The organism is Rhizobium sp. PP-F2F-G48 (assembly GCF_004342335.1).
Lineage (GTDB): Bacteria > Pseudomonadota > Alphaproteobacteria > Rhizobiales > Rhizobiaceae > Ferranicluibacter.
On sequence record NZ_SLVH01000001.1, the window covers coordinates 738,799 to 851,419 of the forward strand.

The window sequence follows — 112,621 nt, forward strand, 5'->3', positions numbered from 1 at the left end:
AAGGCGGCGCCGAACAGATACCACTGCGCTTCGAGCCAGGCATTGGACGACATGTTGAAAGCCTTGCGGATGACCGCGTTGCCGGCGCTGACCAGCACGGCGACCAGAATAAGCCAGGTCACGGATTTCCCGATGAATTCCGTCGTCGCGTCGATGAGGCGGCTGAGGCCCAGCAATGCTGTCATATCGATCTCCCACTCGGGCCGCTCCCCTGCGGCCTTGCTCATACACCACACTGCCGATTTCGGCCGTGCTTTCAAGCGGTCCGGCCGGTTTTGCGCAGAGTTTGCCGTGGGCAGGCCGGGCCATGCGACCAAAGTCGAAGAGGCCACCGGGGCGCTGCGCTCCGGCATGCCGGGCGGGATCGGGACCGGCTGGGTTTGCGCCGGTTTCGTTCAGGAGATGATGTTTGTCTTATAATCTGCTGATATAATTACGAAAATGTAATGCTGGTTTTCATTTCCCATTCATCCGCCCGACCCTAGGTTCCCCCTGTCTCTCGAAACAAGGACACGCCTCATGAAACGGTTTATCATCACTCTCCTCGCCACCTCCTTCCTGGCCGCACCTGGCGCCTTCGCCGCGCCCCAGGACCGGCAGGATAACGTCCGGGGGCGGACGGTGGAACGGCACACGACGACGACGATCAAGAAGACCGTGGTGCGCAAGGCCCGCTGGGCCCGCGGCCACCGCCTGTCGCCGGCCGAGCGCCGCCGCACCGCCGAGGTCCGCGACTATCGCCGCTACCGCCTGAACGCCCCGCCGCGCGGCCAGCGCTGGGTCAAGGTCGACAACGACTTCCTCCTGATCAGCGTCGCCACCGGCGTCATCGTCGGCCTCGCCTCTGGCCGCTGAGCCCTCTTTGCCGCGGCCCCGAGAAAGGGGCTGCGGCATTTCTTTATCCAACGGCGCCTGCCGTTCGCGTCCGCCTCTGCGCGACTCAGCCCTGTTGCGACAGGCAGCTTGCGAGTGACTGGGCGATGCCGTTCATCAGCTGGAAGTAGAGGTCGGGGCCGGCGGTGAGGGTGCCGGCTTCGGGGTCGAGAGTGCCGGATTTGGCGCTGGTGCCTTCCAGCACGACGTTGACCAGCTTCGGCTCGAACTGGGGTTCGGCGAAGACGCAGGTGGCGCCGAGCTTTTCGATCTTGGCGTGGATTTCCTTCAAGCGCTGGGCGCCCGGCGCCGTTTCCGGGCTGACCGTGATCGAGCCGGCGACGGAGACGCCGTAGCGGTGCTCGAAATACTGGTAGGCATCGTGGAAGACGACGAAGGGGCGATCCTTGATCGGGGCGACCGTGGCGGCGATGGCGCGGTCCAGTGCGTCGATGCGGGCGTCCAGCGTCTCGCGATTGGTGCGGTAGGCCGCGGCGTGATCCGGGTCGGCCTTCGCCAGTGTCGTCTCGATCTCGGCGGCCATGGCCTTAGCGTTGCGCGGGTCGAGCCAGGAATGCATGTCGAATTCGCCGTCGTCATGGGCGTGGCTGGCTTCGGCGGCGGCATCATGGTCGTGGCCGGCGTCCGCCTCGTCGCCATCGTCATGCGGCTCGAACGGGCCGCCTTCGCGCTGCGGCAATTTTTCGACGCCGGGCGCGTCCTCGAGCGCGACGACGGTCGCCTTGGAACCGAGCGTTTCCAAGGGTTTTTCCAGGAAATGCTCCATGCCTTCGCCCATCCAGAAGACGATCTTCGCGTTTTGCAGCGCTGCGGCATTGGACGGCTTCATGTTGTAGGTGTGGGGGGAGGCGGCGCCTTCCACGATCAGCTTCGGCGCGCCGACGCCGGCCATGATGGCGGCGACGAGCGAGTGGATCGGCTTGATCGACACCACGACATCGGGTGACGGGGCATTATTGGACGTCTGGGCATGGGCCGTGCCGGCTGCGAGGAAGGCGGTGGCGGCGAGAATCAGCGGGGCGCGGGAGGACATGAGGCGCAAGGACATGAGGCGGGGGGACACGAGGCGGGGGGACATGAGGCGGTGAGGCATGGGAATGCTCCTGTAGGGTTCATGACGGGTCCGGCCGTCCCGTGGGCGACGGTGTCGTCGCGGTGGTGGCGGTCGGGCCGTTGGTCGCAAGCCGCCGGCGCGGATCGGCGAGAGGGGCCCCGGCATCTTGCATTCTCAATGTAATGTTATTACATCAATTGCGTTATGCTATAACGTGTGGCATAGCCGCTGGCAACAGGGTCCTCCGGGAAATTTCCGATGTCCGAAACAGATGCTCCTCTCCACGGTTCGCCTTCGCCGCCTTTGGCCGGCGCACGCGCAACGCCTGCGCGCGCCGCCAGCGATGCGCTGGTGACGCTGCGGGAGGTGGGGATCCGCCGGAGCGGGCGCTGGCTGGTGCGGGGCGTCGATTTTTCCGTGTCGCGCGGCGAGATCGTCACGCTGATCGGGCCGAACGGCTCGGGAAAATCCACGACCGCCAAGACCGCGATCGGTGTGCTGAAGCCGGACGAGGGGCGCGTGGAAAAGATCGGCGGGCTGAAGGTCGGCTATGTCCCGCAGAAACTGTCGATCGACTGGACGCTGCCGCTGACGGTGGAGCGGCTGATGACGCTGACCGGGCCCTTGAAGAGCGCCGAAATCTCCGAGGCGCTGTCGTCCACCGGCATCCTGCATCTGGCGCGGGCGGAGGTGCAGCATCTCTCCGGCGGCGAGTTCCAGCGGGCGCTGCTGGCGCGGGCGATCGCCCGCCGGCCGGATCTGCTGGTGCTGGACGAACCGGTGCAGGGGGTCGATTTTTCCGGCGAGATCGCGCTGTACGACCTGATCAAGACCATTCGCAACCGCACCGGCTGCGGCATCCTGCTGATCTCCCACGACCTGCATGTGGTGATGGCGGAGACGGATACGGTGATCTGCCTCAACGGTCATGTCTGTTGCCGCGGCACGCCGCAGGCGGTGAGCCAGAGCCCGGAATATCAGCGCCTGTTCGGCGTGAAGGCCGCGCAGACGCTGGCCGTCTACAATCACGATCATGACCACACCCATCTTCCCGACGGCCGCGTCCTGCATGCGGACGGAAGCCTGACGGATCATTGCCATCCCGAGGACGGCCATCACCCTGACGACCGCCACCCTGACGTTCATCGGGAGCATGATACGGCCGTTGCGGACCACGTGCATGACGACAGCTGCGGCTGTGGCCACAGTCAGATCCGCCTGAAGCGGCTCGAACCGGGGAAGCGCGACCGTGCTTGACGATTTCTTCATTCGCGCCCTCATTGCCGGCGTCGGGCTCGCCATCACGGTCGGGCCGCTCGGCTGCTTCGTGGTCTGGCGGCGCATGGCCTATTTCGGCGACACGATGGCGCATTCCGCGCTGCTCGGCGTGGCGCTGTCGCTGCTGCTCGACCTGAACCTGATGGTCAGCGTCTTCATCGTCGCGGCGCTGGTGTCGCTGCTGCTGCTGGCGCTGCAGAAGCGCGGCGGGCTTTCCACCGATGCGCTGCTCGGCATCCTCTCGCATTCCTCGCTGTCGATCGGCCTCGTCATCGTCGCCTTCATGACCTGGGTGCGGATCGACCTCGTCGGCTTCCTGTTCGGCGATATTCTCGCGGTGTCCGAAGCCGATATCGACATCGTCTGGGGCGGCGGCATTCTCGTGCTGATGGCGCTGGTGATGCTCTGGCGGCCGCTGCTCGCCGCCACGGTCAATCCGGAGATCGCCGAGGCCGAGGGGTTGAAGCCCGAGCGGTCGCGGCTGTTCTTCATGCTCCTGATGGCGCTGGTCATCGCCATTGCCATGAAGATCGTCGGCATCCTGCTCATCACGTCGCTGCTGATCATTCCCGCCGCCACCGCGCGCCGCTTTTCGGCCTCGCCCGAAATCATGGCGGTGTTCGCCTCGCTGATCGGGGCGGTGTCGGTGGTCGGCGGGCTGTTCGGCTCGCTGCATTTCGACACGCCGTCCGGCCCGTCGATCGTGGTCGCGGCCCTCGTCATCTTCGTCCTCAGCCTGCTGCCGTTCGGCCGGCGCGGGCGGGACGGCACGCCCTTTTCACCGCCCGGAGGACATCACTGATGGAGCCACGCAAGCTGACGCGCAACCAGGCGCTGGTGCTGGAAACGCTGACCCAGGCCGAGGCGCCGCTCAGCGCCTACACGATCCTCGACAAGCTGCGCGACCACGGATTTCGCGCGCCGTTGCAGGTCTACCGGGCGCTGGAAAAACTCACCGAATTCGGCATCGTGCACCGGCTGGAGAGCCTCAACGCCTTCGTCGCCTGCACCCATCCGCACGATCACGGGCCGGAGAAGGGCGTGATCGCCTTTGCGATCTGCGAGGATTGCGGGCAGGTGAGCGAGATCAGCGACCCCGAGATCGAGGACCGGCTGGCGCTGCTGGCGACCCGGCGGCGCTTCACCACCGAGAAGACGACCATCGAGATGCGCGGCCATTGCGGCAACTGCACGGCGGCGTGAGCGGGGCTTACGCTTCCTCGATGCGCGTCAAGGTCGCGGCGAAGTTCTGCCAGTTGCGGACATAATTGTCGGCCGAGGCGCGCAGGCCGGCAATGGTGGCCTCGTCCAGCGTGCGCAGGACGCGGGCCGGCGCGCCGACGATCAGCGAATTGTCCGGAAAGATCTTTCCCTCGGTGACGAGCGCATTGGCGCCGACGAGGCAATTGCGGCCGATGACCGCGCCGTTGAGGATGGTGGCCCCCATGCCGACGAGGCTGTTGTCGCCGATGGTGCAGCCATGGACGATGGCGCGGTGGCCGATGGTGCAGCCTTCGCCGATGTTGACCGGATAGCCCGCATCGACATGGACGACCGCGCCTTCCTGGATATTGCTGCGCGCGCCGACGGTGATCGGTTCGTTGTCGCCGCGCAGCACGGCGCCGAACCAGATGCCGACATCCTCGCCCAGAACGACATGGCCCATGACATGCGCGTCCGGCGCGATCCAGTAACGGCCGGCGGCCGGGCAGGTGGGGCGTGTGGCGCCGAGGGCATAGAGGGGCATGGTGGCTCCGGAAATCCGAGGGTTCAGGGTCAGGGTTAAGGGTTCGGTGTTCGGTGTTCAGGCGGGCGGGATGTCGTTCCCCCGCCCGCCCTCATGTTAGAGGCGCATGTCAGACGATGGTGACGGTGAGATCGCCGAAGCCATCGACGCCGCAGGTGACGACATCGCCGCGGGTGACGGCGCTGACGCCGGCCGGCGTGCCGGTGAGGATGATATCGCCGGCGGCGAGCGTGAAGAGTTTCGACAGTTCCGCGATGATCTCCGGGATCTTCCACGTCATCTGCGCGAGGTCGCCATCCTGCCGGATCTCGCCATTGACGGCGAGGTGGATGCGGCCGCTGGCCGGGTCCGGGCAATCCGCTGCCGCGACAAGCGCGGACACCGGGCCGGAATGTTCGAACGCCTTGGCGGCGGCCCAGGGATGGCCCTTGGTCTTCGCCTCCGCCTGCAGATCGCGGCGGGTGAAATCGATGCCGACCGCGTAACCCCAGACGCAATCCATCGCGCGCGCCGGATCGATGTCCGTGCCGCCGGCCTTCAGCGCCACGACCAGTTCGACCTCGTGATGCACATCGCCGGAGCGGGAGGGATAGGGGAAGCCGGAGGCCGGCAGGAGGACGTTTTCGGGGTTCTTCTGGAAGAAGAAGGGCGGCTCGCGCGCGGGGTCATGGCCCATCTCGATCGCGTGGGCGGCATAGTTGCGGCCGACGCAATAGACGCGGCGAACGGGAAAACCGGCCGCGCTGCCGCGAACGGGCAGGATGACGGGCGGGGCGGCGGGGATGACGGTGTTTTCCGTGGCGGTGTTCATGGCGATCCGGGTGCTGGTGACGACAGCGCGAGGATAGCACCGGGGGCAAGCCGCGGGGAAGACGACGGGGTAATTTTGACGCGGATGGTTGCGGATGGACGAAGGGGTTGCCGGATCTCCGGCCTATGCCGGCGTCGCGCCTGTCGAACCGCCGCTTTCAGGGCGGGAGCGCATCTCCACCCGCCTATACGCCGCTCGGCACGCCGCTCGGGATGCTGCCCGCGGGGAAACGGTGTGGCCGGCCGGCGCCGTGTCGTCGCCGGTCGGCCGTCGCGCAGGCGACCTCAGCGGCAGGCGTAGGCCTGGAGCTGGGCGCGGGTGATGAAGGGGCCACCGCTGCGGGTCTTGCGATCCGGGTTGGTGTATTCCAGGCTCGGCACATCGGGGAGGGCCAGAGCCTGGCGCACCGTCATGATGCCGACATCGCGCCGATCGGCGCCACGCTTCACACTCACTTCTACAATGCGATACAGATTTTCCTCGACCATGGTTCTCTCCCTTGCCTCTTTTTTGCGATCCGTTTTCTGAAGACCCGTCTTCCGGCAACATCTTCCGGCAAACAACTTCCGGCACTCGGTTCTCTTCGATCCGTCGTCGTCTTTTCGAGTCCTCGCTCTGCGGCGATTCGCTCTGCGACGTAAGGGCATGTGTTGCTGCGAAGCGGGTTTTTATGAGGCACCTCACCATGAGCTTGCCAGAAACGATGCGCCGCAACCAGCGAAAAATGCGCGAAATCGAAAATAAGGCGGGCATGTAAAGGAAATTTCGTCTCGTTATACTGCACTGCAAAAACATAATGCCAAATTGTGACGTTTTATTTGGCGCTGCGGAACAAATTTCCTTCTGGTTAACTTCATGAGACGTACCTCACACATGCGGAGCAGAGAGATGTCCGACATCAAGACAGGATTTACCGGCGAACTCGAAGACAAGACCACCGTGAAAGCCCAGGTGAAGCGGGCCGCCACCGCCGTGCAGCGGGAGGCCGGCGCGGTGGCGGCAACGGCGCAGGATCACCGGGCGGCGACCGGATCGGTGCTGCTGCTGGTCGGCGCCGCAGCCTTCCTTGCCGGTTACGTGCTCGGCACCAGCGAGCGGCGGGACCGCTGGGACTGGCGCTCCTGGCGGTAATCCGTCCGGCGTGACGTCTTTGGGAGAGGTGGCAGCGGCGGTGCGAGGACCCCAGATATCGGGCTCCAGTGAAATTTTCTCTCGCCGCTGAAATTTTTATTGGGATGGTCTTGTTTCTGCTGCAATGCAGCATTATCTTCTTCTCACCGAAGCACCCCTCCTCCTCCCAGGTGCTTCGCGCGATCCGGGTCACCTCCTCCCGACCCCAGGATCCATTCAAGAAGCCTGCCGCACCTCCTCCCGCGGCAGGCTTTTTTGTTTTGATTCGCCGTGATGGGTTCGAACGGTTCATCGCGGGGCCTTGGCGCCCCGGTCTGCGGGGTTTATGAGGGCGGAAACAGGCGCGGGCGTTCCGACGAGGCGCGCGGCTCCGGCGTTTCGCCGGCCGATCCTTTCAGGCGACGAGACGAGATGATGACGGACATTGCGAACGCTCCCGAGACGGTTCCGACCGGCGCCTACACGGTGCCCGTCTTCGCCGTGGCCCCCATGATCGACTGGACGGATCGGCATTATCGGTTTCTGGCGCGGCAGCTGTCGGCGCATGCGCTGCTCTATACCGAGATGATCGTGGCCGATGCGGTGTTGCGGGGGGATCGGGAGCGGTTGCTGCGGTGTCCGGTGTCCGACACGCCGGTGGCGTTGCAGCTGGGGGGCAGCGATCCGAAGAAGCTGGCGGAGGCGGCGCGGATCGGGGCGGATTTCGGCTATTGCGAGATCAACATGAATGTCGGCTGCCCGTCCGACCGGGTGCAATCCGGCACGTTCGGCGCCTGCCTGATGCGGGAGCCGGCGGTGGTGGCCGACTGCGTGGCGGCGATGAAGGCGGCGGTGGCGCTGCCCGTGACGGTGAAATGCCGGATCGGCGTGGACGATCAGGCGCCGGAGGTGGCGCTGCGCGACCTGCTGTCGCGCGTGCGGGCGGCGGGCGTGGACGGCGTGTGGGTGCATGCGCGCAAGGCCTGGCTGCAGGGGCTTTCGCCCAAGGAGAATCGCGAGATCCCGCCGCTCGATTATGGGCTGGTGCACCGGATCGCGGCCGAAAACCCGGATCTGTTCGTCGGCATCAATGGCGGGCTTCACACGCTCGGCGCGGCTGTGGCGCAGCTTGGCGATGCCGATGCGGGCCGCCGGCTGGATGGCGTGATGCTCGGCCGGGCGGCCTATCACGACAGCGCGATGCTGACGGGGGTGGATCGCGCCTTTCCGCATCCGCTGACCGGGGCGGCGCCGGTGGTGCCGGAGGACGCCGACATGACCGAGGCCGGGCATCGGCGATCGCCCGAGTTCTGGTGCGGCGTGCGGGATGCGATGATGGCCTATGCGGCCGGGCATATCGCGGCCGGCGGGCGGCTGGTGCATGTGACGCGGCACATGGTCGGCCTGTTTCAGGGCTGGCCGGGCGCGCGGCGGTTTCGCCAGATCCTTTCGGCGGAGGCGACGCGGGCCGGGGCCGGGCCGGAGGTGATCTTTGCAGCCTTTGCCGCCGTGCTGGACGCGGCGTCTGTGGCGGGAGAGCGCGACGCGGCCGAGTGAACGGGGGCGGCGTGAATGGGCGGCGTGAAGGGGGGCGGAGAAAAACGGTCCGTTTCAAAAAGCGGTCCGGACAAGGGGGTGCTGCCGTCGTCTCGGACATGAGCGCTCAGTGTATCCCGGGCTTTGGAGGCGGGGAGACGGCGGCAGAGATTTTTGAACAGGGATTTTTGCGCCAACAGAAACGGCGCCACGCGGGCGCCGTTTCCGTAGGGTGTCAGCGGCAGATTAGGCAGCGCTGATGTTGACGGCCTTGGGGCCCTTGCCCATGCGATCCGGCTCGGTGTCGAAGGTGACCTGCTGGCCGTCCTTCAGCGTCTGGAGGCCGGCGGCCTGGAGAGCGGAGATGTGGACGAAAACGTCCTTCGCGCCGCCTTCCGGAGTGATGAAACCAAAACCCTTGTCCTGGTTGAAGAATTTTACGGTGCCTTTGGTGGCCATGGGGGATGTCCTCTGGTCTTCCCTTGCTGTGGTAACCGCACCCCCGGTGCCGGGGAGGCGGGCGGTCGTGCGTGCCGAAAGGGGACACGCGGTCTGGATGTCACGTACGGGAGCAAAGAACGTCTACGCCCATGGGAGCCGCAAGGCCTTGGCCGGCCATCCGCCCCATGCTGCCGTTCGACCGTGTCCACAGCGGGAAACCCCACCGGAACGCCGCCGAGCGGCACAACCACATCAGTCCAGTCTCCGGGATGAACAGCCCGAACGGTATATTTCTGCCAGCAAATACGCGCCTTGGCAAGCGGGTCCGGCGGCGGACGGATCGGAGAAAAAGGCCGCGCCTCCACATTTTCGTCGGATGCATGGCGGAGTGTCCCGAAGCGGTGCACAGCGTCGCGCCATGGCAGCCCCAAGGGTTGATGCCGGAGGCCGGGGCGGGTACTGCAGGGTGGCCGATGTCGAAAGGCCGATGCGGTGAAAGGATTGGGGGCAAGGTGATCGATCCCTATGCGATGCTGGGCGTGGAACGCGATGCCGACGAGGCCGCGATCAAGACCGCCTATCGCCTGGTGGCCAAGACGGCGCATCCCGACCAGGGCGGCGACGCGGCGGCCTTCGGCAAGCTGCAGGCGGCCTACGACCTGCTGCGCGACCCCGTGCGCCGCAAGATCTTCGACGATACCGGCTACGACCCCGAGCTGGCCGACCCACGCGACCTGAAGGGCCTGCTGGTGATCGAGACGCTGGTCAACGAGGTGATCCTGGACGAGCGCGAGCCCGGCAGCTTCGACCCCGTGGCCGCCATGCGCCGCCGGCTTTCCGACGATATCGTCAAGAGCCGCTTCCATATTCTCGAGCTCGAACGCCACCGCACCCGCGTGCGCCAGCACATGGACCGCCTCGGCCGCCGCCCGGACGCCGACGTGCTCGGCTCCATGCTGCGCGCCCGCTCCCAATCCATCGCCGACGCCATCAAGAGCACCGAGAGCCAGATCGAGGTGATCGAGCAGGCCTATCTGATGCTGGAAGGCTATCGCTACGAGCTGGAAGCGGCGCGGGAGGAAGCGGCGGAATAGTGAGGAGTGATTGGTGAGTGGTGAGTAGTGAGTAGTGAGTGGTGAGCAGTGAGCAGTGAGCCGCGATCACGCCGTCGCAAAGCGTCATCGGCAAGCCGACCAAGGGGGCCATTCTCCTTCCCACTGCCCACTGCCCACTGCCCACTGCCGACTGCCTAACCCCTGCTCACGGCTCACCACTCACTCCTCACCATTTTTTCTCCAAAAATCCTGGAATTCCGCCTTGAGCGGGTCGCCGCGGGGGAGGCAGGATCGGGCGACGGCGAGGGCGTTGCGGATGTCGGTGTCCATGGGATCGTTGCCGAGGAGACGGCCCATTTCCTTCAGCGCGCCCGGCGCCAGAAGGGCTTCGACCTCGAACGACAAGGCGAGAATCACGAGAAAATCCTCGACGAGATCGCGCGGCATGCCGGCGAGGCAGCGGGGCAGGACTGTCTCGGCCTGATGGAGGCCGCGGGCCGGATCATGCGGCGTCGCGCCAGGAAGGCTGCAGCACCGGTGCCGGCGGCAGCGGGCGCGGTCGCAGAGCAGGGTCTGGGTGAACAGCCTGTCGGCGGTGGCGCACACGCGGCTGCGTGGCTCGAACGGGCGGGATGGCGCGGGACGCGCGGGCGAGGGGCTGGCGTCGCTGGGGCCGGTGTCGATGGGGGCGGTGTCCATGAGGCTGGTATCGATGGCGCCGGCGTCGATGAGGCTGGCTGGGGGCATCCCGGCCGAACCGGGGCCGGCCGGGGGATGGCCGGCGGGCGTGGGACGGGCCGGCGGGTCGGCGGAGAGGGGACCGGCCAGCGGTTGACCGGCGGAACCGGCGCTGGCCGGCGGATGGTTGGCGGGCACGGGTTTGGCGGGCACGAGACTGGTGGGCACGGGGCTGGCGGGCACGGGATTGGCGGGCATGGGGTTGGTGTGGTTTGGCCCAGTATGACGTGGCCCGGCATGACCTGGCCCGGCCTGAGGTGGCCCGGCGTGAGGTGGCTCGCTCAGCTTTGGTCCGGCATCCCGGAGAGTGGCGAAGGTTTGACCGGCAAGCGTTCGGCTGGCGGGATCGGCCGGTGCGGGGCTCAGGGACGGGGTCGGTCGGGCTTGTGACGTCTCGCGTCGGGCGGCGGATTTTTTGCGGCGTCTGGACATGCGGTCTCCTTCACGCAGGCGGTTCGGCCTCGCGGTGTGGCGCATCGGGGTCTTCCGGCCGTTCGGGCCGAGGGTCGGACGGGGCGCTGGAAGCTGCCGCGTTGATGATGATAAAAATGACACCTTCCGGCGCCCCGTTCGGCGGTTTTTGCCCGCAGGTGCCTCTCTGCCGCCGTCCCGACGCGCCCTGCGGCGCGTCCTCGGACGACGCTCCATGCCGCGAAGGCAAACCCGAACCGTACGGGCGCATCGCTTGCGCGACGCACCGGCGCCTCGGGGGGAGGTCGTTCTGCGAACCGTGACATGGGAGGCGCACGTCGTTCCTCTCACCCCACAGCCGGCTCCGCCTCGCCAGCACGCCTGCCGGTGTATCCGAGAGCGGAACGGGGCCAGTATGCGGGGGCTTGCGCGGCGCGGGGAAAGCGGCGCGCGAAAAATTCTGGAACGTCTTGGGGGCGGCGGGGGGTTCGCCGGCGATCGGCGGCCGGGACGATGGGTGGCCAAGGGTGCGAAGCGGCCGGCGCGTTTCCGGCCTGCCGCTTTGTTTTTATGGAGGTTTCAGCTTTGGGCGACGAGCGGATGGCTCAGCTGTAGCCGCCTTCGGCGCGCTGTTCGGCGGCCGCGCGCTGGGCGCGGTCGAGATCCTCGCCGCCTTTGTTTTTCCCCGGCGGCGCGATGTCGGGTCTGGCCGTCGGGGCGGCATCGCCGGCCGTATGGGTAAGCGGTGCGTGTGCGCGCGGGAGCTGGGCGCTGTCGAAATAGGTGCGGAACGACGCGATCTTGCCGTCCGCCTCTTCCAGCACGCTGACGCCGCCATAATCGAACGCCTCGCCGGCCAGGGTGCCGCGGCTGCGCCATTCGAGAAAGGCGACGCCGTCCGTCTCCTTGACAGTGCGGAATTCGGAGGAAATCTCCTCGAAGGCCGCGCGATACTGCGCCCAGAACCGCCGCGCCGCCACCGCCCCACCCGCCTCATAGGAGACCAGCGGATTGGAAATGCTCGCATCCTCGGCAAACAGGCCGGCGATGGTGTCGGCATCCCGCTCGGATTCGAGGCGGCGAAGGGCGGAAATGAAGGTCTCGGCAAGGGCTGTCATGGGGCGCTCCTGAGGTTTGGGCTCGGGAGGGAACTGGGGTGGGGGTGGGTTGTTCCGGCTTGGACGATTATGTCCGTGAGAGTTGCTTCGTCATGCGTTATAGCTTTCACATCTGAGTTGGATTGGCGGAACGGCTGTCTAATTTTACGACAAAAATTGCGGAGCGATGATGCCATTAGTTCGCCAAGTAAGCCTTCGTTACTTCAAGAGTATCGGTTTATGTGAAGTAAATATGAATGACCTCACTGTCTTGGTTGGTCCTAACGGCAGTGGGAAGAGCAATTTTATCGATTCATTAAATTTTGTAGCTGACTCACTGAACTCCAATTTGGATTTTGCAATTAGACAGCGATCGGGGCTGTCTGCTGTCCGGAAAAGATCCGGTGGGCATCCAACCAATTTTGCCATCAAATTGAGACTATCTCTGCCATCTGGACGCAATGCGGTTTATGCATTTCAAGTCGGAGCGGCTGCGGATGGTTCTCACAAAGTACAAAAGGAGCATTTGCTCATTTCGAGCGATGGTATTGACGTTGTCGAAATGAAATATGAGAATGGTAAAAGGGTTTTTAGTACAGAACCGATTGCACCTGAAGTTATTGCGGATGATAGATTAGCAATACAACTCCTATCGAGTTTTCTCTCGGTGAAGGAATTGTTTGACTCACTTTCCATGATGCGGTTCTACAATATTTATCCGGAGGACTTCAGGCTCCCTCAGCAGCATGATAGTGGCGAATTTCTTTTGAAGACTGGGAAAAATATTGCTGCCGTTCTTCGTATTATGGAGGGCCAACATAATTATGAGTTTAACCGCGTTCGAGAGTACCTTGGGCAAATAGTGGAGCAACTTGAAGGCGTTGAGCACAGGAATCTTGGTCCATCTGAGACGATCGAGTTCCTTCAACGGGTAGCGGGCCAGAAGCACGCATGGCGTTTTTTCGCTTCTCAGATGTCCGATGGTAGCCTCAGGTCACTCGGGATTTTGGTTGCGCTTTTCCAACAATCTCAGAATCCACTTGGAAATCTACTTCTTGGGCTGGAAGAGCCGGAAGCTACAATTCATCCCGGAGCCTGTTCGGTCATAACTGACGCAATTATCGAGGCTTCACGGAAAAAGCAGGTTATCATCACAACCCATAGCCCTGAACTTATCGATCATCCTGGAATTGATATTGAGAATATAAGGATAGTTAAATCGGATGATGGTGATACGCGGATCATGCCAGCAGATGCCGCGAGTAAAAAAGTAATTCGAGATAATCTGATGACAGCAGGAGAACTACTTCGACGCAACCAACTAGCTCCTGCAGACTTAAAAGCTACGCAGTTTAGATTCTGGGACTAAAAATGAATTTAATTTACCCGATTGTAGAAGGGCATGGAGAAGAAAGAGCGGCCCCTGCTCTTATTCGTCGGGCTCTTAGTCAAAAGATGGATGTTTATGATGTCCATGTTTTCAGTCCCTACCGTCTGCCGCGCGGGAAAATGCTCCAGGGGTATGAGTGGATAGGTCCAGTGATGCTTGCCCAAGAAAGGTTAAAGGCTGCAAGTACAGATTCGAATGACACGCTTTTAATACTCGCGATGTGCGATGCCGACGACGATTGCCCGGTCATCTTAAAGCAGAAAATAGATAGTTTCATTGAACCACTTAATCTTGATGTCCAGTTTGAGTTCGTTGCGCCGGATAAAGAGTATGAAGCGTGGTTCCTTGCTGCAGCGCCATCGTTCGCAGGTCATCCAGATTGCAGGGAGGAACTCCCAAATATGCCGCTTTTAGAGACAATCAGGGGAGCTAAAGGGTATTTTGAAAAGCATATTTTGCGCGACGGGCGATATTATTCAGAGACCGTCGATCAAGCAAAATTTAGCTCACTCATAGATTATTCGTTGAATCCGGAAATGAACTGCCGCTCTTTGCAAAGGTTTCTGTCCGTACTTTCGCGGCTGAAAAATTAGGTCATTCACCGCCCCGGCCGCCCCGTCTTCCCCTTCGTCCGGCCCTTCTGCCGCTTCACATCCCCCGCATCTTCATAGCTCCCGACGCCCGCCTTTGCGCGCACCAGCGGGCGGGGGTCGTCGGTGGCGCGTTCGGGTTGGCCTTCGGTCAGCGGTGAGACGCGTTTCGTGGCTTTGGCGGCGTCGGGTTTGACGGGGAGGGCGCCGGGGACGGGTTTTTCGGTGCGGCCGACGGTCATTTCGTCGAGGTCGTTGCGGCGGAAGAGCGGGCGTTCGGTGTCGGTGCCGGGGCCCATATCGTCGAGGTCGTTCTGGCGGAAGAGGGAGGGTGCGGGCTGGGGTTGCCCCTCATCCGCCCTGCGGGCACCTTCTCCCCGCGCGCGGGGAGAAGGGACGGCGCCCGTGGCGCTGTCCGCGTCCTCGTCTTCCGTAGCATTCAGGTCTCGCGCAGCTTTCGGTTTACCGGTGGCGACTTCTTGCCCTTTCGCGGCCTCTCTTGCCTTGGCGGCTTTCTGGTCGGCCTTGCTGACGAAAGCTTCCTGAGCCTTGGCCTCCTGGCGGGCCATCGGGTCGTCCATGGTGGCGAGTTCGGTGGCTTTGAGGCGTTTGATTTCGTCGCGCAGGCGGGCAGCGGTTTCGAAGTCGAGGTCGGTGGCGGCGTTGCGCATCTGTTTTTCGAGCGCTTCGAGATGGGCGGCGAGGTTGTTGCCGACCATGTGGCCGCCGGAGGCAAAACCCTTGCCCGTGGCGCCGCCGATGTCGGCGCGGACGTGGTCGCGTTCGTAGACGCTGTCGAGAATGTCGGAGATCTTGGCCTTGACCGATTCCGGGGTGATGCCGTTGGCTTCGTTGTAGGCCATCTGCTTTTCGCGGCGGCGGGCGGTCTCGTCCATGGCGCGCTGCATGGAGCCGGTGACCTTGTCGGCATAGAGCACGACCTTGCCGTCGACGTTTCGCGCCGCGCGGCCGATGGTCTGGACGAGGGAGGTTTCCGAGCGGAGAAAGCCTTCCTTGTCGGCATCGAGGATGGCGACGAAGCCGCATTCGGGAATGTCGAGGCCTTCGCGCAGCAGGTTGATGCCGACGAGAACGTCGAAGGCGCCGAGGCGGAGATCGCGGATGATCTCGATGCGCTCCAGCGTGTCGATGTCGGAATGCATGTAGCGCACGCGGATGCCCTGCTCGTGCAGATATTCGGTGAGATCCTCGGCCATGCGCTTTGTCAGCACGGTGCAGAGCGTGCGATAGCCCTTGGCGGCGGTGTCGCGGATCTCGCCCAGAACGTCGTCCACCTGGCTCTTGGCCGGGCGGACCTCGACCGGCGGGTCGATCAGGCCGGTGGGGCGGATGACCTGCTCGGCGAAGACGCCGCCGGCCTGTTCCATTTCCCAGGCGGCCGGGGTGGCGGAGACGGCGACGGTATCCGGGCGCATGGCGTCCCATTCCTCGAAGCGCAGCGGCCGGTTGTCCATGCAGGAGGGCAGGCGGAAGCCGTATTCGGCCAGCGTCGCCTTTCGCCGAAAGTCGCCCCGGTACATGCCGCCGATCTGGCTGACGGAGACGTGGCTCTCGTCGATGAACAGGAGGGCATTGTCGGGGATGTATTCGAACAGGGTCGGCGGCGGCTCGCCCGGGCGGCGGCCGGTGAGATAGCGGGAATAATTTTCGATGCCGGCGCAGGAGCCGGTGGCCTCCAGCATTTCGATGTCATAGCGGGTGCGCTGCTCCAGCCGCTGGGCTTCGAGCAGGCGGCCGGCCTTTTCGAGTTCGGCGAGCCGCAGCTTCAGCTCCTCCTTGATCGACTTGATGGCGGCATTCAGCGTCGGACGCGGGGTGACATAGTGGCTGTTGGCGTAGATCTTGACGGAGCGGAGATCGCCGGTCTTGGTGCCGGTCAAAGGGTCGAATTCGGTGATCGCGTCGATCTCGTCGCCGAACATGGAGATGCGCCAGGCCGCATCCTCCAGGTGGGCGGGGAACAGCTCGATCGTATCGCCCCGGACCCGGAAACTGCCGCGCTGAAAATCCATGTCGCGGCGCTTGTATTGCTGGGCGACGAGATCGGCCAGCAGCTGGCGCTGGTCGAGGCGGTCGCCGACCGACATCTGGAAGGCCATGGCGGTGTAGGTTTCCACCGAGCCGATACCATAGATGCAGGAGACCGAGGCGACGATGATGACGTCGTCGCGCTCCAGCAGCGAGCGCGTGGCGGAGTGGCGCATGCGGTCGATCTGCTCGTTGATCGAGCTTTCCTTCTCGATGAACGTATCCGATCGCGGCACATAGGCTTCCGGCTGGTAATAGTCGTAATAGGAGACGAAGTATTCCACCGCATTGTTGGGGAAGAAATTCTTGAACTCGGAATAGAGCTGGGCCGCCAGCGTCTTGTTGGGCGCGAGGATGACGGCCGGGCGCTGGGTCGCCTCGATCACCTTGGCCATGGTAAACGTCTTGCCCGAGCCGGTGACGCCGAGCAGCACCTGGCTGCGCTCGCCATTGCTGAGCCCTTCCACGAGATCCTTGATGGCGGTCGGCTGGTCGCCGGCCGGCTGGTACGCGCTGACCATCTCGATCTGGATGCCGCCTTCGGATTTGGACGGCCGGGCCGGCCGGTGCGGCGTCCACATCTTTCCGTCCTTGAACAGCGGGTTGCCGCTCTCGATCAGGCTGGCCAGCGCATCGACGGTGGCGGTGACCGCGCCGGGGGCGAGCGTGGCGGAGTCCTCCAGCGAGATATCCATGCCCGACACGGCCGGCAGGCCGGCGGCGGCGCGCGATTTCGGATCGCTGGCGCCGCCCATGGAGGTGCCGCGCGCCGATTTCGACGCCTTGGGGGAGAGGGCGGGCTCGACCGGCTTGGCCTTCGCCTTGGCGGCGGCGATCTCGACCTGCTTGCGGTGCTTGCCAGCCTTGGACGCGACATCGCGGCGGCTTTCATGCGAGGTCGCCTCGGCCTCGGCCTCGAGCTGTTTCACCCAGTCGGAGACGGATCCAGAGAGGGGCGCGCCTTCGAACGGCGCCTGCGGCGCTTCGTCGAATCCGGCGGTTTTCGGGGAGGACGCTGCGGGTTTCTTCGGAGATCTGGCCATGCGCGAAATATGGAGAGAGTCTTCCGGAAAAGGAAGGGGAGAGAACGCATCGTGTACGGATCCATCCTCCGTAAGGCCCAAATATCCCGAGCCGTCGCTTACATATTAGAAAGATTTGTATGAGCAAATTCTCTTTAGAGGCGAGAAGCAGAGAGGCGAGGGGCCGGTCATGAAGCAGTTTAGAATTTCCGTGCGATTGTACGGACTGGTGGGAATGGCCTTGATCATCATGGCGGGGGCCATGATCTTTTCGCTGTTCCAATCGCACAACCGGCTGGTCGGGGAGCGCACGTCGATGCTGGCGGCGCTCGACGAGAGCGCGGTCGGCATCTTCACCTATTACAACGGGCTGGAGGTCGCCGGCCACATGACGCGGGATGCCGCGCAGGCCGCGGCGCTGGACGCCGTCCGCGCCATGCGGTTCCAGGAGACCGGCTATCTCTTCGTCAGCGACATGCAGCCGCGCATGATCATGCATCCGCTCCGGCCGGAGATGGAGGGCCAGGACCAGAGCGGTGTCAAGGACGCCGACGGCGAGACCTTCTTCCTGCGCATCGTCGAGACGGTGAAGGCCCAGGGCCGGGGTCTCGTCGAATATCGCTGGGCGAAGCCCGGCGCCGACGCGCCGGTGCTGAAATATACCTATGTCGTCGGCTTCAAGCCCTGGGGCTGGATCGTCGCGACCGGCGTCTATGCCGACGATCTCGCGGCGCTGTTCCGCAGCGGGCTGATGCAGATCGCGATGATCCTCGGCATTGCGGGCCTGGCGATCCTCGGCCTGGCGCTGGCCGTGGTGCGCAGTGTCGTCGGCCCCATCGACCGGCTGAAGACGGCGATGCTGGCGATCTCCCGCGAGGACGTGTCGTCGCCGGTGCCGGCGACGGATCGCGGCGACGAGATCGGCGAGATGGCGAGCGCGCTGGTGACGCTGCGCGACAGCGTCTCGGAACGGATCGCGCTGCGGGACCGCGAGGCGCAGCAGCAGAGCGAGATCGAGGGCGAGCGCCGCAGCAACGAGGCGCAGACCCTGCGCCATGCCGAAGAGCAGGCGCAGGCGATGGCCACCATCGGCGAAGCGCTGGAAGCGCTGGCGCAGGGCGACCTGACGGCCGAGGTGCCGCGGATCTCGCCGGACTATGCCAAGCTGCGCGACGACTTCAACGCGGCCGTGTCCTCGCTGGCGGGGGCGGTGACCTCGATCGCCCGCTCCGCCGACGTCGTGCACGACAATGCCGGCGATATTTCCGAGGCGGCGAACAATCTGTCGCGGCGCACGGAGCAGCAGGCGGCGGCGCTGGAGGAAACGGCGGCGGCACTCGACCAGATCACCTCGACCGTGCGCAACGCCTCGGACCGGGCCGGCGAGGCGCAGGCCATGGTGGCCGAGACCAAGTCGAGCGCGGAGAAATCCGGCGGGATCGTGCGCAATGCGATCGCGGCCATGAGCCGGATCGAGGGCTCGTCCGAGCGGATCGGCCAGATCATCGGCGTGATCGACGAGATCGCCTTCCAGACCAATCTGCTGGCGCTGAATGCCGGGGTCGAGGCGGCGCGGGCCGGCGAGGCGGGACGCGGCTTTGCCGTGGTGGCGCAGGAGGTGCGCGAGCTCGCCCAGCGCTCGGCCAATGCGGCCAAGGAGATCAAGGGCCTGATCCGCACCTCGAGCGACGAGGTGGAAACCGGCGTCGCGCTGGTGCGGTCGACGGGCCAGGCGCTGTCGGAGATCGAAACGCTGGTCAACCGCGTCAACGACCACGTCGTCTCGATCGCCACCTCCGCCCGCGAACAGGCGACCGGCCTGCAGGAGGTCAACATCGCCGTCAACAGCATGGACCAGATGACGCAGCAGAACGCCGCCATGGTGGAGGAAACCACGGCCTCCAGCCAGACGCTGGCCGAGGAAAGCCGCACGCTGATGGCCCTGCTGCAGACCTTTCGGCTGGCGGGGCAGGGTGCTTCTCTCGGGGCGTCCTCGGCGGGGGCATCTTCGGCGGGGGCGTCTTCGGATGGCGGGGGCGTCCGCCCGATTCGGCGGGTTGCCTGAGCGGTGGTGTGACCGTTCCGGCCCGCAGGCGGGGAGAGAACGCATCGTAGGCAGATGCGGCGTGTCGCGGCTGGGGTTAGCCTGACGGCGTGGTGCGGGTTCGGAAGCGCTGGCGGTAGGCGGTGGGGGTGAGGCCGGTTACGCGGGTGAAGATCTTCCGGAAGGCGCCGGGGTCGCTGTAATGGACCTGCCAGGCGATGGCGTCCACCGGATCGCGCGACGACAGCAGCAGGTCGCGGGCCGCCTCGACGCGCAGGCGCTGGACATAATCCCCGGTCGTGTGGCCGGTCGCCGCCTTGAACCGGCGGATGAAGGTGCGCGGATCGAGGCCGGCGCGGTCGGCCATGGCGTCGAGGCGGGTTTCCCTGCCGTGGCTGGCGCCGAGCCAGTGCTGGACCCTGAGGATCGCCGCATCGCCATGGTTCAGGCGGGGCGAGAAGGCGCTGTCATCGCTCTGCTCCCGGCCGGGGGGATCGACCAGGAAAGCCCGGGCGGTGTCCTGCATGACCGCCGCGCCGAGAAAACGCTCGATCAGGATCAGGCCGAGATCGATCCAGGCCATGACGCCGCCGGCGGTGACGATGTCGCCGTCATCGATGATCAGGCGGTCGGCATCGACCCGGATATCGGGGAAGCGGGCGGTGAAATGCGCCTCATAGGTCCAGTGGATCGTGACCGTGCGGCCGGCGAGCAGGCCGGTTTCCGCCAGCACATAGGCGCCCTTGCAGATGGAGCAGAGGCCGGCGCCGCGCGCATGGCCGGCGCGAAGCCAGGCCGCGTAGAACCGCGCCTCGGCCTGCGGCAGGGGATCGCCGAGCCCCGGGGGGATGACGATAACGGTCGGGATATCGGTCGGGCTGTCGGTGGAACTGTCCGATGGAATGGCCGGGGGGCTGGCCGGGGGACTGGCCGGGGTGCTGTTCGGGGCGATGCCGGGGGAGGAGAAGATGCGGGTCGGCGCCTCTTGTCCCGAAAGGCGGGTCCAGTGGCTGACGCGCAGGCGCGGCGGCGTGCCGATCTCGCCCGGCTTACCGGCGGCGATGCGGGTGGCGGCGGCAAGGAGATCGGTCAGGCCGAGCACGGCTGCGGCCTGCGCGCCATCGTAAGAGAGGATCGCGATCTCCGCGACCTGTGCCGGTTTGTCCATATCGCCCGCTTCTTTGTCCGGAATGCCCCTCTTATGGCGGGGGGATCGCGGCTATGACAAGACAGGATTTCTTGAAAGGATACTCCATGAGCCCGCGCGCCCTTCTCGTCGTCGATCTGCAGAACGATTATCTGGCAAAGGGTCGGTTTCCGCTGACGGACATCGACCAGGCCGTCGGCAATGCCGCGCGCGTCGTCGCCGCGGCGCGGCAGGCCGGCGACCTGGTGATCAACATCCGCCATGAAAGCCCGGCCGATGGGCCGTTCTTCGCGGTGGGCACGGACGGGGCGGAGATCGTCGCCGCGATGGCACCGCTGGAAGGTGAGGCGGTGGTGACCAAGCACTATCCCAACGCGTTCCGCGAGACGGCGCTGGCGGAGATGCTGGCCTCTGCCGGTGTTCAGGCGGTCACCGTGATCGGCGCGATGAGCCATATGTGCATCGACGCGACGGCGCGGGCGGCGGCCGATCTCGGCTATGCGACGACGATCGTGGAGGACGCCTGCGCGACGCGCGATCTGGAATTCCAGGGTCGGACCATGCCGGCCGCGACGGTTCACGCCGCCTTCATGTCGGCGCTGGCTTTCGCTTACGGGCAGGTGGTCTCGACCGAGGATTATCTGGCCGGGTAGCCGGTCGGCCGGCGATCGATGCGGCTCAGCGGTCGCCCGGCACCGGCGTCGGGTGGCCGTCCGCGTCGAGGGCGACCATGACGAAGGTGGCGTCGGTGACCTTTTCCATGCGGTCGGACAGGTAGCGCTGGGCCCAGGCCTCGACCTTGAGCGTGATGGAGGTGCGGCCGACGGCGGCGATGTCGGTGTAGATGCAGAGCGTGTCGCCGATCTTGACTGGCAAGGCGAAGGCCATTTCGCGCACGGCGGCGGTGACGACGCGGCCGCGGGCCCGCTCGGCGGCGCGGATGCCGCAGGACAGGTCCATCTGGGCCATGACCCAGCCGCCAAAGATGTCGCCGGCGGCGTTGGCATCGGCCGGCATGGCAAGGGTGCGCAAGGTCAGTTCACCGCTGGGCGTCGTCATGGCCTTCTCCCGTGTGTTGCAGCGCTCCGTGCGCGCGCCGATGGCGAGCCTCGTGCCTATCGCGCTTGTGCGCTTTCGTCATCCCCCCTTGCTGTGGAAAAGCGCCCGCTGCCGCCGGTCCGCCGGGGCGCGAGCGGGGCAAAACGGCGTTTCCGATGGCTCTGTAAGTCGTTTCTACCTAATCTTGGGGTTGAACGGCAGGTTTTTCTTAAAGCTTTACCGGCACGATCGGCGTCATGTTCGTGCGCTTTCGGCGACGATCCCCCTTCCTGCCAGAGCATTGGTTCGGCCGGCGACCGCCTTTTCGGGCGGCGATGGCGCGCGTCCGGCTCCTGCAGCCATTCCAGGAGCGCCCTATGCGTCCAGTTTCGCTTTCCGTCGTCGCGCGCAACGTCGCGATCACCCTGACCCTCGTCTTTCTCGGCCTCGCCACGCTGGTGGCCGCCATGCATGTGCGGCTGAGCGCCCATGTGATGGCCAATGCGGACGTGGACGCGCGCGATGCGAGCCGCGCCATGGCCGTGCTCTACGCCGTGACGGCACCGGCGGTGCGGGTCGCGCTGACGGACGGGCAGCTTTCCGGCGTCACGGCGGAGGCCATGCCCGCGATCGCCAACCACGATCTGGTGGACCGGACGGCGGAGACGATCGGCGGCGTCGCGACGATCTTCGCCAAGCAGGGCGCCGATTACGTGCGGATCTCCACCAATGTGAAGACGGAGACGGGCGCGCGTGCCGTCGGCACCAAGCTTGCGCCCGCGCATCCGGCACAGGCGGCGCTGGCGCGCGGCGCGGCCTATTTCGGCCAGGCGGTGCTGTTCGGGCGCGATTTCATGACCGGCTACGTGCCGGTGACCTCGGCCGCCGGCGCGGTCGTCGGGGTCATCTTCATCGGTATTCCGATGGAGGTCTATTTCGCCAAGATCAACGAACTTCTGGCGCTGTCGCTGGCGACCGGCGCCGGCGTGCTCGTGCTGATGGGCATCGTCGCGACGCTCGCGATCCGCCGGACCATGCGGCCGATGTCGATCCTCACGGGTTCGGTCGAGGCGATTTCGAAGGGCGATCTCGCCGCCCATGTGCCCTATGCCGCGCGAAAAGACGAATTCGGCGCGATCGCCCGGGCGCTTGCCGTGTTTCGCGACAGCGCGCTCTCGCGCCGGCAGATGGAGGAGGACAATGCGGCCGAGCGGGCGCTGACCGACGAGGAACGCGCGGCGCGCGACCGCGAGCGGAGGGCGACGGAAGCCGAGATCGAGCGGGCCGTAACGGCGCTCGGCGCCGGCCTCGACCGGCTCGCGCGCGGCGACCTGACGCAGACGATCGACACGCCCTTTACCGGCCGGCTGGAAACGCTGCGGCAGGATTTCAACGGCTCGATCGCCCGGCTGGATGAGACGCTTACGGGAATTCGCGGAAGCGTCGTTGCGATCCAGACCAATGGCGGCCGGCTGCACGGCTCGGCCGACGACCTGTCCCGCCGCACCGAGGCGCAGGCCGCCTCGCTGGAGCAGACCGCGGCGGCGGTGGAGGAGATCACCGTTACCGTAAAATCCTCGGCCGGGCGGGCGGCGGAGGCCAACGGCCTCGTGCGCGACACCAAGAAGAGCGCCGACGATTCCCGCCATGTGGTGGCGAGCGCGGTGGCGGCGATGGGCCGGATCGAGGCGGCATCGCAGGAGATCGAGCAGATCATCTCCGTCATCGACGACATCGCCTTCCAGACCAACCTGCTGGCGCTGAACGCCGGCATCGAGGCGGCGCGGGCGGGCGACGCGGGCAAGGGCTTTGCCGTGGTGGCGCAGGAGGTGCGCGAACTCGCCCAGCGCTCGGCAGACGCCGCGCGCCAGATCAAGTCGCTGATCGACACTTCGACCAAAGAGGTGGGGGCGGGCTCCAGCCTCGTGACGCAGGCCGGCGCGGTGCTCTCGGCCATCAGCGCCAAGATCTCCGTCATCAGCGAGCATGTGGACATGATCACGACCGCCAGCAGCGACCAGGCCTCGGCGCTGAGCGAGGTCAACACCTCTGTCAACCAGATGGACCAGATGACCCAGCAGAACGCCGCCATGGTGGCCGAAACCACCGCGGCCAGCGGCGCGCTGGCGACGGAAGCCGATGCGCTGATGGCGCTGGTGGAGCAGTTCCGGCTGGGGACAGCCGGTATGTTGGCGGCCGGTATGGGCGGGCAGGGCGACGGGCAGGGCAACGGGCGTGGTGTGGCGGCGCGGATGGGGCGGGCGGCGTGAGGGGGCGCGGGCGGGCCGGGATGCGTTCGTAACCGCGCTGCCGGGGCTTGTCTGCCGGTGCGCGTGTTCCCCGTAAAAAGGCTTGTCAAAGCGCCCGGATGATTGAATATAAGATGTCAATCATCAAGGGGGATGTGATGGAACAGGCAGCAAACGCAGCGGTAAAGGCGACGGCAGGCGGCCCTTTCGAGGCCCTCAGCCCCGTGGATATTCTGAGCTTCGGGGCGATCGGCCTCGGTTTTCTTCTCGCCTTTCTCGCCTACCGGCTTCTCTCTAAGCCCGAAACGCATCACGGGGCCATCTATATCTACATGCTCTTTTGCACGGCACTGGTGCTGATCGGCGCCGGCATTCAAGTCTATGAGATCTACGTGAAAAGCCAGGTGGAACAGAAGGAGGCGCGGATCGCGGACCTCGTGGCCGCGAACGCCGAGGGCGGCGCAAAGGCGAAGGGGCAGATGGCGGCGATCGCCGACCTGCTGGCAACGACCTACGCGCCGCTGAATGCTGTGAATGCCCATGTTACCGACGGGCAGGTCTGCCCTGGGCTTGGCCACGGGGTGCCCTTGCCTGCAGCCGCGACCGATTCCAGCAACATCACGGCGGCGGTCGGCAAGATCAGCTCGGCGCAGGAGATCGCCAAGCAGAACGCGCAGTGACGGTGTCGCGGACGCGCGGATCGGCGGGTCTGGGTGTTGCGCGATCGGCATGGTGACGCGGGCGTCCGCGAGGGCCCCTCATCTGCCTGCCGGCATCTTCTCCCCGCTTGCGGGGAGAAGAGACTCGGGGCGGGGTTTGCCGTGCGCGGTATCGGTGCCGGGTCAGGTGGTGGCGGGGGGCGGGGGCGGTCTTGCCGCGGATGGAAAGGGCGGCGTGCGGGTCGCGACGCTGCGGACGGCGCGTTTCAAAAGTGGCGAGCGTGTTTTAGTCTTGTGCTGACGTCTGCTTATGGTGGGGTCGTCATCACGATGAGATGCCTATGCGATGCCATCAGGGGACGGATGTCGATGCGGTTTATCAATCCCATTCCCTTCGTTCGCGATATCCGGCTGTCCCGCGACTTCTATGAGACGACGCTGGGTCTGACGGTGCTGGAGGATGCGGGGAGCTTCGTGCTGTTCGAGACGGGCTTAGCGATCCACGAGGGTACGGCGCTGGAGCGGACGGTCTGGGGAGACGTTGCGGGTGCGGGCGACGGCTATGGGCGGCGGAACCTGTTGCTGTATTTCGGGCATGACGACGTGGATGCGGCCTTTGCGCGCATCGCGCCGCATGTCGAACTGATCCATCCCGTCGAGCGGCAGGCATGGGGACAACGCGTCTTTCGTTTTTACGATCCGGATGGACATGCGGTCGAGATTGGAGAGCCGCAGGTGACGAGTGACGTGTCCGGTTAGGATGTTTTCGGGCGTGCGATCTGTGACGTCTTCGGGTTTTCGAGGGCCTGGACGACAGGCGGCAACCGGGTCGCCCCTCATCTGCCTGCCGGCATCTTCTCCCCGCTTGCGGGGAGAAGAGACTCGTTGCGGGGTTTGCCGTGCGCGGTATCGGTGCCGGGTCAGGCGGTGGCGGGGGGTGGGTCCGTGGGGGCGGGGAGGCCGAGGCGGAGGCGTTGGCCTCGGGCGTAGCTCAGCGCCCAGTCGTGCTGGACGAAGGATTGCAGGCGTTCGATGCCGTTTTCGATGATGACGACGTTCCATTCGTCGCGGTCGGGGACGACGTGGACGGCTGTGGCTGTTTCCGCCAGAGTCTGGACGGCTGCGGTTGCGTCATACGCTGCGGTCTGTTGCGATTGTTGCATGCCAGGCCCTCCCCCTCGGCGCGCGCGCCGGTCTCCTCCGCATGACTGTCGGCGTCTCGGCGTCTAGGCGCGCGCGTCTCATGCCGTTCACCGTTTCAGGCTGCTCATGTCGTCATGCCATCCGTTCCCAAGCCCCCTCGGAACGCGGGCGGCCTCTGCCCGGATCGGCGGTGCGCAAGGGACCGCCGGTGGGGGGATCGTAGCGGTTTCCAAGGCCGGAGTAAACGGCGGCGCGGGGTCCGAAACCGGACGGACGTAACCTTTCATTTACCATGCTTGCCTAAACTCGGGCGATGGGCGTCTGACCCGCGCTGTGTGCCCGGAAATGACCGAAGAGTGCGGGCAGTCTTGGGCGTGGCGTCACGGCTTCGACCTCTCGGGCCGCGCAGGCTTGGGCGTAAGCCTTGGGACACGGAGTTTTGGGGCGTGACGTCTCGGGACGTGCAGTCTTCGGACGTGAGGTCTTGGGGCGTGCAGTCTTGGGTGCGCCGTCCTGGCTGGGACTGTTGGCCGGGACGTCCCGATCAAGACGGCTGGCCGAGGATGTCTGGCCAAGGGTGGCTGGCCGAGACGGGCGGGCCGCGAGAGGCGGGCCTCTCGGCTGGTTGGGGCGCGCTGCGCCTCTTCTTACAATTCTGGGGCCTTTCGGGGCTTCGGGGCGGTCTGTGGCTGCAGGTCTCCCGGCCGGGGAACCGGTTGCGTTCGAAAAGGCGATATCCGGCATGGCCCAATCTTTTTCTCCTTCCCGTTTTTCTTCGTTCCTTTATTCTTCCTTGTCAGGGGCCGCGTTCCGTCGGCCGCTGGTGTCGGTCGGGCTGATGCTGGCGTTGTCTCTGACCGTGGCGGCGTGCTCGACGGATGCGCTGGAGCCGTCCGAGCGCATCAGCAGCGTGCGGCCCGCGGCACAGGCGCGGCCGGAAAGGGTGGCGCGCGATCCGGTGGAGGCGACGGGATCGCCGGAGGCGATGCAGGCGCAGGCTTCGCCGATCCCGGCAGAGGGAGTGGATATCGACGGGATGGTGACGGCGGGGGCGGGTGTGGGCGGCGTGGTCGGGCTTGCCGAGGAGCAGAGCCGCGACATTCATGCCGGGTCGTCCGGCTATCCCTATCAGACGGCGTCGGCCGGGCCGGTGCTGGTCGACGGGATCGGCACCAACAGCGTGCATGTGCTGTCGGTGCCGTCCGAGGGCGGTGCCATGGCGGCGCCGGGCGGCGGTGTGCCGGCAGCCGCATCCGGGGTCGATCCCGATCTGCCGCCGCTGACGCCCGAGCGGATGGAGATGGAGGGGCGGCGCAAGGCGCAGTTTCTGGAGCAGGAGAGCCGCGTGATGATCGAGCGGCGCGACAGACGGCGGGAGGAGCGGGCGCGCGAGGAGCAGGTGGCGTTTCTGCCGCGCGCAGCACATCCCGCCGATGCGGTGTCCGAGCCCGATTTCAGCGGTCGGATGCCGGCGTCCGAAGTCGCCTGCCGCCAGCGGCTGAAGAAGCTCGGCGTGAGCTTTACCGATGTGCCGCGGATTTCCAACGGCCCCTCCTGCGGCATCGATTATCCGATCCAGCTCTCCGGCCTTTCCGGCAGCATCGCCGTGAAGCCGGCGGTGAAGCTGAACTGCGAGGTGACCGAGGCCTTTGCGCTGTGGGTGAAGAACGAGCTCGCGCCTTCGGCCCGCTATCGCTATCTGAGCGGCATCGGCACCATCAAGCCGCTCGGCGGCTATTCCTGCCGGACGATGAATTCGCGCCGGGGCGCGGCCATGTCGGAGCATGCCCACGGCAATGCGATCGATGTCGGCAAATTCGTGCTGAAGAACGGCAAGGCGATCGACGTGCGCAAGCCCGGCTTCTTCGCCTTCCGGGAAAAGGGCTTGCTGAAAGCCGTGCGGCAGGACAGCTGCAAATATTTCAACACAGTGCTCGGGCCGGGCAGCGATCCGTTTCACAAGGACCATTTCCACTTCGACCTCAGGGAGCGCAAATCCGGCTACCGGCATTGCGACTGAGACGTCCGGCTTAAAAAAATGGCCGGTCTCCTGCTTGCGCGCGGAGCCGGCCTAAAAAAACCGGGCGGAGGGGACTGCCAGCCGATCGGTGCAAACCACGAAGGCGGGGGATGGATGGACCGCGCCTGTTGTGTTCGGGCAGGATGCGTGATTCCGGCGAAGGATTGATGACAGTCCGGTTCATCCTGCCTTTTGCCCTTGGAACGCGTTCCTGCAACGCCGGGTGACTTTCGGCCGGGGGATGCCATATAAGGCATCCTGTCCCCCTCATTCCGGATGATCCCATGGCGCCCATCGTCTCCGTTTCCAACCTCGTCAAGACCTATGGTTCGGGGTTCCAGGCGCTGAAGGGCGTCAGCCTCGAGATCGAGGAAGGGGAGATCCTCGCGCTGCTCGGGCCGAACGGCGCCGGCAAGACGACGCTGATCTCCATCATCTGCGGCATCGTCAACCCGACGTCCGGCACCGTGCTTGTCAACGGGCACGACGTGGTCCGGGATTTTCGCGCGACGCGGGCGATCATCGGGCTCGTGCCGCAGGAGCTGACGACCGACCAGTTCGAGACGGTGTGGAACACGGTGTCGTTCTCGCGCGGGCTGCACGGCAAGAAGGCCAACCCCGCCCATATCGAGAAGGTGCTGCGCGACCTGTCGCTGTGGGACAAGAAGGACAATATGCTGCGCGAGCTTTCCGGCGGCATGAAGCGGCGCGTGCTGATCGCCAAGGCGCTGTCGCACGAGCCGCGCATCCTGTTTCTCGACGAGCCGACCGCGGGCGTGGACGTCAATCTTCGCAAGGACATGTGGAAGGTGGTTCAGACGCTGCGCGAAGGCGGCGTGACGATCATCCTGACGACGCACTACATCGAGGAGGCCGAGGAGATCGCCGACCGGGTGGGCGTGATCCATGGCGGCGAGATCCTGCTGATCGAGGAGAAGAGCGCGCTGATGAAGACGCTCGGCCGCAAGCAGCTGCGCATCGAGCTGGCCGAGCCGGTGACGACGCTCGAAGCGGGGCTGCCGCCGGGGCTGGAGCCGTACCGGCTGACGCTGGAGGAGGCGGGCACGCGGCTGATCTACGATTACGACGCGGCGAGCGGGCGCACCGGCATCACGACGCTGCTGGCGGCGGTCGCCGAAGCGGGATTGCGGATCAAGGACATCTCGACGCGGCAGAGCACGCTCGAGGATATTTTCGTGGAACTGGTGGAGAAGCGGGCATGAATTTCGAAGCGGTCAAGGCGATCTACCTGTTCGAAATGGCGCGCACGCGGCGCACCTTGCTGCAGAGCGTGGTGTCGCCGGTCATTTCCACCTCGCTCTATTTCATCGTGTTCGGCGCGGCGGTGGGTTCGCGCATCCAGCAGATCGAGGGCGTCTCCTACGGCGCCTTCATCACGCCCGGGCTGATCATGCTGACGCTGCTCACCCAGTGCATCGGCAACGGCTCCTTCGGCATCTATTTCCCGAAATTCACGGGCACGATCTACGAGATCCTGTCCTCGCCGATCTCGATGACGGAAATCGTGCTCGGCTATGTCGGGGCGGCGGCGACCAAGGGCATGATGATCGGCCTGATCATTCTCGGCACGGCCTCGCTGTTCGTCGACCTGCACATCGCCCACCCCTTCGTGATGCTGGTGTTCTTCGTGCTGACCGCGGTGACCTTCTCGCTGTTCGGCTTCCTTATCGGCATCTGGGCGAAGGATTTCGAGCAGCTGAACCTCATCCCCATGCTGGTCATCCCGCCGCTCGTCTTCCTCGGCGGCAGCTTTTACTCCGTCTCCATGCTGCCGCCCTTCTGGCAGGCGGTCAGCCATGCCAATCCGGTGCTCTACCTCATCTCCGGCTTCCGCTGGTCCTTCTTCGAGATCTCCGAGGTCAACCCGCTGGTCAGCTTCGCGATCATCCTCGTGTTTCTGAGCGTGCTGATGGGGCTGCTGCTGTGGATTTTCCGGACCGGGTATCGGTTGAGGAACTGAGGGCGCGGTGTTGCAGGGCGGCTATAAGTGCTATATAAGTAGCACTTTATGGAGGCTATGCGCATGTCGAATACAGCCAAGATCCGCCGGCAGGGCGGCGCCACCGTCTTCAGCATTCCCCCCGCGCTCTTGAAGATGTTGGGCGCCGACGTGGGCACGGAGCTGACGCTGGTGGTGGACAAGGGGGCGCTCGTCGCCACGCCGTTGAAGCCCAGGCGACGCTACACGCTGGCCGAGCTGCTCCAAGGGGCCGACGAGATGGAGGCCCTGAACAGGCAGGCGGCGGACTGGGAGAGTGGCGCTCCCGTCGGCAACGAAGTGCTCTGATGGTCCGGAGCCCTGTTCCCAAACGCGGCGACGTTTTCATCGTCGATCTCAACCCCGTCGTCGGACGCGAGATGAAGGACGACCATCGATGCGTCGTCATCTCGCCGCGCGAGATCAACGCGCTCGGCATGTGCATGACCGTCGCCATCACGACGGGCGGGGCATTCGCCCGCAAGGCCGGGCTGGCGGTCAATATCACTGGACATGCGACCAATGGCGTCGCGCTCTGCAATCAGGTCCGGAGCCTCGATCTCGTCGAGCGGGCCCGGCAGAAGACCGCGCGCTATGTCGATACCCTCGATGCCACAACGGTGGATGAGATCGTCGCCCGCGTCGTCAGCAGCGTCGACATCCCGTAAGGCGTGGCGCGACCGCTCGCGACGCCACGGCTGGCTACTGCCTACTCACCACTCACCACTCACTAATCCCTCAACCGCAGCTCGTCGGTCTTCATCTGCATCATGTCGAGTGTGGAGAGGAAGCTCATGCCGAGCAGGCTCTGGTCGAGCTTGCCGTCTTCGGCGACGGTGGCGCGGACGTCGTTGCGGACGATGGGGCCGATGGCGACTTCGGCGAGCGTGACGGGGGCGCCTCGGGCTTCGCCGTTGGCGGTCATCAGGCGCTGGGTATAGGCGAGGTTGGCGGGATCGAGGCCGAGGCTTTTCGCGTCGGCATAGGAGAGGGCGATGGTGCTGGCGCCGGTATCGACCAGCATCTGGACGGACGAACCGTTGATGGCGACGTTCGCCTCGAAATGGCCGTTCATGACCTTGTGCAGCACGACCTCCTGATAGCCTTCATTGTCGGTGAAGACGGCGGCGCGGCCGGGCATCAGGCCGCCGGAAAGGCGGGCCCAGTAGGATTCGAGCTCGCCGCGATAGAGATAGGCGGTGACGACGGCGAGGAAGATCAGCACCCACAGCGCGAACTGCCGGACGCTCTCGCTCAAATTCCGGCTGCGCCAGATGCCGGCGGCAAAGACCGTGAGCAGGGCCGTCATGCCGACGAGACTCGCAAAGCTGTCATTGGCAAGGCCGAGCGTGCGGCCACTCTCCTGATTGACAAGCAGAAGGACGAGCCCGAGGCCGAGAATGCCGAGGGCGACGGTCAGCCTGTTCATCGTCTGGCGCGCTCCCCGGTCCTGCGGTCGCGGCGGTCGTTGCGCGTTTCCAGACGGAGACCGGGATCGAGCGCGTTCAGTCGCGTGTGGAGGCCCGTCATGATGTGGCGGCGTTCACGGTCGCTGTAGAGCGTCCAGCTCGCGATCTCGTCGCCCGTTCGTCCGCACCCGCGGCAGAAGCCGGTGGCGATATCGATGGAGCAGACGGAAGTGCAGGGTGATTCCATAAAAAGTCCGTGCGGGGAATGATCTGTGACTATCGGCGCCTCAGGCGAAGATCGCAAGGGCGACGAGGAGGGCTGTTTCCGCCAGTTGTTGTGTGGCTCCGATTGTGTCGCCCGTATGACCCGCGATGCGCTGGCGGACATATCTTGTCCAGAGGGGAACCGTGGCGGCGAAGGCGGCGAAGGAGAGGAGCGCTGCGGTGAGCGGCACGCCCGCGACCAGCAGCAGGAGGGCGGCGAGCACGACGCCGGTGGCGAGCGCCATGGTGACGGCGGCCGGCTGCGGCGCGCCGGCGCCGGCGGCAACGCCGGTCTCGCGCGCCGGCGGCAGCAGCGACCAGTGCCAGACCATGCCCGCCCGGCTGAGCGCGGCGATGGCGAGGAGCGCCAGCGCGCCGCCGGCCGAAGAGAGATGATCCGCCAGATCGGCGATGGCGACGGCCCGGAGGGCCAGGGTGAGGACGAGCGCGATGACGCCATAGGTGCCGACGCGGCTGTCCTTCATGATATCGAGCGCATGGCCGCGCGAGCGCCCGCCGCCGAGCCCGTCCGCCGCATCGGCCAAGCCATCCTCGTGCAATGCGCCGGTGACGAGCGCCTGCACGACGAGCGAGAGGAGGGCGGCGAGCAGCGGATCGGCATCGAGCGCCAGCGTGACGGCGAAGACGAGGCAGGCCGGCAGGGTGATGAGGATGCCGGCGGTGGGGAAGGCGCGCACCGTGCGGCCCATGCGGCCGTCGTCGCCCGCAAAAAAGCGCGCGGGCACGCGCAGGCGGCTGAGAAAGGCGATGGCGCGCATCGTATCGGTCAGGAAGGCGCTCGCGGGGTTCGTCACGCTGTCTGTTTCCTCGTGTGCGGTTGCGGCGGCCGATGCTTCGGGCGCGCGCATAAGCCGTTGCCGGAAACCGTCATGCGCTCTAAGAGGGCGCGAGACAAGACGAGGTGCCGCTGCTTTGCCCGACGATGGTGCCGGGCGGCATCGGCATGGGACGTGGCCGGGCAACCGGCGGCATCATCGGCTGCCGCGCAGCCGGAAAACCGGCAGACAGCCAGCCGGAGAAAAGGAAAAACCAGATGAGTGCCAGCGGTCTTCCGTTCGACGATTTTCGCGCGCTGCTGCGTCAGTTGCCGGGCCCCGATTCGGGTGCGCTGGCGGCGGCGCGGGCGCGCGACGGGCAATTGACGAAGCCGGCCGGCGCGCTCGGGCGGCTGGAGGAAATCGCCTTCTGGCTGGCGGCCTGGCAGGGGCGGGCACCCGCCGTGACGCGGCCGCTGGTGGCGATCTTCGCCGGCAATCACGGCGTGGCGTCCCAGGGCATCACGCCCTATCCGCCATCGGTGACGGCGCAGATGGTCGAGAATTTTGCGGCCGGCGGCGCTGCGATCAACCAGATCTGCGTGACCAACGATCTCGGGCTGAAGGTGTTCGACCTCGCGCTCGACTATCCCACCGGCGACATCACGCAGGAAGCCGCGCTTTCGGAGCGCGACTGCGCCGCCACCATGGCCTTCGGCATGGAGGCCGTTGCGGGCGGCACGGACCTGCTCTGCATCGGCGAGATGGGCATCGGCAACACGACGATCGCCGCCGCCATCAATCTGGCGCTCTATGGTGGCTCGGCACGCGACTGGGTGGGGCCGGGCACGGGCTCGCACGGGGAGCTGCTGGAGCGCAAGATCGCGGCGGTGGAAACCGCGGTGACGCTGCATGGCGACCATCTCGCCGATCCGCTGGAAGTGCTGCGGCGTCTCGGCGGGCGCGAGGTGGCGGCGATGGCCGGTGCGATCCTGGCCGCCCGGATGCAGAAGATCCCCGTGATCATCGACGGCTATGTGGCGACCGCCGCCGGCGCCATCCTCAAGGCCATCAACCCCGCCGCCCTCGACCATTGCCTGATCGGCCACGTCTCGGCCGAACCCGGCCACATGGCGGCGATCGAACAGCTGGGCAAGACGCCGCTCCTGGCGCTCGGCATGCGGCTCGGCGAAGGCACCGGGGCAGCGCTCGCCGCCGGCATCGTCAAGGCGGCGGCCGCGTGCCATTCCGGCATGGCGACGTTCGAGCAGGCGGGGGTGAGCGGACGGACCGAGTGATGTTTTTGCGGGGTTTTGACGGGGCGGATCGTCGGCAGCGCGTGCGGCTGCCCCCAGCCTAGGGCTGTCTTGGTCAAGGTTCTGCTGGTGGCTGCCCCTCACCCTAACCCTCTCCCCGCTTGCGGGGCGAGGGGACGTGGCCTGCTTGGCGGCTTGATGCGCGGCGAGGTTGTGCCTCGTGGTTTTTGTCTCGCCCGGCGGTGCCTCGGGTTTCTGTGTCGCACTCGGCGGTTCTTCGGGTCCCTTCGCCCCGCCTGCGGGGAGAAGGTGCCGGCAGGCGGATGAGGGGCTTTCGGGGCTCCGACGCCTCGCCGCTCAGGCCGTCCCGCCAGGGATCGCTCGATGGCCTTGGCGTCCTGCCAAAGGGCTTCCATGCGGGCGAGGGGACGTGGCCTGCTTGGCGGGTTGATGCGCGGCGAGGTCGTCCCTCGTGGTTTTTGTCTCGCCCGGCGGTGCCTCGGGTTTCTGTGTCGCACGGGGCGGTTCTTCGGGTCCCTTCGCCCCGCCTGCGGGGAGTAAGGTGCCGGCAGGCGGATGAGGGGCTTTTCGGGGCTCAGACGCCTCGCCGCTCAGGCCGTCCCGGCCAGGGATCGCTCGATGGCCTTGGCGTCCTGCCAGAGGGCTTCCATGCGGTCCAGCGTTGCGGCTTCCAGCGTTTCACCCGATGCTTGAAGTTGCGTTTCGATGTGGCGGAAGCGGCGGCGGAATTTCGTGTTGGTGCCGCGCAGCGCCATTTCGGGGTCGGTGCCGGTGTGGCGGCCGAGGTTGACGAGGGCGAAGGTGAGGTCGCCGAGTTCATCGGCGATCTTCGCGCTGTCGCCGGCGTGGAGGGCTTCGCGCAGTTCGGCGATTTCCTCCTCGATCTTGTCGAGGATGGGCTCGGGTTCCGACCAGTCGAAGCCGACTTTGGCGGCGCGCTGCTGCAGTTTGAGCGCTTCGCTGAGCGCCGGCTGGTGGCGCTGGACGCCATCGAGGAAGCCGGTCGCGTCGTCGGTCAGCCCACGGCGCAGGCGGCGGGCGCGGCGCTCGGCTTTTTCCGCCTGCTTGATCGTGTCCCACTGCAGCTTGACGGCATCCGGCGTGTCGGCCGCCGCGCGGGCGAAGACGTGGGGATGGCGGCGGATCATCTTTCGGGTGACGGCCTCGACCACATGGCCGAAATCGAAGGCGCCGGCTTCCTCCGCCATGCGGGCGTGGAAGACCACCTGCAGCAGGAGATCGCCCAGCTCCTCGCAGAGATCGTCCATGTCGTCGCGCTCGATCGCGTCGGCGACCTCATAGGCCTCCTCGATCGTGTAGGGCTTGATGGTCTCGAAGGTCTGGACGATGTCCCAGGGGCAGCCGGTCTCCGGCGCGCGCAAAGCGGACATGATGTCGAGAAGCTGCCGGATGTCGCGGGAGGGCTGCAGGGGCTCGGGCGGCGTGTCGTTCGGGAGGTCGGGCATGTGGCGGGTTTCTCGGTGGAAAGATGATTCCGGAACAGGTGTCAGGGGGCGCGCGTATCAGGGGTGTCAGGCGTCAGGCGAGCGGGATGGCGTTGCCGGTTTTGCCGGACTGGTAGGTGTCGGAGAGGTCCTGGTAGCGGCGCCGGATGCGGGCGTCGCGGGCTTTCAGGTCCGGGCGGTCGGCTTCGTCGGCGGCGGCGATGAGATCGGCGATGGCGACGGAGCGCCAGAAGGCGTTCTGGCGGGCGTAGCCGCCGGGCTCCAGCCGGAAGACCTCCTTGAGGATGACGAGGTCGTGCGGGATGGCGAAGCTGTCGCGGCTGTCTACATGGCTGAAGAAATAATAGAAATTGTCGAAGCCCGCCCAGGTGATGGCCGAGAGGCACATGGAGCAGGGCTCGTGGGTGGAGAGGAAGATGAGGTCCTTGGTGGCGAGTGCGGGCTGGCGCTCGTAAAAGCGCTTCAGCGTGTGGACCTCGCCGTGCCAGAGCGGGTTCTCGGTCTCGTTGTTGGTCTCGGCGACGACGAGGGAGAGATCGGACTTGCGCAGGATGGCGGCGCCGAAGACCTTGTTGCCGGCGGCGACGCCCTTTTGCGTCAGCGGCAGGATATCGCTTTCAATGACGGAGAGGAGCCGGTCGGCAAGCGGATCGGTGGACATCGGCGCGGTCCTTTCGGGCAGGGGGCGAAGCGAGCCTGCGCATGGGTGATGATCCGGCGTATGTAGCGGGCAATGCGGCCGGGGTGCAATGCATGGTGCCCACGGGCCGGGTCACATTTGCTCCGATTGCGCCTTGCGTGAGGAAAAGAATACGCAGGGCCAGAAGCCTGCGGATTTCTGTTTCTTCAATTTCGCGGTAGGATGGGCGATATCTAGGACACCCTGAAAGGACAGATCCCCCATCGTCATGAGCGAGCAGCTGACCGTATTTCCAGCTTTTTTTCGCGTTGCGCAGAAATGCGTGGCGGTGTTCGGCAATGGCGACGAGGCCTATGCCAAGGTTCGCCTGCTCTTGAACACGCAGGCGCGGATCGTCGCCTATGCCGACGCGGCCGAGCCGGACTATGCGCGGTTTCTTCACGACAAGGGCGTTGTCCGGGTCGTTGCGCCCTTCGATGCGGCGCAGGTGGAGGGGGCGGTGCTCGTCTTCGCGGCGACCGGGGACGCGGCCGAGGACCGGCGGATCGTGGGCGCGGCGCGGGCGGCGCGCATTCCGGCGAATGCCGTCGACCAGCCGGACTACTGCGATTTCCTGACGCCGGCGCTCGTCAACCGCGCGCCCGTCGCGGTGGCGATCGGCACGGAGGGGGCGGGGCCGATCCTCGCCCAGATGATTCGCGCGCAGATCGACCAGTTGCTGCAGCCGTCGCTCGGCAGCCTTGCGGGGCTTGCGCAATCCTACCGGATCGCGGCGGAGAAGCTTCTGCCGCGCGGTGCGCCGCGGCGGCAGTTCTGGAAGCGGTTCTTTACCGGCGGCGTGGCCGCGCATGTGGCCGCCAACGATATTTCCGCCGCACGGCGCGAGGCGACGCGGCTCCTGAAGGCGGGCAGCGCGGTCGAGGGCCGCGTCTATCTCGTCGGCGCGGGGCCGGGGGCCGAGGATCTGCTGACGCTGCGCGCGCAGCGGGTGATGATGGAAGCGGACGTGCTCGTCTATGACGCGCTGGTGCCGCAGGCGATCGTGGACATGGGCCGGCGCGATGCCGAGCGGCTGTCGGTCGGCAAGCGCAAGGGCTGCCATTCGAAATCGCAGACCGAGATCAACGCGCTTCTGGTGCGGCTCGGCCGCGAGGGCAAGCGTGTCGTGCGGCTGAAATCGGGCGATCCGCTGGTCTATGGCCGGGCGGGCGAGGAGATGGCGGCGCTGCGGGCGGCGGGCATCGGCTACGAGATCGTGCCGGGCATCACCTCCGCCTTTGCCGCGGCCGCCGATTTCGAGCTGCCGCTGACGCTGCGCGGCGTCGCCTCCTCGCTGATCTTCACGACGGGCCACGATCTCGCCGGCGACGTGCTGCCCGATTGGGCGCGGCTGGCGGTGTCGGGCGCGACGATCTCGGTCTATATGGGCCGCACGGTCGCGGCCTCGGTCGCCGCACGGCTGATCGCGGCCGGGCTGCACCGCGACACGACGGTGGCGGTGGTGGAAAATGCCAGCCGGGCCGACCGGCGTCTGCTGCACGGGACGCTCGGCGAGCTGCCGGGGCTGGAGGCGCGCGACGATCTCGACGGGCCGGTGATGGTGATCATCGGCGATGCGGTGGCGGGGGCGAATTTCGAGCGGTCCGAGCCGCTGTCCCGGATGCAGGGTCTGGCTGAACCGGACCGGGCGCAATCGGGGCGTACCACGCTTCCGACGGGAGACGACGACGTGCGATATCACAGGCAAGGAGCATGACGATGACTGACAAGGTCCTGACGGCCAACCGACTGTCCGACGGCATTTCCGTCTGGCTGGATGCGGCCGGCAACTGGGGCGAGAGCCTGCAGGATGCCTTCATCGCGCGTCATGCCGAAGCGGTGGCGGCGCTGGAGGCGGCCGGCAAGGCGGCCTTCGCCGACAACAAGGTGGTCGATGTCAACGTGATCGAGGTGGTGGAGATCGACGGCGTGCTGCGCCCCTCGCGCCTGCGCGAGCGGATCCGGGCGGAAGGGCCGACGATGGAGTATGCGCCGGGCTACAAGGGCCTGCATCATCTGGGTGCGGCCTAGTCGTCACGTGTGTGATGCGGGAGCCGGGTTTTCCGCGCATCGGCAGGACGGTCGCAGGACGCGCAAGACCTGCGGAGAGAAAACCGCGCGATTGCTTTTCCTGAAGCCACGGCTGGTTTAAAGGAATGCATCAGCGGATGTGAGTATTGCGCGATCCTCGCCACGGTGTGCGGCGGGGTCGGGCCGGACAAGCGTCGCCTGCAGGAGCCCCAGGGGTTCGAGGGACGGGCGCCAGGGAAAAGACAAACGATGTATCGCTACGACGAATTCGATCATGCCTTCGTATCGGCCCGCGTGGAGCAGTTTCGCGACCAGGTGGAGCGGCGCCTTTCGGGCGAACTGGCCGAGGATGCGTTCAAGCCGTTGCGGCTGATGAACGGCGTCTACCTGCAGTTGCACGCCTACATGCTGCGCGTCGCCATTCCCTATGGCACGCTGAACGGCCGGCAGATGCGCATGCTGGCGCATATCGCGCGGACCTACGACCGCGGCTACGGGCATTTCACGACGCGGCAGAACATCCAGTACAACTGGCCGGCGCTGTCCGACACGCCGAACATCCTGGCCGATCTCGCCAGCGTCGAGATGCATGCCATCCAGACCTCGGGCAACTGCATTCGCAACGTCACGGCCGACCATTTCGCCGGGGCTGCCGCCGACGAGGTGGCCGATCCCCGGCCCTATGCGGAGATCCTGCGGCAGTGGTCGTCGGTGCATCCGGAATTCTCGTTCCTGCCGCGCAAGTTCAAGATCGCCGTGACCGGTGCCGAGCGCGACCGCGCCGCGATCCAGGTGCACGATATCGGCCTGCACCTGAAGAAGGATGCGGAGGGCCGCATCGGCTTTGCCGTCTATGTCGGCGGCGGGCAGGGGCGCACGCCGATGATCGCCAAGAAGATCCGCGACTTCCTGCCTGAGGAAGACCTGCTCTCCTACACCACCGCGATCATGCGGGTGTACAATCTGCACGGCCGGCGCGACAACAAGTACAAGGCGCGCATCAAGATCCTCGTGCACGAGACCGGCGCCGAGGTGCTGGCCGGCCAGGTGGAGCAGGAATTCCTGCAGCTGAAAAACACCGAGCTAAAGCTGCCCGACAGCGATATCGCGGCGATTTCCGCCTATTTCGCGCCACCGGCCTTGGCCGAGCGGCCGGAAGGCTGGGCGAACCTTGCGAGCTGGAAGAAGGCCGATCCGGACTTCGCCCGCTGGGTGCAACAGAACGTGGCGCCGCACAAGAACCCCGACTACGGCATGGTGACGATCTCGCTGAAGCCCATCGGCGGCATTCCGGGCGACGCGACCGACGTGCAGATGGAGGCCGTGGCCGAGATCGCCGAGGACTACGCCTTCGACGAGATCCGCATCAGCCACGAGCAGAACATCATCCTGCCGCATGTGGCGCTGGCCGACCTCGAAGCCGTCTATCGCGGGCTGGTGGCGACGGGGCTGGCGACCGCGAATGCGGGGCTGATCACCGACATCATCGCCTGTCCCGGCCTCGACTATTGCGCGCTGGCGAACGCCCGCTCCATTCCGGTGGCGCAGGAGATTTCGACACGCTTCGGCGATCCCGAACGGCAGGCCGATATCGGCGAGCTGAAGATCAAGATCTCCGGCTGCATCAATGCCTGCGGCCACCACCATGTCGGCCATATCGGTCTTCTCGGCGTCGAGAAGAAGGGCGCCGAGCTCTACCAGATCACGCTGGGCGGCTCCGGCGACGAGACGACCTCGATCGGCGAGATCATCGGGCGCGGTTTCGAGCCGGAAAAGGTGACGGATGCGGTGGAGACGATCGTCGATACCTATCTTGGCCTGCGGCTGTCGAAGGAGGAAACCTTCCTCGCCGCCTATCGCCGCGTGGGCCCGCAGCCCTTCAAGGATGCGCTGTACGGCGCCAAGGAACAGGAAGCCGCCTGAGATGACGCAGATCTGGAAGACGACCGGCTTCGTGACCGACGACCCCTGGGTGATCGAAACGGAGGGGAGCGAGACCGACGAGACGCAGGCGGGCTCCAACGAGCGGGCGATCCACGGGCTGACGACCTTCATCGAGAAGGCGGAGGCCGGCGAGACCGGGCTCGGCGTGCTGGTGAACCCGGCCGACGACGTGGCGCGGCTGCAGCCCTATCTCGACCGCATCGCGCTCGTCGCTGTGGCGTTTCCAGCCTTCAACGACGGGCGGGCGTTCAGCCATGCCTCGCTGCTGCGCGCGCGGCTGAAATTCGACGGCGAGATCCGGGCGATCGGCGACGTGCTGATCGACCAGGTGCCGCTGATGCTGCGCTGTGGCATCGACAGTTTTGCCGTGACGAACCCGACGGCGCTGAAGCGGCTCGGGGAAGGGCGGCTGCCGGGCATCGAGCAGCACTACCAGCCGACGGCGCGGCCCGCGTCTGACGCCGGCTCCTACAGCTGGCGCCGGGTTTCCTGACCGTCCTTTCCTGGCAGTCCGGGCGGGCCAGGGGTCCTGGCGCTCCTGATCCCCTCGGGCTTGCCAATCTTCTGCGCCAATCTCCTGCGCCAATCTCCCACGGGGGCAATTTTTGAAACGGAATTGCTTTCCTTGGGCGCCGGTTTGGAATATTCCGCGCATGAAAACCTGAGAGGCGCTGTCAGCCTTTCGCTCGCTCCCGTCGACGGGCTTCGGCTCGCCGCACCCCATGAGGATGAGACGCACAGATGAATGCTCCGGCCAAGACCGAGGATTTCGCCGCGACCGTACCGGCCGGCGTGTTTGCCGAGACCGTGACCAGTGTCACGCATTACACCGACCGGCTGTTCCGCTTCCGCATGACCCGGCCTGCGGGCTTCCGCTTCCGCTCCGGCGAGTTCGCCATGATCGGCCTGATGGTCGAGGGCAAGCCGGTCTACCGCGCCTATTCGATCGCCAGCCCCGCCTGGGACGAGGAACTGGAGTTCTTCTCGATCAAGGTGCCGGACGGGCCGCTGACCTCGCATCTCCAGGCGATTCAGCCCGGCGACCAGGTGCTGATGCGCAAGAAGCCGACGGGCACGCTGGTGCTGGACGCGCTGACGCCCGGCAAGCGGCTCTACATGTTTTCGACCGGCACCGGCGTTGCGCCCTTTGCCAGCCTGATCCGCGATCCGGAAACCTTCGAGAAGTTCGACGAGGTCATCCTGACCCATACGACGCGCGATGTGGCGGAGCTGAAATACGGCTTCGACCTGATCGAGGAAATCCGCAACCATGAATTCCTGGCCGACGTGGTCGGCGAGAAATTGCGCCACTATGCGACGGCGACGCGCGAGGATTTTCCGTTCCGCGGCCGCATCACCGACCTCATCCGCAACGGCAAGCTCTTTACCGACCTCGGCGTGCCCGCCTTCGATCCGGCGATCGACCGCGGCATGATCTGCGGCTCGACGGAGATGCTGAAGGAAACCAAGCTGCTGCTCGAAGAGGCCGGTTTGAGCGAAGGCGCGAACAACAAGCCGGGCGAGTTCGTGATCGAACGGGCGTTCGTCGGATAAGGCAGTTCGTTTTGTGAAAAGTTTGAGGCCGGAGGGATACGTCCCTCCGGCCTTTTTCGTGTCAGACGATGAAGTATTCGGAACGGAAGGTCACGGCATCGTCGAAGGCGATGGTGAAATCGGCGGTGCCGTCGCCGTTGGTGTCGCCATAGACGAAGGACGAGGTCGACAGGGTGACGTAGCGCAGCTGGCCGGCCGTGTTCGAGAAGGCGGCGCCGCCGATGAGGCTGAAGTGCTGGACGCCGCCGATGACGAGATTGGAATCGATGCCCGAGACGTCGATCCGGTCGCCCGAGGTGCCGGAAAAGTCGGTGATCAGGTCCCGCGCGGAGGAGGACGGACCGGACTCCTGCGTGGCGGCATAGACGAAGGTGTCCGCCCCGGCGCCGCCGGTCAGCGTGTCCAGCCCGGCACCGCCGATGAGGCGGTCGTTGCCGTTGCCGCCATTGAGGCTATCGCGACCATTGCCGCCGATCAGGATGTTTGCGCCGGTGTCGCCGGTCAGCTGGTCGTCGAAGGCCGATCCGATCAGCCCCGAGATCGACGCATAGGTGTCGCCGGCCGCAAAGCCGGTGTTTGCAGAGGCTTTGCCGAGATTGGCGATGACGCCGGCGGTGGCATCCTCGTAGGAGGCGAGATCGGTGCCGGCGCCGCCATAGAGCTTGTCGGCGCCGGCCCCTCCGATGAGCGTGTCGTTGCCGCTGTCGCCCGACAGCACGTCCCGGCCGGCGCCGCCGCGCAGCGTGTTGGCGGAGGCATTGCCGGCGAGGAGATCGTCGAAGGCCGAGCCGGTGAGGTGCTCGATGGAGCCGTAGATATCGCCCGCGGCAAAGCCGGTGTTGCGCGACGCGTTCAACAGGTTGGCCGTGACGCCGGCGGTCGCATCTTCGTAAGAGGCGGTATCCGAGCCGCCATTGCCGTTCAGCCTGTCGGCGCCGATGCCGCCGATCAGCACGTCGCTGCCACCGCCGCCCGACAGGGTGTCGTTGCCGGCGCCGCCCTTCAGCACGTTGGCGGCGGCGTCGCCGATCAGGCTGTCGGCGTAGGCCGAGCCTGTGAGGTTCTCGATCGACACATAGACATCGCCGGCGGCGATGCCCGTGTTGAGCGAGGACTGCGTCAGGTTTGCCAGCACGCCGGCCTTGGCGTCCTCATAGGAGGCGGTATCCGTGCCGCTGCCGCCATCGAGCGTATCGGTGCCGATGCCGCCGACGAGGATGTCGTTGCCGGTCAATCCGAAGAGCTTGTCGTTGCCGGCGTTTCCGAACAGCTTGTTCTGGACCTGATTGCCGACGATCCGGTCGTTGCCGGAACCGCCGAGCACGTTTTCGATCAGCGACGCCGTGTTGTTCTTGTAGAGCAGCGCATTGAAGATGTTGCCGCGGGCGTGCCCATTGTTCGGGCCGCCGCCGAGATCGGCGGTCTGGCCGGTGCTGAAGAGCGAATATTTGCCGGGCTGCAGGTCGATCGACAGGGCGGTCTTGTAGGCGGAGAGGTCGAACGTATCGGTGCCGCCGCCATCCCAGATGGTTGCGAAGATCCTGTTGGCGCCGGGCGCGATGGTGACCACGCCGTCGATGATCGTCTGGCCGCTGTCGGGCGTCCAGCGATAGACCGTGTTGCCGTTCATGACGGTGTAATCCGCGCCGTACATGGCCTGGAGGGCGGCGATGTCGAGCGACATGAAGCTTTGCGGCGCATCGTTGAGCCCGTAGCTGTAGCCCGTCAGCGGTGCGCCGATATAGGCGCGGTACGTCATGATGCTGTATTCGACGCTGTCGACATTGGACGGAAGGGCGGCATCCTCATGGCCGTGCTTCAGGCCGAGGGCGTGGCCGATCTCGTGCCCCATCGTGTGCCAGGCATAGGTGCCGATCTTGGGCGAGCGATAGTCGTATTCCGTGCCGGCATAGGCCGTGCCGAACCAGACGTCGCCCGCTGAGTCATAGTTTCCGGGATAGAAGGCGTAGGCGGTGGGGTCGGCCGTCGGGGATTCGGCAAAGCGCAGCGTCGCATTCGTCGCCGATCCCGCTATAAATTTCAGGAGCGTGAAGCCTTCGACCGAGAAGCCATCATTGGCCGCCGGTCCGGAGGATTGCTCCAGGAAGAACAGGGCCGCCTTCTGCTGCGCCAGCGACACCGGAGCGACATCCCTATATGTCCCGCTTGTATAGGTATAGGCCGACGTGGTGGTCGGGAAGGCATAGGTCAGCGTCGCCGCATTCCAGGCATTGCCCGAGAGCAACCCGTCGATCAGGGGATTGCCGGTGTTGGCGATCAATTTGGAGGGGGTATACAATCCGGTCATGACGCTGTGCCTTGGAGAAAAACGGGCGTTCGAACGCGGTCCGTTTCCGTCGGACAGACCATGCTTGATAAGCGGTACAGGGTGGCTCTTTGGGGGTCAAGGTGGCGTCTGCAACTTGGGTTAAGGACGTGCAACCACACTTTGCGGCGGATGCGATTTCGGTGACCGGCCGCAGACGCAAAAACCATTTAAGAGAGAATCGGCCAAGACAAACCGGCCAAGAAAAACCCTCCGGGGAAGGCGGGTTCACCGGAGGGTCTGGTTTGGTCCTTGCGATCCGGCCTGCGGCCGAAGGGGATCTAGTGCAGGATCTGGCTGAGGAACAGCTTGGTGCGCTCGTGCTGCGGATTGTCGAAGAATTCGGCGGGCGCGTTCTGTTCGACGATCTGGCCCTGGTCCATGAAGATGACGCGGTTGGCGACCTGGCGGGCGAAGCCCATTTCGTGGGTGACGCAGAGCATGGTCATGCCTTCCTCGGCAAGGCTCACCATGGTGTCGAGCACTTCCTTGACCATTTCCGGATCGAGCGCCGAGGTCGGCTCGTCGAAGAGCAGGATTTTTGGCTTCATGCAGAGCGCCCGGGCGATGGCGACGCGCTGCTGCTGGCCGCCCGAGAGCTGGCCCGGATATTTGTTGGCCTGCTCGGGGATCTTGACGCGCTGCAGATAGTGCATCGCGATCTCTTCGGCCTGCTTCTTTGGCATCTTGCGGACCCAGATGGGGGCCAGCGTGCAGTTTTCGAGAATCGTCAGATGCGGGAAGAGGTTGAAGTGCTGGAACACCATGCCGACCTCGCGGCGCACCTCGTCGATCTTCTTCAGATCGTTGGTAAGCTCGATGCCGTCGACGACGATCGTGCCCTTCTGGTGTTCCTCCAGACGGTTGATGCAGCGGATCATCGTCGACTTGCCGGAGCCCGAGGGGCCGGCGATGACGATGCGCTCGCCGCGCATGACCTTCAGGTTGATGTCGCGCAGCACGTGGAAATCCCCGTACCACTTGTTCATGCCGACGATCTCGATGGCGACGTCGGTGGACGAAACAGTCAAATTCTGGGCGGCTGCAGCCATGGTCAATCCCCTGATTATCGTTTGTGGCCGGTGTCGAGGCGACGCTCGACGAAGGCGGAATAGCGTGACATGCCGAAGCAGAAGATCCAGAAGACGAACCCTGCAAAGACGAGGCCCGTCATCGGCGTGACCGGCGTGCTCCAGGCGCTGTCGCCGAAACTGGCCTTCACGATGCCGAGCAGGTCGTACATCGAGATGATGGTGACGAGCGAGGTATCCTTGAACAGGCCGATGAAGGTGTTGACGATGCCGGGAATGACCAGCTTGATCGCCTGCGGCAGGATGATGAAGGCCGTCTTGGTGAAATAGTTGAGGCCGAGCGCGTCGGCCGCCTCGTATTGCCCCTTCGGAATGGCCTGGAGGCCGCCGCGGATCACCTCGGCCATATAGGCGGCGGCGAAGATGGAGACCCCGACCAACGCTCGCAGGAACTTGTCGAAATTGGTGCCGGGCGGCAGGAACAGCGGCAGAAGGACGCTGGCCATGAACAGCACGGTGATCAGCGGAACGCCGCGGATGAGCTCGATGAAGAAGACGCAGGCGGTCTTGATGATCGGCATTTCCGAGCGCCGTCCGAGCGCCAGCACGATGCCGAGCGGCAGCGAGACGGCGATGCCGACGAAGGACAGGATGAGCGTGACCATGAGCCCGCCCCAGAGTGAGGTCTCGACATAGGACAGGCCGAACCAGCCGCCGAGCAACAGCACATAGGCGATGATCGGCATGACGATGAGGAGCAGGATGGCGTTCAGCCCCTTGCGCGGCGCCTTCGGCATCAGGAAGGGGATGAGCAGCGCGACGGCGAGGGCGAGCACCGCGAGCGGCCGCCACAGTTCTGCGCGCGGATAGGAGCCGAACATGAACTGCACGAAGCGGTCGTTGACATAGGCCCAGCAGGCACCGCTCCAGCCATCCGGCTGGATGCCGCCCTGGACGGTCGTGGTGCAGACCGAGCGGTCGGCGCCCGTCCAGACGGCCTGGACGAACAGCCAGTTCAGCGCGCCGGGCAGGTACCAGACGACGGCGAGAAGGGCGACGAGCGACAGGACGCTGTCGGTCGGGGTGGCGAACAGGTTCTTGCGCAGCCAGCCGACAGCCGAGGCGTCGGAGGTGGGCGGCTTTTCCTGCGGGAGGACGTCGCGGCGGACGTAGGCGATATCAGCGGCCATATCAGCGCTCCACCAATGCCATGCGGGCGTTGAACCAGTTCATGAACAGCGACGTGATCAGACTGATCGAGACGTAGATCAGCATCCAGATCGAGATGATCTCGATCGAGCGCCCCGTCTGGTTGAGGATCGTGTTGCCGACGGCCACGAGATCGTAGAAGCCGACGGCGACGGCGAGCGAGGAGTTCTTGATCAGGTTGAGGTACTGCGAGGTGAGCGGCGGGATGATGATCCGCATGGCCTGGGGCAGGACGACAAGGCGGGTCGCAAGGTTCGAGCGCAGGCCGAGGGCGTAGGACGCCTCGGTCTGGCCGGAGGCGACGCCGCGGATGCCGGCGCGGACGATCTCGGCGATGAAGGCGGCCGTGTAGAACGAGAGCGACAGGTAGAGCGACAGGAACTCGGGACCGACGACCATGCCGCCGCGCATGTTGAAGGAGCCGGGAATGGGATAATCGAGCGTCATCGGCATGCCGAGCGCGAAGAACACGACGAGCGGCAGCGCGACGATCAGCCCCAGATTGACGAGGAGCACGGGCGGGCGGTTGCCGGTCTTCAGCTGGTGGGCGCCGGCCCAGCGCGTGAAGGCGATGGCCGCGACGACGCCGAGCGCGAAGGCGGCGGCGACGTATACGAAGGTTTCGCCGGGAACGGGCGCCGGGAAATAGATGCCGCGGTTGCTGACGAAGAAGAAGGCGTCCGGATTGTCCTTCACATGCTGGAAGATGGTGCGGACGTTCGGCAGCAGCGCGAGCACGCCGAGATACCAGAAGAAGATGACCAGCAGCGGCGGGATGTTGCGGAACACCTCGACATAGACGGTGCAGAGTTTGGCGATCAGCCAGTTCTTCGACAGGCGGCCGATGCCGACGAGAAGACCGACGATCGTGGCCGTGATGATGCCCCAGAAGGCGACGAGCAGGGTGTTGAGGAGGCCGACCTGCAGGGCGCGGAAATAGATCGAGTCCGGCGAATAGGCGATCAGCGTCTGGCCGATGTCGAAGCCGGCGCGGCTGTTGAGGAAGCCGAAGCCCGTGGACATGCCGTTGCGCGCGAGGTTGGCCGCGACGTTGTGGGCGGCATAATAGACCGCGCTGCCGACGATGAGCACGGTCGCGATCTGGAAGAGAATGCTTCGGAAAGCCGGATTATAAATCAGCGACACCGACGGTCGGTGTTCGCCGCCCTCGGTGCGGACGTCGTTTGCAGCCATTCACTTGTCCCCTGTCGGTCACCCTTTTTTCCGGGTGTTCAAGACGTTGAGGAAGAGGCGGGCCGGCCGCGGTGGACGCGGCCCGCCTCTTCTGTGCGTGTGGTTTAGCGGATCGGCGGTGCGTATTGCAGGCCGCCCTTGTTCCACAGGGCGTTCAGGCCGCGCTCGATCTTGAGCGGGGAGCCCTTGCCGACATTGCGTTCGAAGACTTCGCCGTAATTGCCGACGGCCTTGATGACCTGGACGGCCCAGTCGTTGGGCAGGCCGAGATCGGCGCCGATGGTGTTGTTGGCTTCTTCACCGAGGAAACGCTTGATGTCGGGGTTTTCGGTCTTTTTCATCTCCTCGACATTGGCCTGGGTGATGCCGAACTCTTCCGCCGTGATCATGGCGTAGTGCGTGAAGGACACCACGTCGAACCACTTCGAATCGTTCTGGCGAACGGCCGGGCCGAGCGGCTCCTTGGAGATGATTTCCGGGAGAACGACGTGATCGTCCGGATTGGCCATCTTCAGGCGGATCGAATAGAGGCCCGACTGGTCGGTGGTGTAGACGTCGCAACGGCCGGCATTGTAGGCGGCGTCGGCTTCGTCCTGCGCTTCGAACACGACGGGCTTGAATTCCATCTTGTTGGCGCGGAAGTAGTCGGCGAGGTTGAGCTCGGTCGTGGTGCCCGACTGGACGCAGACGGACGCGCCGTTCAGCTCCAGAGCCGACTTCACGCCGAGTTCCTTCTTCACCATGAAGCCCTGGCCGTCATAGTAGTTGATGGCGCGGAAATCGAAGCCGAGCTGGCTGTCGCGGCTGGCGCTCCAGGTCGTGTTGCGGGCGAGCATGTCGATTTCGCCCGACTGCAGGGCCGGGAAACGGTCCTTGGCGGAGAGGGGGGTGAACTTGACCTTGGTCGCATCGCCGAAGACGGCGGCGGCAACGCCCTTGCACAGGTCGGCGTCGAGGCCGGTCCAGTTGCCGGAGGAATCCTGGGCACCGAAGCCCGCGAGGTTGGATCCGTTCACGCCGCACTGCACGAAGCCCTTGGCCTTCACGTCATCGAGCGTTCCGGCGGAGGCTGCGTGGGCGCCGAAGCCCAGGACCGCAGCGCCGATCACGATCGGGAGAATTCTTGTTGCCATTCTTGAGACCCTTTTTCTGTTTTTCTGTCGCCCTCATCCCGGCGTCCTTTTGAGACGAACCGGAAGAAGCGCCCCCGCCACCCTCCTGGCGCGAGTGGGGCTATCTCATTCGTAAAAGTCGGACGGGTCAAGTGACGTTGCCGAAATTCTAGGCCATTTCAACATTATCGGCGGGCCTGCTTATTTTATCTGCCGATACGGATGACGAGTGCAAAGTGTTGGCGAAAAATGAGGCAGAAGCGCCCGTAAGCCCTTTCTGACTGACGATCCGGGCTTGACCTTTGGCGCGAAGCCGACCGACAAGAAGCGCGACGCGCGTGGCGGACGGTCGGCCCGGGACGGGTCAATAAGACGGCGACAGACAAGGATGTGAGATGAGCGACGACAAGGATTTTCTGGCAGGTGCCGGCGTCAACACGCGGCTGGCGCATACGGGCAACGCGCCGTCGGACTATCACGGTTTCGTCAATCCGCCGGTCGTTCGGGCGTCCACCGTCCTCTTCCCCGATGCGCGGACGATGGAGACGCGGGCGCAGAAATACACCTATGGCACGCGCGGCACGCCGACGACGGATGCGCTCTGCGCGGCCATCGACGCGCTGGAGGGATCGGCGGGGACGATCCTCGTGCCGAGCGGGCTTGCCGCCGTCACCGTTCCCTTCCTCGCCTTTCTCTCCTCGGGCGACCATGCGCTGATCGTCGACAGCGTCTATTTCCCGACGCGGCATTTCTGCGACACGATGCTGAAGCGGATGGGCGTGGAGGTCGAATATTACGATCCCGCCATCGGCGCCGGGATCGCGGCCCTGATGCGACCGAACACGCGGCTGGTGCATACGGAGGCGCCGGGGTCGAACACGTTCGAGATGCAGGATATCGGCGCGATCGCCCGGGCCGCGCACCGGCAGGACTGCGTCGTCACCATGGACAATACCTGGGCGACGCCGCTCTATTTCAAGCCGCTCGACCACGGCGTCGACATCTCGATCCATGCGGCGACGAAATATCCGAGCGGGCATTCCGACATTCTGATGGGCACGGTGTCGGCCAATGGCAAGCACTGGGAGCAGCTGCACGAGGCGACGATCACGCTCGGCATCTGCGGCTCGCCGGACGACAGCTACCAGATCCTGCGCGGCCTGCGGACGATGGGCGTGCGGCTGGAGCGGCACCAGGAGAGCGCGCTCAATCTCGCCCGCTGGCTGGATGAACACGAGGACGTGGCGCGGGTGCTGCATCCGGCGCTGCCGAGCTTTCCGGGGCACGATCTCTGGAAGCGCGATTTTACCGGGGCGAGCGGCATCTTCTCCATCGTTCTGAAGGTGCCCGATCCGGCGCAGGCGAAGGCGCGGGCGCATGCCTTTCTCGATGCGCTGTCCTTCTTCGGGCTCGGCTATTCCTGGGGCGGCTACGAGAGCCTTGCGCTCGTCGTCGGATTGTCGGACCGGAGGATCTGCAAGCAGCCCGCCGAGGGGCCGGTCATCCGGCTGCAGATCGGGCTCGAGGATGTGCCGGATCTCCGGCGCGACCTCGAAGCCGGGTTCGCGGCGGCTGCGGCCGTGACGCGCTGAGCACGGTCAGACGCTAGGCGCCGGGGAGGCGATGGGCGTAGAGCCAGTCGAAATCCTCGGCCAGACGCTCCGGCGGGCGCAGCGAGAGAACGAGATTGCGGCCGAGACGGAGCGGGCCGGCGGCGTGGTAGGCGAAGCGGTTGAAGGCGCCGCGGGCGCGTACGCGCTCGATGCGGGGTTTTCGCAAGGCGACGAAGGTTTCGAGCGCTGTCTGAAGACGTCTCGTGCCGGAAAGAGTGTGGGCCAGGGCGTGGGCGAGTGTGTGCGCGAGCGCTGCGGCGTCCTCGATGGCCATGGCGGTGCCCTGGGCCGAGAACGGCATCATGGCATGGGCGGCGTCGCCGATGAGGATGCGGGTGCCGTCGTGCCAGTCCCCGTCGGCGACCTCGTAGAGCGGCCAGCGGCCGAGCGGGTCGGCCCGTTTCAACGCGTCGCGCAGAGCGGGGTTCCAGCCGCTCAGGAGAGCGGACACCGCGTCGCGGGCGGCGATGTCGCCGTCGGCCTGTTCGGCGCGGCCGCTGCCGATGGCGACAAGGTTGAGGCCGCCGCCTGCACCCATGGGATAGGCGACCAGATGGGCGTTGCGGCCGAGAAAGGCGGTGACGACGGTGGGGTCGAACGGGTGTGGCACGGGTCTTCCGGGCGGCACGGTCAAACGCCAGGCGACGTTGCCGGAGAAGCGCGCCGCGGGGAGGCCCATCGTGGCGCGGACGTTCGAGCGGACGCCGTCGGCACCGACGATGAGGTCCGGATGTCTCCCGGTGTGCCGGGCGATGGCTTCGGGCGTGGCGTCGGCGACGGGCGTGCCGAGATGCAGGCGGCAGAGCGGGTGGGCACGAACGGCGTCGGCCAACGCGCGCTGCAGATCGGCGCGTGAGACGACGGCATAGGGCGCGCCCCAGCGGTGTCGCGCGAAGCGGCCGGCGGGAACGGTCGCCACCCTGCGCAGGCTGCGCCCGTCGGCCAGGCGGATCTCGTCCGGTTCGAGCCAATGCGGCGCAAGTGCCTCGGTGAGGCCGAGGGCGGCGAGGATGCGGGTGGCGTTGGGGGAAAGCTGGAGACCGGCGCCGGCCGCATCGAGGCGGGGCGTGCGCTCCAGAATGTCGACGGCGATGCCCTTTGCCGCCAGCGCCAGCGCGGCGGTGAGGCCGGCCATGCCGGCACCCACGATCGCGACCGTCATCAAGGCATCTCTATCATCGGGCCGGGCATCGGAAGCGGGTGCGGAAGGGGGCATCCCGCCGGGACCGGATCAGGCCGCCTTCGTCTGGAACAGGCAGCCGGTCGGCCGGGTCTCGTCCATCTTCAGCGTGCCATTGTAGCGGAAGAGGGTCGAGCAGTAGGAGCAGACCTTTTCGTTGTCGTCGCCCATGTCGAGATAGATATGCGGATGATCGTAGGGCACGGAGGCGCCGGTGCACATGAATTCCTTGACGCCGACTTCGATCACCGCGTGACCGCCGTCGTTCTGGAAATGAGGAATACCGTGCCCGGCCATGTCGTTCTCCACTGTCTCGTCTGTCTGTCAGACTGTCTGTCTGGCGCGCGCTGCCGTATGGGCCGACGCGGGCGGTGTCGGCGCGGATATTAGGGAGGTTCGCGGCAAAAAGGTAGACGATTGCAGAGGGGAGGACGCGTTTTTTGCACGAGCGGGGTTTTTCCGCGTCGCGGCGGGCCGTAAAGGAGACGGACCCGCCTTTCAAGCGCGTCGCGATCTCCCGGATTTGCGCGCTGCACTTGGGGGTCTCGTTTACCGCCTGCTCCAGGAGCCGCTTCGATGGATCTGTCGCCGCCACCTTTCTCGACCTTTCGCCATCAGGGCCTCGACATCGCCTTTTTCGATGCCGGGAATCCTGACGGCGTCCCGGTTCTGCTGATCCATGGCTTTGCCTCGTCGGCCAATGTCAACTGGGTCTTTCCCGGCTGGCTGAAGACGCTGGGCGACGCCGGCTACCGGGTGATCGCGCTCGACAATCGCGGCCATGGCGCGAGCAGCAAGCCGACCGATCCGGCGCTCTATCACCCGCCAGCCATGGCCGGCGACGCCAGCGCGCTGCTGACGCATCTCGGGCTCGATTCGGCGCATGTCATGGGCTATTCGATGGGCGCGCGGGTGTCGGCTTTTCTGGCTCTCGCGGCGCCGGACCGGGTGCGCACGCTGGTGCTCGGGGGGCTGGGGATCGGCATGGTGACCGGCGTCGGCGACTGGGACCCGATTGCCGATGCGCTGCTGGCGCCCTCGGTCGACGATGTCACCCACGAGCGCGGGCGGATGTTCCGCCTGTTCGCCGACCAGACGAAGAGCGACCGGCAGGCGCTGGCCGCCTGCATCGCGACCTCGCGCGCGCTTCTGTCCCCTGCGGAGATGGGCCGGATCGCCGTTCCCACGCTGATCGGCGTGGGTACGAAGGACGACATCGCCGGCTCCGGACAGGCGCTGGCGGACCTCATGCCGCGGGCGGTCGCGATCGACATTCCCAACCGCGACCATATGCTGGCTGTCGGCGACCGGGTGTTCAAGAAGGCGGTGCTGGAATTTCTGGCCGACAACCCTTGAGCGCGAGACCCCTTGAGCGCGAGACCTGGGAGCAAACGGCCCGGACGCCGAGGCGGCGGGGCGTCCGGCGCGCAGCCCTTCCGGATCGGGTCTGCCCATTTCCGGGCGACCCCCATTTAAACTTGAGCCAAACTGCCCTATTGTCACAAGACTATGCTTGATAAGCCCTGCGGGCCGAGCCCAGCAGGACTATAGGCAGGCCCTGGGAATACAGACGGTCGGCAAGAGCGGCCGTGAAGGAGTGCGACATGGTCGCCAGGACGGACATGATCATCGAGATGCGCGCGACCGAGACCGTCAAGACGATGGACCCGATCTGGGACAGCCTGCAGGACGAGGCGCGCCATGCCGCCGAGCATGAGCCGATGCTGGCGGCGTTCCTCTATTCCACGATCATCAACCAGCGCTCGCTGGAGGAAAGCGTGATCCACCGGATCGGCGAGCGTCTCGACCATGCGGATCTCGACGCGAGCCTCGTGCGGCAGGCCTTCCTCGACATGGCGGCGGACTGGCCGGACTGGGCGAGCATCCTGCGCGTCGACATCCAGGCCGTCTACGACCGCGACCCGGCCTGCACCCGCTTCATGGAGGTGATCCTCTATTTCAAGGGTTTCCACGCGATCCAGACGCACCGGCTGGCGCACTGGCTGCTGCTGCGCGGACGGCGCGATCTCGCGCTCTACCTGCAGAGCCGGTCGTCTTCGGTGTTCCAGACCGACATCAATCCCGGCGCGCGGATCGGCAAGGGCATCTTTCTCGATCATGCGACGGGGCTGGTCGTCGGCGAGACCGCTGTTATCGGCGACAATGTCTCGATCCTGCATGGGGTGACACTGGGCGGCACCGGCAAGGAAGGCAGCGACCGGCATCCGAAGATCGGCAACGGCGTGTTGATCGGCGCGGGCGCAAAGATTCTCGGCAATATCCATGTCGGCCAATGCTCGCGCGTCGCGGCCGGCTCGGTCGTGCTGAAACCGGTTCCGCCCAAGGTGACGGTGGCCGGCGTTCCCGCGCGGGTGGTCGGCGAGGCCGGCTGTTCGGAGCCGTCGCGCTCGATGGACCAGGTGCTGAAAAGCTTCGAGATCTGACGACGGCCGCTTTTTATCGGGAACCGGCGGGGCTCGCATGGCTTGTGGCGTGAGGCTGCCCATCTCCGTCGATGCAGGGTTTACACCCCTTGCGGCTTCATGAGAGAAGCGCCGCATCCCATTCCTGAAGCGCAACGCGATCCCACAGATTCGCGCCTTGTGCTTGAGGTCCCCGTTTTGCGGATGTCGTCATCGCAAAACCGCTGCGCACTGTTGCGCGACACGCTCTAGGAGACACGACTTGAAGCCTGAAGACATCAAGAAACTCGAAGCCTACTTCAAGCGCATTTTCAATCCGCAGATCGTCGTCAAGGCGCGTCCGAAGAAGGACGAGTCGGCCGAGGTCTATCTCGGCGACGAATTTCTCGGCGTGGTGTTTCGCGACGAGGAAGACGGGGAGCTGTCCTTCAGTTTCTCCATGGCGATCCTCGACATCGATCTCTGAAGAATTCGCCGCAACCGGCTGAATTGTTTTCTCTTTTGCCCGGCTGGATTTTGCCCGCCGGGCTTTTTCGTGTCAGGCGCTGTGCTTTAGCGATCACGAAATGTTGCACTGCACTATCGATTCTTGACTTTATTGTGCAGTGCAACTAATATGGCTTCATCGAAACCCATTTGGAGGAATGCCCATGTTCAACTTTTCCGATAACGCGTTTGCCGGCAAGGACGTCCTGGAAACGATGACGAAGAACTATGCCGCGATGACCAAGGGTTTTCAGGCGATCGCCCTGGAAGCCACCGAGTACTCGAAGAAGAACTTCGAGGACAGCATCGCGCATATGCAGAAGCTGACCGGCGTTCGCAGCATCGAAGCGGCCGTCGAGCTGCAGACCTCGTTCCTGAAGTCCTCCTATGAGGGCTACGTCTCGGAAGCCACCAAGATCGGCAGCATGGTCACCGACCTCGCCAAGGACAGCTACAAGTCCTACGAAGCGCCGCTGGCACAGGCTGCCAATGCCGTGCAGACGGCCACCAAGTCGGCCGCCTCGGCTGCAAAGTCCGTCGCCGCCTGATCGGCCAAACCAGAGGGCGCAAGCCCATCGATCCAGTCGAAGCCGGCTGCGGGGTGCCGCGGCCGGCTTTTTCGTGTCCGGTTCACCCCGCCCTGTGCCGCGACGCCCGCTCTGCCGCCATCCGCGCCGCGCAGAGGCGAGGGACGCGTACCGAGCCGGGTGCCGCGCCGGGTGTCGAGCTCGCCGCCGCCCGCGTCGTTGCGGCAAAAACCATCAAACTTGAGCGCGCGGTTCGAATATCGTTGCAGTCCAACGGAACGGGCTTAAAATCGCCGAACGACACACTATCTGTTGTGTCATGGAATGGTCGCAATGGGCTCCCAAGCTTTGCGATCCGACGAGGGAATGAAGACGAATGATCGCTCTGCCGATCCGGATGGCCAGGGGTGACGAGGGGAACGGCGATTCCAATCGCGGCACCTCGGTCATCACCCGGACGAAGACACAGACCAAGAAGCCGAGCCTGTACCGCGTGCTGCTTCTCAATGACGACTATACGCCGATGGAGTTCGTCATCCACGTGCTGGAGCGTTTCTTCCAGAAGGATCACGAGGCGGCGACACTGATCATGCTGAGTGTCCACAAACACGGCGTCGGGGAATGCGGCGTCTTCACCTATGAAGTAGCCGAAACCAAAGTGACGCAGGTGATGGATTTCGCCCGCCAGCATCAGCACCCGCTGCAATGCGTCATGGAAAAGAAATGAGGATCCGACGTGCCAACATTTTCGACAAGCCTTGAAAAGGCGCTGCACCAGGCTCTCACGCTGGCCAACGAGCGCCACCACGAATATGCGACCCTCGAACACCTGCTGCTGGCGTTGATCGACGACGGCGATGCGGCCGCCGTCATGGGCGCCTGCAACGTCAATCTCGATGCCCTGCGCAAGACGGTGTCCGACTATGTCGACAACGAACTCGGCAACCTGATCACGGGCTATGACGAGGACTCGAAGCCGACCGCCGGCTTCCAGCGCGTCATCCAGCGCGCCGTCATCCATGTGCAGTCGTCCGGCCGCGAGGAAGTGACGGGCGCCAACGTGCTCGTCGCCATCTTCGCCGAGCGCGAAAGCCATGCGGCCTATTTCCTGCAGGAGCAGGAGATGACGCGCTACGACGCGGTCAACTTCATCAGCCACGGCATCGGCAAGCGGCCGGGCTCCTCGGAAACGCGCACGCCGCGCGGCACCGACGAGACCGACGAGGCGCCGAAGGCGGCGCGCGACCAGGACGAGGGCGGCGGACCGAAGAAGGCGCAGGACGCGCTGACCGCCTATTGCGTCAACCTCAACGAGAAGGCCAAGGTCGGCAAGATCGACCCGCTGATCGGCCGTCACACCGAGGTCAACCGCACGATCCAGGTTCTGTGCCGTCGCTCCAAGAACAACCCGCTCTATGTGGGCGATCCGGGCGTCGGCAAGACGGCGATCGCCGAGGGCCTCGCCAAGCGCATCGTCGAGAAGAAGGTGCCGGAAGCGTTGCAGGACGCGACGATCTTCTCGCTCGACATGGGTACGCTCTTGGCCGGCACCCGCTATCGCGGCGACTTCGAGGAGCGCCTGAAGCAGGTCGTCAAGGAGCTCGAGGAGTATCCCGGCGCCGTGCTGTTCATCGACGAGATCCACACCGTCATCGGTGCCGGGGCGACGTCGGGCGGCGCGATGGATGCGTCGAACCTTTTGAAGCCGGCTCTGTCCTCGGGCGCGATCCGCTGCATCGGCTCGACCACCTACAAGGAATATCGCCAGTTCTTCGAGAAGGACCGGGCGCTGGTGCGCCGCTTCCAGAAGATCGATGTGGTGGAGCCGACGATCGACGACACGATCGAGATCATGAAGGGCCTGAAGCCTTATTTCGAGGACTATCACAAGCTGAAATACTCGAACGAGGCGATCAAGTCGGCCGTCGAGCTTTCGGCCCGCTACATCAACGACCGCAAGCTGCCCGACAAGGCGATCGACGTGATCGACGAGACCGGTGCGGCCCAGATGCTGCTGCCGCTGAACAAGCGCCGCAAGCTGATCACCGAGAAGGAAATCGAGGCGACCATCGCGACGATGGCCCGCATTCCGCCGAAAACCGTATCGAAGGACGACGAGACCGTTCTCGCCAACCTCGAAAAGGAACTACGCTCGGTCGTCTACGGTCAGGATCTCGCCATCGAGGCGCTGTCGTCGGCCATCAAGCTGGCGCGGGCGGGTCTGCGCGAGCCCAACAAGCCGATCGGCTCCTATGTCTTCTCCGGCCCGACCGGCGTCGGCAAGACCGAAGTGGCGAAACAGCTGGCGGCCTCGCTCGGCGTGGAACTGCTGCGCTTCGACATGTCGGAATATATGGAACGCCACACGGTCTCGCGGCTGCTCGGCGCACCTCCCGGCTATGTCGGCTTCGACCAGGGCGGTCTGTTGACCGATGGCATCGACCAGCATCCGCATTCGGTTCTGCTGCTCGACGAAATCGAGAAGGCGCATCCGGACCTGTTCAACATCCTGCTGCAGGTCATGGATCACGGTCAGCTGACGGACCATAACGGCAAGAAGATCGACTTCCGCAACGTCATCCTGATCATGACGACCAATGCGGGCGCGTCCGACATGGCCAAGGCCGCCTTCGGCTTCGGCTCGTCCAAGCGCGAGGGCGAGGATGTGGAGGCGCTGAACCGCCTGTTCACGCCCGAGTTCCGTAACCGTCTGGATGCGGTGATCCCGTTCGGCTCGCTGCCGACGCCGGTCATCCACCAGGTCGTGCAGAAGTTCGTGATGCAGCTGGAAACCCAGCTGTCGGAGCGCAATGTCACGTTCGACCTGCACGAGGACGCGATCGCCTGGCTCGCCGATAAGGGCTACGACGAGAAGATGGGCGCCCGCCCGCTGTCCCGCGTGATCCAGGAGCACATCAAGAAGCCGCTCGCCGAGGAGATCCTGTTCGGCAAGCTCAAGAAGGGCGGCGTCGTCAAGGTGACGGTCGGTCCGAAGGCCGACGGCAAGACGGGTCTCGTGCTCGAGACCATCTCGGAAACGGCCCGCATCAAGCCGAAGGCCGAGGTGGAGCAGAAGCCCCGCAAGCCGGCCAGACCGGCCAAGGCGGCGAAAGCCGAGATGGAAACCGTGGGCGCCGACACAGGACCGAAGCCGAAGAAGGCGAAGGCCGAGGACGCCGACACGACGGCTGCGACCAACCCGGCAACCGACGCGCCCCGCAAGGGCCGGACGGTGCCGAAGGTGCCGCGGACGTAAAGACGACGCGCTTTGCGTGTTGGAATGCCGGGCCTCGTGCCCGGCATTTTTGTGTTCGGGTGTCTTCGTATCGGAGTGTCGGTGGGGGCGGCCGGAACAGCTGGAGACGGGAGATGGAGATGGGGTGGGGATAAGGCCGACGGGACACGGGGGCTCCGGTGGTCAGTCGGCGTTGCTCACCTCACGTACGGCCGACCGGTTTGATCGGGCCCGTATCGCCCGTCCTGGACCATTCCGTCAGCAGGAAGGCCAAGAGGCCGGCGAGGGTGAGGGCGGTGGCGAGGGAGAAAAGCGTTCCTGCGTAGAAGTGGCCGAAGAGCGTGGCGAAGAGGGCGGAGACGAGGCTGGAGCCGGAGGCGATGAGGGCGGCGCCGAGGCCGGCCATATTGGCGAGCGAGCGCATGGCCATGGCGTTGAGATTGCCGAACAGGATGCCGATGGCGAAGAAGGCGGGGAAGGCGCAGGCGAGGAAGAGGGTGAGCGGCGGCTTGCCCGATGAGACGGCGCACGCCGCGAGCAGCGCCAGTCCGGCGGCGGTCAGGCCGGCATAGCCGGCGCGGGCCATGGTCTCCATGCCGAAACGGGGCACGCATCGCGCATTGACGAAGGAGGCGAGGCCGACGCCGAGCGCGAGCAGCGCGAAGTAGAGCGGAAAGGTCTCGGCGATGCCGTAAATGTCGAAGAAGAGATCGGCTGCGGTCGCGAGATAGAGAAGCTGCGCGCCGAAGACGAGGCCGGTGGCGACGATGAGGAGGCTCACGCGGCGCGCGGCGAGGATGCTGGCGGCATTCACAAGGAGCGTCCTCGGGCGCAGCGGGATGTGGCGGGCGGGGTGCAGCGTTTCGGGCTGGCGACGGATGAACCAGAAAGCCAGAAGGAGCGCGATGGCGAGGTAGGCGGCGAAGATCGCGCGCCAGCCGAACAGCGCCATCAGCCCCTGCGCCAGAAGCGGCGCCAGCATGGGCACGAGGATGAAGAGCGTGAACATGAAGGAGAGGATGCGCGCCATGGCATCGCCTTCGAACTGATCCCGGATCATTGCGCGCGTGGCGATCTTCGGGCCGGCCACGCCGATGCCCTGAAGGATGCGGCCGAGCACCAGCAGGGGAAGCGTGGTCGAGAGCATGGCGACGAGGGTGCCGAACGCATAGAGGCCGAGGCCGAGGAGGAGCGCCTTGCGACGACCGACGGCATCCGAAAGGGGCCCGAGGAAGAGTTCGCCGATGGCCATGCCGACGATGAACAGCGCGATCACGGACTGGGTGGAAAGCGGCGGCGCCTCGGCCATCTCCGCCCCGATCCGCCGCAGCGCCGGCAGGAGGCCATCGATGCTGAGCGCGGTCAGCGAGGTCAGGCCGGCGTAAAGGAGGATGCGCTCGCGCAGGCTGGTCATCGGGGTCCTTCGGCGCGGGAGGGCGGTGGTGGGTTGGCAGATCGGCAGATCGGCAGATCGGCAGATCGGCAGATCGTGCGGGGTGGGGCAGGCGGCTGTCAAGGTCGTCGCAGCGGCAAGTGTCGGATGCCGCTCTTGCGTCGATATTTTGCGAGCGACCACCCTTCCCGCCGTCATCCCGGGCGCGATCCGGGATCCAGCGACCTGACGTCGGTCCGGTCAGAGACGTCTCTTCATCTCCCGGACGTGAGATGGCTGGGTCCGGATCAAGCCCCGAATGACGGGGGGAGGATGGATTGCCCTCTTGACCTTGCCCTTTGCAGACAAAGCACTTTCCGCAGGCCCTTGTCATGGGAGCGCCGCACCGGACGACAGGGCAGAGGGCACATGGTTTTCCTTTCGGTGACGACGCCGCGTCGGCTGCGCGCTTCCGGCGTGCCGGGCCGTGTTGTCGATCGGGGATCTCCGGCAGGAATGGCTTGACGGGGGGTGGTCGTCGCGGCATCTGGTCGGGGTAGAGGTTCAGGCACTGGGTGCCGCCCCGTGGGGCGGGTGCGGGAAGGGTGGCGTGGCGTATTCGGCGGACAGGGACGGCGAGGGGACGGCGGGGTTCTGGTTCCTGAAGGGCATGCAGGGCATTTTCAGCCTGCCGGCGTCGATCCTGTTGATTTCCTTCGTCGGCTTTACCGCCTTTGCGCAGCAATCAGGCGTGCCGGTGGATCAGGCGGTGTTCATGACCGGGATCGTCTGGGCGCTGCCGGCCAAGCTCATTCTCGTCGGCTCGATCCAGTCCGGGGCCAATCTGTTTGCGGCCTTCGTGGCGGTGACGCTGTCGTCGATCCGTCTGATGCCGATGGTGGCGGCGTTGATCCCGGAGATCCGGGCGGAGAAGACGCGGACCTTCGTGCTGCTGATCGTCTCGCATCTCATCGCGGTGACGGCCTGGGTGATGGCGATGGAGCGCGTGCAGCATGTGCCGCGCCCGCACCGTGTCACCTATGTGCTCGGGCTCGGGATGACGCTGGTGATTGCCAACATGATCGTCGTCGGCACGCTTTACCAGTATGTGGCGGAGTTTCCGCCGATCGTGGCCGGGTGCCTGTTCTTCCTGACGCCGGTCTATTTCCTCGCCTCCATCTGGAGTTCGGGGCGGCATCCGGTCATCCACATCGCGCTGGTCGTCGGCCTGTTGCTCGGGCCGCTCGCGACGCTGTACGCGCCGGATTTCGACCTGCTTCTCTCCGGCATCGTCGGGGGGACGCTGGCCTGGGGGCTCGACGTGCTGCGCCGGCGGCGGCCGGGGGCCCAGGTATGAGGATGGGCCCGAGGGTGGGCCAGAGGAAGGGCCAGAGGAAGGGCCTGAGGAAAGGATGGGCATGAACTGGCAACCGGATGCCTGGGGCTATGTCTTCATCGCCATTGCCGGCTTTCTCGCGACCGATATCTGGCGCTGGCTCGGCGTCGTTGCCGGACGGCGGTTGCGCGAGGACTCCGAGGTTTTGAACTGGGTGCGGGCGGTGGCGACCGCGCTCGTGGCGGGCGTCGTCTCCAAGCTCATCGTTTTCCCCACAGGCGTTCTGGAAAGCTCGCCGCTCTGGTTGCGCGTCGGCTCGATCGCGGTCGGGGCGCTCGCCTTCTTTCTCGGCCGGCAGGTGCCCGCCATCGGCATCGTCTCCGCCATCGCCTTTCTGGGGGCGGGGCTCTATCTGCTGGGGTTCTAGCTTCGTCTGCACATCCGGACGGACCGGCGGGTTCCCGGACGGACCCTGATACGCGACGGACGGAGGCTCTTATGGCCAAGGACATTTCAGGCATGATCGACGGGCGGAGGCCGCGGGGCGAGGCGGGCGAGGGCGGCGTGCCCCAGTGCGATGCGTCACGGCGGCGGCCGGCGATGCTCTGCCTTCGCTGGCTCGTGCTGGCCGCGCTCGGGGTTCTGCTCGTCGTCGTCAATCCGCTGGCGGACCGGGCGGCGCAGTACAATCGCGATGTGACCATCGGCAGCACGGCGCTCTATGGTACGCTGCGGGTGATGAACTCGGTGATGAGCGTCGCCAAGGATGCGGACGTGACGGGCGGCGTCGGGGTCGCCTCGGTGACGGCGAGCCCGGGGCAGCTGCTGCAGCCGGTGACGAACACGATTGACCGCATGGCCGACCTCCTGTTCTGGCTGGCGATCGTCTCGGGCGTGCTGTCGACGCTGTTCCTGCCGGTCGCCAAGGTCGCGGCCATCGGCCTTGCCGGCGTCGCGCTGTTGCGCGCGGGCACGAGCCTGACGCGAAGGCCGTTGCCGGGCGCTGTCGAGCGGCTGGCGCGGGCGGTGCTGACGCTCTGCCTGCTCGGCGCCGTCGTGCTGCCGCTCTCCTATGCCGTCGCCTTCCACGCCGGCGCGCGGATGACGGACGATGCCTGGCAGGGCGCGACCGTGGTGTTCGACCGGATCAATGCGGATTACGACGCGGAGGCCGTGGGGCAGATCGATGCGCTCCGCGACAGCCAGGCGCCTGCCCTGCCGCAGGCCGCACCGGATACGAGCTTTCTCGGGCGGCTGGGATCGGCGGTCGATCAGTCGCAGTCGGCGATCTCGGGCACGGTATCGGCGGCCTCCGGTCTGGTGACCTCGCTGACGGAGGGCGTGGCGTCGAAGACCAAGGTGATCACAGACGGCATCGCCATCTCGTCCGATCTCTTCACCGCCTCGATCGCCATCGCTGTCTCCTACCTCGTGAAGATCCTCGTCATGCCCCTGCTGATCCTCGCCGCCGCGCTGTTCTTGATGCGGGCGGCGTTTCGGTAGGAGGAGAACGCCGTCCGGCGTCCATGGTGCGGCCCCGACTGGCTTGCCTCGATGCGGGTATACACCTAACATTCCGCTTCCCTCATCTGTTACGCGGCGTCAGGGTGCGATATTGAAAGAGCGATCCTTCAGCATTTCCGTCGATCACCTCCGCTGTCGTATCTCTCAGACGTTCCGGCTTGATGCGGCGGTGGAACGCGACAGGCAGGCGATTTGGGAGGGGCTGGTCGCTCGAAACCCTTCGGCCTTCGATGGCCCGATGCTGCGTCTTTCCGATTGCACGATCGATGCGGAGGGCTGGCTGGTCGTTTCGGGAGAAGCGACGTCGTTCTCGGCCTATGTGGCGACCCGACACCCCGGGTTCACGGAGGCGTATCCGCATGCCGCGCGCGCCGATCCGCTCGGGCTGACGGCGGTTGTCCTGACATCGGACGATCAGGTGATCGTGACGGTGCGCAGCCTCTCAGCCGACCAGAATCCCGGCGCGCTCTACCTTGTCGGCGGTTATGCGGAACCGGGGGACATTCCCGGTACGGTGGACCTCTTTCAGGACGTCGCGCGCGAGATCGACGAGGAACTCGCCGTCGGCGATCTTCGTCGGGCCGCATCCTATGCCATCGGCATCGCCTATGATCCGGTCTTCTGCCATCCCGAACTCTTCGTTCTCACGGTCAGCGGATCGACGGCTGCCGACATTCTCTCGACGTCCGCGGGCGCCCGGGATCGGGACGAGGCGGCGCAGATTTTCGCCTGTGCGCTCGACGCGTTTCTCCATGCGGACGGCCCGCTTGCAGACCGTCCGCTGACCTGGAGTTTTGTCGAGGCGCGGCGTTTCCTCAACGACCATCTCGCCCGGATGTCCGACTAGCGATCTTTTCCGGCAACGGTCCTTCGACCCGCTCACCCCAGCGCGGCGCGGAGTTTTTCGGCGTTGGCCTTCAGGATGTCCGGGTCTTCCATGGTGCCGGAATGGGCGCGCATGGGCTGGCCTTCGTGGCGGGGGATGATGTGGACGTGGAGGTGGAAGACGGACTGGCCGGCGGGGGCTTCGTTGAACTGCAGGATGGTGATGCCGTCGGCGGAAAAGGCCGTCTTCGAGGCGATGGCGACCTTCTGGACGGCGGCGATCAGCGCGGGCAGGGTGGCGGGGTCGGCGTCGAGGAGGTTGCGCGACGGGGATTTCGGCACGACGAGAGCGTGGCCGTTCGCCTGCGGCATGACGTCCATGAAGGCGATGACGGCATCGTCCTCGTAGACCGTGTGGGAGGGGATCTCGCCGCGCAGGATCTTGGCGAAGATGTTGTCGGTGTCGTATTGGGTCATGGCAGGTTCCTCATGAGGTTCAGCTGTCGGATTCGCCATCCTGCCGCTCGCCCTTCCGGAAAGGGCTGTGCTCGGTGAGGATGTCGCCCATGGCTTCCACGTCGAGGCGTTCGCGCTCGAGATAGTCGGCGACGGCGCGCTTGAGGCCGGGATGGGTGAAGTAATGGGCGGAATGGGTGGTGACGGGCAGGTAGCCGCGGGCGAGCTTGTGCTCCCCTTGCGCGCCGGCTTCCACCCGCTTCAGGCCGCGCGAGATGGCGAAATCGATGGCCTGGTGGTAGCAGACCTCGAAATGCAGGAAGGGGTGATCCTCGATCGCGCCCCAGTGGCGGCCGTAGAGCGCATCGCCGCCGATGAAATTGATGGCGCCGGCGATGTAGCGGCCCTCGCGCTTGGCCATGACCAGGAGGATATCCTCGGCCATGCGGTCCGATATCATCGAATAGAAGGCGCGGGTGAGGTAGGGCCGGCCCCATTTGCGGCTGCCGGTGTCCATGTAGAAACGGAAGAACTGGTCCCAGATCTCCTCGGTGAGGTCCGCGCCGGTCAGCCAGTCCACGGTGATGCCGTTTTCGAGCGCGGCCCGGCGCTCCTTCTTCAGCGCCTTGCGCTTGCGGGAGGCGAGGGTCTCGAGGAAATCGTCGTGGCTGCCATAGGTGTCATTGGTGAAATGGAACTGCTGGTCGGTGCGGTGCAGGAAGTCGGCATCTTCGAAGGTTGCGATCTCGGCCTCGGGCACGAAGGTGACGTGGGCGGAGGAGACCTTGTGGCGCCTGGCAAGCTCGGTGAGGCCGGTCGCCAGTGCCTGCTGCACGGCCTCGACCGCGAAAGGCTCCGACGTCGCCAGAAGGCGCGGGCCGGTGGCGGGGGTGAAGGGCACCGAGCTTTGCAGCTTCGGATAATAGCGTCCGCCTGCCCGCTCCAGCGCATCGGCCCAGCCGTGGTCGAAGACATATTCGCCCTGGCTGTGGTTCTTCAGGTAGCAGACCAGCGCGCCGGCCAGCGCGCCGTTGCCGTCTTCCATCAGAAGATGCTGCCCGAGCCAGCCGGTCTCGGCGGTGGCCGAGCCGGAGTCTTCGAGCGCCGAGAGATAGGCATGGGAGACGAACGGGTTGTAGGGCACGTCTGCCGTCGCGGACGCCCTCGTTGTGCCGATGAGCCGGTCCCAGGCGCTCTTGTCGATGTCCTTGAACGAGGTCTCGATGCGGATGCTGACATCGTCTGCCATGCGCTAGGCCACCAGGTCCCCGGTTGCGCGTGCGCGGGGCTCGAAACCCTCGAACGTCATCTGGTCGGCATGGCGAAACGTGTGGTCGGCGGCCTCCTCGTCGCGCACCGTCCAGGTGATCACGGTGCGGCCGCGATCGCGCTGCGCCGAGATGAAGGGGTTCGGCAGGTGGCCATAATGGTAGGAGATGAAATCGAGGCCGAGCGCCATGGCTTCCTCGTGCAGGGCGAAGTCTTCCGGCCGGGCGCCTTCGGCGGTGAGGCCGAGGGGGAAACGCGACTCAAGCGCCTTCAGGTCCTTCAGCAGCCAGTGGTCGAAGCTCATCAGGGCGACGGGGCCGTCATAGGTTTCGAGGATATCCACCACGGAATCGGCGAAGCCCCCGTCGTCGCCCTGGCGGCCCTTCAGTTCCAGCACCAGGGGAACGCGGCCCTTGACGAGGCGCAGGAGCTGGGAGAGCGAAGGGATGCGGTCGGCGGTGTTGCCGATCGAAAACAGGCCGAGTTCGCCGACGGTCTTGACCCGGATATCGCCCTCGACGCCGCAGAGGCGCTTCATGTCGTCATCGTGAAAGACGACCGGCACGCCGTCCGCCGTATATTGCAGGTCGCATTCGATGGCATAGCCGTGATCGATGGCGCGCTTGAAGGCAGAGACGGTGTTTTCCCAGATCGCATTGTTCATGTCGTGGTAGCCGCGATGGGCGACCGGCTGGGCCTTGAGAAAGGCCGTATCCTTCTGGGGACGCAGGGCCGGCATCGCCATCATGCGATCTCGATAACGGCGTCGATCTCGACGGCGGCATTGAAGGGCAGGCCGGCCATGCCGACGGCGGCGCGGGCGTGGACGCCGGCTTCGCCCAGAATGGTGACGATGAGGTTGGAGGCGCCGTTCATGACCAGGTGCTGCTCGGAAAAGCCCGGCGCGGAGGCGATGAAGCCGTTGAGCTTGACGATGCGGCGGATGCGGCCGAGATCGCCCTTGAGCGCGGCCTTGGCCTGGGCGAGCACGTTGATGGCGCAGAGTTCGGCGGCGCGCTGGGCGGCGGTGACATCGACATCGGCACCGACGAGACCGAGCACGGCGACCTTGCCGTTTTCCATCGGCAGCTGCCCGGAGATGTAGAGGTGCTGGCCGCTGATGACGAAGGGAACGTAGTTTGCGGCGGGTGCCGCGGCAACCGGCAGGGTAATGCCGAGCTGTTCGATGCGGGCTTCGATTTCTGCGGACATGGATGTCTCCGGACAATATTGTATTCTTATGGCGAATGCGTCATGCACGTCTTTCTTCGATGCGGGGATCGCGATCCCACGCCTCGCTTTCGACGCATGTTTCAATATAGCATCGCGCGTCGATCCAACAGGAGCTATTGGATGTTTCGTTCAGGCATGACCCGCGTCCTCGTCCTCTCCGCTGCGTTTTTCGGAACGATGGCGGTCGGGGTGGAGAACGCAGCGGCGAACATCCTGGTTCCGCACCGGGCGGTCTACGACCTGGAGCTCAAGGACTCGTCCGAGCGCTCCGGCATTTCCAGCATGTACGGCCGCATGGTCTACGAGTTCAACGGTTCGGCCTGCGACGGCTACACGGTGAGCTTCCGATTCGTGACCAAGGTGGATACGGGCGAGGACGTGCGGCTGACGGACCAGCAGACGACCACGTTCGAGGACCTGAAGAGCGGCAATTTCCGCTTTCTGACGCGCTCGTTCACCGACGAGAAGCTAGACAAGGAAGTGCGCGGAGCGGCCCACGACGCCAAGGACGGCGTGCGGGTGGACCTGACGGAACCGGACAAGCGCGAGGTGGACCTCGCCCACAGCCTGTTTCCGACCGAGCACATGCTGGAAGTGATCGACCGGGCGAAGCGCGGCGACAAGATCTTCGAATCGCGGATCTTCGACGGCTCCGACAGCGGCGACAAGACGCTGGTGACGACGACGCTGGTCGGCGCGCAGCACCAGCCGAACGCCAGCGACGAGGATGCCGACGTCGCCAAGGCGGGCGTGATGGCGCAAAAGCCCTTCTGGCCGGTGACGATCTCCTATTTCAACGACGAGGCGACAGGCGACGCCGTGCCGATCTACCGCATGGCCTTCAAGCTCTACGAAAACGGCATCACCCGCGACCTGACGATGGACTATGGCGACTTCGTGCTGAGCGGCAAGCTCGCCAATCTCGAAATGTTCAAGCAGGGCGGCGAGGGCAGCTGCAAGTAGGCGGCACGGGCCTCACGTCGGGGGCACAGGCCGTTGGGGGGCACAGGCCGTCGCGGGCATAAAACCGCGAAGATTGCGCCTTTTTCCTTGATATCCGTGGCGTGCCGCTGTATGGCGGGCCGCATTCCACACGTGGGGTTTGGGACGTTTCGGGAGACATCCGTTGCGTTCCGCCCGGTGGCAGGCTCATCCGAGCCTGCTGTTTTCCCCACGGAGGTTCAACCGGAAAAGGATAAACGGCATGGCATTGCCCGATTTCAGCATGCGCCAGCTTCTTGAAGCTGGTGTTCACTTCGGCCACCAGACTCACCGCTGGAACCCGAAGATGAAGCCCTACATCTTCGGCGAACGGTCCAACGTTCACATCATCGACCTGGCACAGACCGTGCCCATGCTGTCGCGCGCCCTTCAGGCCGTCAGCGACACGGTTGCCAAGGGCGGCCGCGTTCTCTTCGTCGGCACCAAGCGCCAGGCGTCGGAAATCATCGCCGACAGCGCCAAGCGTTCGGCCCAGTATTACGTCAACGCCCGCTGGCTCGGCGGCATGATGACCAACTGGAAGACGATCTCCAACTCGATCCAGCGCCTGCGCAAGCTCGACGAGATCCTCGCCTCCGACGCTTCGGGCTTCACCAAGAAAGAACGCCTGAACCTCGAGCGCGAGCGCGAAAAGCTCAACCGCGCTCTCGGCGGTATCCGCGACATGGGCGGCGTTCCCGACCTGATGTTCATCATCGACACCAACAAGGAGTCGATCGCGATCGAAGAAGCCAAGCGTCTTGGCATCCCGGTCGTCGCCGTGATCGACTCGAACTGCGATCCGGACCAGATCGACTACGCGATCCCCGGCAATGACGACGCTTCGCGCGCCATCTCGCTTTATTGCGACCTGATCGCCCGTGCCGCTCTCGACGGCATCGCCCGTCAGCAGGGCGCTTCCGGCCGCGACCTCGGCGCTGCCAGCGACCTGCCGCTCGAGCCGGCTCTGGAAGAAGAAGCCGTCGCGACCGACGCCTGATATCACAGCACGATCACGGCCGGTCTCCTGTACAAGGGGCCGGCCGAGACCTATTCGACGGGGCCGTTTGCGACTGACGAAGTGGACGGCCCCGCATCTTTTCGAGGAGACCGCCGTTTTCGGGCGGATCCGCATCGGGTGAGATTGTTCATCACGATGTCATCTTGAGGGGGCACACCCTCACACACTTTCCGGACAGAGCCGCTCGACCGCATCTGAGCGCACCGGACGAGAGACAGAAAGAGGCCAAGACGATGACGACCATTACTGCAGCAATGGTGAAGGAACTGCGCGAGAAGTCGGGCGCAGGCATGATGGATTGCAAGAAGGCACTGGGCGAAACCAACGGCGACATGGAAGCCGCGATCGACTGGCTGCGCGCCAAGGGCATCGCCAAGGCCGACAAGAAGTCGGGCCGCACGGCCGCCGAAGGCCTGATCGGCATCACCAGCGCCGGCACCAAGGCCGTCGTCATCGAAGTCAACTCCGAGACCGACTTCGTCGCCCGGAACGACGCCTTCCAGGAACTGGTCCGCGGCTTCGCCAAGGTTGCCGTCGACACGGACGGTTCGGTCGATGCGATCAACGCCGCCACCTATCCGGCCACCGGCAAGTCGGTTTCCGACAGCATCAAGGACGCGATCGGCACGATCGGCGAGAACATGACGCTGCGCCGTGCAGCCCTGCTCTCGGTGACGGACGGCGTCGTCGCCACCTATATCCACAATGCGGTTGCCGACGGCCTCGGCAAGCTCGGCGTTCTCGTCGCGCTGCAGTCGACCGGCGACAAGGACGCGCTGAACGCGATCGGCCGCCAGGTCGCCATGCACATCGCTGCGACCAACCCGCTCGCCATCCGCTCGACGGAAGTCGATGCAGCGGTCGCCGAGCGCGAGCGCAACGTGTTCATCGAGCAGTCGCGCGCGTCCGGCAAGCCGGACAACATCATCGAGAAGATGGTCGACGGCCGCATGCGCAAGTTCTTCGAAGAGGTCGCGCTGCTCAGCCAGGCCTTCGTCATGAACCCCGACCTCACCGTCGAGGCTGCCATCAAGGAAGCCGAGAAGACGGTCGGCGCGCCGATCGAAATCACCGGCATGGCCCGCCTGCTGCTCGGCGAAGGCGTCGAGAAGGAAGAAAGCGACTTCGCCGCCGAAGTGGCCGCTGTCGCCAAGGGCTGATTCTTCATCGGCTTCATGCAAAACGGAAGGGCATCGCGTGGACAACGCGGTGCCCTTCGTGTATCCGGCTTGACGCAATCGGCGTCCATTTGGCTTGACGCAAAGGCGCCGGCTGGCCGCCCGATTGTTCGGATGCAACGCTGCCCTTCGGGGGTGGCGTTCTCGACCCACATTGCGCGCCGGATCCCCGGGCGTGCACCACGACAGGAGTGATGATGTCGGCCCAACCGCTCTATAAACGCGTGCTTTTGAAGTGCTCCGGCGAAGCGCTGATGGGCAACCAGGGTTTTGGCATCGACGTCACGGTCGTCGACCGGATCGCCTCCGACATCGCGGCCGCCCGCGGCATGGGTGTCGAGGTCGGCGTGGTCGTCGGCGGCGGCAACATCTTTCGCGGCGTTGCCGTGGCATCCAAAGGGGGCGACCGGGTTACCGGCGACCATATGGGCATGCTCGCGACGGTCATCAACGCGCTGGCGCTCGCCACCTCGCTGCGCAAGCTCGACATCGACACGGTCGTGCTCTCGGCCATCGCCATGCCGGAGATCTGCGAGAGCTTCTCACAGCGCGCGACGCTCTACCATCTCTCGCTCGGCCGCGTCGTGATCTTTGCCGGCGGCACGGGCAACCCGTTCTTCACGACCGATTCGGCCGCCGCTCTTCGCGCCGCCGAAATGGGGGCGCAGGCGATCTTCAAGGGCACCCAGGTGGACGGCATCTATTCGGCCGACCCCAAGAAGGACCCGAACGCCACCCGCTTCGAGCGGCTGACCCACAGCGAAGTGCTCGACAAGGGCCTCGCCGTCATGGACGTGTCGGCCGTGGCGCTGGCGCGCGAAAACAGCATTCCGATCATCGTCTTCTCGATCCACGAGAAGGGCGGGTTCACCGATATCCTGACGGGCGGCGGCCGCGCCACCATCGTCACCGACAACTGAAAGAGCGGCCAACAGACGGCGGACGGTCCCGCGCCAGCGGGATCACGCCGATCGAGCACGGAGAAATAAGATGAGTGAAGGTATCGACCTCAACGACCTGAAGCGCCGCATGGACGGCGCGATCACTGCGTTCAAGAACGACATCGCCTCGCTGCGGACCGGACGGGCCTCGGCCAACGTTCTCGATCCGGTGATGGTCGAAGCCTATGGCTCGCGCGTGCCGCTCAACCAGGTGGCCAACATCACGGTTCCCGAGCCGCGCATGCTCGGCGTGTCGGTCTGGGACCGCTCGATGGTCAATGCCGTGGACCGCGCGATTCGCGAATCGAATCTCGGCCTCAATCCGATCATGGACGGCCAGACGCTGCGCATTCCCCTGCCGGAACTCAACGAAGAGCGCCGCCGCTCGCTGGTGAAGGTGGCGCACGACTATGCCGAAAAGAGCAAGGTGGCGATTCGTCACGTGCGCCGCGACGGCATGGACAATCTCAAGAAGGCGGAGAAGGACGGCACGATCGGCCAGGATATCGGCCGCATCCAGTCGGAAAAGGTCCAGAAGATGACCGACGAGGTGATTTCCGACGTCGATCGCTTGCTCGCCGATAAGGAAAAGGAAATCATGCAGGTCTAGTCTGCATCCCTGCGTTTTACCCTCCTTCGCGAAGTCAGGCCGTCCATGTCCGATCCGTCCGCCAGAACGCTTCCCGCGCATGTCGCCATCATCATGGACGGCAATGGCCGTTGGGCCGCCCGGCGCGGCCTGCCGCGGACCATGGGGCACCGCAAGGGTGTCGAGGCCGTTCGCGAGACGGTGCGCGCCGCCGGCGCGCTCGGCATCCGCTATCTCACGCTCTACGCCTTCTCCTCGGAAAACTGGAGCCGGCCGGAGCCGGAGGTCAGCGACCTCATGGGCCTGCTGAAGGTGTTCATTCGCCGGGATCTGGCGGAACTGCACCGCCAGAACGTGCGGATCCGTATCATCGGCTGCCGCTCCAACCTGCGCAGCGACGTGCTGCCGCTGCTGCTGGAGGCGGAGGAGACGACGCGCAACAATACCGGCATCACCGTCTGCATCGCCTTCAACTACGGTTCGCGCGACGAGATTGCCCGCGCCGTTCAGGGGCTGGCGGTCGATGTCGCCGCCGGCCGGCTCAGCCCTCAGGAGATCACGCCCGCGATGATCGCCAGCCGGCTCGACACCGCCGGCATCCCCGATCCCGACCTCGTCATCCGCACGAGCGGCGAGGAGCGGCTCTCCAACTTCCTGCTGTGGCAATCCGCCTATTCGGAATTCGTCTTCCTGCCGGAATACTGGCCGGACTTCGACCGGGCGCTTCTGATGCGGGCGATCGACACCTACCGGCAGCGGGATCGCCGCTTCGGCAATGTCGCCTCCGCCACCGATGCGGCCTCTCCCGGGACACCGCCGCCGGCCAGCCTTGCGGTCGGTTCGTGATGAGCCGCGAACTCCGGCTCCGGATCCTCTCCGGCATCGTGCTTGCCGCGGTCGCGCTCGGCGACACCTGGATCGGCGGTCCCGCCTTCGCCATCCTCTCGGCCGTCATCGGGCTTGCCGTCTGGCATGAATGGACCAGCATGACGCGGATCGCCGCCGGCGACCGTGGCGCCTATCTCGCCGGCTGGGGCGTGCAGGCGGTCGTCGCCGTGCTCATCATCGGCGGCGGCGACGAATATGCCCTGCCGGTGCTCATCCTCGCCGCGATCGCCGCCATCGTCTGGTCGCGATTCCATGGCCGGGGCTGGTGGCTGCCGGGCGGCGTCGCCTATGCCGGGATGACGACGATCTCGCTCGCAACCATTCGCGACGACACGCAGGTCGGCTTCGTCGCCATGCTCTTCGTCTTTTCCGTCGTCTGGGCGACCGACATTCTCGCCTTTTTCTTCGGTCGCGCGATTGGCGGGCCGAAGCTCGCGCCGAGCATCTCTCCGGGCAAGACCTGGTCGGGCGCCATCGGCGGGGCGGTCTCGGGCGTCGTGGCCGGCACCGCCGTCTATGCCGCCTATTTCCCGCTCGAAGACGCGCGCATTCCGCTGGTCGCGCTGGTGCTGTCGATCGCCAGCCAATGCGGCGACCTGTTCGAATCCTATGTGAAGCGGCGCTGCGGCGTGAAGGACAGCGGCCGCATCATTCCCGGCCACGGGGGCGTCTGGGACCGGGTGGACGGGCTCGTCGTCGCCTGCTTTGCGGCCCTGATCATCGCGCTCGGAGAGGCGATGACGGGGGCGGGCGGACGGATCGGGGCTTTGCTGCTCGGGCTCTGAGTCTTGGGCTCTGAGTCTTGGGCTCTGAGTCTGGGGCTCTGAGTCTGGGGCGCGCGGAGTCTCGGGGCGGATTCCCGGGTACGGACGGGCCGCGGAAACGTGATGTCGGGGCCATATCGCATTCTTCATGCCGCATCTGTAAGGTGGCGCGCGTGGCGCCTGCCTCCGGCGACCTAGCCCGCCTCCGGCGACCTAGCCCGCCTGCGGCGACCTGATAAGGACGACTATGACTTACCTGGCCGATCTTCTGCATCTCTTCGTGGGCTATATCGTCCCGTTTCTCCTGGTTCTGACGCTGCTCGTCTTCGTGCACGAGATGGGACATTATCTCGTCGGGCGCTGGTCGGGCATCAAGATCGTCGCCTTCTCCATCGGCTTCGGGCCCGAGCTGGTCGGCTTCAACGATCGGCACGGCACGCGGTGGAAGTTCTGCGCCATCCCGCTCGGCGGCTATGTCAAGTTCTATGGCGACGAGGACGCGGCGAGCACGCCGGACTATCATAAACTCGAAGGCCTCTCGCCGGAGGATCGCGGGCGGACCTTTCTCGGGGCCAAGCTGTGGAAGCGGGCGGCAACGGTCGCGGCCGGGCCGATCGCCAATTTCATCCTCGCCATCGTCATCTATGCGCTGCTGTTTTCGATCTACGGCAAGCCGATCGCCGACCCCGTCGTCTCCGAGGTGAAGGCCGACAGCGCTGCGGCCGAATCGGGCATCCGGCCGGGCGACCTGCTCGTCTCCATCGACGGTTCCACGGTCACGACCTTCGACGATGTCCGCCGCTATGTGGGCGTTCGGCCGGAGATCCCGATCGTCGTGGAGATCCGCCGCGACGGGCAGCGTATCGACGTGCCCATGGTGCCGCAGCGCACCGATATCACCGACCAGTTCGGCAACAAGATGGAAATGGGCATCATCGGCATCCTGACGAACCAGGAGAGCGGCAATTTCCGTCTGGAGAGCTTTGGCCCGCTGGAGGCGATCGGGCAGGGCGCGATCGAGAGCTGGCATATCGTCACCGGCACCTTCGCCTATATCGGCAATCTCGTCACCGGCAACATGAAGGCCGACCAGCTGGGCGGGCCGATCCGCGTGGCGCAGGCCTCCGGCCAGATGGCGACGCTCGGCGTCGCCGCCGTGCTGCAGCTGGCGGCCGTGCTCTCCGTGTCCATCGGCCTCCTCAACCTGATGCCGGTGCCGGTGCTCGACGGCGGGCATCTGATGTTCTACGCGATCGAAGCCGTTCGCGGTCGTCCGCTCGGCGCCTCGGCACAGGATATCGCCTTCCGCATCGGCTTCGCCATGGTCCTGATGCTGATGGTTTTCGCCACCTGGAACGATATTTCCTCGCTTGTCGGACGAATGAGCGGCGCGGTTGGCTAAAGGTTAAGGAAGAGGCGCTAAAACGGATGAAGCTTCTCTTCAAGGATTTGATTAGAAACGATTTGTTTACGATAATTCTTCTCTGTAGTGGCCGTTCAGCCACGGTGGGAATTGAAGTAAACGGAAATTAACGTGCTACCTTGCTTGTATGAGAAAAGCGGGTAAAACGGCAGGCATGACCGGAGTCGGCACGAGTTCGCCGCGGGACATTGGAAGAAGGTAAGATCAGAACATGAAGGCTGGTTCAAAGTTTTTGAACGCGGTGTCGGCGGTTGCGCTGTCTGCAGGGATTGTCGCATCTGGAACTGGCGTCGTCGTTCTTGCCAGTGCGTCTGTCGCTGAAGCCGCGACGATCCGTCGCGTCGACGTTCGCGGTGCGACGCGCGTCAGCGCCGAAACGGTCCGCTCGAACATCACCATCGTTCCCGGTCGGGAATTCACCAATGCCGACATCGACGCTTCGGTGAAGCGCCTGTACGACACCGGCTACTTCTCCAATGTCAGCATCAACGTCTCCGGCGGCGCGCTGGTCGTGAACGTCAGCGAGAACAACCTGATCAATCAGGTGGTCTTCAACGGCAACCGCAAGATTACTGACGACAAGCTGGCCGCGGCCGTCAAGACCCGCTCGCTGAGCGCCTATAGCGAGGCGACCGTTCAGGCCGACATCCAGTCGATCAAGGATGCCTATGCCGGCATCGGCCGCAACGACGTGACCGTGACCGTGCAGACGGCGCCGGTTGCCGAAGGCCGCATCAACGTGGCGTTCGTCGTCAACGAAGGCGACCGCACCAAGATCCGCTCGATCAACTTCGTCGGCAACAATGCCTATAGCGACGGCCGCCTTCAGGGCGTCATCGCCACCAAGAAGTCCGGCATTCTCTCCTTCCTGAACCGGAAGGACGTCTACAATGCCGACAAGCTGCGCGCCGACGAGGAGCAGCTTCGCCAGTTCTACTACAATCGCGGCTATGCCGACTTCCGCGTCGTCAATTCGGATGCCGTTCTCGACGAGACCGCCAACGAATACACGATCACCATCACGGTCGAAGAAGGCGAGCGCTACGATTTCGGTGCGGTCAATGTCGAATCGACCGTCGAAGGCATCAATGCCGACGAACTGAAGGGTCTCGTCCAGAGCCGTCAGGGCACGATCTACAAGGCCAAGGACGTGCAGGAAACGATGTCGGAAATCTCCAAGCGCGTCGCCGCGCAGGGGTATCCCTTCGCCCGCGTCACGCCGCGCGGCAACCGCGATTTCGCGGGCCGCACGATCGCCGTGGATTACCTGGTCGACCAGGGCGAGCGCGCCTATATCGAGCGCATCGAGATCCGCGGCAACACCCGCACGCGCGACTACGTCATCCGTCGCGAATTCGACATGAGCGAAGGCGACGCCTTCAACCAGGAAATGATCGCGACGGCCAAGCGTCGTCTCGAGGCGCTCGGCTACTTCTCGACCGTCAACATCTCGACCCAGCAGGGCACCGCGTCCGACCGCGTCGTCGTGATCGTCGACGTGCAGGATCAGTCGACCGGTTCGTTCGGCATCGGCGCCGGCTATTCGGCCGGCAGCGGCGGCGGCTTCCTGGTGGAAGCCTCGATCGAGGAAAAGAACTTCCTCGGCCGTGGTCAGTACATCCGCATCGCAGCCGGTCGCGGCGAAGACAGCCGGACCTACAACGTCTCCTTCACCGAGCCTTATTTCCTCGGCTACCGTCTGGCCGCCGGCTTCGACGTGTTCAAGAACGAGAACGACTTCAACGACGACAACTACAGCTACGAGGATCAGGGCTTCAGCCTGCGCGTGACCGCGCCGATCACCGAGCGGCTGTCCTCGACGCTGCGCTACAACTACACGCGCCTCGACTATCACGCCTCGGACGACGAGCTGGCCGATCTGTCGACGCCGTATCGTCGCGTCGTCAACAACTCGCCGTGGACCCGTTCGTCGGTTTCCAACTCGTTCACCTACAATTCGCTCGACGATGCCCAGCTGCCGCATGAAGGCATCCTGGCGTCGGCCACGCAGGAACTGGCCGGCCTCGGCGGCACGTCCGATTTCTACAAGCTGACGGCCAAGGCCAAGTGGTACTACACCGTCAACGACGATGCCGACGTGATCGCCTCGCTGTCGGCAGGTGCGGGCCATGTGGTCGGCACGACCGGCCCGATGGAAGTGTTCGACCAGTTCCAGATCGGCAGCAACGAAATCCGTGGCTTCGAGCGCAACGGTATCGGTCCGCGCAGCCGCGAATATGACGATGCCATCGGTGGCACGACCTACTTCACGGCTTCGGCCGAAGCGACCTTCCCGTTGCCGGGCATTCCGCGCGACGCGGGCTTCCGTGGCGCCGTCTTCGCAGATGCCGGCACGCTCTATGGCAACGACGTCAATGTCCGTGCCAGCGACCGTATCGTGGGAACCGATGCCTCGCTTCGGGCCTCGGTCGGTGTCGGCCTGCTCTGGGCGTCGCCCTTCGGTCCGCTCCGCATCGACTACGCGGTCCCGGTCGCCAAGGAAGATTACGACAAGGTGCAGAACATCAAGTTCGGTATTTCGTCGAATTTCTGATATCGGCAGTCCAGAACTGCATGCCAAACTGTTCTGGAGTCTGGCCCATGGATGCTAACTGGTTTTTCCCGCCGCATGACGGGCTCCGCCTGAGTGATCTGGCGGAGCGCATCGGCGCTTCGCTGCAGGACGAGAGCGTCGGCGACCGGATCGTTTCCTCGGTCGCGCCGACCTATCGGGCCGGTCCCCGCGACATCTGCTACATGCTGCAGCGGCGCTATCGCGACGAGTTCACGACGTCGCAGGCGGCGGCCGTGATCTGCAACGAGGCGGTCGCGTCGATCGTTCCGCCGCACATCCCCGTGCTGTTTGCGAAATATCCCCATACGGCCTTTGCCCTTGCCGGCGCCATCTTCCATCCCGAAGCCCTGCGTCCGATCCAGAATCTTGCCGGGCAGAGCGGCATTTCGCCGGCGGCCTTCGTCGATCCCACCGCGCGGCTCGAGGACGGCATCGACATCGAGGCGACGGCGGTGATCGGGGCAGGGGTCGAGATCGGCACCGGCACGCGCATTGCCGCGGGCGTCGTCATCGGTCCCGGCGTGCGGATCGGTCGCGACTGCACGATTTCGGCGGGCGCGACCATTCTCTGCTCGCTCGTCGGCAACAATGTCATCATTCATCCGGGCGCCCGGATCGGCCAGGACGGTTTCGGCAATGCGCCGGGTCCGCGCGGCGGCATGATCAAGATCGTGCAGATCGGCCGCGTCATCCTGCAGGATCACGTGGAGATCGGCGCCAATACGACGATCGACCGCGGCGCGATGGACGACACCGTCATCGGCGAGGGCACCAAGATCGATAATCTCGTCCAGGTCGGCCATAACGTCCGCATCGGGCGCCATTGCGGCATTGCAGCGAAGGTCGGCATCGCCGGCAGCACGCGCATCGGCGACGGCGTGATGATCGGTGGCGCGGCCGCGATCAACGGACATATTACGATCGGCGACCGCAGCCAGATCGGCGCGATGAGCGGCGTGGCCGCGGACGTGCCGGCCGGCGAGCGCTATGGCGGCATTCCCGCGCGCCCCATGCGCGACTTCCTGCGGGAAGCGGCCGAGATTGCGGCGCGGGCCAACCTGAGAAAGCGCAAGACGACGACGGGAGACAAGCAATGAGCGAAACCCCAATGGGCGATACGGGGGGCGAGACGAGAGGCGACGTGGGCGCAACGGTTCTCGGCACGGCCGATATCCGCGAGATCATGAAGCTCTTGCCCCACCGCTATCCGTTTCTGCTGGTCGACAAGATCATCGAGATCGACAGCGACAATTCGGCGATCGGCATCAAGAACGTGACGGCGAACGAGCCGCATTTCACCGGGCACTTTCCCGACCAGCCGATCATGCCGGGCGTCCTTCTGATCGAGGGCATGGCGCAGACGGCGGGCGCGATCTGTGCGCGCAAGACCGCGACCGGCAGCAATCTCGTCTATTTCATGACGATCGACAATGCGCGGTTCCGCAAGCCGGTGGTGCCCGGCGATCGCGTCGAGTATCACGTGGTCAAGCAGAAGCAGCGCGGCAGTATCTGGAAGTTTCATTGCGACGCCAAAGTTGACGGGCAGCTCGTCGCGGAAGCGGATATCGGTGCCATGATCATCAGCAAGGACGAAGCCTGACATGATTGCCGAGAGCGCCAAGGTCCATCCCTCCGCCGTCGTCGAAGACGGGGCCGTCATCGGCGAGAACGTCACCATCGGTCCGTTCTGCCATGTCGGCGCGGAGGTGGAGCTTGCCGACGATGTCGTGCTGATGAGCCATGTCGTCGTCATCGGCCGCACCAGCGTCGGCCGCGGCACGAAAATCTTTCCGTCGGCCGTCATCGGCGGCGATTCGCAGAGCGTGCATCACAGCGCAGTCGGCACGCGGCTGGTGATCGGCGCGAACTGCACGATCCGCGAGGGCGTGACCATGAACACCGGCACGGTGGAGCATGGCGGTCTGACCTCCGTCGGCGACAACAACCTGTTTCTGGCCTATGCGCATGTGGCGCATGACTGCCGGCTCGGTAACAACATCATCCTGTCGAACAATGTGATGCTGGCCGGCCATGTCGTGGTCGAGGACCGGGCAATCCTGGGCGGCGGCTCGGCCGTGCACCAGTTCACCCGCGTCGGCCGCCAGGCCTTCGTCGGCGGCCTTTCGGCCGTCAGCTACGACGTCATTCCCTATGGCATGCTGAACGGCAATCCCGGCATTCTCTCCGGGCTGAACGTCGTGGGCATGTCGCGCGCGGGCCACGACAAGGCCGTCATCCACGAGGTGCGCCGCGCCTACAAGCAGATCTTCGAGGGCACGGGCTCCGTGCGCGCGAATGCGGCGGCGATCCGCGAGGATTATCTCGGCTGCGCGCCGGTCATGGAAATCCTCGACTTCATCGGCGCGGAAAGCGACCGCGCGCTGTCCTCCCCCACCCGGGGAAAGAAGGGCTGAGCGCCATGCCCGGCCAACCGCCCGAGGGTCCGGACGGGACGTCGCCACGACTGGGTCCAGAGGTGCGGGGTCCTGAGGTGGGGGGTCCCGAGGTACGGGGTCCTGGCGTGCGGGGGCGGCTGGCGATCATCGCCGGCGGCGGCCGTCTGCCGCACCATGTGGCCGATGCGGCCCGCGCCCATGGCGAAAACCCCTATATCATCGCGCTGACCGGCGAGGCCGGCGACGGCTGGAGCGGTTACGACAACCGCACGCTCGGCATCGGCAATTTCCGGGATATCAGCGCCACCTTCCGCCGCGAGGGCATCGACCGGGTGGTGCTCACCGGCGGCGTGCAGCGGCGGCCGGAATGGCGCGACATCCGCCCGACGCTGAAGACGCTGTCGCGCGTGCCGGCGGTGCTGAAGACGCTGATTTCGGGCGGCGACGATGCCGTTCTGAAAATGGCGATCGCCCTGATCGAGGCGAGCGGCGCCCGCGTCATCGGCGTCCAGGACATCGTGCCGGAGCTTCTGGCCGAGATCGGGCCGATCGGGCGGATCGTGCCGGATAGCGACGCCCAGCGGGATATCGCCGCGGCGACGGCGGCGGCCAATGCGCTCGGTGCGCTCGATGTCGGGCAGGGCGCCATCGCCGTCGGCGGGCGGGTGGTCGCGCTGGAGGGGCCGGAGGGCACCGATGCGATGATCGCGCGCGTGGCTGGCCTGCGCCGCGACGGGCGGATTTCGCAGCGCCGGCGCGGCGTGCTGGTCAAGCTCTGCAAGCCGCAGCAGGACCTCCGGGCCGATCTTCCCTCCATCGGGCCTTCGACCGTGGAAAGCGCGCTGGCGGCCGGTCTTGCCGGCATCGCCGTGGAAGCGGGCCGGGCGCTGGTTCTGGAACGTGCCGCAACCATTGCGCTTGCCGATCGTTCCGGACTGTTCGTGACGGGGCTCGACCGGACGCAGCCGCTCGTGTGAATCGGGCGTGAGTCGGGCTCGCGTCGGTGCGGCTTTTCGTCAGGCTGCGTGAAACTGTCTGATCATCGAGGTGCGTGCATGCCGAATGAAAACAAGCCGGGGCCGATCCCGGGACGGATCAAGGTCGCGGTCATCGCCGGCGAGGTGTCGGGCGATCTTCTCGGCGGCGACCTGATCCGGGCGCTGAAGCTCAAAGTCGGTTCCGTCTCGCTCATGGGCGTCGGGGGCGAGGCGCTGGAGGCCGAGGGGCTGGTCTCGCTGTTCGATTATTCCGAACTGTCGATCATGGGCATTTCGCAGGTGCTTGCCCGGCTGCCGAAACTGCTGATGCGCATCCGCCAGACGGCCGATGCGATCATCGCTGCGAAGCCGGACGTGCTCGTGATCATCGACAGCCCGGATTTCACTCACCGGGTGGCGAAGGCGGTTCGCGCCGCGCTGCCCGCGCTGCCGATCGTCAATTACGTGTGCCCGAGCGTCTGGGCCTGGAAGCCGGAGCGGGCGCTGCGGATGCGGCCCTATGTCGATCATGTGCTCGCCATCCTGCCATTCGAGCCGGAGGCGATGGAAACGCTCGGCGGGCCGCCGACCACCTATGTGGGGCACCGGCTCGCCTCCGATGCCAATGTTCTCGCCGTGCGCGCCGCGCAATGGGCGAAGGGCGGCACCCATGCGCGCGGCGAGACGCAGCGGACCTGCCTGATCCTTCCCGGATCGCGCGGCTCGGAGATCACGCGGCTGCTGCCGGTGTTCCGCGAGGCGGTGGAGATCCTGGCGCGACGCTCGCCGGGCTTCCGCTTCGTGCTGCCGACCGTGCCGCGCCAGGCCGACGCCGTGCGCGCGATGCTGCGCGACTGGCCGGTGGAGGTCGAGGTGCGGGTGGGCGCGCAGGCGAAATGGGACGCTTTCGCGCAGGCCGATGTCGCCATGGCGGCCTCCGGCACGGTCATCCTCGAACTCGGCCTCTGCAGCATTCCCGTCGTGTCCAACTACAAGGCCGACTGGCTGATCCGCATGATGCACAAGCGTATCCGGATCTGGACCGCGAACCTGCCGAACCTGATCGGCGACTATGTGATCGTCCCGGAATATTTCAACGAATCCATTCGGCCGGGCGCGCTGGCCCGCTGGATGGAGCGGCTGGCGACCGACACGCCGGAGCGCCGCGCGATGATCGGCGGCTTCGACGCGGTCTGGGACATCATGCGCACGGAGGTGCCGCCGGGCGAACGCGCGGCCGCCGTCGTGATCGAGACGATGGCGGCGAAGGCGGCGCGGGGCTAACCGCGCCCCGGAGAGACGCGTGCGTTTCAGGCTTTGCCGGCGAGGAGGCGCTCGACGAGGTCCGGCGTCAGTTCGGTGAAATGGGTGATGACGACGGAGGGGCCGAGGGCTTCCACCGCGACGTCGGAATAGCCGAAGGGCACGGCGATGGACGGGATGGCGGCATTTTGGGCAACGAGGATGTCGTTGCGGCTGTCGCCGATCATCACCGCACGCGCGGGCGTGCCGCCGGCCAGGCGGATGGTGGCAAGCAGGTGCTCGGCATCGGGCTTGCGCACATCGAACGTGTCGCCGCCGGTGATGGCGGCAAAGCGCGCGGTGAGGCCGAGGCTGTCGATCAGCGTCCGCGCCAGCATTTCGAGCTTGTTGGTGCAGACGGCCAGCAGATAGCCGGCAGCCGACAGGCGGTCCATCGCGTCGAGCACGCCGGGATAGGGCATCGAGGCGCCGGGCATGGTGGCGTGGTAGTGCGCGACGAATTCCTTCATCTGCCAGGCGAGATCGTCCTTGCTCAACGGCTTGTCGCGCATCGCGAAGGTGCGCTCGATCATCGCCTGGGCGCCATGGCCGACGAGATGCGTCAGGTCGTCATAGCCGACCGGCGCGAGGCCCGCTTGCGTGACCGCATGATTGAGGCTTGCCACCAGATCGGGCGCGGTATCGACCAGCGTGCCGTCGAGGTCGAAGACGATGGTGGCGGGCGGCAGGGCGCCGGATGTCGAAGCGGAAGCGGTCGAGGCGGAGGAGAGCGAAGCGGGCATGGGGGCGGGCCTTTGCGGTCTGATGGCGACTGCGGGCGTAAGCGACCGGGCAGCGAAATGCAATCGGTCCGCTTCGAGCTTCGCATAGTCCCGGGCGTTTCGGACGTGCAGCCCCACAGGGGAATTCACGGGCACCTTCGCAGGGGGTCTTCGCGCCGGGGGCTTTCCTCTGCCGCATGGGCCGTGTAAACCTCCGGGCGGCCGGGCCCTGCCCGGACGACGGGTTCAACGGGAGACAGCGGCGCATGGATGCCCGCCACATGAAGATCAAAGCCGCCGAGGCGGCGCTGGCCCATGTCGAAGACGGCATGCGGCTCGGGTTCGGCACCGGCTCGACGGCCGAGGAGTTCATCCGGCTTCTGGCCGAGAAAGTCGCGGACGGTTTTCGCATCGAGGGGGTTCCGACCTCCGAGCGCACGGCGCGGCTGTGCCTCGATCTCGGCATTCCCCTGCGCTCGCTCGACGAGCTGCCGGAACTCGACCTCACCATCGACGGGGCGGACGAGGTCGATCCCGACCTGAACCTCATCAAGGGCGGCGGCGGCGCGCTTCTTCGCGAGAAGATCGTCGCCTCGTCCTCGGCACGGATGATCGTGATCGCCGACGAGAGCAAGGTGGTCGGCACGCTCGGCGCCTTCAAGCTGCCGATCGAGATCAACCCCTTCGGGCAGAAGGCGACGCTGATCGCCATCGAAAAGACCGCCGCGAAACTGGGCCTGTCGGGCGATCTCACGCTCCGCAGCTCGGGCGACGGGCTGTTCGAGACCGATGGCGGGCATCTGATCGTCGATGCATCTTTTGGCCGCATTCCTGATGCAGATGCGCTGGCGCGCGAGCTGAACGGACTTCCGGGCGTGGTCGAACACGGCCTCTTCATCGGCATGGCGTCCCTGGCGATCATCGCCGGCGCGGCGGGTGCCAGGATGATGACGAGCGCTCGAGATGACGGGCGCTCGAGATGATGGGCGCTCGATCGGCCTGATCCCCACTGACTTTACCGGACGCGTCGAACCGACGCGACGCCCTTGAACATACAGGAGCTATTTCGAATGAACAGATTTGCAGGCCGGGTCCGCGTCTTGACCGCCTTCGTTCTTCTCGCCACGACCGCACCGGCAGCTTTCGCCCAGGACGTGACGGAAGACCACCTGAAGGCCGCGCGCGCCGCCATTTCCGCCATCGGCGCCACCGACAATTTCGACAATATCCTCCCGAACCTCGCCGAGCGCCTGAAGGTCAACCTGATCCAGTCCTCGCCGAACTACCAGGACCTGATCTCGACCACGGTCGATACCAAGGCGCTGGAACTGGCCGGCCGGCGTGCAGACCTCGAGCGCGAAGCCGCGACCATCTACGCCAAGACGTTCACGATCGAGCAGCTGAACGCGATCAGCACCTTCTACCAGTCGGAAGCCGGTAAGAAGCTGCTGAACGACGGCCCGATCGCCTCGCGCGAAATGATGAAGGCGGCCGACATCTGGGCGGCCGGCGTGTCGCGCGACCTGAACGCCGAAGCCACCAAGGCCCTGCAGGCGACGCTCGCACCGCCGGCCGACGCCGCCGGCCAGCCGCCGACGGCTCCGGCCCCCGCACCGGCCACCGCACCGGCCCCGGCCCCGGCGCCCTAACCGGCGTCTCCCTGACGAGCGCCACGGCGTTCTCTTGCTGCCGCTCAACGGCCGCTCGACATCTTCAAAGCTCTCCGGGCATCCCGGGGGGCTTTTCTTTTGCCGACCGGGCGCACTATATCAGCGACAGGCCAGCAGGCAGCGCCGGACGGACCGTGCCGCGCCATCTGACCCCTCTCGTCTTCTCGGTCCCCGGAGCCTTCCATGACATCTTACGACTATGATCTCTTCGTCATCGGCGGTGGGTCGGGCGGCGTGCGCAGCGGGCGGGTCGCGGCCTCGCTCGGCAAGAAGGTCGGGATCGCCGAGGAATTCCGCTATGGCGGCACCTGCGTCATCCGCGGCTGCGTGCCGAAGAAGCTCTATGTCTACGCATCGGCGTTTTCGACCGATTTCAAGGACGCGGAAGGCTTCGGCTGGAGCGTCGGCGAGACGTCCTTCGACTGGCGGAAGCTGGTCGCGGCGAAGGAGGCGGAAATCACCCGGCTGGAAGGTCTCTACCAGAAGGGGCTCGCCAATGCCGGCGCCGATATTTTCCACACGCGGGCCGAGCTGGTCGGGCCGAACCGCATCAAGCTGCTTTCGACCGGGCAGATCGTCACGGCCGAGCGGATCGTCATCGCCGTCGGCGGCCGGCCGGCCCCGCACGAGGCTCTGCCGGGGCATGAACTGACCATCACCTCGAACGAGGTGTTCGACCTGCCCGAACTGCCGAAATCGATCCTGATCGCCGGCGGCGGCTATATCGCCGTGGAATTCGCCAATATCCTGCACGGGCTCGGGGTCGAGACGACGCTGATCTATCGCGGCAAGGAAATCCTCTCGCGCTTCGACAGGGACATGCGCCAGGGCCTGCACAAGGCGATGGTGGAGAAGGGCATCCACATTCTCTGCGAGGACATCATCGAGACCATCTCGGATGCCGAGACGGGCGGGCGGCTGGTGACGACGCTGAAGGGCGAGACCCTGACCGTGGACCAGGTGATGCTTGCGCTCGGCCGCGTGCCGAATACGCATGGGCTGGGGCTCGAGGCTGCGGGCGTGAAGACGGACCATCAGGGCGCGATCATCGTGGACGCGTTCTCCCGCACCAGCGCGCCGGGCGTCTATGCGCTGGGCGACGTGACCAACCGCGTGCAACTGACGCCGGTCGCCATTCACGAGGCCATGTGCTTCATCGAGACCGAGTACAAGGGTCGCCCGACCTCGCCCGACCATGACCTGATCGCCACCGCCGTGTTCTCCCAGCCGGAGATCGGCACGGTGGGCCTCTCGGAAGACGAGGCGGCGCAGACGCTCTCCGACGTCGAGATCTACCGGACCGAGTTTCGGCCGATGCGGGCGACGCTGTCCGGCCGCGCCGAAAAGACGATCATGAAGCTGGTCGTGAACGGCGAGGACCGAAAGGTGGTCGGCGCGCATATTCTGGGGCCGAGCGCCGGCGAGATGGCGCAGCTTCTCGGCATCTCGCTGAAGGCCGGCGTGACCAAGGACGATTTCGACCGGACCATGGCCGTGCATCCCACGGCGTCGGAAGAGCTGGTGACGATGTATGCGCCGAGCTACCGCATCCGCAACGGCGAGCGGGTGTAGAACCGGACCGGCTGCGACCGGGGCGTTCTCGACGGCTTTGCCGGGCGCGGCTGCGCCCCGCCGGTGACGGCCGTGAGGAAGGGCACGATCCAGGCGAGGCCCTCCCAGGCCGGCTGGTCGAGCGGATCGGCGAAGGCGTCCCGCTTTCCGCCGGCGCCCGATGTCTGGCCCCGAGCGGCGGCGCCTGAGCGATGCGAAAGGGCGTGGATGACGAGCTGGTCGCGCATGGATATCTCCTTGGTCGGTGTGCCTGATCCGGACGTAGCCATCGACGCGACGCGATCGTAGACGCAGGAATGAAAGGGGCGTTTCATCCGTGTGGGGCGCCGCGCCGGAACCCTTGTGCTATAGGCTGTCGGGCTGTTGACGGGACCGGACCGGGCGGGACCGGACAGGGGGGCCGGATGAAGCGAACGACCGGCAGAGGTGGGGCTTGCGATGGACGAGACGGCCTGGGACGAATTGCAGCTCTTCCTGCAGGTGGCGCTGGCGGGCGGGCTGAGTGCGGCAGCCGTGCGCACCGGATTGAGCGCACCCACGATCGGGCGGCGGATGCTGGCGCTCGAAAAATCCCTCGGCCGGACGCTGTTCGAGCGCAGCCAGCAGGGGTACCGGCTGGCGCATGACGGCGAGATCCTGCTCGATCATGTCCGCGCCATGCAGGCGGCGGCCGACGGCATTGCCGGATGGCGCTTCGCCTTTCCCATCGTGACGCTGGCCGGCGACAGCTGGATGGCCGGGTTCATGGCCGACCATCTGAGCGATCTGCGGGGGCCGTCGGATGCGTTCCGGATCTGCTGCAGCGGGATGACGGAGGACCTGGCCTTTCGCGGCGTGGATGTGAGCCTGCTGCCCAAGGCGCCTGCCGCCGGCAACGTGGCGGCCCTGCGCTCCGTCGGCATGCGCTACGCCGTCTATGCCGCACGCAACGCGCCGCCGCAGGCGGAGGACCGCTGGATCTCGATGGCGACCGATATGGCGCGGCTGCCGCCCGAGCGCTGGGTCTTCGAGAACCACGAGGCCGACATTCACACCTGGACGACGAGCGCCGATCTTCTGCACCGGCTGGTGCGCAGCGGTGCCGGCCGCAGCCTGATGCCGGTCTTCGTCGGCGATGCCGACCCCGCGCTCCGGCGGATCGGCCCGCCGATCGCTGACCTCGACCACACGCTGACGATCGTCAGCCACGACGACGAGCGGCGCCGGCCCGAAGTGCGGCTGGTGATCGAGCGCCTGGCGGCTCTCCTGAAAGCCCAGGCCGCCCGGTTTTCCGGCGCCTGCGAGACGGCGACCGCCTGATCGGCCGCGCGCCGCGTCTGGCCTGCCGACGGGCTTTGCAAGCGGCATCTTAACGTCTATAAGCCCGCATCGAAGAGGGCGCCGGAGGAGGCGCCGGTGCGACGAGGCCCGCCGGACGAGGCGGGACCGTGAAAGGCGATCGAGATGGCACAGAACTGGACACCGACCAGCTGGCGGCAGAAGCCGATCAGCCAAGTTCCCGACTTCCCGGATGCATCCGCCCTGGCGGCGACCGAGGCGCAGCTTGCGACCTATCCGCCGCTCGTCTTTGCCGGCGAGGCGCGCAACCTGAAGAAGGCGCTTGCCAATGTTTCGGAAGGCCGCGGCTTCCTGCTGCAGGGCGGCGATTGCGCCGAGAGCTTTGCCGAGCACGGCGCCGACACGATCCGCGACTTCTTCCGCGCCTTCCTGCAGATGGCCGTCGTTCTGACCTTCGGCGCGCAGCAGCCGGTGGTCAAGGTCGGCCGCATCGCCGGCCAGTTCGCCAAGCCGCGCTCGTCCAACATCGAGCGCCAGGGCGAGACCGAGCTTCCGAGCTATCGCGGCGACATCATCAACGGCATCGATTTCACCTCCGACGCCCGCATTCCGAACCCGGAACGGCAGATCATGGCCTACCGCCAGTCGGCGGCGACGCTCAACCTGCTGCGCGCCTTCGCGATGGGCGGCTATGCCAATCTCGACAACGTGCACCAATGGATGCTCGGCTTCGTGAAGGACAGCCCGCAGGCCGAGCGCTACCGCAAGCTCGCCGACCGGATTTCCGAAACGATGGACTTCATGAAGGCCATCGGCATCACGCCGGAGTCCAACCCGTCGCTGCGCGAGACCGATTTCTTCACCAGCCACGAGGCGCTGCTGCTCGGCTACGAGCAGGCGCTGACCCGCGTCGATTCGACCTCGGGCGACTGGTATGCGACGTCGGGCCATATGATCTGGATCGGCGACCGCACGCGCCAGCCCGACCATGCGCATGTCGAATACTGCCGCGGGATCAAGAACCCGATCGGCCTGAAATGCGGCCCGTCGATGACGGCCGACGGGCTGATCGAGCTGATCGATATCCTGAACCCTGCCAACGAAGCGGGCCGGCTGACGCTGATCTGCCGCTTCGGCCACGACAAGGTGGCCGAGCACCTGCCGCGCCTGATCCGCGCCGTGCAGCGCGAGGGCAAGAAGGTCGTCTGGTCCTGCGATCCGATGCACGGCAACACGATCACGCTCAACAGCTACAAGACGCGGCCGTTCGAGCGGATTCTCAGCGAGGTGGAGAGCTTCTTCCAGATCCACCGCGCCGAAGGCACGCATCCGGGCGGCATCCACATCGAGATGACCGGCAACGACGTGACGGAATGCACGGGCGGCGCCCGCGCGCTGTCCGGCGCCGACCTTGCCGACCGCTACCACACGCATTGCGACCCGCGTCTCAACGCCGACCAGGCGCTGGAACTGGCCTTCCTGCTCGCCGAGCGGATGAAGGGCGGGCGCGACGAGAAGCGGATGATCGTCAACGGCTGGGCATGATCCCTCGCGGGATCGTTCCGTGAGCACGAACAGGAAAGGGCCGGGGAGCGATCTCCGGCCCTTTCGTTTGCGCACCGGCCTTCAAACGACGGCTCAGTCGCGCCTCGCCTCATAGGCTTCGAGGCGATCGTGGAGGCGGGCGATATTGGCCTGGAGCAGGGCGATTTCCTTGAGGAGGACGTCGTCGATCTTGTGGTGCAGCGAGATCAGCTCGATCTCGGATTTCAGATTGACCTCGTAGTCCTTGGAGGCGTTCAGCCGGTCCTTTGCCGCTTCCCGGTTCTGCGACATCATGATGATCGGCGCCTGCAGCGCGGCCACCATCGAAAGGACGAGGTTGAGGAAGATGAAGGGGTAGGGATCGAAGGCCTCGCTCTGCGTCAGAAGCACGGTGTTGAGCAGCGCCCAGCCCGCAAGGAACACGAGAAAGCTGATGATGAAGCCCCAGGAGCCGCCGATGCGGGCGATCTGGTCGGCGACGCGATCGCCAACGCTCTGGCTCGCGACGAAGCTGGCATTGACGTCTTCCGACAGCGTCTGGCGCGCATGGGCCCGACCGAGCACGTGGCGCTCCACCCGGCCCAGCGCGGTTGCCGGTTTGTTGAAGAGGCGGCGGGAAATATCTTCGATGCTGGACATGCGGGCTCCGGGTCCTGGACGGGATCTCTGCCAGCGATGTCGCCTTGTTTCTGGCGGAACTGTGTCGGTTCGCGCCGGCAAACGAATCGGACCCGCCGGATTTTGGGTAAGTTAAGCCTTAGTTATCCGTTTCCGCGCTAAAAATGCTGCTGCGCGATGTGCGGCACTCCCGATGCGCCTTTGACGGACATGAGTCCTCGTTTTTCCCCCTTACCTGTCTGTTTGCGCGGTGATGCGCTTCGCCGGAGTTTTCCGCATGTCGTTTCAAAATCTTTCCATCCTGAAAAAGGTTGGGCTGGTCGTCCTCGTCATGGGACTGTCCTCGGCCGCCATCGCCACCGTGGGCATCCAGGGGATCGGTGCGCTGGAGGATACGATGGTCTCCGTCGGTGCGCGCGAAGAGGTGGCCCGCGAGGCGATGGATCTTCGGGTCGACGTGATCTCGATCAGCCGCATGACCTATCAGCTGGCGGCCGATCCCGCCAAGGCCGCGGATGTCCGCACCGAATCGGCGCGGCGGCAGGGTGAAATGCTGGCGCGACTGCCCAAGATCGCGCTCGCCGCCGACGACACGCAGCGCGCCCAGCTGAAGACGGTGGCGGAGAAACTTCAGGCCTACTTCGCGACGATCGACACGATGGTGGAAGCCGCCGCCGCTCCGGGCGCCAGCAGCGCCTCAATGACGGCACCGCTGGCTTTGGCGCTCGATGCGCAGAAGGCGGTGACGACGGCGGTCAAGGCCTACAGCACCTATTCCGGCGACGCGCTGGCGGCTGCCCGCTCCGCCGCGCTCGACAGCTCGTCCATGACGATGTTCGTTGCCATCGGCGCGGCCGTCGCGGCCATCGCGCTCGGCGGCTTTGTCAGCCTACTCGTGGCGCGCCGCGGCATCGTTGCGCCCGTACGGGCCATGACCGGCGTGATGCGCGAACTGTCCGAGGGACGGCTCGATGTCGGGACCATGGACACCGCGCGGCGCGACGAGATCGGCGAAATGGGCCGCGCGCTCGACGTCTTCCGCCGCAACGCCATCGCCATGCGCGACATGAAGGCGCAGGAAGCCGCCCTTCAGGCGAGCAGCAGCGACCTTCAGTCGAGCATCGCCTCCGTCGTTGCCGCAGCCGTTGCCGGCGATTTTACCGCGCGCATCGACCGGGACTATGGATCGCCCGATCTCAACCGCTTTGCCGCGAGCGTCAACGAGCTCGTCGGCAGCGTCGACAATGCGATCGCGGAACTTCGCCGCGTCATCGAGGCCCTGTCGCAGGCCGACCTGACGCAAAGCATGAATGGCCGCTTCCAGGGCGCCTTCGGCGAGCTGCAGGCCAATGTCAACGCGACGATGGTGACGCTGCGCTCGACCATGGAGAGCGTGCGCGGCGCGGGCTCGACGATTTCGGAAAGCTCGGCGGAACTGAGCGGGGCGGCCAACGACCTGTCCAAGCGCACCGAGCAGCAGGCCGCAGCTCTTGAGGAGACGGCCGCCGCGCTGGACGAGATCACGGCGACGGTGCGCACCTCGTCCACCCGCGCCCATGAGGCGCAGGAGATGGTGCGGGAGACCAAGGAGAGTGCGGCGCGTTCCGGCGCGATCGTGCGCAGCGCCGTCGATGCCATGGAACGCATCGAAGGCTCTTCCAGCCGCATCGGGCAGATCATCGGCGTGATCGACGAGATCGCCTTCCAGACCAACCTTCTGGCGCTGAATGCCGGCGTCGAGGCGGCCCGCGCCGGCGAGGCCGGACGCGGCTTTGCCGTGGTCGCCCAGGAGGTTCGCGAACTCGCGCAGCGCTCGGCCAATGCGGCCAAGGAGATCAAGACGCTGATCAGCGCCTCGGCCACCGAAGTGGCGGGCGGCGTGACGCTGGTCCGCTCCACCGGCGCGGCGCTGCTGGAGATCGAGACGCTGGTCAACCAGGTCAACGCCCATGTCGAGAGCATCGCGACTGCGGCGCGCGAGCAATCGACGGCGCTCGGCGAGATCAACACCTCCGTCAACCAGATGGACCAGATGACGCAGAAGAACGCCGCCATGGTGGAGGAAACCACCGCCGCCAGCGAAACGCTTGCCGACCAGAGCCGCCAGCTGCAGCAGCTCCTCGCCCGGTTCCGGCTGGAGCAGGGCTACGACACCGGCGCCCGCCGCGCGGCGTAAGATTTTACGGGCGCGGACGGGACGAGAGGGGTGCGGGCGATGTCCGCGCCCCTTTCTGCGTTTCGGGACGGCGGTGTTTTGTGCCGTGGACTTGCCAGCCGCCGCATCCCTCTCGTCATTCCGGGCTTGACCGGGAATGACGGTTGAGAAGGGGCCGGGGCATAGTGAGGCGCCGGTCGGTGCCCCCGCCAGGCGTCACATCGCCGGCTGTGGGAAGAGCTCGCCGTGGGTCTCGAAGAAGCGGTCGGTGCCGTAGCGTTTGCCGAACATCATGTCGTGCTGGAGGAAGCGGTAGTCGCGCAGCACGGGGGCGATCTTCTTGTTGCGGGACCAGGCTTCGGTGTCCTTGCCGGCGGCGTCGATCAGCATGTAGCGGTCGATGACGTGGTAGCGGTCGAAGACGTCGCCGAGGAAGGCGGTGTAATAGGGGTGCTCGAAGCCGCCGGTCTTCAGGATCTGGTAGGACAGGAAGGCCGGGCTGATGGTGCCGACGTTCTTCACGGGGCCTGTCTTGTTCGACCAGATGACCAGCGGCGTCTCGTGGCTCGAGGCCATCTGGTCGACCGTGCCCTTGCGCGAGGCCGTGACGTCCGGCATGTAGCCGGTCGAGGTGTAGACCGTGTTCAGCGGCGGCAGGTGATCGCCGAAGAGCACGATGATCGTCTCGCGGTCGCGCTCCTTCGCCCAGTCCATCAGCATCTTCAGGCTGTCGTCGGCCTCCTTCACGCCCTGCGCATAGGTGGCCAGAACCTGCCGGTCGGTCTCCGGCAGATCGCCTTCGACCTTGATGGTGTTCTGCGCATAGCGATTGGCCTCGTAGGGGCCGTGGCCCTGCAGCGTCACCGTGAAGAAGAAGAAGGGATCGCGCAGCTCGTCGGCCTGGCGCATGATCTCCTTCGTGAGGGCCTCGTCGGAAGCGAAGATGCCGCGCTTTTCCATGGGCGGCAGGGTTTCCTCCGAGCGAAACTGTTCGAAGCCGAAGGATTTGTAGACGGCGCTGCGGTTCCAGAACCAGCCCTGGAACGGGTGGACGGCTCGCGCGACATAGCCTTCGCCGCGGAAGAAGGTGGCCAGCGACGGGATCGGATTGCGGATATATTGCTGATAGGGAATGCTGCCATAGGGCAGGAAAGCGTTGGAGAAGCCGGTCAGGGCCTCGAACTCGACATTGGCGGTCATGCCGCCGAATTCCGGGGAAAACACGTTGCCGGACTGCATGCTGCGGATCGTCGGCATCGGGTCCGGCGAGAGCGTGACGTTCGGCAGGCGCGTCGGATCCCAGAAGGATTCGCTCATGAGGACGATGACATCCGGCTTGCCGCGATGCGTCGTGCCGGCGGCGACCGGCTCGGTCGGGATCTTGTCGATGGCGTCGGCCATGTAGCCCGCAGGCGCGGCGACGTTGGCCATCGGCAGGTTCAGCACGAAGGCGAGCGTGAAGCCGTTATGGCGGTAGTTTTCGGCCTGGTCCCACATGATGGGAATGATCTGCAGCCGGTCGCGCACCCAGGAGAACTGGTTGTAATCCATCAGGTGATAGAAGCCGCCGAGGAGCGGCAGGGCCACGGCAAGGCGGGCCAGGCGCTGCTGGCGCGTGAGGCGCGGGAAGCGGCGCCAGGCGTGGCGGATGAGCCAGGTGAGGCCGGCCAGCGACAGGACGAGGCCGACCGCGATGGCGATGGCCGTGCCCGGGCGATCGCGCACCAGCACCGGCATCAGCTCCATGATCTGGCGGCCGAACAGGAAGTCGGTGGGATAGAGCGGATCGGAGAGGAAGATCTGCTTCTGGCGCGTGGTGACGGCCGGCACCAGAGCGAGCGGGGCGATGAGGACGATGCCGTATTCCGCGCGGCCGGCGATGGCATCGACGGCGAGGAACAGCAGGAAGAAGATGAAAGCCGTGACCCAGGCCGGGCGTGCGGGATCGAGAAAGAAGGCGGTGGCTTCGGTCGCGGAATTGCGCGCGATCCATTCGACGACGAAGATCAGCGAGACGGCGAGCAGGAACGAGACCACGACGCTGCGGACGTTGGACAGAAGCCGCGACGGGCGTGCATCCTGCGCGCCGGTGGACCCATAGACGTCCGCGGAGGGTCTTGCGTTCACGGCAGACTGAAAACTCGCCATGGCCGGCTCCCTTCACAAATTCTTCGCATGACTGTCATATCGGTGTCATGTTGAACAGAGGATGAATGTGCTTTCCCATGCACAATGCGCGTGATCTCCCGCGGATCGCCGGGATAAGAGGAAGCCCGCGCGAAGGAGGACGAGATGCGCAGTTCGGTCGAATTATACAGTGTGGAGACGGGCGAGACGCGCGTCGTCTGGCAGACGGACCGGCTGGTCGAGGCACCGAATTTCACGCCGGCCGGCGACGGGCTGATCCTCAACGGCGACGGCCGGCTGTTGCGCATCGGTCTTGCCGATCCGGTGCCGGAGGCGATCGATACCGGCTTTGCCGACCGTCTCAACAACGATCACGGCCTCTCGCCGGATGGACGCCGGCTCGCGATCAGCGACAAGACCGAATTCGGCAAATCGGCGATCTACACGCTGCCGATCGGCGGCGGCGTGCCGACGCTCGTGACGCGCAACCTGCCGTCCTACTGGCATGGCTGGTCGCCGGACGGGACGCGGCTTGCCTATTGCGGCATTCGCGACCAGGTGTTCGATATCTACACGATTGCGGTCGAGGGCGGCGAGGAGACGCGGCTGACGCATGGCGAGGGCCGCAATGATGGGCCGGACTATTCGGCGGACGGGCGCTGGATCTATTTCAACTCCAGCCGATCGGGCCGGATGCAGATCTGGCGGGTGCCGTCCGAAGGGGGTGTTGCGGAGCGGATCACCGACAGTCCCTATGGCGACTGGTTTCCGCATCCCTCGCCGGACGGGCGCCACCTGCTCGTGCTTTCCTATGATGGCGATGTGTTCGACCATCCGCGCGACCTGACGGTGCGGCTGCGGCTGATGGATCCCGATGGCGGACAGGCGCGGACGTTGTTCGCGCTCTTCGGCGGTCAGGGGACGATCAACGTGCCGAACTGGTCGCCGGACGGCAAGACGTTCGCCTTCGTCCGCTACGCGCCGGAATAAGCGACGCCTGGCCTCAGTTCGTCTGCTCCGGCTGATAGCCGGGGCCTGCGGGATGGTGCAGGTCGATGGAGGATTCCTCTGTCGGCAGGAAGGTCGGGCCGACCTGACGGACGCGGTTGGCCTTGGGGTCGTAAGGGCGCTCGTGGATCTCGCGCGGCGCGGCGTCTGCCGGCGCCGTTGCCGGCAGGAGGATTTTCGACGCGGCGGGATCGGTGGTGATGGACACCACGGCCTTGTCGGAGGGCGTGCTCATCCGCGGGGCCGGGGCATCGCCCGGCAGGGTGGAGAAACCGGCGCCGGACGACCTGGCGGCCGCGGCATTCGGCAGGCGGCAGCCGCACTGGCTGCGGCTCGCGGGGCTGCCGCTCTTATAGGCGAAGGCCGTGGGAAGATCCGTATAGGGATTGCCGGTGCCAGCCGAGATCATGTCCTGCGTCTCGCCGGACAGCGGGTGGAAATAGAGTTCGGTCTCGGCGCCCGGGCAGCGGGCGCTGCAGGCCTGCGCGTCACGCGCGAAATCGTCGGGCGTCGCATTGGCGGAAATCGGGAAGAACGAGCCGTCGCAGGTGCGCACGCACATGGTCCGCAGCGGGCCATCCAGCGTCAGCCGGTGCAGGTCGGGGGCGGAGAGATCCGAGAGCGACGGCTCGGACACCGCGCCGTCGGAGGGTCCGCGCAGGCTCGTCTCCTCGCTGCCGATCGGCGGGAGGTCCGCGATGATATTGCGAAAACGGCGCGGTCGGGACTCGTCGATCCCCAGGTCTGCGATCCCCAGGTCTGCGTCCGTGCCGGCGTCCATGGTGGTGTCCATGGTGGCATCCGGGCCCGAGACCGATGCGCTGACGAGATCGCTATCGATCGCCTCGCAACGGTTGGTCTGCATCGCGACCAGCACGCGCCGGCGCTCCGCATCGCCGGCGGATCCTGCGATGTCCTGCCGGCGGCGGGCTTTCATGTCCTCAAGGTCGGCGCTGATCGCGGCGATGCGGTTGTCGAGATCGGCGCAGGCCTCCTCGTTGTCGCCGTTGATGACGGTCACGCTCTCCGTGCTGCAACCGAGCGCCCGCTGCTCGCTGCGCGCGCTGCGCAGCTCGATGTTTCGCCGCGAGATGGCGCCGGTGAAGTTTCGCTGGCTGGCCTCGCCGAAACCGTCTCGCCCGTTGTCACGGTCGTTCGACGTCGCCTCGGGAAGGTCGGCAAGGCGCGCATGCAGCCTGTCGCAGAGCGTAGACGCTTCGGCGCCTGCGGTGAGGAACAGAAGCGGCGCCAGCACTGCGGCCATGGAGAGTCTGCGGATCGTCAAACGTCTTGCCTGCATCTGCGGAATTGGTCGATCTCGGATAGATCGCAAGGTCCGCGCCATTCCGGGCGCGGTCGAAGGTTCATCATAGCCGCTTTCCGGTCCGCCGCAACGCGCCCCGCGATCACTTTCGCGGGGACGCAGGGTTCTGCGGCACGCTTCAGACCGGGTGTGACGCTTCTACCACGGCCAAGGCCGCCATATTGACGACGCCGCGCGAGGTGACCGAGGGCGAGAGGATGTGGGCGGGCAGGGCGGCACCCAGCAGGATCGGTCCGACATGCAGGCCGTCGATCATGCTTTTGACCACGCCGAAGGTGATGTTGGCGGCGTCGAGATTGGGGAAGACGAGGAGGTTGGCGTCCTCGTGCAGCGTCGTGCTCGGCATGACCCGCTTGCGCAGAACCGTCGAGATCGCGGACTCGCCGTGCATTTCGCCGTCGGCTTCCAGATCGGGCGCCAGTTCGCGCACGAATTCCATCGCCCGGCGCATCTTGCTGGCGCTTTCGGACTCGCGCGAGCCGAAGTTGGAGTGGGAGACGAGGGCGGCGCGCGGGTTGATGCCGAAGCGCTTGATCTCCTCGGCCGCCATGATCGTCTTCTGCGCGATCTCTTCCGAGGTCGGGTCGAAGGTGACGAAGGTGTCGGTGAAGAAGGTCGCGCCGTGCTGCGAGATCAGAAGGCTCATGGCCGAGAAATCGAGCGCGCCGGGCCGCTTGCCGATGATCTGCGCGATGTCGCGCAGATGGCGGCTGTAGCGGCCTTCGAGGCCGCAGATCAGCGCATCCGCCTCTCCGCGCTTCAGCGCCAGGGCGCCAATGACGGTGTAGTTGGTGCGCACGGTGGTGCGGGCGGCTTCCGGGATGACGCCGAGACGGCCGACCATGGAGAGATACTGGTCGACGTAATCCTTGAAGCGGCGGTCGCTTTCCGGATTGATGACCTCGAAATCGACCTCCGGGCGGATGCGCAGGCCGAACCGCTTCAGGCGCGATTCGATGATCTGCGGACGGCCGATGAGGATCGGCAGGGCCGTGCCTTCCTCGAGCAGGACCTGCGCGGCCCGCAGCACGCGCTCGTCCTCGCCTTCCGAGAAGATGACCCGCTTCTTCTCGGCGGCTTTCGCCAGCGTGAAGATCGGCTTCATGATGAAGCCGGAGCGGAACACGAAGCGGTTCAGCTGGTCGAGATAGGCGTCGAAATCGGCGATCGGCCGGGCGGCGACGCCGCTGTCGGCGGCAGCCTTGGCGACCGCGGGGGCGATGCGCAGGATCAGCCGCTGGTCGAAGGGCGAAGGGATGAGATAATCCGGCCCGAAGATCGGCGTTTCCTCGGAATAGGCGCGGGCGGCGACGTCCGACGGCTCCTCGCGGGCAAGGCCGGCGATGGCGCGCACGGCGGCCATCTTCATTTCCTCGTTGATCGTCCGGGCGCCGCAATCGAGCGCGCCGCGGAAGATGTAGGGGAAGCAGAGGACGTTGTTGACCTGGTTGGGGAAATCCGAGCGGCCGGTGCAGATCATCGCGTCCGGCCGGGCGGCGCGGGCGAGATCGGGCATGATCTCCGGGTTCGGATTGGCAAGCGCCATGATGAGCGGGCGCTCGGCCATCTGCGCGAGCAGTTCCGGCTTCAGCACGCCGGCGGCCGACAGGCCGAGGAAGACGTCGGCATCGGCGATGCTGTCGGCCAGGACCCGGTTGTCGCTCTTCTGGGCGTAGATCGACTTCCACTCGTCCATCAGCACCTCGCGGCCTTCATAGACGAGGCCTTCGAGATCGTGGACCCAGATGTTTTCGCGCTTGGCGCCGAGTTCGACCAGGAGATTGAGGCAGGCGAGAGCCGCGGCACCCGCGCCCGAGGTGACGATCTTCGCCTTGGCGATATCCTTGCCGGCCAGTTCCAGGCCGTTGAGGATGGCGGCGGCGACGATGATGGCGGTGCCGTGCTGGTCGTCGTGGAAGACGGGGATGTCCATCTTCTCGCGCAGCTGACGCTCGACTTCGAAACATTCCGGCGCCTTGATGTCCTCGAGATTGATGCCGCCGAAGGTCGGCTCCAGCGCCGAGACGACATCGACCATGCGCGCGATTTCCGGCGCGTCGATCTCGATGTCGAACACGTCGATGCCGGCGAATTTCTTGAAGAGGACGGCCTTGCCTTCCATCACGGGCTTGGAGGCGAGCGGGCCGATATTGCCGAGGCCGAGAACGGCGGAGCCGTTGGAGACCACCGCGACGAGGTTCGCCCGGGCCGTGTATTCGGCCGCCATCGACGGATCATCGCGGATGGCAAGGCAGGGTGCTGCCACGCCCGGGGAATAGGCGAGCGCGAGATCGCGCTGGTTGCCGAGCGGCTTGGTGGCCTGGATCTCCAGCTTGCCGGGGCGCGGGTACCGGTGGAAGAACAGCGCCTGTTCGTCAAGATCGCCGCCGGCCGGTGTCTTCGGTGTCGTCGTGTTATCGCCACTGCTCATTGCGCAATACCCTCTCTCTGAACGGGGTCCTTTTGGCATGATTTCGCGGGTCCGTACAGTTCGCCGGTCGGGTTTTGGCCGCGTTCTCACGTTCCCGGACGCCATTGTCACGCTCCTGAAACAGGAGTCTGTTTTCAACCATGTCAGGACCTGAAACGCGGAGACACCAGATGGACAAGAGAGTGAGCGAACCCGCCGTCCGGCACTATCGGACCCTGTTCATTTCCGACGTGCATCTCGGCTCCAAGGCCGCAAAGACCGATTACCTGCTCGACTTCCTGCGGCTGCACGATGCCGATACGATCATTCTCGTCGGCGACATCGTCGACGGATGGCGGCTGAAGCGCTCCTGGTACTGGCCGCAATCCTGCAACGATGTGGTGCAGAAACTGCTGCGCAAGGCCCGCAAGGGCACGCGGATCATCTATATCCCCGGCAATCACGACGAGTTCCTGCGCGCCTTCCCCGGCACGCATTTCGGCGGCATCGAAGTGGCCTCGCGCCACATTCACGAGAGCGCCGACGGTCTGCGCTATCTCGTGCTGCACGGCGACGAGTTCGACGTCGTGGTGCGCAATGCCCGGCTGCTCGCCTATCTCGGCGACTGGGCCTACGACACGGCGATCGTCATCAATATCGGTCTGGCCGCCGTGCGCCGCCGGCTCGGCATGCCCTACTGGTCGTTCTCGGCCTGGGCAAAGCAGCAGGTCAAACACGCGGTCAACTTCATCGGCGCGTTCCAGACGGTGGTTGCGGCCGAAGCCCGCAAGGCCGAGGCGGACGGCGTGGTCTGCGGCCATATCCACCATGCCGTGATCGAGGAGATCGACGGCATCCGCTACATGAATTCCGGCGACTGGGTGGAAAGCTGCACGGCGATCGCCGAGCATGCGGACGGACGCATGGAGCTGATCACCTGGAACGTGCTGGCCGGTGTGCCGCAGGCGACCGAGGACACCAGCGAGGCGCAGGCTCTGGTCGGGTCGTTTCTCGCGCGTCACGCCGCTTGAGGCGACGTGCCCGGCGCCGGATCGTGTCGGCGTCGGGATGACCGGCAGGGGCGATATTCCCGCGCTCTCCGTCAAAAATGACGTGCTCCGCTCCGGTGGAACGCATAATACCGGCCGGAGAAGAGCATCCCGACACCGATTCCGGTCTCTGGATGGTTGCAGCAGGTCGTTCCCGATGGATTCTCCTTTCCCGTCCCGGCTGTCCGAGCCGGCCCCGCCGTCGCGATTCGTGGCCCGGATCGCGCTGCTTTTCAGTGCGCCGCTGTTCATCAACGGCTTTGCCATGCCGTTCTTTCCCGTCTGGCTGTCGTCGCTGTCGTTCGACGCGGCGCAGATCTCGATCATCCTTGCGGTGCAGATGTTCGTGCGGGTGTTTTCGGCGCCGGTCGCGGGCATGATCGCGGACAGGCTCGGAGAGCGGACGCGGCTCTTGCTCTGGTCGGCCGGCCTGTCGCTTCTGACGGCGCTCGGGCTGTTCGTCTCCCACGGGTTCTGGGTGGTTCTCGTCGTCTATACGCTGCAGGGCGTGGTCTATTCGCCGTATGTGCCGATCGTCGAGGCCGTGGCGCTGACCGGCGTGCGGCGCTGGGGGTTCGACTATGCGCGGATGCGGCTCTGGGGGTCGATCGCCTTCATCTGCGCGACGATGATCGGCGGCGCGCTGATGAGCCGGTTCGGTGGCGCGATGGTGCTGCCGGCGATGACGGTCGGTTTCGTCGCCATGGTCGCCGTGACGTTTCTGGCGCCCCGGGTCGGCGCCCCGCGTCGTCCGTCCACGCTGACGACGCTTGCCGATCCCCCGCCAAAGGCCTTGCGGGCGCTGGATATCCAGCTGCTGCTGATGGGCGTCGGGCTGGTGAACGGCAGCCACGGCATGCTGTTTGCGTTTTCGGCGCTCTACTGGACGAGCATCGGCTTTTCCGGAACGGAGGTCGGGCTGCTCTGGAGCGCCGGGGTTGCGGCGGAGATCGCGATGTTCGTGGCCGCCAAGATGATTCTGGTCCGGGTTAGCCTCTGGGCGATGATCTTCACGGGTGCGGGCCTCGCCATCCTGCGCTGGCTGCTCTTCCCGCTCGATCTCGGCTTCTGGGGCTATTTCGCGCTGCAATGCGCCCATGCCTTCACCTATGCGATCATGCATACGGGGCTGCAGACCATGCTGGTGCGGCGCGTGGCGGAGCGGCAGGAGACGGCGGCGCAGGGGCTCTATTTCTTCTATACGGGCATGTTCACCGCACTCTGCACCTTCGTCTCCGGCATTTTCTACGGCTGGTTCGGGGTGCACGGCTTTCTCGCCATGGCCGTCGCCGCCTTCATCGGCTTTGCGCTCCTGATCGTCGCCTGGACGCTTCAGCCCCAGAGTTCCGGCTCCAGCGGCATGAGCAGCGAGCCTTCGTAGCGCAGGCCGGGCTCGCGATCGCGCGCCAGCAGCAGCGGGCCGTCGAGATCGACGAAGGCCGCACCCTGCGCGACGAGCGCCGCGGGCGCCATGGCAAGCGAGGTGCCCACCATGCAGCCGACCATCACGTCGAGGCCCAATGCCCGCGCCCGGTCGCGCATGTCGAAGGCGTGGGTGAGGCCGCCGGTCTTGTCGAGCTTGATGTTGACGGCGTCGTAGCGGCCGGCGAGGTGACCGAGATCGGCGATGGTGTGGACGCTTTCATCGGCGCAGACGGGGACGGGCCGGGAAAAGCGGGCCAGGATCTCGTCGCGGCCGGCCGGCAGCGGCTGCTCGACGAGCGCGATGCCGGCCTCCTCGCAGACGGCAAAATGGGCGGCGAGATTGTCTTCCGTCCAGGCCTCGTTCGCATCCAGAACGAGGATCGATTCGGGCGCGGCCCGTCGCACGGCGCGGATGCGGGCGGTGTCGTCGGCGGTGCCGACCTTGACCTTGAGCAGCGGACGGAAGGCGGCCTCTGCGGCGCGCGCGGCCATGGTCTCGGCGTCGGCCAGCGAAATCGTATAGGCGGTGACGAGCGGCTGCGGCAGGGACAGGCCGGCGAGCTGCCAGACGGGCAGGGCGCTCTTCTTCGCCTCCAGATCCCACATCGCGCAATCGACCGCATTGCGGGCGGCGCCGGGGGGCATGATACGGGCGAGTTCCGCCCGACCGATGCCGCGCTCGATCGCGTGGCGGCAGGCTTCGATCGCCTCGACCACGCTTTCGATCGTCTCGCCGTAGCGGCCATAGGGGACGCATTCGCCGATGCCGCTCGACGCGCCCTCGCGCAGCCGGCAAGTGACGACGGAGGCCGCCGTCTTGGAGCCGCGCGAAATGGTGAACGCGCCCGCGATGGGAAAATGTTCGACGGTGATCTCAAGTGTGGTCATCTGCGTATAGCCCTTCCGAAACGAACTTTCTCAACGATCCTGCCGGAGAACGTGGCATCGACATCACGGTCGTCAACTGCCTGTCTTAACCTTTGTCCTTCGCCCCCTTTCCATCGGTGACATCGTCAGCGGCAGTCGCTATGAGTGTTTGCTGATCGACACCGATGCAACCTTTGCACAGAGAATCCAGAACCGCGTGACCAAAACCCTCGTCAAGACTGAAGCGACCGTCGAACGCGACGATTCCGGCGAGAAGGGGGACACGGTCTATCGTTTCGGCGGCAACTGGCGCGCGTCCGGCCTGCCCCCCGTGGTCAAGCGCCTGGACGAAATGGCGAAACCCGCCGGCGGCCCGCAAGGCGCGCAGGTGCTGTTCGACCTGTCCGACATCTCAGCGATGGACACGGCCGGCGCGTGGATCATCCGCCGCTTCATGACGAAGCTCGGCGGCGATAAAGCGGTGACGCTCGACGGCGGCAATGCCGGCTATCTCGAACTGGTGAAGGCGCTGCCTGCCGAACTGCGCGAACCGCAGGCGGACGACGGCCCGCCGCGCACGCTCGCCGACCGCGCGTTCCAGCCGATCGGCAAGGCCGTCCTGTCGATGTGGGACGACATGGTCGCGGCGATGTACATCGTCGGCTCGGCCGTGCGCGGCGCGCAGCTGAAGGTGGGTCGCCACAGCGGGTTGTCGCCGGCCGCGATCATCAACCAGATCGACCGCATGGGCGTCCAGGCCGTGCCGATCATCACGCTGATGTCCTTCCTGATCGGCGCGATCATCGCGCAGCAGGGTGCCTTCCAGCTGCGCTATTTCGGCGCCGAACTCTTCGTGGTCGATCTCGTCGGCATCCTGCAGCTGCGCGAAATCGGCGTGCTCCTGACCGCCATCATGATCGCGGGGCGTTCCGGCAGCGCGATCACGGCCGAAGTTGGCTCGATGAAGATGCGCGAGGAGATCGACGCGCTGAAGGTCATGGGTCTCAGCCCCATCGGCATTCTCGTCTTCCCCCGCCTCGTGGCGCTGACCATCGCCCTGCCGCTTCTGACGATCATCGCCAATTTCGCGGCGCTTGCCGGTGCGGCCATGGTGGTCAATATCTATTCCGGCATCACGCTCTCCACCTTCCTGGCGCGCCTGCAGGAGGCGGTCGATTATTCCTCGGTGCTGGCGGGCATGATCAAGGCGCCTTTCATGGCGCTGATCATCGGCATCGTCGCCTCGGTCGAAGGCATGAAGGTCGGCGGCAGCGCCGAATCGCTCGGCAAGCACGTGACGCAATCGGTGGTGAAGTCGATCTTCGTGGTCATCCTCATCGACGCCCTCTTCGCCATCTTCTATTCGGCGATCAATTTCTGATGGAGGCGACATCGATGCAGACCGCCGACGAGACGCAGACCCCGGCCGCGCAAACGCCGGACCGGACGGACGAGCGCGGACCCGGACAGACCGGTGGGACTGGCGAGGGCAATGGCAAGGGCGAGCGCGAGGTCATCCTGTCCGTCAAGGACCTGACGGTCGCCTTCGGGTCCAATGTCGTTCTGGATGCGCTGAACCTCGATATCTATCGCGGCGAGATCCTCGGCTTCGTCGGTCCTTCGGGCACCGGCAAGTCGGTGCTGATGCGCACCGTGCTGCGGCTGCTGCCGCGCCGCTCCGGCAAGATCGAGATCCTCGGGGCCGAATATGATGCGGTGAGCGAGGAAGAGCGCGTCGAACTCGACACGCGGCTCGGCGTGCTGTTCCAGCACGGCGCCTTGTTCTCGTCGCTGACGGTGAAGGAGAACATCCAGGTTCCGATGCGGGAATATCTCGACCTGCCGCAGGAGATCATGGACGATCTGGCGCGGCTGAAGATCGAGCTCGTCGGCCTTGCGCCGGAAGCGGCCGACAAGTTTCCCTCAGAACTTTCCGGCGGCATGATCAAACGTGCGGCCCTTGCGCGGGCGCTCGCGCTCGATCCGGACCTCGTCTTCCTCGACGAGCCGACCTCGGGTCTCGACCCGATCGGCGCGGCCGAGTTCGATGAATTGATCGCCCGGCTGCGCGACACTCTGGGGCTGACCGTGTATATGGTGACTCACGACCTCGACAGCCTCTTCTCCGTCTGCGACCGCATCGCGGTTCTCGGCAACAAGAAGGTCATGGTGGAGGGGACGATCGAGGACATGCTCGCCTCCGACGACGACTGGGTGCAGTCCTACTTCCGCGGCAAGCGCGCGCGCTCGATCGTGCGCGACGACGGCGAGGACCTGCGCCACCACGATGCGAACGCGCCGCAGCGCAACGAGAACGACATGTCGGGCGATCGGCCGGGAAATCGGCAAGGCAACCCGCAGGGCAATCGACAAGGCAACCCGCAGGGCAGCCAGCAGGACGGGCGCGCGGGCTGACCGGTCCCCAAGACTTTCAGACAGTTCCAATAAGGCCCGAGCGGCCACAGGGTAGACGCCAAAGATGGAAACCAAAGCCAATTACACGATCGTCGGGTTCTTCACCATCGCCGTGATCGTCGCCGCCTTCGGGTTCGTCTACTGGATGTCCCAGTTCGGCCGCGGCGGCGAGATGGTCGAACTCGTGGTGAGCATTCCCGGCTCGGCCAACGGCCTGAGCGTCGGTTCGCCGGTGCGCTTCAACGGCATCCCGGTCGGCAGCGTCCGCAGTCTCGCGATCAATGCCAACGATCCGCGCTATTCGGTGGCGGTGACGGAGGTCTCGGCCGATGCGCCGGTTCTGACCTCGACCAAGGCGACGCTCGAAGTGCAGGGCCTGACGGGGGCCGCCTATATCGAGCTCAGCGGCGGCAACAAGGGCGAGCCGAGCATCCTGCGCAAGGCGCTGGACGAAGGCACCTCGGCGCAGATCCAGGCCGACCAGTCGAGCGTGACCAGCCTGCTGGCGACCGCCGACAAGATCATGGACCGCGCCAACGACGCCATCGGCGATATCCAGGGCTTCGTCTCCGACGTCCGCGGACCGCTGACCGGCACCATCACCAATGCGGAACGCTTCTCGAAGTCGCTGGCCGACAATTCGGAAGGCATCGACAAATTCCTCGAAAGCGTTAGCGCGCTGTCGGACTCGATCAACAGTGCGGCGGAAAAGCTCGATTCGACGCTCACCTCCGCCGATGCGCTGGTGAAATCCGTCAATCCGCAGGACGTGAACCGCATCGTCTCCAACGTCGCCCGCATGAGCGACGAGCTGACCGCGGCCTCCGCCGGCGTGTCCGACACGATCGCGACGATCCGCAAGACCGCCGAGACATACGAGCGCTTCGGCGCCAATGCGACGACGACGCTCGCCAAGGTCGATACGCTGCTGGGCGCGGTCGATTCGCAGAAGGTCGGCAACGTCATCAACGATGCCTCGGTTGCGAGCGCCGACGCCCGTCGCGCCATCTCGACCTTCGCGTCGCTGGCCGACAGCGTGCGGGAGCGGCAGCCGGAAATCGACCAGACCATCACCGATGTGACGCAGATGGCCAACAAGCTGAACGCCGCATCGAGCCGCGTCGATGGCATCCTCGTCAAGCTCGACGGCTTCCTCGGCGATGCGGACGCGCCCGGCATCTCGCAGGACGCCCGCCAGACGCTCGCCTCGTTCCGCAGCGTGGCCGACAACATCAACGCCCAGATCGGCCCGATCGCCAACAATCTGAAGCGCTTCACGAGTTCCGGCCTGCGTGACATCGAGGCGCTGGTGGACGACACCCGCCGCACGGTCCAGTCGCTCGACAGCACCATCTCCACCTTCGACAAGAACCCGCAGCGGCTTCTCTTCGGTGGCGAGACGGTCAAGCAGTATGACGGCCGCACGCGTCGCTAAGGCGCCCTCGAGGGTTCGCGTGATTCGGGTGCAGGGCTGAACCGGCGGCAGCGACCGCCGGTTTCGTGGCGGATCGTGCGCTTTTTGCACGCTTGAGAGCCGTCGCTTAACGCACGGCGCGTGTTCTTGCGACGCGTTGCTGCACGAATCGTGACATGGCTGCACAGCTTGTCGCTTTTCCGCGCTACGGGCGATGCCATGGGGGCGTTTCGCCCTTGTCTTGTTCAAGTCGCCGCTTAGATTGCTCCCCATCAATAAGGGTCATGGCTGTATGTTTCCGGACGTCAACGGTACTGGTAAATCGCGTTTCCTCCGGGCTCTGGCTCTTCTTCTCGTTGCGGCACCGCTGAGTGCCTGCGCGGGCAAGGCGAACAACGACACCTACAGCCTGTCCTCCGTTCCCTCGGTGCAGGGGCCGGCGGCCACGAGCAAGCAGATCCTGGTGCCCGAGCCGACGGCGCTGAAGGCGCTCGACAGCGACCAGATCGTCATCCGTCTTTCGGGCTCCGAGCTGCAATATCTGGCAAAATCGCAGTGGGGCGACCGGCTGCCGCGCATGGTCCAGTCGAAGCTGGTGCAGGCCTTCGAGAACACCGGCAAGGTCGGCGGCGTCGGCAAGCCCGGCGAGGGGCTCGCGATCGACTATCAGGTCGTGACCGAAATCCGCTCCTTCGAGGTGGACACCACGGGGTCGCGCACCGCCGTGGTCGAAATCTTCGCCAAGATCGTCAACGACCGCAACGGCACGGTCCGGGCGCAGAAGGCGTTCCGCGCCACCGTGCCGGTGACCGGCACCGAGGCGCCGGCCTATATCAAGGGTCTCGACCGCGCGGCGGCCGACGTGGTGGCGGATATCGTCCGCTGGACGCTGACCGCGATCTGACGGTCGGCGATTGCGCCGCCGCAGGCGGTTCGGCCTTTTCAGGCACGACGCGCCCTGGCGCCGTGCCGTCTTTCCTGTGCAGGAATCCGGCGCGCCTCAGCCGCGCAGGGGCGGGATCGTCATCTGGTTGATCACCGCATCGACACCCTCGACGGATTTCGCGGCGTCCACCGCGCGGTCGGCCTCGTCGGGCGAGCCGATGAAGCCGGCGAGGACGATCGTGTTGCCGCGCGCGACGACGCTGACGTCGCTGACCTCGGCATCCCGCATGGCGGCGAGCGTATCGGCGACACGCGCTTCCAGATCCGCCGGCTGATTGGCCGCGGCATCACCCGGATCCGTGCCGAAAAACGTCCGTTCCTTGTAGACCATCGTGTTGTCTCCTCTGATCCCGCGCCTTTCATCCCGCGCCTCTGGGCGCACGGCGCTGTCATCGGGCAAACGTCTCTGGCGACGAATGGTTGCGCGGGCGAACCGCGCCACCGAACGCGTCAGGGATAGCGGACGACGGGGGGCAGCGAGGACAGGATCGATTCGACATTGCCGCCGGTCTTCAGGCCGAAGATGGTGCCGCGGTCGTAGAGCAGGTTGAACTCGACATAGCGCCCGCGCCGCACCAGCTGCTCGTCGCGATCCGCCTCCGTCCAGGGATTGTTGACGTTGGCGCGGACGATTTTCGGGTAGAGCATGGCGAAGGCCCGGCCGACATCCTGGGTGAAGGCGAAATCCGCCTCCCAGCCGCCCTGTTCGTCCGGGGAATGCAGCCAGTCATAGAAAATGCCGCCTGTGCCGCGCGGCTCGTTGCGGTGTTTCAGGAAGAAATACTCGTCGCACCAGGCCTTGTAGCGGGCGTGATCGGCGACCGCGTGGCGACCGCAGGCGATTTCCAAGCCCTTGTGGAAAAGGATCGTGTCCGGGTCGGTCATGACGCGGCGGCGATCGAGAACCGGGGTGAGGTCGGCGCCGCCGCCGAACCACTGGCTGGTGGTCACCACCATGCGCGTGTTCATGTGCACGGCGGGCACGTTGGGATTGACCGGATGGGCGATCAGCGAAATGCCGGAGGCCCAGAAGCGGGGATCGTCGGTGGCGCCGGGGATCTGGGCGCGAAATTCCGGGGAAAACTCGCCATGGACGGTGGAGGTGTGGACGCCCACCTTTTCGAAGACGCGCCCGGCCATCATCGACATGACGCCGCCGCCGCCTTCGCCACCATCGCGCGCCCAGGGTTTCTGTTCGAAACGCCCCGGAGGCTCGTCGGCAAGGGGGCCCGTAAGGTCGTCCTCGATCGTCTCGAGCGCGGTGCAGATCGTGTCGCGCAGGCTTTCGAACCAGGCGCGGGCGCGCAGCTTCTTGTCCTCGATATCGTCCGGCAGGCCGGGTGGCAGATCGGGTCGTTCCATCGCGGCGGTCCTTGGTGCGTGGCGTTCGACCATTTCTAGACCATTTCCGTGACGAGCGGAATCGTCGGCCAAACCTATCCCGTTGTTTTACCGGATTCCCGGTGCGACGATTCGACTCGCAAAGCCGCGCCGCGGTGCCTATCTTGGTCTCACCACCGGTTTTCCCGAGACGAAAGGGCGTGGCATGGCAAGACCTCCGGCACCGCCCTCGCTTGACGGGTTGAAGCGGCAGATCGCGCGGCATCGCGATCGGCAAGCCGCGACCGGCGGCGGTCTGTTCGTTCGCGAGACGTTTCTGCTCGATCGCATTGCCGCGCGGCAGAAGGCGCTGGAATGGTTCGAGCATTATCCCAAGGCGGCCTACTGGACCGAGGTGGAAAGCTGGCGCCGGCTCGACGGCGACCGGATCGAATTCACCATGCGCCGGCTGCCGACGGCGGATTAGGCCGGCATTGTCTGCCGCAGGGCTTCGCCTGTTATCATCGCCACCGACATGGCGAGGTTGAGCGAGCGCTGACCCTCCACCATGGCGATGACGACGCGCGCATCGGCCGCTGCATGGACCGTGTCCGGCACGCCGGCGCTCTCGCGGCCGAAAAGCAGCGTGTCGTCGGCAGAATAGGCAAAGCGGGTATAGGGCAGGGCCGCCTTGGTGCTCGCCAGCACCAGCCGCCGGCCCTGTCGCTGGCGCTCTTCCTCGAACGACAGCCAGTTGACGTGGCGTGCGAGCGTGACCGAGGCGAGATAATCGAGGCCGGCGCGCTTGAGGTTCCTGTCCGACAGGTCGAAACCGGCCGGCTCGACGATATCGACGCCGAGGCCGAGGCAGGCGGCGAGGCGCAGAATGGTGCCGGTGTTTCCGGCAATGTCGGGCTGGTAGAGAGCGATGCGCAGCATGACTGTGCGGTAGGCGATCCGTGCCGAATTGGCAACAGCGCAAGGTCCGTCGCCCTTTACCGCGAAAAAAGCCGGTACCGCGAAAAAAGGTGAAGGCCGATCTGGTGCGGCCGTGAAAACTTCGTTAAGAGACTGTCAGCGCCCACACGAACCTGATGGAGGATTGCATGGATATCTCAGTGACCGTCAACCTCCGGATGATGTGGCTCCGACCCGTTCGGACCGCCTCGCACCGCTAACCGGTTCGCGCCGCTTCTTCTCCGTTTCCGGATATACCAGCGCCGCTCGCCAAGGTTCGATCGTGCTTTCCAGCAGCGATTCCCGTGAACCCCGCCTGACGCCGATTGCGGCTTCGTTATCCCGAATGCGGATGTTTCCGCCTTCCAAACACCCACTTTCTCGCCGCGATCCCTGACACGACCGCTTTTCGGCCTCAAGGATCGCTCCGGAATCTCCTGTTTTTGGAGCCTGATCATGTTCGGCTGGTTTGAATCCCGCCTCGAAGCCTATCCCGCGGAGGAGCCGAAGGCGCCTCCGGAGGGTCTGGTCGCCTTTTGCTGGCACTATTCCAAACCCGCAGCCCCGTGGCTGCTGATCATGGCGGTCTGCGCCATGCTGATCGCCGTCGGCGAAGTCGCGCTCTTCCAGTTCCTCGGCAGCCTCGTCGACTGGTTGGCGGCGGCCGACCGAAACACGTTCTTCCAGACGGAGGGGACGCGCCTGATGATCATGGGCGCGATCATCCTCGTCGGCCTGCCGGGCATCGTGGCGCTGAACTCCATGGTCATGCACCAGATCCTGCTCGGCAATTATCCGATGATCGCGCGCTGGCAGATGCATCGCTACCTGCTGCGGCAGAGCATGACGTTCTTTGCGAACGAATTTGCCGGCCGGGTCGCGACCAAGGTCATGCAGACCTCGCTTGCCGTTCGCGAGACGGTGATGAAGATCCTCGATGTCTTCGTCTATGTCGTCAGCTACTTCGTCTCGATGCTCGTCGTGGTGGCGGCGGCCGACTGGCGGTTGCTCGCGCCGCTCGTCGTCTGGATGATCTGCTACATCGCCATCGTCGCCTATTTCGTGCCGCGCCTGCGCAAGATCTCGAAGGAGCAGGCCGATACGCGCTCGATGATGACGGGGCGGATCGTCGACAGCTACACCAACATCGCGACGGTCAAGCTGTTTTCGCATGCCGGCCGGGAAGAGGTCTATGCCAAGGACAGCATGGACGCGTTTCTCGGCACCGTGCACAAGCAGATGCGTAAGGTCACGCTGTTCCACGTGCTGGTCTACACCAACAACTGCATCGCGCTGTTTGCCATCGCGGCGCTCGGCATTCACCTGTGGATGACGAGCGACGTCTCGATCGGCTCGATCGCGATCGCCGTCTCGCTCGCCATGCGCATCAACGGCATGTCGCAGTGGGTGATGTGGGAGGTCTCGGCGCTGTTCGAGAACATCGGCACGGTCTATGACGGCATGGCGATGATGACGAAGGCGCACGACATCGTCGATGTCCCCGACGCCAAGGTGCTCGATGCCGCGCGCGGCGGTATCGTCTTCGATGCCATCGGCTTCGATTACGGCAAGCACAAGAAGGTCATCGACCGGCTGTCGCTGTCGATCGCGCCGGGCGAGAAGGTCGGCCTGGTCGGCCGGTCCGGGGCCGGCAAGACGACGCTGATGAACGTGCTCCTGCGGTTCTACGACCTCTCATCGGGGCATATTCTGATCGACGGTCAGGATATCGCAAAGGTGACGCAGGACAGCCTGCGTCGCCAGATCGGCGTCGTGACGCAGGATACCTCGCTGCTGCACCGCTCCATTCGCGACAACATCGCCTATGGACGGCCGGAGGCGAGCGATGCGGAGATCGTCGCGGCCGCCAAGCGGGCGAACGCCTGGGACTTCATTTCGATCCTGGAGGACAACCAGGGCCGCAAGGGTCTCGATGCGCAGGTCGGCGAGCGCGGCGTCAAGCTGTCCGGCGGCCAGCGCCAGCGGATCGCGATCGCGCGCGTGTTCCTCAAGGACGCGCCGATCCTGATCCTCGACGAGGCGACCTCGGCGCTCGATTCGGAAGTGGAGCAGGCGATCCAGGAGAACCTGTTCGCCCTGATGTCCGGCAAGACCGTCATCGCGATCGCCCACCGGCTGTCGACGCTGACGGAGATGGACCGGCTCGTCATCCTCGAACAGGGCGAGATCATCCAGACCGGCACCCATGCCGAGCTGGTCTCGACCAAGGGGCTCTATGCGGATCTCTGGTCCCGCCAGTCGGGCGGCTTCCTGCGGGAGGACGACGACGCGGCGGACGAGGCGGCGGAGTAGCGGGCCTCGGTTTTGCGGCTTGCCGTGCTTCTTGTCGGGGCTCTATGGGCTTGGCTGCCCCTCACCCTAACCCTCTCCCCGCTTGGCGGGGAGAGGGAACGTGGTCGCGGCGTGGGGCGGGCGCTCCGGGTCTCTTCTCCCCGCCAAGCGGGGAGACGATGCCGGCAGGCAGATGAGGGGCTGGCTGCATGGGGTGGCAGATCGGCCGATCATGGACGGAATTTAACGCGCGTCGGCGGCTCGCGTTCATTGCCGTGACAGGTCCGGCGCGTATATTCCCCGGCATGTTCCTGCGCCCCATCTTCCGCTATTTCGAAACCTGGATCGAGCCCTTCGCGCACAAGGAGGCCCTGCAGCCGCCGCGGGGGTTGGTGGGGTTCATCTGGTTCTATATCCGGCAGGCCAAGGCGCCGTTCGTCGCCATGCTGGTGCTCGGCGGGATGAGCGCGGCGATCGAGGCGGCCTTGTTCTGGTTCGTCGGGCGGCTCGTGGATATCCTGGCGACGGTCGATCGGTCGGCAGGCTGGGAGGGCTTGCTGGCGAACCACGGGCGGGAGCTGGTGGGGATGCTGTTTCTCATCGGCATCGTCCGTTTCGTCGTGACGCTCGTCATGGCGCTGGTCGATCAGCAGATCATCACTCCCGGCTTCTACAATCTGGTGCGCTGGCAATCCTACCTGCATGTGGCGCGGCAATCGGTTTCCTTCTTCCAGAACGATTTTTCCGGACGCATCGTCACCAAGGTCTGGTCGGGCGGGCAGGCGGCGGGCGACGTGGTGACCTCGCTGATGGAAAGCGTCTGGTTCGTCGGGATCTACTCCGTCTCGACGCTGGTGCTGGTCGGGCAGCTCGACCTGACGATGGCCGCTGTCGTGCTCGTCTGGCTCGTCGTCTTTGCCGCGCTGGCGCGCTTTTTCGTGCCGCGCATCCGGGCGCATTCCAAGGAAACGGCGGAGGCTTCCTCCATGCTGTCCGGCCGGATGGTCGACGCCTATTCCAATATCCAGACGCTGAAACTGTTCGGGCGGGACGAGGAAAACGACCGCTATATGCGCGACGGTTTCGACACGTTCCAGGCGACGACGCTGCGGTTCACTCGGTTCATCACCGGGGTGCGGGCGTCGATGGCGCTGCTCTCCGGCATCATGATCGTGACGATGGCGGCCCTCAGCGTCCATCTGTGGCTGGCGGGGTCGATCAGCGCCGGCGCCGTGGCCTTCACGCTGGCGCTCGTGCTCAGGCTCAATTTCCTGCTGTCGCGGATGATGGTGCAGTTCAACGGCATCATGCGCAATATCGGGACGATCCAGAACGCGGCCGACATGATCGCGCAGCCGATCGACCTCGTGGACAGGCCGCAGGCACCGGATCTTGTCGTGCGGGAGCCGGGCATCGCGTTCGAGGCGATCCGCTTTCATTACGGGCGCGAAAAGGGCGTCATCGACGATCTCTCGCTGACGATCCGGCCGGGCGAAAAGGTCGGGATCGTCGGGCGCTCGGGCGCGGGCAAATCGACGCTCGTCAACCTGCTGCTGCGCTTCTACGACCTCGAGGGTGGGCGGATCACGATCGACGGACAGGACATCGCCGGCGTTCGCCAGGAATCGCTCCGCGCGCAGATCGGCATGGTCAGCCAGGACACCTCGCTGCTGCATCGCTCGATTCGCGACAACATCCTTTTCGGTCGGCCGGACGCGGACGATCGCGCCTTGCGGCTTGCGGCGGAGCGGGCGGAAGCGCTCACCTTCATCGAGCGGCTGGAAGACCAGCGCGGGCGGACCGGATTCGATGCGCATGTGGGCGAGCGGGGCATCAAGCTCTCGGGCGGTCAACGCCAGCGCATCGCCATTGCCCGCGTCATGCTGAAAGACGCGCCGATTCTCGTGCTCGACGAGGCGACGTCGGCGCTCGATTCGGAGGTGGAAGCCGCCATCCAGGACAATCTGGACGCCCTGATGCAGGGCAAGACCGTGCTGGCCATCGCGCACCGGCTCTCGACCATCGCGGCGCTCGACCGGCTGATCGTGATGGATGCCGGCGCGATCGTGCAGGACGGCACGCATGCGCAACTGATCGCCGAGAAGGGGCTCTATGCCGAACTCTGGTCGCGGCAGTCCGGCGGCTTCCTCGCCCGGGACGAGGCGGCACAGGCGACACCTTCGTTTTGATGCCAGCCGATCGTTACGGAGCGCGGAAGGCGAATTCGGCGACGAGGCCGTCATGGTTCGACCCGTAATCGCGGTCGAGCCGCTTCACCGACAGCGGCACGAGCGGCGGGCGGCTGTAGATGTGGTCGATGGCCACGCCGAGACCGGTATCGGCCAGCTGGACCGGCCATGTCGCCGGTTCGCGCGGGACGGTGCGCAGGCGCAGGACACGGAGCATCCTCTGCATATCCGGCGCGATGGTGCCGGAGTTGAAATCCCCCGCCAGAATCACGGGCTCGGTGGTGTTGCGCATGAAAGCCGTGAGGTGGGCGAGTTCCTTCATGTGGTAATTGTCGAAGAAGGGTTTCGACAGATGGGCGGCCACCATGCGGAAGGTTCCGCCCGGCACCGCGATCCGCGCCGACATCACCCGGTCCTTGCGCAGATCGCTGAGATCGCCGACCGAGATGTCCCTCAGCGGGTGTTTCGAAAACATCAGGAGATCGCAGGTCGGCGTGTGTTCGCCGCAGCCGATTCTAAAGGGATAGACGGCGGCCAGGCGCTGCATCTGCATGAACAGCGGCTCGCCCTCGAGAATCACCACCACATCGGCCTCCGACGCCATCACCATGTCGGCAATGGCGGTGGCGCCTTCCATGTTGTCGCCCAGCATGTTGAACGAGACGATGCGCAGGCTCGGCCCCAGCGCCTCGTCGGCTGCCGTCGCCTCGATCGCGAATTCGCGCTTCATCAGGACGCCGTGACCGGCAAGCCCAAGCGCTGCGATGAGGAGGAGCAGGCTCAAGCGGCTGCGGCAGATGAGAAACGAGGCGAGCATGGCAAGCGCGATGGCGACCCCCACATGGGTCTGCATGCTGTTGAGCAGCAGCAGCGGCCACAGGGTCTCGACATAGCGCAGGGCGCAGAGGACAAGGCCGATGATCGCAAGCGTATTGAGGACGATGCCGAGGGTCTTGCGCATGCGGGGCTCTTTCTGCCGATCCGGTTGAAACGCCGGTAGCACGAAGCGGA

The 112,621-nt window shown here is 65.6% G+C and carries 106 protein-coding genes (1 of these 106 cut by a window edge); 66 read left to right on the top strand and 40 right to left on the bottom strand.

The features are described 5' to 3' along the window. On the bottom strand, positions 1-185 hold the beginning of the coding sequence (locus C8J36_RS03345; RefSeq protein WP_132532616.1) for a TRAP transporter small permease subunit. 415 nt of this gene lie to the left of the window's left edge; 185 of the gene's 600 nt are visible here — the first part of the coding sequence; its start codon is at positions 183-185; its stop codon lies off the left edge, out of view. Between the two features lie 334 nt (positions 186-519). Here C8J36_RS03345 and C8J36_RS03350 point away from each other — a divergent pair, with 334 nt between their 5' ends. Continuing rightward, complete coding sequence (locus tag C8J36_RS03350; RefSeq protein ID WP_062592761.1) at positions 520-855, top strand: RcnB family protein; 336 nt, start codon at positions 520-522, stop codon at positions 853-855. 85 nt (positions 856-940) lie between these two features. Here C8J36_RS03350 and C8J36_RS03355 read toward each other — a convergent pair whose 3' ends face one another. Beyond that, complete coding sequence (locus tag C8J36_RS03355) at positions 941-1,987, bottom strand: zinc ABC transporter substrate-binding protein (RefSeq protein WP_281029209.1); 1,047 nt, start codon at positions 1,985-1,987, stop codon at positions 941-943. Between the two features lie 219 nt (positions 1,988-2,206). Between C8J36_RS03355 and C8J36_RS03360 the strand changes: the two genes are divergently transcribed. From C8J36_RS03360 to C8J36_RS03370, 3 genes are read left to right on the top strand one after another with little or no spacing between them, the layout of a single operon-like run. After that, positions 2,207-3,205 carry a metal ABC transporter ATP-binding protein gene (locus C8J36_RS03360; RefSeq protein WP_132532618.1) on the top strand — a complete coding sequence of 333 codons (999 nt, stop codon included), beginning with the start codon at positions 2,207-2,209 and terminating at the stop codon, positions 3,203-3,205. After that, a complete protein-coding gene (locus tag C8J36_RS03365; protein WP_132532620.1) occupies positions 3,198-4,028 on the top strand; it encodes an iron chelate uptake ABC transporter family permease subunit in 831 nt (276 codons plus the stop codon). Before C8J36_RS03360 ends, C8J36_RS03365 begins: the two co-directional genes overlap by 8 nt. Continuing rightward, positions 4,028-4,429, top strand: coding sequence for a Fur family transcriptional regulator (locus C8J36_RS03370; protein ID WP_062592764.1), 402 nt, complete (start codon positions 4,028-4,030; stop codon positions 4,427-4,429). Before C8J36_RS03365 ends, C8J36_RS03370 begins: the two co-directional genes overlap by 1 nt. A 7-nt stretch (positions 4,430-4,436) precedes the next feature. On the opposite strand, the gene C8J36_RS03375 is transcribed toward C8J36_RS03370, so the two are convergent. The 3 genes from C8J36_RS03375 to C8J36_RS03385 form a co-directional block, all read right to left on the bottom strand. Continuing rightward, positions 4,437-4,973, bottom strand: coding sequence for a gamma carbonic anhydrase family protein (locus C8J36_RS03375; RefSeq protein ID WP_132532622.1), 537 nt, complete (start codon positions 4,971-4,973; stop codon positions 4,437-4,439). Between the two features lie 109 nt (positions 4,974-5,082). Then, complete coding sequence (locus C8J36_RS03380) at positions 5,083-5,784, bottom strand: fumarylacetoacetate hydrolase family protein (protein WP_062592768.1); 702 nt, start codon at positions 5,782-5,784, stop codon at positions 5,083-5,085. A 284-nt stretch (positions 5,785-6,068) separates the two neighbouring features. After that, the gene (locus tag C8J36_RS03385; RefSeq protein ID WP_062592770.1) at positions 6,069-6,272 is read right to left on the bottom strand and encodes a hypothetical protein; all 204 of its coding nucleotides are present in this window, start codon (positions 6,270-6,272) and stop codon (positions 6,069-6,071) included. A 400-nt stretch (positions 6,273-6,672) separates the two neighbouring features. On the opposite strand from C8J36_RS03385, the gene C8J36_RS03390 reads away from it, so the two are divergent. Next, positions 6,673-6,915 carry a hypothetical protein gene (locus C8J36_RS03390; RefSeq protein WP_132532624.1) on the top strand — a complete coding sequence of 81 codons (243 nt, stop codon included), beginning with the start codon at positions 6,673-6,675 and terminating at the stop codon, positions 6,913-6,915. Positions 6,916-7,326: 411 nt separating this feature from the next. Next, on the top strand, positions 7,327-8,451 hold the full coding sequence (dusA, locus tag C8J36_RS03395; RefSeq protein ID WP_132532626.1) for a tRNA dihydrouridine(20/20a) synthase DusA: 1,125 nt from the start codon (positions 7,327-7,329) through the stop codon (positions 8,449-8,451). Between the two features lie 225 nt (positions 8,452-8,676). Here the strand turns inward: dusA and C8J36_RS03400 are convergent, their stop codons facing one another. Then, on the bottom strand, positions 8,677-8,889 hold the full coding sequence (locus tag C8J36_RS03400; RefSeq protein ID WP_062473876.1) for a cold-shock protein: 213 nt from the start codon (positions 8,887-8,889) through the stop codon (positions 8,677-8,679). Positions 8,890-9,344: 455 nt separating this feature from the next. Between C8J36_RS03400 and C8J36_RS03405 the strand changes: the two genes are divergently transcribed. Next, positions 9,345-9,965 carry a J domain-containing protein gene (locus C8J36_RS03405; RefSeq protein ID WP_132532628.1) on the top strand — a complete coding sequence of 207 codons (621 nt, stop codon included), beginning with the start codon at positions 9,345-9,347 and terminating at the stop codon, positions 9,963-9,965. A gap of 180 nt (positions 9,966-10,145) precedes the next feature. Here C8J36_RS03405 and C8J36_RS03410 read toward each other — a convergent pair whose 3' ends face one another. Continuing rightward, positions 10,146-10,862: a hypothetical protein gene (locus tag C8J36_RS03410; protein ID WP_132532630.1), complete on the bottom strand. Its 717-nt coding sequence runs from the start codon at positions 10,860-10,862 to the stop codon at positions 10,146-10,148. A gap of 818 nt (positions 10,863-11,680) precedes the next feature. Next, positions 11,681-12,193 (bottom strand): nuclear transport factor 2 family protein, encoded by a 513-nt coding sequence (locus tag C8J36_RS03415; RefSeq protein ID WP_132532632.1) that lies wholly within the window; start codon positions 12,191-12,193, stop codon positions 11,681-11,683. Between the two features lie 169 nt (positions 12,194-12,362). Here C8J36_RS03415 and C8J36_RS03420 point away from each other — a divergent pair, with 169 nt between their 5' ends. Both C8J36_RS03420 and C8J36_RS03425 read left to right on the top strand, forming a co-directional pair. After that, positions 12,363-13,541, top strand: coding sequence for an AAA family ATPase (locus C8J36_RS03420; RefSeq protein WP_165914936.1), 1,179 nt, complete (start codon positions 12,363-12,365; stop codon positions 13,539-13,541). 2 nt (positions 13,542-13,543) lie between these two features. Beyond that, positions 13,544-14,155 carry a DUF4276 family protein gene (locus C8J36_RS03425; protein WP_132532636.1) on the top strand — a complete coding sequence of 204 codons (612 nt, stop codon included), beginning with the start codon at positions 13,544-13,546 and terminating at the stop codon, positions 14,153-14,155. A 5-nt stretch (positions 14,156-14,160) separates the two neighbouring features. Here the strand turns inward: C8J36_RS03425 and uvrB are convergent, their stop codons facing one another. Beyond that, positions 14,161-17,244, bottom strand: coding sequence for an excinuclease ABC subunit UvrB (gene uvrB / locus C8J36_RS03430; protein WP_132532638.1), 3,084 nt, complete (start codon positions 17,242-17,244; stop codon positions 14,161-14,163). A gap of 169 nt (positions 17,245-17,413) precedes the next feature. Here uvrB and C8J36_RS03435 point away from each other — a divergent pair, with 169 nt between their 5' ends. Beyond that, positions 17,414-19,288 carry a methyl-accepting chemotaxis protein gene (locus C8J36_RS03435; protein WP_132532640.1) on the top strand — a complete coding sequence of 625 codons (1,875 nt, stop codon included), beginning with the start codon at positions 17,414-17,416 and terminating at the stop codon, positions 19,286-19,288. A gap of 76 nt (positions 19,289-19,364) precedes the next feature. Here C8J36_RS03435 and C8J36_RS03440 read toward each other — a convergent pair whose 3' ends face one another. After that, a complete protein-coding gene (locus tag C8J36_RS03440; protein WP_132532642.1) occupies positions 19,365-20,435 on the bottom strand; it encodes a GlxA family transcriptional regulator in 1,071 nt (356 codons plus the stop codon). An 86-nt stretch (positions 20,436-20,521) separates the two neighbouring features. On the opposite strand from C8J36_RS03440, the gene C8J36_RS03445 reads away from it, so the two are divergent. Next, a complete protein-coding gene (locus C8J36_RS03445; protein ID WP_132532644.1) occupies positions 20,522-21,067 on the top strand; it encodes a cysteine hydrolase family protein in 546 nt (181 codons plus the stop codon). A 25-nt stretch (positions 21,068-21,092) separates the two neighbouring features. Here the strand turns inward: C8J36_RS03445 and C8J36_RS03450 are convergent, their stop codons facing one another. After that, on the bottom strand, positions 21,093-21,473 hold the full coding sequence (locus C8J36_RS03450) for an acyl-CoA thioesterase (protein WP_062592787.1): 381 nt from the start codon (positions 21,471-21,473) through the stop codon (positions 21,093-21,095). Positions 21,474-21,829: 356 nt separating this feature from the next. On the opposite strand from C8J36_RS03450, the gene C8J36_RS03455 reads away from it, so the two are divergent. The 3 genes from C8J36_RS03455 (at position 21,830) to C8J36_RS03465 (ending at position 25,119) form a co-directional block, all read left to right on the top strand. Beyond that, a complete protein-coding gene (locus tag C8J36_RS03455) occupies positions 21,830-23,722 on the top strand; it encodes a methyl-accepting chemotaxis protein (RefSeq protein WP_132532646.1) in 1,893 nt (630 codons plus the stop codon). Positions 23,723-23,769: 47 nt separating this feature from the next. Further along, on the top strand, positions 23,770-24,381 hold the full coding sequence (locus C8J36_RS03460) for a hypothetical protein (RefSeq protein WP_132532648.1): 612 nt from the start codon (positions 23,770-23,772) through the stop codon (positions 24,379-24,381). A gap of 348 nt (positions 24,382-24,729) precedes the next feature. Further along, a complete protein-coding gene (locus C8J36_RS03465; protein ID WP_132532650.1) occupies positions 24,730-25,119 on the top strand; it encodes a VOC family protein in 390 nt (129 codons plus the stop codon). A 161-nt stretch (positions 25,120-25,280) separates the two neighbouring features. Here the strand turns inward: C8J36_RS03465 and C8J36_RS03470 are convergent, their stop codons facing one another. After that, entirely contained in the window at positions 25,281-25,523 is a 243-nt protein-coding gene (locus C8J36_RS03470) for a hypothetical protein (protein ID WP_245506436.1), read from the bottom strand. Positions 25,524-26,341: 818 nt separating this feature from the next. Here C8J36_RS03470 and C8J36_RS03475 point away from each other — a divergent pair. From C8J36_RS03475 to C8J36_RS03495, 5 genes are all read left to right on the top strand, one after another. Beyond that, on the top strand, positions 26,342-27,523 hold the full coding sequence (locus C8J36_RS03475; protein ID WP_132532652.1) for an extensin family protein: 1,182 nt from the start codon (positions 26,342-26,344) through the stop codon (positions 27,521-27,523). A gap of 284 nt (positions 27,524-27,807) precedes the next feature. Beyond that, positions 27,808-28,746, top strand: a complete 939-nt coding sequence (locus tag C8J36_RS03480) for an ABC transporter ATP-binding protein (RefSeq protein ID WP_132532654.1) — start codon at positions 27,808-27,810, stop codon at positions 28,744-28,746. Continuing rightward, positions 28,743-29,504: an ABC transporter permease gene (locus C8J36_RS03485; protein ID WP_062592794.1), complete on the top strand. Its 762-nt coding sequence runs from the start codon at positions 28,743-28,745 to the stop codon at positions 29,502-29,504. The genes C8J36_RS03480 and C8J36_RS03485 overlap by 4 nt, the downstream gene beginning before the upstream one ends. 63 nt (positions 29,505-29,567) lie before the next feature. Then, the gene (locus C8J36_RS03490) at positions 29,568-29,831 is read left to right on the top strand and encodes a PbsX family transcriptional regulator (RefSeq protein WP_132532656.1); all 264 of its coding nucleotides are present in this window, start codon (positions 29,568-29,570) and stop codon (positions 29,829-29,831) included. Continuing rightward, positions 29,831-30,190, top strand: a complete 360-nt coding sequence (locus C8J36_RS03495; RefSeq protein ID WP_132532658.1) for a type II toxin-antitoxin system PemK/MazF family toxin — start codon at positions 29,831-29,833, stop codon at positions 30,188-30,190. Before C8J36_RS03490 ends, C8J36_RS03495 begins: the two co-directional genes overlap by 1 nt. 62 nt (positions 30,191-30,252) lie before the next feature. Here the strand turns inward: C8J36_RS03495 and C8J36_RS03500 are convergent, their stop codons facing one another. The 3 genes from C8J36_RS03500 to C8J36_RS03510 are packed head-to-tail and all read right to left on the bottom strand — an operon-like array spanning position 30,253 to position 31,974. Then, positions 30,253-30,951, bottom strand: a complete 699-nt coding sequence (locus C8J36_RS03500; protein WP_062592800.1) for a TIGR02281 family clan AA aspartic protease — start codon at positions 30,949-30,951, stop codon at positions 30,253-30,255. Then, the gene (locus tag C8J36_RS03505; protein WP_062592803.1) at positions 30,948-31,178 is read right to left on the bottom strand and encodes a DUF1289 domain-containing protein; all 231 of its coding nucleotides are present in this window, start codon (positions 31,176-31,178) and stop codon (positions 30,948-30,950) included. Before C8J36_RS03505 ends, C8J36_RS03500 begins: the two co-directional genes overlap by 4 nt. A 40-nt stretch (positions 31,179-31,218) precedes the next feature. Then, positions 31,219-31,974, bottom strand: coding sequence for an adenosylcobinamide-GDP ribazoletransferase (locus C8J36_RS03510; RefSeq protein ID WP_132533026.1), 756 nt, complete (start codon positions 31,972-31,974; stop codon positions 31,219-31,221). A 275-nt stretch (positions 31,975-32,249) separates the two neighbouring features. Between C8J36_RS03510 and cobT the strand changes: the two genes are divergently transcribed. Beyond that, positions 32,250-33,269, top strand: coding sequence for a nicotinate-nucleotide--dimethylbenzimidazole phosphoribosyltransferase (cobT, locus tag C8J36_RS03515; protein WP_132532660.1), 1,020 nt, complete (start codon positions 32,250-32,252; stop codon positions 33,267-33,269). Between the two features lie 569 nt (positions 33,270-33,838). Here the strand turns inward: cobT and mazG are convergent. After that, positions 33,839-34,678, bottom strand: a complete 840-nt coding sequence (mazG, locus tag C8J36_RS03520; protein ID WP_132533028.1) for a nucleoside triphosphate pyrophosphohydrolase — start codon at positions 34,676-34,678, stop codon at positions 33,839-33,841. 109 nt (positions 34,679-34,787) lie between these two features. Then, positions 34,788-35,375, bottom strand: a complete 588-nt coding sequence (locus C8J36_RS03525) for a nucleoside deaminase (protein ID WP_132532662.1) — start codon at positions 35,373-35,375, stop codon at positions 34,788-34,790. Between the two features lie 247 nt (positions 35,376-35,622). On the opposite strand from C8J36_RS03525, the gene cysG reads away from it, so the two are divergent. From cysG to C8J36_RS03550, 5 genes are all read left to right on the top strand, one after another. Continuing rightward, on the top strand, positions 35,623-37,110 hold the full coding sequence (gene cysG, locus C8J36_RS03530) for a siroheme synthase CysG (protein ID WP_132532664.1): 1,488 nt from the start codon (positions 35,623-35,625) through the stop codon (positions 37,108-37,110). A gap of 2 nt (positions 37,111-37,112) precedes the next feature. Beyond that, positions 37,113-37,424, top strand: coding sequence for a DUF2849 domain-containing protein (locus tag C8J36_RS03535; protein ID WP_062593408.1), 312 nt, complete (start codon positions 37,113-37,115; stop codon positions 37,422-37,424). A 249-nt stretch (positions 37,425-37,673) separates the two neighbouring features. Beyond that, on the top strand, positions 37,674-39,347 hold the full coding sequence (locus C8J36_RS03540; RefSeq protein ID WP_132532666.1) for a nitrite/sulfite reductase: 1,674 nt from the start codon (positions 37,674-37,676) through the stop codon (positions 39,345-39,347). A 1-nt stretch (position 39,348) separates the two neighbouring features. Beyond that, complete coding sequence (locus C8J36_RS03545; protein WP_132532668.1) at positions 39,349-39,861, top strand: DUF934 domain-containing protein; 513 nt, start codon at positions 39,349-39,351, stop codon at positions 39,859-39,861. Between the two features lie 248 nt (positions 39,862-40,109). Then, a complete protein-coding gene (locus tag C8J36_RS03550) occupies positions 40,110-40,922 on the top strand; it encodes a ferredoxin--NADP reductase (protein WP_132532670.1) in 813 nt (270 codons plus the stop codon). Positions 40,923-40,983: 61 nt separating this feature from the next. Here the strand turns inward: C8J36_RS03550 and C8J36_RS03555 are convergent, their stop codons facing one another. The 5 genes from C8J36_RS03555 to C8J36_RS03575 all read right to left on the bottom strand — a co-directional run bounded on the left by C8J36_RS03555 (position 40,984) and on the right by C8J36_RS03575 (position 47,815). Continuing rightward, the gene (locus C8J36_RS03555) at positions 40,984-43,230 is read right to left on the bottom strand and encodes a M10 family metallopeptidase C-terminal domain-containing protein (RefSeq protein WP_132532672.1); all 2,247 of its coding nucleotides are present in this window, start codon (positions 43,228-43,230) and stop codon (positions 40,984-40,986) included. A 299-nt stretch (positions 43,231-43,529) separates the two neighbouring features. Continuing rightward, positions 43,530-44,300 (bottom strand): amino acid ABC transporter ATP-binding protein, encoded by a 771-nt coding sequence (locus tag C8J36_RS03560; protein WP_062592818.1) that lies wholly within the window; start codon positions 44,298-44,300, stop codon positions 43,530-43,532. A 14-nt stretch (positions 44,301-44,314) separates the two neighbouring features. After that, the gene (locus C8J36_RS03565) at positions 44,315-45,469 is read right to left on the bottom strand and encodes an amino acid ABC transporter permease (protein WP_062592820.1); all 1,155 of its coding nucleotides are present in this window, start codon (positions 45,467-45,469) and stop codon (positions 44,315-44,317) included. A gap of 1 nt (position 45,470) precedes the next feature. Beyond that, on the bottom strand, positions 45,471-46,682 hold the full coding sequence (locus C8J36_RS03570) for an amino acid ABC transporter permease (RefSeq protein ID WP_132532674.1): 1,212 nt from the start codon (positions 46,680-46,682) through the stop codon (positions 45,471-45,473). Between the two features lie 104 nt (positions 46,683-46,786). Further along, on the bottom strand, positions 46,787-47,815 hold the full coding sequence (locus C8J36_RS03575; protein ID WP_132532676.1) for an amino acid ABC transporter substrate-binding protein: 1,029 nt from the start codon (positions 47,813-47,815) through the stop codon (positions 46,787-46,789). A gap of 374 nt (positions 47,816-48,189) precedes the next feature. Between C8J36_RS03575 and C8J36_RS03580 the strand changes: the two genes are divergently transcribed. Continuing rightward, on the top strand, positions 48,190-49,386 hold the full coding sequence (locus C8J36_RS03580; protein ID WP_132532678.1) for a cystathionine beta-lyase: 1,197 nt from the start codon (positions 48,190-48,192) through the stop codon (positions 49,384-49,386). Positions 49,387-49,399: 13 nt separating this feature from the next. Here C8J36_RS03580 and C8J36_RS03585 read toward each other — a convergent pair whose 3' ends face one another. After that, positions 49,400-50,569, bottom strand: a complete 1,170-nt coding sequence (locus C8J36_RS03585; protein WP_132532680.1) for an FAD-dependent monooxygenase — start codon at positions 50,567-50,569, stop codon at positions 49,400-49,402. Positions 50,570-50,638: 69 nt separating this feature from the next. Next, a complete protein-coding gene (locus C8J36_RS03590; protein ID WP_062592828.1) occupies positions 50,639-50,884 on the bottom strand; it encodes a zinc-finger domain-containing protein in 246 nt (81 codons plus the stop codon). 279 nt (positions 50,885-51,163) lie between these two features. Here C8J36_RS03590 and C8J36_RS03595 point away from each other — a divergent pair, with 279 nt between their 5' ends. From C8J36_RS03595 to clpA, 6 genes are all read left to right on the top strand, one after another. Then, positions 51,164-51,943, top strand: coding sequence for an alpha/beta fold hydrolase (locus C8J36_RS03595; protein WP_132532682.1), 780 nt, complete (start codon positions 51,164-51,166; stop codon positions 51,941-51,943). 248 nt (positions 51,944-52,191) lie between these two features. Further along, on the top strand, positions 52,192-53,031 hold the full coding sequence (gene cysE / locus C8J36_RS03600; RefSeq protein WP_062592832.1) for a serine O-acetyltransferase: 840 nt from the start codon (positions 52,192-52,194) through the stop codon (positions 53,029-53,031). A gap of 241 nt (positions 53,032-53,272) precedes the next feature. Then, positions 53,273-53,476, top strand: a complete 204-nt coding sequence (locus C8J36_RS03605) for a DUF3126 family protein (RefSeq protein WP_062473820.1) — start codon at positions 53,273-53,275, stop codon at positions 53,474-53,476. Positions 53,477-53,660: 184 nt separating this feature from the next. Continuing rightward, entirely contained in the window at positions 53,661-54,044 is a 384-nt protein-coding gene (locus tag C8J36_RS03610; RefSeq protein WP_062592834.1) for a phasin family protein, read from the top strand. 355 nt (positions 54,045-54,399) lie between these two features. Beyond that, positions 54,400-54,750, top strand: coding sequence for an ATP-dependent Clp protease adapter ClpS (gene clpS / locus C8J36_RS03615; RefSeq protein ID WP_062592836.1), 351 nt, complete (start codon positions 54,400-54,402; stop codon positions 54,748-54,750). 9 nt (positions 54,751-54,759) lie between these two features. Beyond that, complete coding sequence (gene clpA / locus C8J36_RS03620) at positions 54,760-57,279, top strand: ATP-dependent Clp protease ATP-binding subunit ClpA (protein ID WP_132532684.1); 2,520 nt, start codon at positions 54,760-54,762, stop codon at positions 57,277-57,279. 181 nt (positions 57,280-57,460) lie between these two features. Here the strand turns inward: clpA and C8J36_RS03625 are convergent, their stop codons facing one another. Continuing rightward, positions 57,461-58,672 (bottom strand): MFS transporter, encoded by a 1,212-nt coding sequence (locus C8J36_RS03625; RefSeq protein ID WP_132532686.1) that lies wholly within the window; start codon positions 58,670-58,672, stop codon positions 57,461-57,463. Positions 58,673-59,300: 628 nt separating this feature from the next. Here C8J36_RS03625 and C8J36_RS03630 point away from each other — a divergent pair. The 4 genes from C8J36_RS03630 (at position 59,301) to C8J36_RS03645 (ending at position 62,337) form a co-directional block, all read left to right on the top strand. Then, on the top strand, positions 59,301-59,987 hold the full coding sequence (locus C8J36_RS03630; protein WP_132533030.1) for an AzlC family ABC transporter permease: 687 nt from the start codon (positions 59,301-59,303) through the stop codon (positions 59,985-59,987). A 61-nt stretch (positions 59,988-60,048) separates the two neighbouring features. Next, positions 60,049-60,393, top strand: a complete 345-nt coding sequence (locus tag C8J36_RS03635; protein WP_062593414.1) for an AzlD domain-containing protein — start codon at positions 60,049-60,051, stop codon at positions 60,391-60,393. 71 nt (positions 60,394-60,464) lie between these two features. After that, positions 60,465-61,469, top strand: coding sequence for a hypothetical protein (locus C8J36_RS03640; protein WP_132532688.1), 1,005 nt, complete (start codon positions 60,465-60,467; stop codon positions 61,467-61,469). 259 nt (positions 61,470-61,728) lie between these two features. Further along, entirely contained in the window at positions 61,729-62,337 is a 609-nt protein-coding gene (locus C8J36_RS03645) for an NUDIX hydrolase (RefSeq protein ID WP_245506437.1), read from the top strand. Between the two features lie 32 nt (positions 62,338-62,369). Here the strand turns inward: C8J36_RS03645 and C8J36_RS03650 are convergent, their stop codons facing one another. From C8J36_RS03650 to C8J36_RS03665, 4 genes are read right to left on the bottom strand one after another with little or no spacing between them, the layout of a single operon-like run. Further along, positions 62,370-62,792, bottom strand: coding sequence for an HIT family protein (locus C8J36_RS03650; protein ID WP_132532690.1), 423 nt, complete (start codon positions 62,790-62,792; stop codon positions 62,370-62,372). 19 nt (positions 62,793-62,811) lie between these two features. Then, positions 62,812-64,020, bottom strand: a complete 1,209-nt coding sequence (locus C8J36_RS03655; RefSeq protein ID WP_132532692.1) for a GNAT family N-acetyltransferase — start codon at positions 64,018-64,020, stop codon at positions 62,812-62,814. 3 nt (positions 64,021-64,023) lie between these two features. After that, entirely contained in the window at positions 64,024-64,779 is a 756-nt protein-coding gene (locus tag C8J36_RS03660; protein ID WP_132533034.1) for a glycerophosphodiester phosphodiesterase, read from the bottom strand. 5 nt (positions 64,780-64,784) lie between these two features. After that, positions 64,785-65,252 (bottom strand): RidA family protein, encoded by a 468-nt coding sequence (locus tag C8J36_RS03665; protein ID WP_062592848.1) that lies wholly within the window; start codon positions 65,250-65,252, stop codon positions 64,785-64,787. Positions 65,253-65,450: 198 nt separating this feature from the next. Between C8J36_RS03665 and C8J36_RS03670 the strand changes: the two genes are divergently transcribed. From C8J36_RS03670 to lpxB, 14 genes are all read left to right on the top strand, one after another. Further along, positions 65,451-66,236, top strand: coding sequence for a cell envelope integrity EipB family protein (locus C8J36_RS03670; protein WP_244481125.1), 786 nt, complete (start codon positions 65,451-65,453; stop codon positions 66,234-66,236). A 241-nt stretch (positions 66,237-66,477) separates the two neighbouring features. Then, complete coding sequence (gene rpsB, locus C8J36_RS03675; RefSeq protein WP_062592853.1) at positions 66,478-67,254, top strand: 30S ribosomal protein S2; 777 nt, start codon at positions 66,478-66,480, stop codon at positions 67,252-67,254. A 254-nt stretch (positions 67,255-67,508) separates the two neighbouring features. After that, a complete protein-coding gene (gene tsf / locus C8J36_RS03680) occupies positions 67,509-68,435 on the top strand; it encodes a translation elongation factor Ts (RefSeq protein WP_062592855.1) in 927 nt (308 codons plus the stop codon). A 215-nt stretch (positions 68,436-68,650) separates the two neighbouring features. Continuing rightward, complete coding sequence (pyrH, locus tag C8J36_RS03685) at positions 68,651-69,373, top strand: UMP kinase (RefSeq protein ID WP_062593418.1); 723 nt, start codon at positions 68,651-68,653, stop codon at positions 69,371-69,373. 70 nt (positions 69,374-69,443) lie between these two features. Further along, positions 69,444-70,004 (top strand): ribosome recycling factor, encoded by a 561-nt coding sequence (gene frr, locus C8J36_RS03690; protein ID WP_062592857.1) that lies wholly within the window; start codon positions 69,444-69,446, stop codon positions 70,002-70,004. Positions 70,005-70,049: 45 nt separating this feature from the next. After that, positions 70,050-70,829, top strand: a complete 780-nt coding sequence (locus tag C8J36_RS03695; RefSeq protein ID WP_132532694.1) for an isoprenyl transferase — start codon at positions 70,050-70,052, stop codon at positions 70,827-70,829. Then, entirely contained in the window at positions 70,829-71,656 is an 828-nt protein-coding gene (locus tag C8J36_RS03700; RefSeq protein WP_062592860.1) for a phosphatidate cytidylyltransferase, read from the top strand. Before C8J36_RS03695 ends, C8J36_RS03700 begins: the two co-directional genes overlap by 1 nt. A gap of 226 nt (positions 71,657-71,882) precedes the next feature. Continuing rightward, complete coding sequence (rseP, locus tag C8J36_RS03705; protein ID WP_132532696.1) at positions 71,883-73,037, top strand: RIP metalloprotease RseP; 1,155 nt, start codon at positions 71,883-71,885, stop codon at positions 73,035-73,037. A gap of 232 nt (positions 73,038-73,269) precedes the next feature. Continuing rightward, complete coding sequence (gene bamA, locus C8J36_RS03710) at positions 73,270-75,612, top strand: outer membrane protein assembly factor BamA (protein ID WP_132532698.1); 2,343 nt, start codon at positions 73,270-73,272, stop codon at positions 75,610-75,612. A gap of 47 nt (positions 75,613-75,659) precedes the next feature. Then, on the top strand, positions 75,660-76,730 hold the full coding sequence (gene lpxD / locus C8J36_RS03715) for a UDP-3-O-(3-hydroxymyristoyl)glucosamine N-acyltransferase (protein ID WP_062592867.1): 1,071 nt from the start codon (positions 75,660-75,662) through the stop codon (positions 76,728-76,730). Positions 76,731-76,741: 11 nt separating this feature from the next. Beyond that, a complete protein-coding gene (gene fabZ / locus C8J36_RS03720; protein WP_132533038.1) occupies positions 76,742-77,233 on the top strand; it encodes a 3-hydroxyacyl-ACP dehydratase FabZ in 492 nt (163 codons plus the stop codon). Position 77,234: 1 nt separating this feature from the next. Beyond that, the gene (gene lpxA / locus C8J36_RS03725) at positions 77,235-78,047 is read left to right on the top strand and encodes an acyl-ACP--UDP-N-acetylglucosamine O-acyltransferase (protein WP_132532700.1); all 813 of its coding nucleotides are present in this window, start codon (positions 77,235-77,237) and stop codon (positions 78,045-78,047) included. Between the two features lie 107 nt (positions 78,048-78,154). Next, the gene (gene lpxI, locus C8J36_RS03730) at positions 78,155-79,006 is read left to right on the top strand and encodes a UDP-2,3-diacylglucosamine diphosphatase LpxI (RefSeq protein WP_245506438.1); all 852 of its coding nucleotides are present in this window, start codon (positions 78,155-78,157) and stop codon (positions 79,004-79,006) included. 105 nt (positions 79,007-79,111) lie between these two features. Beyond that, the gene (gene lpxB / locus C8J36_RS03735; RefSeq protein ID WP_165914953.1) at positions 79,112-80,290 is read left to right on the top strand and encodes a lipid-A-disaccharide synthase; all 1,179 of its coding nucleotides are present in this window, start codon (positions 79,112-79,114) and stop codon (positions 80,288-80,290) included. A 26-nt stretch (positions 80,291-80,316) separates the two neighbouring features. Here the strand turns inward: lpxB and C8J36_RS03740 are convergent, their stop codons facing one another. Further along, positions 80,317-81,051: an HAD family hydrolase gene (locus tag C8J36_RS03740; protein WP_132532706.1), complete on the bottom strand. Its 735-nt coding sequence runs from the start codon at positions 81,049-81,051 to the stop codon at positions 80,317-80,319. Positions 81,052-81,296: 245 nt separating this feature from the next. Here C8J36_RS03740 and rpiA point away from each other — a divergent pair, with 245 nt between their 5' ends. The 3 genes from rpiA to gor all read left to right on the top strand — a co-directional run bounded on the left by rpiA (position 81,297) and on the right by gor (position 84,272). Beyond that, positions 81,297-82,013, top strand: a complete 717-nt coding sequence (gene rpiA / locus C8J36_RS03745) for a ribose-5-phosphate isomerase RpiA (protein WP_132532708.1) — start codon at positions 81,297-81,299, stop codon at positions 82,011-82,013. Positions 82,014-82,100: 87 nt separating this feature from the next. Further along, positions 82,101-82,679, top strand: coding sequence for a DUF2059 domain-containing protein (locus tag C8J36_RS03750; RefSeq protein ID WP_062592878.1), 579 nt, complete (start codon positions 82,101-82,103; stop codon positions 82,677-82,679). 204 nt (positions 82,680-82,883) lie between these two features. After that, positions 82,884-84,272 (top strand): glutathione-disulfide reductase, encoded by a 1,389-nt coding sequence (gene gor / locus C8J36_RS03755; protein WP_132532710.1) that lies wholly within the window; start codon positions 82,884-82,886, stop codon positions 84,270-84,272. Here the strand turns inward: gor and C8J36_RS03760 are convergent. Then, positions 84,242-84,499, bottom strand: coding sequence for a hypothetical protein (locus C8J36_RS03760; protein ID WP_132532712.1), 258 nt, complete (start codon positions 84,497-84,499; stop codon positions 84,242-84,244). The genes gor and C8J36_RS03760 overlap by 31 nt on opposite strands. A 211-nt stretch (positions 84,500-84,710) precedes the next feature. Here C8J36_RS03760 and C8J36_RS03765 point away from each other — a divergent pair, with 211 nt between their 5' ends. After that, the gene (locus C8J36_RS03765; protein WP_132532714.1) at positions 84,711-85,571 is read left to right on the top strand and encodes a LysR family transcriptional regulator; all 861 of its coding nucleotides are present in this window, start codon (positions 84,711-84,713) and stop codon (positions 85,569-85,571) included. A 144-nt stretch (positions 85,572-85,715) separates the two neighbouring features. Beyond that, positions 85,716-87,095, top strand: coding sequence for a 3-deoxy-7-phosphoheptulonate synthase class II (locus tag C8J36_RS03770; RefSeq protein WP_062592886.1), 1,380 nt, complete (start codon positions 85,716-85,718; stop codon positions 87,093-87,095). Between the two features lie 93 nt (positions 87,096-87,188). On the opposite strand, the gene C8J36_RS03775 is transcribed toward C8J36_RS03770, so the two are convergent. Next, positions 87,189-87,734, bottom strand: a complete 546-nt coding sequence (locus C8J36_RS03775) for a DUF1003 domain-containing protein (RefSeq protein WP_062592888.1) — start codon at positions 87,732-87,734, stop codon at positions 87,189-87,191. Between the two features lie 256 nt (positions 87,735-87,990). Here C8J36_RS03775 and C8J36_RS03780 point away from each other — a divergent pair, with 256 nt between their 5' ends. Next, positions 87,991-89,889, top strand: a complete 1,899-nt coding sequence (locus tag C8J36_RS03780; RefSeq protein WP_062592890.1) for a methyl-accepting chemotaxis protein — start codon at positions 87,991-87,993, stop codon at positions 89,887-89,889. A 195-nt stretch (positions 89,890-90,084) separates the two neighbouring features. Here the strand turns inward: C8J36_RS03780 and C8J36_RS03785 are convergent, their stop codons facing one another. After that, the gene (locus C8J36_RS03785) at positions 90,085-92,016 is read right to left on the bottom strand and encodes an LTA synthase family protein (RefSeq protein WP_132532716.1); all 1,932 of its coding nucleotides are present in this window, start codon (positions 92,014-92,016) and stop codon (positions 90,085-90,087) included. Between the two features lie 144 nt (positions 92,017-92,160). Between C8J36_RS03785 and C8J36_RS03790 the strand changes: the two genes are divergently transcribed. Further along, on the top strand, positions 92,161-92,985 hold the full coding sequence (locus C8J36_RS03790) for a TolB family protein (protein WP_132532718.1): 825 nt from the start codon (positions 92,161-92,163) through the stop codon (positions 92,983-92,985). A 13-nt stretch (positions 92,986-92,998) separates the two neighbouring features. Here the strand turns inward: C8J36_RS03790 and C8J36_RS03795 are convergent, their stop codons facing one another. Both C8J36_RS03795 and C8J36_RS03800 read right to left on the bottom strand, forming a co-directional pair. Then, positions 92,999-94,288 carry a DUF2865 domain-containing protein gene (locus C8J36_RS03795; RefSeq protein ID WP_245506439.1) on the bottom strand — a complete coding sequence of 430 codons (1,290 nt, stop codon included), beginning with the start codon at positions 94,286-94,288 and terminating at the stop codon, positions 92,999-93,001. Between the two features lie 157 nt (positions 94,289-94,445). After that, positions 94,446-96,758 (bottom strand): NADP-dependent malic enzyme, encoded by a 2,313-nt coding sequence (locus C8J36_RS03800; RefSeq protein WP_132532722.1) that lies wholly within the window; start codon positions 96,756-96,758, stop codon positions 94,446-94,448. A 170-nt stretch (positions 96,759-96,928) separates the two neighbouring features. Here C8J36_RS03800 and C8J36_RS03805 point away from each other — a divergent pair, with 170 nt between their 5' ends. After that, the gene (locus C8J36_RS03805) at positions 96,929-97,768 is read left to right on the top strand and encodes a UDP-2,3-diacylglucosamine diphosphatase (RefSeq protein WP_132532724.1); all 840 of its coding nucleotides are present in this window, start codon (positions 96,929-96,931) and stop codon (positions 97,766-97,768) included. Positions 97,769-97,943: 175 nt separating this feature from the next. Then, positions 97,944-99,167 carry an MFS transporter gene (locus tag C8J36_RS03810; protein WP_132532726.1) on the top strand — a complete coding sequence of 408 codons (1,224 nt, stop codon included), beginning with the start codon at positions 97,944-97,946 and terminating at the stop codon, positions 99,165-99,167. Here the strand turns inward: C8J36_RS03810 and dgcA are convergent. Continuing rightward, positions 99,119-100,099, bottom strand: a complete 981-nt coding sequence (dgcA, locus tag C8J36_RS03815) for an N-acetyl-D-Glu racemase DgcA (RefSeq protein WP_132532728.1) — start codon at positions 100,097-100,099, stop codon at positions 99,119-99,121. The genes C8J36_RS03810 and dgcA overlap by 49 nt on opposite strands. A gap of 310 nt (positions 100,100-100,409) precedes the next feature. On the opposite strand from dgcA, the gene C8J36_RS03820 reads away from it, so the two are divergent. The 4 genes from C8J36_RS03820 (at position 100,410) to C8J36_RS03835 (ending at position 104,811) form a co-directional block, all read left to right on the top strand. Next, on the top strand, positions 100,410-101,459 hold the full coding sequence (locus tag C8J36_RS03820; RefSeq protein WP_245506456.1) for an ABC transporter permease: 1,050 nt from the start codon (positions 100,410-100,412) through the stop codon (positions 101,457-101,459). Between the two features lie 14 nt (positions 101,460-101,473). Next, complete coding sequence (locus C8J36_RS03825; RefSeq protein WP_132532730.1) at positions 101,474-102,493, top strand: ABC transporter ATP-binding protein; 1,020 nt, start codon at positions 101,474-101,476, stop codon at positions 102,491-102,493. Positions 102,494-102,557: 64 nt separating this feature from the next. After that, positions 102,558-103,928, top strand: a complete 1,371-nt coding sequence (locus C8J36_RS03830; protein WP_062592906.1) for an MlaD family protein — start codon at positions 102,558-102,560, stop codon at positions 103,926-103,928. 271 nt (positions 103,929-104,199) lie between these two features. Further along, the gene (locus tag C8J36_RS03835; RefSeq protein WP_062592908.1) at positions 104,200-104,811 is read left to right on the top strand and encodes an ABC-type transport auxiliary lipoprotein family protein; all 612 of its coding nucleotides are present in this window, start codon (positions 104,200-104,202) and stop codon (positions 104,809-104,811) included. 96 nt (positions 104,812-104,907) lie between these two features. On the opposite strand, the gene C8J36_RS03840 is transcribed toward C8J36_RS03835, so the two are convergent. Next, on the bottom strand, positions 104,908-105,183 hold the full coding sequence (locus C8J36_RS03840) for a BON domain-containing protein (RefSeq protein WP_132532732.1): 276 nt from the start codon (positions 105,181-105,183) through the stop codon (positions 104,908-104,910). A gap of 119 nt (positions 105,184-105,302) precedes the next feature. Next, entirely contained in the window at positions 105,303-106,214 is a 912-nt protein-coding gene (hemF, locus tag C8J36_RS03845; RefSeq protein WP_132532734.1) for an oxygen-dependent coproporphyrinogen oxidase, read from the bottom strand. 184 nt (positions 106,215-106,398) lie between these two features. On the opposite strand from hemF, the gene C8J36_RS03850 reads away from it, so the two are divergent. After that, a complete protein-coding gene (locus tag C8J36_RS03850) occupies positions 106,399-106,659 on the top strand; it encodes a hypothetical protein (RefSeq protein WP_062593429.1) in 261 nt (86 codons plus the stop codon). Here C8J36_RS03850 and C8J36_RS03855 read toward each other — a convergent pair. Further along, entirely contained in the window at positions 106,656-107,111 is a 456-nt protein-coding gene (locus C8J36_RS03855) for a tRNA (cytidine(34)-2'-O)-methyltransferase (RefSeq protein WP_132532736.1), read from the bottom strand. The genes C8J36_RS03850 and C8J36_RS03855 overlap by 4 nt on opposite strands. A 474-nt stretch (positions 107,112-107,585) precedes the next feature. Here C8J36_RS03855 and C8J36_RS03860 point away from each other — a divergent pair, with 474 nt between their 5' ends. Then, complete coding sequence (locus C8J36_RS03860) at positions 107,586-109,442, top strand: ABC transporter ATP-binding protein (protein ID WP_132532738.1); 1,857 nt, start codon at positions 107,586-107,588, stop codon at positions 109,440-109,442. A gap of 284 nt (positions 109,443-109,726) precedes the next feature. After that, positions 109,727-111,610, top strand: coding sequence for an ABC transporter ATP-binding protein (locus C8J36_RS03865; RefSeq protein ID WP_132532740.1), 1,884 nt, complete (start codon positions 109,727-109,729; stop codon positions 111,608-111,610). Positions 111,611-111,623: 13 nt separating this feature from the next. Here the strand turns inward: C8J36_RS03865 and C8J36_RS03870 are convergent, their stop codons facing one another. Continuing rightward, positions 111,624-112,571 carry an endonuclease/exonuclease/phosphatase family protein gene (locus C8J36_RS03870; protein ID WP_165914937.1) on the bottom strand — a complete coding sequence of 316 codons (948 nt, stop codon included), beginning with the start codon at positions 112,569-112,571 and terminating at the stop codon, positions 111,624-111,626. Positions 112,572-112,621: the final 50 nt, after the last annotated feature.

Excerpts from the sequence above, each read along its gene's own strand:
- C8J36_RS03855 (WP_132532736.1), bottom strand. The coding sequence starts at position 107,111 with ATGCTGCGCATCGCTCTCTACCAGCCCGACATTGCCGGAAACACCGGC.
- C8J36_RS03850 (WP_062593429.1), top strand. The coding sequence starts at position 106,399 with ATGGCAAGACCTCCGGCACCGCCCTCGCTTGACGGGTTGAAGCGGCAG.
- C8J36_RS03505 (WP_062592803.1), bottom strand. The coding sequence starts at position 31,178 with ATGGAATCACCCTGCACTTCCGTCTGCTCCATCGATATCGCCACCGGC.
- C8J36_RS03410 (WP_132532630.1), bottom strand. The coding sequence starts at position 10,862 with ATGCCCGCCAATCCCGTGCCCGCCAGCCCCGTGCCCACCAGTCTCGTG.
- C8J36_RS03670 (WP_244481125.1), top strand. The coding sequence starts at position 65,451 with ATGGCGGTCGGGGTGGAGAACGCAGCGGCGAACATCCTGGTTCCGCAC.
- clpS (WP_062592836.1), top strand. The coding sequence starts at position 54,400 with ATGATCGCTCTGCCGATCCGGATGGCCAGGGGTGACGAGGGGAACGGC.
- C8J36_RS03420 (WP_165914936.1), top strand. The coding sequence starts at position 12,363 with ATGCCATTAGTTCGCCAAGTAAGCCTTCGTTACTTCAAGAGTATCGGT.
- C8J36_RS03465 (WP_132532650.1), top strand. The coding sequence starts at position 24,730 with ATGCGGTTTATCAATCCCATTCCCTTCGTTCGCGATATCCGGCTGTCC.
- C8J36_RS03550 (WP_132532670.1), top strand. The coding sequence starts at position 40,110 with ATGAATGCTCCGGCCAAGACCGAGGATTTCGCCGCGACCGTACCGGCC.
- C8J36_RS03570 (WP_132532674.1), bottom strand. The coding sequence starts at position 46,682 with ATGGCTGCAAACGACGTCCGCACCGAGGGCGGCGAACACCGACCGTCG.
- C8J36_RS03375 (WP_132532622.1), bottom strand. The coding sequence starts at position 4,973 with ATGCCCCTCTATGCCCTCGGCGCCACACGCCCCACCTGCCCGGCCGCC.
- C8J36_RS03775 (WP_062592888.1), bottom strand. The coding sequence starts at position 87,734 with ATGTCCAGCATCGAAGATATTTCCCGCCGCCTCTTCAACAAACCGGCA.
- rseP (WP_132532696.1), top strand. The coding sequence starts at position 71,883 with ATGACTTACCTGGCCGATCTTCTGCATCTCTTCGTGGGCTATATCGTC.
- C8J36_RS03485 (WP_062592794.1), top strand. The coding sequence starts at position 28,743 with ATGAATTTCGAAGCGGTCAAGGCGATCTACCTGTTCGAAATGGCGCGC.
- fabZ (WP_132533038.1), top strand. The coding sequence starts at position 76,742 with ATGGGCGATACGGGGGGCGAGACGAGAGGCGACGTGGGCGCAACGGTT.
- pyrH (WP_062593418.1), top strand. The coding sequence starts at position 68,651 with ATGTCGGCCCAACCGCTCTATAAACGCGTGCTTTTGAAGTGCTCCGGC.
- C8J36_RS03865 (WP_132532740.1), top strand. The coding sequence starts at position 109,727 with ATGTTCCTGCGCCCCATCTTCCGCTATTTCGAAACCTGGATCGAGCCC.
- C8J36_RS03500 (WP_062592800.1), bottom strand. The coding sequence starts at position 30,951 with ATGAACAGGCTGACCGTCGCCCTCGGCATTCTCGGCCTCGGGCTCGTC.
- C8J36_RS03555 (WP_132532672.1), bottom strand. The coding sequence starts at position 43,230 with ATGACCGGATTGTATACCCCCTCCAAATTGATCGCCAACACCGGCAAT.
- C8J36_RS03625 (WP_132532686.1), bottom strand. The coding sequence starts at position 58,672 with ATGACCAGCCTGCGCGAGCGCATCCTCCTTTACGCCGGCCTGACCTCG.
- C8J36_RS03810 (WP_132532726.1), top strand. The coding sequence starts at position 97,944 with ATGGATTCTCCTTTCCCGTCCCGGCTGTCCGAGCCGGCCCCGCCGTCG.
- C8J36_RS03560 (WP_062592818.1), bottom strand. The coding sequence starts at position 44,300 with ATGGCTGCAGCCGCCCAGAATTTGACTGTTTCGTCCACCGACGTCGCC.
- C8J36_RS03805 (WP_132532724.1), top strand. The coding sequence starts at position 96,929 with ATGGACAAGAGAGTGAGCGAACCCGCCGTCCGGCACTATCGGACCCTG.
- C8J36_RS03780 (WP_062592890.1), top strand. The coding sequence starts at position 87,991 with ATGTCGTTTCAAAATCTTTCCATCCTGAAAAAGGTTGGGCTGGTCGTC.
- C8J36_RS03470 (WP_245506436.1), bottom strand. The coding sequence starts at position 25,523 with ATGCAACAATCGCAACAGACCGCAGCGTATGACGCAACCGCAGCCGTC.
- bamA (WP_132532698.1), top strand. The coding sequence starts at position 73,270 with ATGAAGGCTGGTTCAAAGTTTTTGAACGCGGTGTCGGCGGTTGCGCTG.
- C8J36_RS03645 (WP_245506437.1), top strand. The coding sequence starts at position 61,729 with ATGCTGCGTCTTTCCGATTGCACGATCGATGCGGAGGGCTGGCTGGTC.
- C8J36_RS03630 (WP_132533030.1), top strand. The coding sequence starts at position 59,301 with ATGCAGGGCATTTTCAGCCTGCCGGCGTCGATCCTGTTGATTTCCTTC.
- C8J36_RS03765 (WP_132532714.1), top strand. The coding sequence starts at position 84,711 with ATGGACGAGACGGCCTGGGACGAATTGCAGCTCTTCCTGCAGGTGGCG.
- C8J36_RS03350 (WP_062592761.1), top strand. The coding sequence starts at position 520 with ATGAAACGGTTTATCATCACTCTCCTCGCCACCTCCTTCCTGGCCGCA.
- C8J36_RS03355 (WP_281029209.1), bottom strand. The coding sequence starts at position 1,987 with ATGCCTCACCGCCTCATGTCCCCCCGCCTCGTGTCCCCCCGCCTCATG.
- lpxA (WP_132532700.1), top strand. The coding sequence starts at position 77,235 with ATGATTGCCGAGAGCGCCAAGGTCCATCCCTCCGCCGTCGTCGAAGAC.
- C8J36_RS03510 (WP_132533026.1), bottom strand. The coding sequence starts at position 31,974 with ATGCGCGCCATCGCCTTTCTCAGCCGCCTGCGCGTGCCCGCGCGCTTT.
- lpxD (WP_062592867.1), top strand. The coding sequence starts at position 75,660 with ATGGATGCTAACTGGTTTTTCCCGCCGCATGACGGGCTCCGCCTGAGT.
- C8J36_RS03360 (WP_132532618.1), top strand. The coding sequence starts at position 2,207 with ATGTCCGAAACAGATGCTCCTCTCCACGGTTCGCCTTCGCCGCCTTTG.
- C8J36_RS03740 (WP_132532706.1), bottom strand. The coding sequence starts at position 81,051 with ATGCCCGCTTCGCTCTCCTCCGCCTCGACCGCTTCCGCTTCGACATCC.
- C8J36_RS03750 (WP_062592878.1), top strand. The coding sequence starts at position 82,101 with ATGAACAGATTTGCAGGCCGGGTCCGCGTCTTGACCGCCTTCGTTCTT.
- C8J36_RS03545 (WP_132532668.1), top strand. The coding sequence starts at position 39,349 with ATGACGCAGATCTGGAAGACGACCGGCTTCGTGACCGACGACCCCTGG.
- C8J36_RS03495 (WP_132532658.1), top strand. The coding sequence starts at position 29,831 with ATGGTCCGGAGCCCTGTTCCCAAACGCGGCGACGTTTTCATCGTCGAT.
- C8J36_RS03760 (WP_132532712.1), bottom strand. The coding sequence starts at position 84,499 with ATGCGCGACCAGCTCGTCATCCACGCCCTTTCGCATCGCTCAGGCGCC.
- C8J36_RS03655 (WP_132532692.1), bottom strand. The coding sequence starts at position 64,020 with ATGGCAGACGATGTCAGCATCCGCATCGAGACCTCGTTCAAGGACATC.
- C8J36_RS03770 (WP_062592886.1), top strand. The coding sequence starts at position 85,716 with ATGGCACAGAACTGGACACCGACCAGCTGGCGGCAGAAGCCGATCAGC.
- C8J36_RS03415 (WP_132532632.1), bottom strand. The coding sequence starts at position 12,193 with ATGACAGCCCTTGCCGAGACCTTCATTTCCGCCCTTCGCCGCCTCGAA.
- rpiA (WP_132532708.1), top strand. The coding sequence starts at position 81,297 with ATGGATGCCCGCCACATGAAGATCAAAGCCGCCGAGGCGGCGCTGGCC.
- dgcA (WP_132532728.1), bottom strand. The coding sequence starts at position 100,099 with ATGACCACACTTGAGATCACCGTCGAACATTTTCCCATCGCGGGCGCG.
- C8J36_RS03540 (WP_132532666.1), top strand. The coding sequence starts at position 37,674 with ATGTATCGCTACGACGAATTCGATCATGCCTTCGTATCGGCCCGCGTG.
- gor (WP_132532710.1), top strand. The coding sequence starts at position 82,884 with ATGACATCTTACGACTATGATCTCTTCGTCATCGGCGGTGGGTCGGGC.
- uvrB (WP_132532638.1), bottom strand. The coding sequence starts at position 17,244 with ATGGCCAGATCTCCGAAGAAACCCGCAGCGTCCTCCCCGAAAACCGCC.
- C8J36_RS03580 (WP_132532678.1), top strand. The coding sequence starts at position 48,190 with ATGAGCGACGACAAGGATTTTCTGGCAGGTGCCGGCGTCAACACGCGG.
- C8J36_RS03535 (WP_062593408.1), top strand. The coding sequence starts at position 37,113 with ATGACTGACAAGGTCCTGACGGCCAACCGACTGTCCGACGGCATTTCC.
- C8J36_RS03610 (WP_062592834.1), top strand. The coding sequence starts at position 53,661 with ATGTTCAACTTTTCCGATAACGCGTTTGCCGGCAAGGACGTCCTGGAA.
- C8J36_RS03700 (WP_062592860.1), top strand. The coding sequence starts at position 70,829 with ATGAGCCGCGAACTCCGGCTCCGGATCCTCTCCGGCATCGTGCTTGCC.
- C8J36_RS03825 (WP_132532730.1), top strand. The coding sequence starts at position 101,474 with ATGCAGACCGCCGACGAGACGCAGACCCCGGCCGCGCAAACGCCGGAC.
- C8J36_RS03640 (WP_132532688.1), top strand. The coding sequence starts at position 60,465 with ATGGCCAAGGACATTTCAGGCATGATCGACGGGCGGAGGCCGCGGGGC.
- C8J36_RS03595 (WP_132532682.1), top strand. The coding sequence starts at position 51,164 with ATGGATCTGTCGCCGCCACCTTTCTCGACCTTTCGCCATCAGGGCCTC.
- C8J36_RS03790 (WP_132532718.1), top strand. The coding sequence starts at position 92,161 with ATGCGCAGTTCGGTCGAATTATACAGTGTGGAGACGGGCGAGACGCGC.
- C8J36_RS03425 (WP_132532636.1), top strand. The coding sequence starts at position 13,544 with ATGAATTTAATTTACCCGATTGTAGAAGGGCATGGAGAAGAAAGAGCG.
- C8J36_RS03380 (WP_062592768.1), bottom strand. The coding sequence starts at position 5,784 with ATGAACACCGCCACGGAAAACACCGTCATCCCCGCCGCCCCGCCCGTC.
- C8J36_RS03590 (WP_062592828.1), bottom strand. The coding sequence starts at position 50,884 with ATGGCCGGGCACGGTATTCCTCATTTCCAGAACGACGGCGGTCACGCG.
- C8J36_RS03835 (WP_062592908.1), top strand. The coding sequence starts at position 104,200 with ATGTTTCCGGACGTCAACGGTACTGGTAAATCGCGTTTCCTCCGGGCT.
- C8J36_RS03440 (WP_132532642.1), bottom strand. The coding sequence starts at position 20,435 with ATGGACAAACCGGCACAGGTCGCGGAGATCGCGATCCTCTCTTACGAT.
- tsf (WP_062592855.1), top strand. The coding sequence starts at position 67,509 with ATGACGACCATTACTGCAGCAATGGTGAAGGAACTGCGCGAGAAGTCG.
- C8J36_RS03490 (WP_132532656.1), top strand. The coding sequence starts at position 29,568 with ATGTCGAATACAGCCAAGATCCGCCGGCAGGGCGGCGCCACCGTCTTC.
- C8J36_RS03455 (WP_132532646.1), top strand. The coding sequence starts at position 21,830 with ATGCGTCCAGTTTCGCTTTCCGTCGTCGCGCGCAACGTCGCGATCACC.
- cysE (WP_062592832.1), top strand. The coding sequence starts at position 52,192 with ATGGTCGCCAGGACGGACATGATCATCGAGATGCGCGCGACCGAGACC.
- C8J36_RS03450 (WP_062592787.1), bottom strand. The coding sequence starts at position 21,473 with ATGACGACGCCCAGCGGTGAACTGACCTTGCGCACCCTTGCCATGCCG.
- C8J36_RS03635 (WP_062593414.1), top strand. The coding sequence starts at position 60,049 with ATGAACTGGCAACCGGATGCCTGGGGCTATGTCTTCATCGCCATTGCC.
- C8J36_RS03665 (WP_062592848.1), bottom strand. The coding sequence starts at position 65,252 with ATGTCCGCAGAAATCGAAGCCCGCATCGAACAGCTCGGCATTACCCTG.
- C8J36_RS03435 (WP_132532640.1), top strand. The coding sequence starts at position 17,414 with ATGAAGCAGTTTAGAATTTCCGTGCGATTGTACGGACTGGTGGGAATG.
- C8J36_RS03400 (WP_062473876.1), bottom strand. The coding sequence starts at position 8,889 with ATGGCCACCAAAGGCACCGTAAAATTCTTCAACCAGGACAAGGGTTTT.
- C8J36_RS03650 (WP_132532690.1), bottom strand. The coding sequence starts at position 62,792 with ATGACCCAATACGACACCGACAACATCTTCGCCAAGATCCTGCGCGGC.
- C8J36_RS03480 (WP_132532654.1), top strand. The coding sequence starts at position 27,808 with ATGGCGCCCATCGTCTCCGTTTCCAACCTCGTCAAGACCTATGGTTCG.
- C8J36_RS03475 (WP_132532652.1), top strand. The coding sequence starts at position 26,342 with ATGCTGGCGTTGTCTCTGACCGTGGCGGCGTGCTCGACGGATGCGCTG.
- C8J36_RS03575 (WP_132532676.1), bottom strand. The coding sequence starts at position 47,815 with ATGGCAACAAGAATTCTCCCGATCGTGATCGGCGCTGCGGTCCTGGGC.
- C8J36_RS03800 (WP_132532722.1), bottom strand. The coding sequence starts at position 96,758 with ATGAGCAGTGGCGATAACACGACGACACCGAAGACACCGGCCGGCGGC.
- C8J36_RS03370 (WP_062592764.1), top strand. The coding sequence starts at position 4,028 with ATGGAGCCACGCAAGCTGACGCGCAACCAGGCGCTGGTGCTGGAAACG.
- cysG (WP_132532664.1), top strand. The coding sequence starts at position 35,623 with ATGAGCGAGCAGCTGACCGTATTTCCAGCTTTTTTTCGCGTTGCGCAG.
- C8J36_RS03830 (WP_062592906.1), top strand. The coding sequence starts at position 102,558 with ATGGAAACCAAAGCCAATTACACGATCGTCGGGTTCTTCACCATCGCC.
- C8J36_RS03525 (WP_132532662.1), bottom strand. The coding sequence starts at position 35,375 with ATGTCCACCGATCCGCTTGCCGACCGGCTCCTCTCCGTCATTGAAAGC.
- C8J36_RS03785 (WP_132532716.1), bottom strand. The coding sequence starts at position 92,016 with ATGGCGAGTTTTCAGTCTGCCGTGAACGCAAGACCCTCCGCGGACGTC.
- C8J36_RS03585 (WP_132532680.1), bottom strand. The coding sequence starts at position 50,569 with ATGACGGTCGCGATCGTGGGTGCCGGCATGGCCGGCCTCACCGCCGCG.
- C8J36_RS03695 (WP_132532694.1), top strand. The coding sequence starts at position 70,050 with ATGTCCGATCCGTCCGCCAGAACGCTTCCCGCGCATGTCGCCATCATC.
- C8J36_RS03860 (WP_132532738.1), top strand. The coding sequence starts at position 107,586 with ATGTTCGGCTGGTTTGAATCCCGCCTCGAAGCCTATCCCGCGGAGGAG.
- rpsB (WP_062592853.1), top strand. The coding sequence starts at position 66,478 with ATGGCATTGCCCGATTTCAGCATGCGCCAGCTTCTTGAAGCTGGTGTT.
- C8J36_RS03840 (WP_132532732.1), bottom strand. The coding sequence starts at position 105,183 with ATGGTCTACAAGGAACGGACGTTTTTCGGCACGGATCCGGGTGATGCC.
- frr (WP_062592857.1), top strand. The coding sequence starts at position 69,444 with ATGAGTGAAGGTATCGACCTCAACGACCTGAAGCGCCGCATGGACGGC.
- C8J36_RS03870 (WP_165914937.1), bottom strand. The coding sequence starts at position 112,571 with ATGCGCAAGACCCTCGGCATCGTCCTCAATACGCTTGCGATCATCGGC.
- dusA (WP_132532626.1), top strand. The coding sequence starts at position 7,327 with ATGATGACGGACATTGCGAACGCTCCCGAGACGGTTCCGACCGGCGCC.
- C8J36_RS03445 (WP_132532644.1), top strand. The coding sequence starts at position 20,522 with ATGAGCCCGCGCGCCCTTCTCGTCGTCGATCTGCAGAACGATTATCTG.
- cobT (WP_132532660.1), top strand. The coding sequence starts at position 32,250 with ATGAGTGCCAGCGGTCTTCCGTTCGACGATTTTCGCGCGCTGCTGCGT.
- C8J36_RS03660 (WP_132533034.1), bottom strand. The coding sequence starts at position 64,779 with ATGCCGGCCCTGCGTCCCCAGAAGGATACGGCCTTTCTCAAGGCCCAG.
- C8J36_RS03405 (WP_132532628.1), top strand. The coding sequence starts at position 9,345 with ATGTCGAAAGGCCGATGCGGTGAAAGGATTGGGGGCAAGGTGATCGAT.
- C8J36_RS03565 (WP_062592820.1), bottom strand. The coding sequence starts at position 45,469 with ATGGCCGCTGATATCGCCTACGTCCGCCGCGACGTCCTCCCGCAGGAA.
- hemF (WP_132532734.1), bottom strand. The coding sequence starts at position 106,214 with ATGGAACGACCCGATCTGCCACCCGGCCTGCCGGACGATATCGAGGAC.
- C8J36_RS03385 (WP_062592770.1), bottom strand. The coding sequence starts at position 6,272 with ATGGTCGAGGAAAATCTGTATCGCATTGTAGAAGTGAGTGTGAAGCGT.
- C8J36_RS03390 (WP_132532624.1), top strand. The coding sequence starts at position 6,673 with ATGTCCGACATCAAGACAGGATTTACCGGCGAACTCGAAGACAAGACC.